Source organism: Streptomyces omiyaensis, from assembly GCF_014650895.1.
Classification (GTDB): Bacteria; Actinomycetota; Actinomycetes; order Streptomycetales; family Streptomycetaceae; genus Streptomyces; species Streptomyces omiyaensis.
Window position 1 is genome coordinate 170,587 of record NZ_BMVV01000004.1, and the last position, 109,680, is coordinate 280,266.

The window sequence follows — 109,680 nt, forward strand, 5'->3', positions numbered from 1 at the left end:
CGGCCGAATGGCGATCGTGTGACGGGGGGCGCCCTTTACGTGACGCTCCGTCGCGTGCTTCATAGAGTCCGGACTAAGGACCGACGCCCACCCACGCGTCTTACGTTTCTTACGACTTGGGGAGCACCCGTGCACCGCAGACTCATCGTTCCGAGCGCCCTGGCGGCCTCTCTGCTGCTGGCGATCCCGGCATCGGCGGCCGACTACGTCCCCGGCGCGCCGGGCATCGGCGACTCCTACTACCCCGCCAGCGGCAACGGCGGCTACGACGTCTCCCACTACGACCTGCGCCTGAAGTACCAGCCGGCGACCGACCTCCTGGAGGGCACGGCGACGATCCTGGCGCGGACCACGCAGAACCTCTCCCGCTTCAACCTGGACCTGGGGCTGAAGGCGGGCGAGGTCAGGGTCGACGGCCGGCTCGCGAAGTTCACCGCCACCGGCGACCACGAGCTGGAGATCGTCCCGGCCGTGCCGCTGCCGAAGAACAAGCAGGTCACGGTGGTGGTCCGGTACGCGGGCAAGCCGTCCGAGTTCAAGGTCGACGGCTGGTCGGCCTGGCACCGCACCCCGGACGGCGGCGTCGCCGCGCAGGAGCCGGACTCGGCCGCCTGGTGGTTCCCCTCCAACGACCACCCGCGGGACAAGGCCACCTTCGACGTGTCGGTCTCGGTCCCGGACGGCACCCAGGCGATCAGCAACGGCGTGCTCCAGTCGCAGTCGTCCCGGCTCGGCTGGACGCGCTTCAACTGGCGCTCCGACAAGCCCCAGGCGACCTATCTGGCCACGCTCGCGGTCGGGAGGTTCGACATCACGACGGACACGACCGCGAACGGCCTGCCCGTCCTCAACGCGTACAGCAAGGACCTCGGGGGCAACGCGGGCGCGGCCCGTGCCTCGATTGAGCGGACCGCCGAGGTCGCGGAGTGGCTGGAGGGAGTCTTCGGCCCCTACCCGTTCAACGCGCTCGGCGGCTACGTCCCGAACGTGACCAGCGGCTACGCGCTGGAGACCCAGACCCGGCCGTTCTACAGCCCGCGCCAGTTCGCGAACGGCGCCAACGTGTCGGTGGTCGTGCACGAGCTGGCCCACCAGTGGTACGGCGACAGCGTCTCGGTGCGCGACTGGAAGGACATCTGGGTCAACGAGGGCTTCGCCCGCTACGGCCAGTGGCTGTGGTCGGAGAAGGAGGGCGAGGGGACCGCCCAGGAGCTGGCGGACTACGTGTACGCCGTCCGCACGGCCGAGGACCCGTTCTGGACGGTGCGGCCGGGCGACCCGGGCCCGGACAACCAGTTCCACGTCGCCGTCTACGACCGGGGCGCGCTGGCCCTCCAGGCGCTGCGGAACGAGATCGGCGACGAGGACTTCTTCGCCGTCCTCAAGGGCTGGCCGCAGCGGTTCGCGCACGGCAACGCGGGGGTCGCGGACTTCGTCCGGTACGCCGAGCAGGTCTCCGGCAAGCCGCTGGCCGCGCTCTTCGACACCTGGCTGTACCAGCCGGCCAAGCCCGCCTCCGGACCGTCGCCGGCCGCCGCGGCCGCCCCGGCGGGGGCGGACGCGGCCCCGGCGAGGACCGTCCGGTCGAAGCCCGTCCCGCCGAAGTCGTGGAAGAAGATCGCCGCGACGGACACGGTCCACGCGCACGAGGACCACTGAGGCACCGCCCGGGAGGCCGTCCGTCAGCGCCCCGCGCGGCGGGCGGCCTCCCGGGCGCGCCGGGCGAGCGGCAGGTAGCGCAGCCGCTCGGGCAGGACCGGGACGACGAGCCGCACGGTCCGGGCGAGGCGGCGCAGCCGGCGCTCCTGCTCCGGCGTCCACTCCAGGCCGATGGCGGCGCGGGCGTCCGGCGGCATCAGGCCGACCGTGAGGAAGGCGCGGATCCGCTGGAAGGGACGGCGGAGCAGCGGCCAGAGGGGGCGCAGCGCGAGCCGCAGGAGGAGCGGGCCCCGGTCGGGGGCGGGCACGGGGGCGTCCGGGTCGATGAGCTCGCGGACGACCGCGGTGGCCTCCAGCTCCTCGGCGAGGACCTTGCGGTAGTACGGCCAGAACTCCTCGGCCGTCCGCGGCATGTCCCGGTCGTGGATGCCGAGGATCCGGCCGACCTGGAGCCACTCGGCGTACAGCCGGCGGTCCTGCGCCTCGGTGAGGGGCCGGTGGAGCAGGGCCAGGCCGTGGCGGTAGACGGGGTAGCCGGTGGCGTGGACCCAGGCGTAGTAGGCGGGCGTGAGGGCGTGGTAGCGGCGCCCGTGGGCGTCGGTGCCCCGGATGTCCCGGTGCAGGGCGCGCAGCCGGCGCCCTTCCACGACGGCGTCCTCTCCCCCGTACACCCAGAGCTGGACGGAGCGCAGGGAGCGCTCGCCGCGGCCCCAGGGGTCGGTGCGGAAGACGGAGTGCTCGTCGACGCCGGCGCCGATCGCGGGGTGGGCGACCTGCATGGTGAGGGCGGCGGGGAGCATGAGCAGCGCGCGCACGTCGCCGGCGACGCTCCACAGGACGCCGCCGACGGGCGGCGGGACGGGGTCGGCGGGGCGCGGGCGGGCACCGGCGCCGGTCTCCGCACCCGCCGCTCCGGTCTCCGCACCCTCTCCTCCGGCCCCGGGTCCGGGTCCGGCCGCTCCGGCCCCGGGTCCTGCGGTCACTCCGTCCATACGGGGGTCCCCCTTCCTTCTCGCCTCGGTGGCCGTCCTTCCAGGATGCGCGCCCCGGGGCCGTACGACGACGCCGGGGCCGTTCCCGGGGCTCTCGCCCCGGGAACGGCCCCGGCGTGGTGAGGTGCGGGTCGGTCGCGGTCAGGCGCGGTCGGCGCCGACCGGCTCGCCGACGATGCGGCCCGCGAGGGCGTGGGCCCAGGCGTCCACGTCGGCGTTGAGCTCGCGCTGGGCGGCCTCGCGCTCGGCGGCGATCTTCGCGGTGCCGGCGGCGAGGATGCCGTCGCGCTCCGCCTGGCCCTCGGCGCGGGCGGCGGCGATGGCGGCGGAGCCCTCCTCGACGGCCTTGGAGCGGATCCGGGCGGCCTCGTGGCGCGCCTCGGCCAGCTCGGCCTCGTACTGGGCGCGGATCTCCGCGGCCTCGGCGCGCAGGTCGTCGGCGCGGCCGGTGGCGCCTTCGGTGGCGTCCTCGCGCTGCTCGATCGTGCGCTTGATCTTCGGGAGGATCACCTTCGCCAGGAAGAAGAAGGTCAGGAAGAACACGGCGAAGCCGAGGATGAGCTCGGCCCAGACCGGGTTGAGCGGGCCGAGGTCCATGTCGAAGATCTTGGCGTTGGAGGCGAGGGTCGTCATGGCGCGCATCCTACCTGGTCCCCGGAGCGGCGGATCGTACACCCCCGCGATCGTTGGCGCGCTCGTACGACGCGGGCAAGATTCCCGGCACCTAAAGGCTACCGGAAGGTAACTACGGCTGGTTGTATGGCCCGCGGCCAGTCCAACCCCCCACCACTCGACGGGAGTTCACGTGTCCCTCAGCACGTTCCGCCGCATCCCCGGTGTCGCCGTGTCCCTCGCGCTCGCCGCCTCCGCCCTGGCGGCGACCGCCCCCGCCGCCCCGGCCGCCGGGACGCCGCGCGTGAAGGTGCTCACGTACAACGCCTTCCTCTTCTCGAAGACCCTCTACCCGAACTGGGGACAGGACCACCGGGCCCGGGCGATCCCCGCGGCCGGCTTCTTCCAGGGGCAGGACGTGGTGGTGGTCCAGGAGGCCTTCGACAACTCCTCCTCCGACGCCCTCAAGGCGAACGCCGCCGCGGCCTACCCCCACCAGACGCCCGTCGTGGGCCGGTCGAAGAGCGGCTGGGACGCCACCGGCGGCTCCTACTCCGCCACCACCCCCGAGGACGGCGGGGTGACGATCCTCAGCAAGTGGCCGATCGTCCGCAAGGAGCAGTACGTCTACAAGGACGCGTGCGGCTCCGACTGGTACTCGAACAAGGGCTTCGCCTACACGGTCCTCGACGTGAACGGCAGCCGCGTCCACGTCGTCGGCACCCACGCCCAGTCCACCGACCCGGGCTGCTCCGCGGGCGAGGCGGCGCAGATGCGCAGCCGCCAGTTCAAGGCGATGGACGCCTTCCTCGACGCCAAGGACATCCCGGCGGGCGAGCAGGTGATCGTGGCGGGCGACATGAACGTCGACTCCCACACGCCCGAGTACGCCTCGATGCTCGCGGACGCGGGGCTGGCCGGCGCGGACGCCCGCACCGGCCACCCGTACTCCTTCGACACCGCGCTGAACTCGATCGCGGCGGACCGCTACCCGGACGACCCGCGCGAGGACCTGGACTACGTCCTCCACCGGGCCGGCCACGCCCGCCCGGCGAACTGGACCAACCACGTGGTCCTGGAGTCGACCACGCCGTGGACGGTCTCCAGCTGGGGCACGAAGTACACGTACACCAACCTGTCGGACCACTACCCGGTGACCGGCTTCTGACCGCACGCCCCGGGACGCGCGGGCCCGGGGCGGCGAGCCTGGGACGTGCGGGGCCGGGGCCGCCGGTCCGGAGCCGGGACCGCCGGCCGGACCCGCCGGCCGGGGCTCTCCGGCCCGGGGGTCCGGCCGGCGGGTCCGCGGCCGGGCGGCCGGTCAGAGGCCGGGGCCGCCGAAGAGGGTGTACGCCCAGGCGGCCACGGCGATGCCGACCAGCACCAGCACCGCCCAGGAGCCGGCACCCGTGTGCCGGCTCCTCCCCTCCCGCGCCTTCCGCCCCTCGCGCCCCTTCCGTCCCTTCGCAGGGCGCCGGGGCGCGGCGGTCCGCCGGCCCGGCCGTCCGGCCCGCGACGGGCCCGCGTCGGGCTCGGCCGCGGCGGCCACCTCGGCGAGCATCCGCCGGCAGACGGTGGCCAGCTCGGAGACCGGCGCCGTCAGGTCCACCACGACCTCGGTCCTGGCCGGTGCCGTCGTCCCCCCGTCGAGCAGCCGCCCGGCCCGCAGCAGCGCCTGGTCCTTGCCCCCGGTGGGGCCGAGGCTGATCCACCGGCCCACGTGCTCGCCCCGGATCACGACGCCCCCGCCCCGCTCCCGGTACACGGTGTGCTCCCGCCACAGGACTCCGGCCAATTCCGAAGCGGTCTCCCTGAGTTGCGCGTACATCCCACTCCCCTGTTCCGCCCGCGGACGCGGACCGGCCGCCGACTCTAAACCCCCTCGGGCGTCCCGACGCCCCCGCCCCCGCCCCCGGGCCCCGCTCCGCCCCCTCAGCCGTCGAAGTCGTACACCGTGACGGCCACGCCCCGCGCCGACAGCCGCTCGCGGACCAGCGGCTCCACCCGGTCCCAGGTGCCGCCCGCGAGGCCGCAGCCGATCCGGGGCATGTGGACGGAGGCCCCCAGCTCGACGGCCTTGTCCGCCAGCAGGCCGAGGGCCGTGTCGATCGCCTCGTACCGCACGGGCGCGGGGCCGACGCGGCCGACGCGGATGCCCCGCTGCCCCACCAGGTTCGCCACCCACAGCCCCGGCTCCACCGGGACGAACTGCGCCGCCCCGAGTCCGAAGTCGCCGGTGGCCCGGTCGCGGTACCAGCGGCGGTAGGCCGCTTCGGGCTCCGGCCAGCGGTGCGAGACGGCGCGCACGAAGCCCCGGCCCCAGGCGCCCGCGTCGTTGCAGACGTGGGCCACGATCCGGGGGCCCTCCCCGCGGGGCGCGGTGGCGTCGCCCCGTATGCAGTCGATCACGGTCATGGGGTCACCGTAGGGCGGGGCACCGACAACGCCCGTTGGAGGTTCCGCCCAGGGGGCGGCGCGGGGGTGGTGGGGTCGGCCGGTTGCGCGGGGGGCGGGCCGGGGTTTGGATCTCGGGAGTCCTGAGCGCGTGGGGTGCGAGGAAGGGGGAGCGGCATGCTGGACGGCGTCACGCCCTGGCCCGAGGAGTTCGTCGACCGGTACTGGGCGGCCGGGTACTGGCGGGGGAACACGCTGGACGACCTGCTGCGGGGGCGGGCGCTGGAGCACGGGGCGCGGACCGCGCTGGCGGGGGGCGGGGAGCGGCTGACGTACGCGCGCCTGAACCGGTGGGTGGACCGGATGGCCGCCGGGTTCCTGCTGCGGGGGGTCGCCCCGCGGCAGCGGGTCGTGGTGCGGCTGCCGGACGTGCCCGAGTTCGTGGTCGGGCTGTTCGCGCTGATGCGGGCCGGGGCGGTGCCCGTGGTCTGCCCCGTCGGGTACCCGACCGAGGGGGTGGAGCGGCTGGTGCGGCTGACCGAGGCCGCGGGGTACGTGGGGCTGTCCTCGTACGAGGGGGAGGACCGGCGCGCGGCGGCCGAGGGGATCGCCGCGCGGAGCCCCTTCCTGCGCCGGGTGTTCACGCTGGACGCGCCGGGCGGGGCGTCGCCGTACGGCGGGCTGGCGGCCGACTCGTCGGGATGCCTGTACTTCCCGCTGGGCGCGGTCGACGCGCCGCCCGGTCCCGTGCCGCCGCGGAGCTCCGCCGACGTGGCCCTGCTGCTGCCGTCCGCGCGGCCCGGGGAGCCGCTGCTCGTGCCGCGCACCCACGACGACTACGCCCACCAGGCGCGGGCGGCCGCCGCGGCGGTGTCGCTGGGCGAGGACGACGTGCTGCTCGCCGTCTCCCCCGCCGGGTCGCCGCTCGCGCTGGGCTGCCCCGGCGTCGTGGGCGCGCTGGCGGTCGGCGGCACGGTCGTGCTCGGCGACGGGAACGGAGGAGCCGGCGCGGAGGGGCCGGTGACGGTGGTGGCGGGCGGCGACGGGGGCGGCGGGCGCGGCGGGAGGGCGCGGCTCGTGCAGGTCGCCCACGCGGGGCCGGGCTGCGACGGCGCGCAGCGGGTCGTCGCGCTCGCCGAGGGGGTGGTCCTCCTCGACGGGCGGCCGCTGACGCCCGACGACGAGTTCCGGGTGGCCGGCCCGGACGGCGCGGACGCGCCCGAGGGCGAGCTGCTGGCCCGGGGGCCGTCCGTCCCGCGCGGCTACTACCGCGCGCCGGACGCGAACGCCCGCGCCTTCGCCCCGGACGGCTTCCTGCGGACCGGGCTGCGGGCCCGGCGGGCGGCGGACGGACGGCTGATCGTCAACCACGGTTGACACCCCCCGAATGTCAACCTACATTGACGGCATGACCGATGCGACCGATCTCGCCGCACGGGCGGGCGACCGCGACCCCCGGGTCGGACTGCGGGCCGTCTCCGCCCTCCGGCGGCTGTTGGAACAACTGGAGGCCGTCCAGGTGCGCAGCGCGCGCAACCAGGGCTGGTCCTGGCAGGAGATCGCGACCGAGCTGGGCGTCAGCCGGCAGGCCGTCCACAAGAAGTACGGGAGGCAGTGATGTTCGAACGGTTCACGAAGGCCGCGCGGGCCGTGGTGACGGGCGCCGCCGAGCACGCGGAGCGCGACGGCGGCGCGACCGTCACCCCCGAGCACCTGCTGCTGGCCCTGCTCGACCGCGAGGACACCCGCGCGGCGGCCGCGCTCGGCCGGCTCTGCCCGCCCGGGCGGCGCCCGTCCCTGCTCGCCGCCCTCTCCGACGCCCGCCGCAGGGCCGGACTCTCCCGGGCCGACACGGAGGCCCTGGCGGACCTCGGCATCGACGTCGGCGCCATCGTCGACCGCGTCGAGGAGACCCACGGGGCCGGAGCCCTCTCCGGCGGGCGCAGGGGCTCCGGCCGCCGCACCTTCTCCCGCGAGGCGAAGGCCGTGCTGGAGAAGTCGCTCCGGGTGGCGCTGGCCCGCAAGGACCGCGAGATCGGCGACGAGCACCTCCTGCTCGCCCTCACCGCCACCGGCGGCGTCGTCGCCGAGGCGCTGGCCGACCACGGCGTCACCTACGCGGCCGTCGACGCGGCGCTCGCCGCACCCGCCCCGCTCTGAGCCCCGCCCGGACGGGCCCCGGGGAACGACTCCGGGGCTCCCGGGCTCCGGGGTCTTTTACAGCACTGGTGAGACAGCAATACTGTTGAACCATGGAGGACGCGAGCGACGAGGGACTGCTGCCCGGCTACACCGTCGACGAGCTGGCCGCGCGGGCCGGTGTCACGGTGCGGACCGTACGGTTCTACGGGACGCGGGGGCTGCTGGCGCCGCCGGTGATCGGCCCCCGCCGGGTCGGCCGGTACGGTCCCGAACACCTGGCGCGGCTCGCCCTCATCGAGGAGCTCCAGCGGCAGGGCATGACGCTGGCCGCCATCGAACGGTACCTGGAGCAGCTCCCGCCGGAGCTGAGCGCCCAGGATCTCGCGGTGCACCGGGCGCTGGTGGCGTCCTGGGCGCCGGAGTCCGCCGAGACCATCACCCGGCGGGAGCTGGAGCGGCGCGCCGGACGGGAGCTGACCGACCGGGACGTCGAACGGCTCGCCGCCATCGGGGTGTTGGAGGAGACCGGCGACACCGAGGTGTTCCGGCTCGACGGCACCCTGCTGCGGCTGGGCGTCGAACTCCTCGACGTGCCCATCGAGCACGAGACCATCCTCGCCTCCCGGACGGTGCTCCTGGACCACGCCCGTTCCGCCGCGCAGGAGTTGGCCCGCCTGTTCCAGGAGGAGGTGTGGAACCCGTACCGGGAGAGCGGGGAGGACCCGGACCACCTGACCGCCATGCGGTCGCTCTCGGCCCACATGCAGCCGATGGTGGTCCAGGCCCTCGTCACCGCCTTTCAGCGCTCCCTGAGCGAGGAGCTGCGGTCGGCCTTCAGGAGTCCGTGAAGGTCTCGCCGCGCTCGGCCTTCTCCACGAGGAGGGCGGGCGGGGCGAAGCGCTCGCCGTACGCCTCCGCCAGTTCGCGGGCGCGGGCCGTGAAGCCGGCCACGCCGCCCTCGTACCCGTTGATGTACTGGAGGACGCCGCCGGTCCAGGCGGGGAAGCCGATGCCCATGATGGAGCCGATGTTGGCGTCGGCGACCGAGGTCAGGACGCCCTCCTCCAGGAGGCGGACGGTGTCCAGGGCCTCGGAGAAGAGCATCCGCTCCTGCATGTCGCGGAAGGGGATCTCGTACCCCGGCCTGGTGAAGTGCTCGCGCAGGCCCGGCCAGAGCCTGCCGCGCCTGCCCGACTCGTCGTAGTCGTAGAAGCCGGCGCCGCCGCTGCGGCCGGGGCGGCCGAACTCGTCGACCATGCGGTCGATGACGATCTCGCCCGGGTGGGTGACCCAGGTGCCGCCCTCCTCCTCGACCGCCTTCTTCGTCTCGTTGCGGATCTTGCGCGGGAGGGTGAGGGTCAGCTCGTCCATGAGCGAGAGGACCTTCGCCGGGTAGCCGGCCTGGGCGGCGGCCTGCTCGACGGAGGCCGGCTCGACGCCCTCGCCGACCATCGCGACGCCCTCGTTGATGAAGTGGCCGATGACGCGGGAGGTGAAGAAGCCGCGCGAGTCGTTGACGACGATCGGCGTCTTGTTGATCTGGCGGACCAGGTCGAAGGCGCGGGCCAGGGCCTCGTCTCCGGTGCGCTCGCCCTTGATGATCTCGACCAGTGGCATCTTGTCCACCGGGGAGAAGAAGTGCAGGCCGATGAAGTCGGCCTGGCGCTCGACGCCTTCGGCGAGGACGGTGATCGGGAGGGTGGAGGTGTTGGAGCAGAGCAGCGCGTCGGGGCCCACGACGTGCTGGATCTCCTGGAACACCTTGTGCTTGAGCGCCGTGTCCTCGAAGACGGCCTCGATGACCGCGTCGCAGCCGGCCAGCGCCTGCGGGTCGGCGGTCGGGGTGATCCGGGCGAGGAGGGCGTCGGCCTTCTCCTGCGTGGTGCGGCCCCGGGCGACGGCCTTGGCGCAGAGCTTCTCCGAGTAGCCCTTGCCCTTGGCGGCGGCCTCGTCGGTGACGTCCTTGAGGACGACCTCGATGCCGGCGCGGGCGCAGGAGTAGGCGATGCCGGCGCCCATCATGCCGGCGCCGAGCACGGCGACCTTGCGGACCTGGCGCTTCTCGACGCCCTTGGGGCGGCTGGCGCCGGAGTTGACGGCCTGGAGGTCGAAGAAGAACGCCTGGATCATGTTCTTCGCCGTCCGGCCGGTGACCAGCTCGGTGAAGTAGCGGGACTCGATGGTCAGGGCGGTCTCGAAGTCGACCTGGGAGCCCTCGACGGCGGCGGCCATGATGTTGCGCGGGGCCGGATAGGGCGCGCCGGCCAGCTGCTTGCGCAGGTTGGCGGGGAAGGCCGGCAGGTTGGCCGCGAACTTCGGGTTCGACGGGGTGCCGCCGGGGATGCGGTGGCCGGGGAGGTCCCAGGGCTGGGCCGACTCGGGGTGGGTGTCGATGAAGGCGATGGCCTTGGCCATCATCTCCTCGGCGGTGACCGCCACTTCGTGGACGAGGCCGTTGTCGAGGGCGCGTCCGGGGGTGTACTGGGTGCCCTGGAGGAGGACCTTCAGCAGCGCGTCGGTGATGCCCATGAGGCGGACGGTGCGGGCGACGCCGCCACCGCCGGGGAGCAGGCCGAGGGTGACCTCGGGCAGGCCGATCTTGGAGCCGGGCGCGTCGAGCGCGATCCGGTGGTGGGAGGCGAGCGCGATCTCGTAACCTCCGCCCAGGGCCGCGCCGTTGATCGCCGCGACGACCGGCTTGCCGAGGGTCTCGATGCGGCGCAGGGCGCGCTTCATGTCCATCGCGGCGTCGAAGATGGGCCGGGCGTGCTCGGGGCCCGCCTGGATCATGTCCTTGAGGTCGCCGCCGGCGAAGAAGGTCTTCTTCGCGGAGGTGTAGATGATGCCCCGGACGGAGTCCTTCTCGGCCTCCAGGCGGTCGGCGACCGCCGTGATCGACGCCCGGAACGCCTGGTTCATGGTGTTGGCGGACTGGTTCGGGTCGTCGAGGACGAGGGTGACGATCCCCGTGTCGTCCTGCTCCCAGCGGATGGTGGTGCTCTCGCTCATGACTGATGCTTCTCCGGTTGAGGGGTGCGGACGGGGAGGTCAGACGCGCTCGACGATGGTGGCGATGCCCATGCCGCCGCCGACGCAGAGGGTGGCGAGGCCGTAGCGCTTGTCCTGGCGCTCCAGCTCGTCGACGAGGGTGCCGAGGATGATCGCGCCGGTGGCGCCGAGCGGGTGGCCGAGCGCGATGGCGCCGCCGTTGACGTTGACCTTGTCCAGGGAGACGCCCATGTCCTTGACGAAGCGCAGGACGACCGCGGCGAAGGCCTCGTTGATCTCGATCAGGTCGATGTCGTCGATGGTGAGCCCGGCCTTGGCCAGCGCCTTGCGGGCGGCCGGGGCGGGGCCGGTGAGCATGATGGTGGGCTCGGAGCCGGAGACGGCGGCCGCGACGATCCGGGCGCGCGGCGTCAGCCCGTACCGCTCGCCGATCTCCCGGGAGCCGACCGCCACCAGGGAGGCGCCGTCGACGATGCCGGAGGAGTTGCCGGCGTGGTGCACGTGGTCGATCTCCTCGACCCAGTGGTACTTCTGGAGCGCGACCGCGTCGAAGCCGCCCAGCTCGCCGATGTCCTTGAAGGACGGCTTGAGGCGGGCGAGGGAGTCGGCGGTGGTGCCGGGGCGCATGAACTCGTCGTGGTCGAGGACGGTCAGCCCGGCCCGGTCGACGACGGGGACGACCGAGCGGGCGAAGCGGCCCTCCTTCCAGGCGGTCGCGGCGCGCTCCTGGGAGAGGGCGGCGTACTCGTCGACGTCGCGGCGGCTGAAGCCCTCCAGCGTGGCGATGAGGTCGGCGCCGATGCCCTGCGGGACGAAGTTCGTCTCCAGGTTGGTCATCGGGTCGGCGAACCAGGCGCCGCCGTCGGAGGCCATCGGCACCCGGGACATCGACTCGACGCCGCCGGCGAGGACGAGGTCCTCCCAGCCGGAGCGGACCTTCATCGCGGCCATGTTCACCGCTTCGAGACCCGAGGCGCAGAAGCGGTTCTCCTGCACGCCGGCGACCGTGTCCGGCAGGCCGGCGGCGATCGCGGCGATCCGGGCGATGTCGGAGCCCTGGTCGCCGACCGGGCCGACCACGCCGAGGACGATGTCGTCGACGGCGGCCGGGTCGAGGCCGGGGTTGCGGGTCTGGATCTCCCGGATCAGGCCGGTGACCAGGTCGATGGGCTTGGTGCCGTGCAGGGAGCCGTTGGCCTTGCCACGACCGCGCGGGGTGCGGATCGCGTCGTACACGTACGCTTCGGTGCTCACGGGAAGCCTTTCGCGGTGAGGGTTTCTGACGATGCCGGGAGGGCTGCGGTCAGCCGAGGAGGGAGCGGCCGATGATCTCCTTCATGATCTCCGTCGTGCCGCCGTAGATGGTCTGGATGCGGCCGTCGGTGAAGGCGCGGGCGACCGGGAATTCGCTCATGTAGCCGTATCCGCCGTGCAGTTGCAGGCACCGGTCGGCGACCCGCTTCTGGAGCTCGGTCGCCCACCACTTGGCCATCGAGGCGTTGACCGGGTCGAGCCCGAGCCCGGTCGGATCGGCGTGCTCGGCGATGCAGCGGTCGACGAAGGTGCGGGTGACCGCGCACTCGGTGGCCATCTCCGCGATCTCGAAGCGCACGTGCTGGAGCTTGGCGAGCGGCCGGCCGAAGGCCTCGCGCTCCTTGACGTAGCGGGTGGTGAGCTCCAGGAGGTGTTCGGCGCCGGCGATCCCGGCGACCGCGATGGCCAGGCGCTCCTGCGCGAGGTTGGTCATCAGGTGGACGAAGGCGCCGTTGAGCTCGCCCAGGAGGTTCTCCTTGGGGACGCGGACGTCGGTGAAGAAGAGCTCGGCGGTGTCCTGGGACTTCTGGCCGATCTTGTCGAGGTTGCGGCCGCGCTCGAAGCCCTCCATGCCGCGCTCGACGACGAGGAGGGAGAGGCCGTGGGCGCCGCCCTCGGGGGTGGTCCTCGCGACGACGATCACCAGGTCGGCGAGGATGCCGTTGGAGATGAAGGTCTTGGAGCCGTTGAGGATCCAGTGGTCGCCGTGGTCCTCGGCGGTGGTGCGGATGCCCTGGAGGTCGGAGCCGGCGCCGGGTTCGGTCATCGCGATCGCGGTGACGATCTCGCCCGAGCAGAAGCCGGGCAGCCAGCGCCGCCGCTGCTCCTCGGTGGCGAGCTTGGTGAGGTAGGGCCCGATGATGTCGTTGTGCAGCCCGATGGCGAGACCCGGCGCGGCCGCCCTGGTGAACTCCTCGGCGAGGACGGAGGCGTACCGGAAGTCGGGGTTGCCCCCGCCGCCGTGCTCCTCCTCGACGGCGAGGCCGAGCAGGCCCTGCCGGCCGGCGGCGAGCCAGGCCTCGCGGGAGACGATGCCGTCCTTCTCCCACTGCGCGTAGTGGGGCAGCACCTCCTTCTCCAGGAAGGTGCGGACGACCGCACGGAAGGCTTCGTGGTCCTCGGTGTAGAGCGTGCGCTTCATGCGGTCTTCGACTCCTGGGTGTGCAGGGCGGGGACGGCCCAGTCGCGGGCCACCTCGGCGGTGTCGGCGCCGGGCGGGACGGGACCGGTACGGAGCGTGCCGGGGGTGGCGGAGAAGCGGGGCGCGGGCGCCGGCTGGACCAGTCCGCCGTGCTCGGCGAAGGTGCCGCGGGCGGCCAGGTGGGGATGGGCGGGGGCCTCGCGGAGCGAGAGGACGGGGGCGACGCAGGCGTCGGTGCCCTCGAAGACCTCGCTCCACTCGGCCCGGGTGCGGCTCCGGAAGCGCGCGGCGACGGCGGCGCGCAGCTCGGGCCAGCGGGCGAGGTCGCGGCGGAGCGCGGTGGCGTCGGCGGCGGACCCCTCGGGGCTTCCGTCCGGGCTTCCGGTGGGGCTTCCGTCCGGGCTTCCGCCGGGGCCTCCGGGGGCCCCGGCGAGGCCGAGGAGGCGGGCGAACTCGTCGTAGAAGCGCTCCTCCAGGGCGCCGACGGCCATGTGGCCGCCGTCGGAGGTCTCGTAGACCCCGTAGAAGGGGCAGCCGCCGTCGAGGAGGTTCACCCCCCGCCGGTCCTGCCAGCCGCCGGCCGCGACCATGGCGTGGATCATGGTGGTGAGGTGGGCGGTGCCGTCCACGATGGCGGCGTCGACGACCTGGCCCTCGCCGTGGGCGCGGGCGTGCTGGAGGGCGGCGAGGACGCCGATGACCAGGTAGAGGGAGCCGCCCGCGTAGTCGCCGACCAGGTTGGCGGGGATGACCGGCGGTCCGTCGGGGTCGGGGCCGATCATGCCGAGGGCGCCGGTGACGGCGATGTACCCGATGTCGTGGCCGGCGGTGCGGGCGAGCGGTCCGTCCTGGCCCCAGCCGGTCATCCGGCCGTAGACGAGCCGGGGGTTGCGGGCGAGGCATTCCCCGGGGCCGACGCCGAGGCGCTCGGCGACGCCGGGGCGGTACCCCTCGATCAGCACGTCGGCGCGGGCGGCCAGGTCGAGGACGGCGGCGGGTCCCCCGGGCGTCTTGAGGTCGAGGAGTACCGAGCGCTTGTTGCGGTTGGTGAGGTCCTTGGCCGGGTCGATGCCGATCCCGGCGCCGCCGGGGCGGTCGACGCGGACGACGTCGGCGCCGAGGTCGCCGAGGAGCATGGCGGCGAAGGGCCCGGGGCCGATGCCGGCGAGTTCCACGACCCGGACCCCGGCGAGCGGGCCGGTCCGCTCGGTCTGCCTCGTACCCATCGAGCCCCCAGACGTGTGTGACACCAATGATGTAACACCGGAGATGCTAGGAACGTGTTCCACTCGGCACAAGCCCCCCGGCCGAGCAAGCGCTTGGAAATTCGACGGGCCGCCCGGGTCCGCTATCCTCCGCCGACGGCGTGACGACACGGCGGGACGCCGACCGGACGACGGGAGTGGGGGCTCGATGGAGACAGGGGCGGACGCGGGGCGGGACACCGGCGGGGACGCCGGAGCGCGCCCGTACGACGTGGTCCTCTACGGGGCGACCGGGTTCGTGGGCGAGCTCACCGCGGAGTACCTGGCCGCGCACGCCCCCGCCGGATTGAGCTGGGCCCTCGCCGGGCGCTCGGCCGCGCGGCTGGCGGCGCTGCGGGACCGGCTCGCCGCGGACCGGCCGCACCTCGCCGGCCTGCCGCTGCTGGTCGCCGACTCCGGCGACACCGCCTCCCTGCGCACGCTCGCCCGGTCGGCCCGGGTGGTGGCCTCCACCGTCGGACCGTACGTCTGGTACGGGGAGGGGCTCGTCGCCGCCTGCGCGGACGCCGGCACCGACTACCTCGACCTGACCGGCGAGGCCGAGTTCGTCGACCTCGTGTACGTCCGCCACGACGCCCGCGCCCGGGAGACCGGCGCGCGGCTCGTGCACGCCTGCGGCTTCGACTCCGTCCCGCACGACCTCGGCGTGCTCTTCACCGTCCAGCAGCTGCCGGAGGGCGTGCCGCTGCGGATCGACGGCTTCGTGCGGGCCGGCGCCGTCTTCTCCGGCGGCACCTTCGCCTCCGCGCTGACCGCCTTCGGGCGCGGGCGGGAGATGCTGCGGGCCGCCCGTGAACGCCGCCTGCACGCGCCCCGGCTGGTGGGCCGCCGGGCCCACGCGCCGCTGGGCGCGCCCCGGTTCAGCACCGAGACGGGCACCTGGGCGCTGCCGCTGCCCACCCTCGACCCCCAGGTGGTCGCCCGCTCGGCCGCCGCGCTGGAGCGGTACGGTCCCGACTTCCGCTACCGCCACTACGCCTCGGTGAAGACGCTCCCCATGGCGCTCGGCGGCACGGCGGCGATCGGCGCCGCCGTCGCCGCGGCCCAGCTCCCGCCCGCGCGACGGTGTCTGATGGACCGTTACCGGGCGGGCTCGGGCCCGTCCGCCGAGCGGCGCGCCCGCAGCTGGTTCACGGTCCGCTTCGTCGGCGAGGGCGGTGGACGCCGGGTCCTCACCGAGGTGTCGGGCGGCGACCCCGGATACGACGAGACGGCGAAGATGCTCGCCGAGTCGGCGCTCTGCCTCGCCCTGGACCCGCTGCCGAGGACGGCGGGCCAGGTCACGACGGCGGTGGCGATGGGCGACGCGCTCATCACCCGGCTGCGGGCGGCGGGCCTGCGCTTCCGGGTGGCGCACACGGGGTAGGGGCGGCCGCGGCTCACCAGCCGACCATGTCGGGGGCGGTGTGGTCGGTCACCACCGCGTCCATCTCGACCTCGACCAGCCACTGGGGGTCGATGAACCGGGACACCTCGACGAAGGTGCAGGCGGGACGGACGGCGGCGAACCGCTCGCCGTGGGCGCGGGCGGCCTCGCGCCAGGTGGTGGCGTCGGTGAGCATGACCCGGGTGCGGACGACGTCCTCCAGACGGGCGCCCGCCTCGCGGAGGGCGGCCTCGGCGATGTCCAGACATCGCACGGTCTGGGCGTGGACGTCGCCGGGTGCGGTGGTGGTGCCGTCGGGCGCGATCGGCGCCGTGCCGGCGACGGAGACGTACGGTCCGGTCCGGACCGCCCGGGAGAAGCCGATCTCCGGTTCGAGCGGAGAGCCGGAGGAGACGAGCCGTCGGGGCGTGGTGTGCAGGTCCATCCGCTCATCCTTCCCACCCCGCGCACCGGTCAAAGCCGGAGCGGGACGGTGGAGCGGCGCGGGGCGGCGCGGCGGTGCGGCCGGGCGGTGGAGCGTGGCGGCCGGGCGGTGGCGCGGGGCGCGGCGGCGCGGGGCGCGGCGGCGCGGCCGGGCGGTGGCGCGGGGCGCGGCGGCGCGGGGCCCGAAGGCGTGGCCTCAGGCGCCCATGAACCGGATCAGGCGCCCATGAGCCGGAAGGGGTGTCCGGCAGGGTCGGCGTACACCCGCCACGACGGTCCGTCCGGGGCGCCGTCGCCCCCGCCCTCGCCGAGGGCGACGGCCCCGAGGGCGAGCACCGTCTCGTGGGCGGCGGCCGGGTCCTCGACCCGGATGTCGAGCAGGAACTGCTGCTCCGGGGCTCCCCAGACGGGCGGCCTGTGGTCGGCCACGTCCTGGAAGGCGAGGACCGGCCCGTCCGCGTCCCGCAGCACGGCGGAGCCGGCGCCGACGGCGAGCCCCGGATCGGGCGCCGTGACCTCCCCGCCGAGCACCTCCCGGTAGAAACCGGCGAGTTCGAGGGAGTCGGGGCAGTCGAGCACGACGCACCGCAGCCGCCCGCTCATCCGGTGGTCCAGTCGGCGAGGACGTACAGGATGGCGCAGGTCCAGGCGAGCGCGGAGAGCGCGGCGACGGCGAGGACGAAGGGCAGCGCGCGGCCACCGGAGTGACGGTGGGGACGCGTGGTCACGGGGGTTGTCATGACGGCCACTGTGCCGTGCGGGTCTGACAACGGACATCCGTACGGGTACTCAGGCGCTACTCAGCCGCCCGCGCCTCGGCGAGCGCCCGGCGGCAGAGCGCGTCGGCGTGCCGGGTGGTCTCGGGGACGCGGAAGCGCGGGGAGAGCGCGAGGGCGTGCGCGCAGGCGTTGTCGAGGGAGATCCGGTGCCCGACGGAGACGAAGACGGGCTTGACCCCGCCCCGGGTGCGCAGGGCCCGCCCGACCTCCTCGCCGTCGGCGAGCAGCGGCGCGAAGTCGCCCCGGTCCGGGCCGGGTTGCTCGTAGGAGAAGGTGAAGGGGTTCTTGGCGACGCCGATCGCGGCCCGTCCGGTGAGCACCCCGAGGTGGGCGGCGAGCCCGAAGCGGCGCGGGTGGGCGAGCCCGTAGCCGTCGCAGACCAGGAGGCCGGGGTCGACGGTGAGCGCGTCCAGGGCGGCCAGCACGGTCGGGATCTCGCGGAAGGCGAGCAGCCCGGGCACGTACGGGAAGGAGACCCGCCCGACGGCCGTGGCGCTCCCGACCGGCTCCAGGGTCCGGGCGTCGAGCACGACGGCCGCGGCGGCGACCAGGTCCCGCTCGTCGTCGTAGGCCACGTCGAGCCCGGTGACGTGCCCCTCCCCCGGCGCCGGGCCCTCCTCGTCCAGCACGAGCCGCCCGCGCAGCCGCCGCTGGACGTCCCGTGCGGCTTCCTCGTCGGCGGGCCAGTCCGCCGGAACCCCGATGATCCCCATGCGGACCACCCTACGGGCGCCGCCTCCGGGGGCCCGCGCCCGGCTCCCGGCGGCTTCCGAGGGCTTCCGAGGGCTTCCGACGGCTTCCGACGGCTTCCGACGGCTTCCGAGGGAAGATCGCCGCCGGTGGGCCCGCCGGTAGCCTGGGACGCATGTTCGTACTGGAATTGACCTACACCGCGCCCGTCGAGCGGGCGGACGCCCTCATGGACGCGCACGTCGCCTGGCTGGACGAGCAGTACGCCGCCGGGGTGTTCCTCGCGTCCGGGCGGAAGAACCCGCGGGACGGCGGGGTGATCCTGGCCGCCGGGGTCGACCGGGCCGCGATCGAGCGGATCGCGGCGGCCGACCCCTTCAGCTCCGAGGGCCTGTGCACGTACCGGATCACCGAGTTCTACGCCTCGAAGACCGTCGAGGGCCTGGCCGGCTACCGCGAGCAGCCGCCGGCCTGACCTGCTCCGGCCGGTTGCGGCCCGACCGGGACGGGCTCGACCGGGCCCGGTCCGGCACCGCCGGGCCGCGCCGCGCCGGTTCCGGGCCGGGTTCCTCAGCCGCGCGCGAGCCGCGCGATCCGGCCCTTCTCGCCCGAGGCCCAGCAGCCGCCGTCGGGAGTGCAGTCGACGGTGTCGTACGAGCCCGTGTCCACGGTCCGCCAGGTGCGGCCGCCGTCGAGGGTGAGGTCGGTGCCGGTGGGCCCGACGGCGAGGGCGGCGGACCGGCCGTGCGGGAGCCAGGCGACGCCGGAGCGGTACGCGGGCGGCGGTGTGCCGGCCGGGGTCCAGTTCCGGCCGCCGTCGGCGGTGACGGCCGCGGCCCGCGGCGAGGGCTGTCCGGTGCGGTAGTCGCCGCCGACGGCGAGGCCGCGGTGGCGGTCGCGGAAGGCGAGCGCGAAGACGCCCCGGGCGGGGTCCGCGGCCGGGACCGGGGTGTCGGTGACGGTCCAGGTGCGGCCCCGGTCGGCCGAGTGGAAGACCCGGGCGGTGGCCGCCCCGCCGGTCGCGAACCAGACGTCCCCGCCGCCGGGGGCCGTGACCAGGCACTGGCCGCTCGCGGCGAAGCCCGCCTCGCCGGGGAGGGCCGCGGGCATCCCCGAGTCCGGCAGCACCGTCCAGCTGCGGCCGCCGTCGCGGGTGGCGAGGATCCGGAACCTGCCGTCCACCGGGTCGCTCAGCGCCAGGCCGTGGCGGCGGTCGAGGAAGGTCACGCAGTCGTAGAAGGCGCGCGGGTCGGTGTTGCGGAAGGTCTCGGTCCAGGTGGCGCCGCCGTCCTCGGTGCGCAGCAGGCGGGACGCCTCGCCCTCGCCGATGGCGAGGACGACGGCCCGGCGGGCGTCGAGGGCCTCGACGTCCCGGAGCTCCAGTCCCTCGGCGCCGGGCGGCGAGACGTCGCTCCAGTGCCGGCCGGCGTCGGCGGTGCGCAGGACGGTCCCCCGGGAGCCGGCGGCCCAGGCGGTGCTCCGGTCCACCGCGGCCAGGCCGCGGAAGCGGACGTCGGTCCCGGTGGGGGTGGGCTGCCAGCCCGCCGCGGCAGCGGCGGGCGGGGCGGCACCGGGGGTCACGGCGGCAGCGGGAGCCGCGGGGAGCGCGGCGGCAAGGGGAGCCGCGGGGAGCGTGGCGGTCGCGGAGGCCGCGGGGGTCGCCCCGGCCCACGCGGGGGCCGCGAGGGCCAGCGCCAGCGCCGCCCCCCTCAGCCCCGCCGCCCTCGTGCGTCGCGTCGTTCGCATCTTTCGCACAGGTGTCATGGCGCCGGAAGCTAGCGGCGGCGGCCCGGCCCGTCCAGAGGGCCTCCGGAGCGCGGGCCGGTCCGGGAGACGGCGGCGGAGGGCCCCGCCGGGCCCGCCGGAGCGCGGGCCGGTCCGGGAGACGGCGGCGGAGGGCCCCGCCGGGCCCGCCGGAGTGCGGGGCGCCCGGGGCGTTCCTAGGCTGGCCGCATGACCGAGGGAACAGCGGACCCGGGGACGGAGTCCCCCATCGCCGGGAAGCCGCGGCTCAAGGAGTACGACGGCGAGGGCATCACCGTGACGTTCGAGCCGCGCCGCTGTCTGCACGCGGCCGAGTGCGTCCACGGCCTGCCCGAGGTCTTCGACCTGTCCCGTCGCCCCTGGGTGCTGCCGGACGCCGCCGCGCCCGGGCGCGTCGCCGAGGTGATCCGGCGCTGCCCCTCGGGGGCGCTGCAGTACCACCCGGCGGCCGGCGGCGCGGCGGAGGCACCGGACGCGCCCACCACGGTGCGCCGCGGACCGTCGGGGCAGCTGGTGGTCCGCGGCGATCTGTCGGTGACGGGCCGGGACGGCGTCCGGCACGAGACCCGGGCGGTGCTCTGCGGCTGCGGGGCCTCGGGGAACCAGCCGTACTGCGACCACTCGGGACCCTGCGCGGAGCCCGACGACGACGTCGCCGAGGAGCGCCAGGGGGTTCCGGGACACCCACGGGAGGTGTCCCGGAACCCCCCGCGCGGGGGGCGGTGACGCACCTCACGTGGTACCGGAGTGCACGTTCCGGTGCTTCCGCTCGTCTTCATGGGTGTCAGGTACCTCGGTGTCGGGGAGACGCCCGGGATCGCCACCACACGAGAGGAGCCGCCGTGTCCGCGGTGATCGAGCAGCCCGTCCAGGCCCGTATGGTCGCTTCCGCTCCCCGGATGGAGACCGTCCCCGCCACCCTGCGCTACGACCGCGAGGACCCCTACGCCGTCAGCATGGCCTTCCCCCCGCCGGCGACCCTGGAGGGCGTCGAGGTCTCCTGGGCCTTCGCCCGCGAGCTCCTCGCCCAGGGCGTCGACCGGCCCGCCGGCGACGGGGACGTGCGGCTGCGGCCGTACGGCTACGACCGCACGGTGGTCGAGTTCCACGCCCCGGAGGGGGTGGCGGTGGTCCACGTGCGCACCTCGGAGCTGCGCCGCTTCCTGGAGCGCTCGCAGCACCTGGTGCCGGCCGGGCGCGAGCACCAGTACCTGGACTGGGACCGGGACCTGGCCTTCCTCCTGGGCGACCTGCCCTGAGCCGTGCGGCCGTCCGGTCCGCCGTAAATCCGATTGCCTCCCGCCCGGGCGGGGCCCTACCGTCGACGACGACAGGTCGCCTCCCGATCGGAGAAGGAACATTGTACATCTGAGGTCCGAGACACCGTGCCGCGCCCGTGCCCCGTGCCGTGCGTGCCGTTCTCGACCTCGGTGGACGAGCCGTTCCCCACGCCGCCCCGCCCCGGTGTCTCACGCGTCGCATCCCCTTCACGCTCACACCGTGCTCGCGGCACCGGAGGCCCTCATGTCATCGCATCGTCCCGTCTTCCTCTCCACCACCTCCCTCTGCTTCTCCTGGCCGGACGGCACCGGGGTCTTCGACGACCTCGGGGTGACGGTCGGCCCCGGCCGGACCGGCCTGGTCGGCGCGAACGGCTCGGGGAAGTCCACCCTGCTGAGGCTCCTCGCAGGGGAGCTGACCCCCACCTCCGGCGCCGTGCGCGCGGGCGGCGAGATCGGCCACCTGCCGCAGAACCTGGTCCTGGAGACCGGCCGGCGGGTCGACGGGATCCTCGGGATCGAGCGGAAGCGGGCCGCCCTGCACGCCATCGAGGCGGGGGACCCGGCCGAGGCGCACTTCGCGGCGCTCGGCGACGACTGGGACGTCGAGGAGCGGGCCCTGGCGACGCTCGACCAGCTCGGTCTCGGCGCGGTCGGGCTGGACCGCACGGTCGGCGAGCTCTCCGGCGGCGAGTCCGTGCTGCTGCGGCTCGCGGCGCTGCTGCTCGCCCGGCCGGACGTCCTGCTGCTCGACGAGCCCACCAACAACCTCGACCTGCACGCCCGTTCCCGCCTGTACGAGGCGGTGGAGGCCTGGTCCGGGGTGCTGGTGGTGGTCAGCCACGACCGGGAGCTCCTGGAGCGGGTCGACCGGATCGCCGACCTCCACGAGGGCGGGGTGCGCTGGTACGGCGGCCCCTACTCGGCCTACGAGGAGGCGCTCGCCGCCGAACAGGAGGCGGCGGAGCGGATGGTGCGGGTCGCCGAGGCGGACGTGCAGCGGCAGCGGCGGGAGCTGGCGGACGCCGGGATGAAGCTGGCGCGCCGGCAGCGGTACGCGCAGAAGAGCTTCGAGAACAAGGTCGTGCCGAAGGTCGTGGCCCACACCCGGCGGGGTTCGGCGCAGGTCTCGGCGGGCAAGCACCGCACCCTGCACGCGGACCGGCTGGCGGAGGCCAGGGAGCGGCTGGACGTGGCGGCGGAGGCGGTGCGGGAGGAGGACGAGATCCGGGTGGAGCTGCCGCGCACCTCGGTGCCGGCGGGCCGCGAGGTGCTGCGGCTGACGGACCTGGAGCTGCGGTACGGGGCGCGGGTCGACGGCGGGTTCGAGCTGCGGGGTCCGGAGCGGGTGGCGCTGGTGGGCCGCAACGGGGCGGGCAAGACGACCCTGTTGCGGACGATCGCCGGGGAGCTGGAGCCGGTCTCGGGGGAGGTGGAGCGGCTGGTGCCGCTGCGTTTCCTGCCGCAGCGGCTCGACGTGCTGGACGACGGGCTGAGCGTGGTGGAGAACGTGGCCCGCTTCGCTCCCGCGGCGTCGGGGAACGCGATCAGGGCCCGGCTCGCGCGGTTCCTGTTCCGGGGGGCCCGTGCGGACCGGCCGGTGGGGACCCTGTCGGGCGGCGAGCGGTTCAGGGCCACGCTGGCGGCGCTGCTGCTCGCGGAGCCGGCTCCGCAGCTGCTGCTGCTGGACGAGCCGACGAACAATCTGGACATCGCTTCGGTGCGGAAGCTGACGGCCGCCCTCCACGCGTACGAGGGGGCGCTGGTCGTGGCCAGTCACGACCTGACATTCCTGGAGTCGCTGGGGATCACGCGCCGGGTGCTCCTCGACGGCCGCCTGCGGCCGACGTCGGCGGAGGAGCTCCGGGTCATGACGGGGTCAGCGGTGGAGTAAGGCCCAGGACTTGGCGCCGCCCTCCGAGGTGAGCGCGGGGGTGAGGCCCCAGTCCCCGCCGTGTTCGTCGACCGCCGCGGCCAGCAGCCACATGCTGCGGCTGCGGCGGTCGCGGCAGCGCTCCGCCTCGTCCGGCCCGCGGTGGGCCGGGTGCTGGTCGTAGACCACGATCCGCAGGGCGTCGTACTGCCAGCGGATCCGCAGGGCCATCTCCCGGTCGGGGGTGAACCGGCAGGCGGCGGAGACGAGTTCGGACGCGGCGAGCACGGCGGTCTCGCGGAGTTCGGCGAGGCCGTGGCGGCCGAGGAGGCCGTGGACGGCCTCGCGGGCGAGGCCCGCGCAGTGGGCGCCGCCGGGGAGCAGCATCGAGTGGCTGAGGTTCTCCGTGGCGGAGGGTGGGGGTTCGGCCGCCGTGGCGGCGGCCGGAAGGCAACGCAGCGCGCCCTTCATCGGATTGCTCGCATTTCTTGTACGTGGGGGTGCTCTGCACACGGCCATGGTCGCCCCGTGTGAGACTTGCGCTACCGACCGTAGCGCAGAAGCGGAGCACAGTGCTACTACTTGCACATAGTGGCGCTGTTTCCGGACAGAAGGCGATCAGCGGCACGGGAGCGGGCCGGCAGGGGGCCGCCCCGCAGGACGAGGGAGAACGACGTGCCACCCAGGAGCAGCCCCACCGCGCGCCAGCAACGGCTCGGCGCCGAACTGCGCAAGCTGCGCGAACAGTCGGGCATGTCGGCCCAGCAGGCCGCCGCCCTCCTGGGCGTCGACCGCACCCGCATCCCCAACATCGAATCGGGCCGCTTCGGCATCAGCCCCGAACGGGTGCGGACGCTGGCCTTCAACTACGGCTGCCCCGACACGGGCCTGGTGGACCTGCTCGCCGCCATGGCCCAGGAGCGCGACCGCGGCTGGTGGGAGGAGCACCGCGGCCTCCTGCCGCCCGCCCTCCTCGACATCGCGGAACTGGAGCACCACGCGGCCGAGCTGGCGACCGCCGTCACCACCCACGTCCCCGGCCTGCTCCAGACGGAGGAGCAGGCGCGGGCGGTCTTCGACACCGCCGTCCCGCCCCTGCCGGGACCCGACCTGGAGGCCCGGCTCGCCCTGCGGCTGCGCCGCCAGGAGACCCTGGACCGGCCGGTGCCGTACGAGGCCGTGATCCACGAGGCGGCGCTGCGCATGCAGTTCGGCGGGCCCAAGGTCGCCCGCGCCCAGCTGGAGCACATCCTGGAGCAGTCGGAGCGGGCCACCGTCACCGTGCGGGCCATCCCGTTCGCCGCCGGGGGTTTCCCCGGCGCGGGCCAGTCGTTCACCTATGTGTCCGCACCCGTGCCGCAGCTCGACACCGTCCAGCTCGACTCCTCGCACGGCTCGATCCTCCTCGACGCCGACATGAAGCTGCGCCGCTACCTGGGCCTGCTGGGACGGCTGCGCGGACTCGCCCTGTCCACCGCCGACTCCCGCGCGTTCATCCGCTCGATAGCCCAGGACCTGTGAAGGACCCCGCCACCATGAACGTCACCCCGCCCGCGCCCCCCGCCGCCTCCACCGGTCCCACCGCCCCGGCCGTCGACATCGCCTGGGGGGACGCCTTCTGCAGCGAGGGGGCCAACTGCTTCCGCTTCGGCCTCGACGACGCCGGCCGCGCCTACATCGGGTCGACCCTGGCCCCCGGCGAGTACGTCAGCGACTCCGTCGAGGCACTGCGCGCGCTGATCTCCGCGGTGAAGTCCGGCGCCGCCGATCATCTGCTCTGAGTAGCCGATCAGTTGTCCAGGGGTGACCGAACCCGAGGTGACCTGCGTCTCTTTTGGGGGACCGAGCTGCACACATAACAGAACGTAACCGGACATCGGCCGAGAGGGGCTTGGTCACCCCCTTACAGGGCCTTAACCTACGGTCTCGTAACCTACGAATCCGTAGGTAGTTCCGTTTGCCCCCTCTCCGTCCCCAGGAGTCCCCGTGACGCTCACCTCTCCCCACCTCGGCAGCTCGGCAGGGTGGACCGACGCGCGCTTGCTGTACGCGCTGGAAGAGGTGGTGGAGAAGGAGCTCAACCGGCACCTCAAGGTCGTCAAGGACTGGATGCCGCACGAGTACGTGCCGTGGTCGGACGCCCGGAACTTCCCCGGCTTCTTCGAGGACGGCGAGCCCTGGGACCCGGCGCAGTCGCCGGTCACCGACATAGGGAAGACCGCCCTCGTGGTCAACCTGCTGACCGAGGACAACCTGCCCAGCTACCACCACGAGATCGCCAGCCTCTTCGGCCGCGACGGCGCCTGGGGCACCTGGGTGCACCGCTGGACCGCGGAGGAGGGCCGGCACGGCATCGTGATGCGCGACTACCTGCTCGCCTCCCGCGCCGTCGACCCGGACAAGCTGGAGCAGTTCCGGATGTCGCACATGAGCGAGGGCTTCGAGTCGGACAACCGCCACTCGATGCTCCACTCCGTGGCGTACGTGGCCTTCCAGGAGCTCGCCACCCGCATCTCGCACCGCAACACCGGCCACCAGTCCGGCGACCCCGTCTGCGACCGGATGCTCGCGCGCATCGCGCTCGACGAGAACCTGCACATGATCTTCTACCGGAACCTGCTGAAGGCCGCGCTGGAGATCGCCCCCGACCTGTCGATGCAGGCCGTCCGGGACGTCGTGGTCGACTTCCGGATGCCCGGCCACGGCATCCCCGGCTTCGAGCGCGCCGCCGCCCAGATGGCCATCGGCGAGATCTACAACATGCGCATCCACCACGACGACGTCCTGGAGCCGGTGCTCCGCCACCTCAAGGTGCTGGAGATCTCCGGCCTCGGCCCCGACGGGCTGCGCGCCCAGGAGGAGCTGGGCCTGTACATGAACGGGCTGGACGCGGAGGCCTCCAAGTTCGACGCGAAGCTCGCCGCCCGCAAGGCCCGGATGGCCGCGCGCGCCGCCGGCTGAGGCCGCCCGCACCCCCGCGGGGGCGGTTCAGGAGCGCTGTCCGCGCCTGAGCCGCCCCCGCTCCTTCTCGGAGAGCCCGCCCCACACCCCGAAGCGCTCGTCGTGCGTGAGCGCGTAGTCCAGGCACGCGAGGCGCCCCTCGCAGGCCCCGCAGAGCTGCTTGGCCTCGCGGGTGGAGGAGCCGGGGGCGGGGAAGAAGAACTCCGGGCCGGCCTGGGCGCACAGCGCGTTCTCGCGCCAGGAGAGGTCGGGGGCGGTGAGCACGTCGGTATCCGTCTGCATGCCCCTACCGTGCCCCGCGGGCCTAAACACGTCCTCAACGTTCGATCAATGCCGCACGCCGAGGGCCGGCAGGACCGTCTCGGCGACCCGGTACGCCTCCTCCAGGAGCGGGTTGCCGGAGAGGATGAAGGTGTCGACGCCCAGCTCCCGGAACTCCTGGAGCCGCTCCACCACCCGGGCCGTGGAACCGACCAGCGCGGTGCCCGGCCCCGGCCGGAAGAGGCCCATGCCCGGCCAGAGGTTGGGATACGTCTCCAGCTCCCGGGCGCGGGCCGGGACCCGGCCGCCGTGCTGCCGGAACTGCCGCTGCCAGCCGACCCCGTCCTCCCCCGCCCGCTCGCCGAGCTGACGGGCGTACGTCGCCTCGCTGGTCACGTCGAGGAGCCGGTCGGCTGCGGCCCAGGCCTCGTCCTCGGTGTCGCGGACGATCAGATGGAGCCGCAGGCCGATCCGGAGGGTCCGCCCGTGCGCGGCCGCCCGGGCCCGCACGTGGTCGAGCTTCTCCTTCAGCAGGTGCGGCGGCTCGCCCCAGGTGAGGTAGACGTCGACGTGCTCGGCGGCCATCTCGATCCCGGGCGCGGACGAGCCGCCGAACCAGAGCGGGACGTGCGGCGCCTGGACCGGGCGCAGGTCCCGGAAGGAGGCGCCGGCGTTCTCCAGCTCGTAGAACCTCCCCTTGTGGTCGAAGACCTCGCCGGCCGTGAGCCGCTTCACGATCGACCAGTACTCGGCGCTCAGCTCGTACCGCTCGTCGTGCCCGACGTGCAGCCCGTACTCCTTGAGGGACGCGGTCGAGCCGTTGACCACGTTGAAGCGGAGCCGCCCGCCGAAGAGGTTGTCGAAGGTGAGCGCCGTCTTGGCGAGCAGGGTGGGCGAGACCAGGCCGGGGTGGACGGCGAGCAGCGGCTTGAAGCGGGTGCTGGTGGCGGCCGCGAGCGCCGAGCCGAGCGGCCAGACGTCGTAGAGGTCGGTGGCCAGCAGCGCGCCGCTGTAGCCGAGGCGCTCGACGGTCCCGGCCAGCTGCTGGAGGTAGCCGAGGTCGACGGGCCTGCGGCCCTCCGGCTCCCACGGGTAGGCGCCTTCGCGCGGGATGACGTACCAGAGGACTTCCGGTGCCGTGGACGTCATGGGATCAGGCCTTCCGGGGCAGTGCGTCGGCGACGGTGACCGCGCGCCCGATGAAGCCGGTGCGGTGGAAGACGTCGGCCGCGCGCTGCTGCTCGGCGATGAACTCCTCGCCGGCCTCCTCGATCGTCCAGGGCAGGGCGCGCAGGGCCGTCTCCCAGTCCTCGGCGCTGCCGCCCTGGTCCGCGGCGGCGATCGCGGCGGCCTCGCCGGGGTGGGCGGCGGCCCACGCGTCGGCCCGCCGGAGCGCCCGGGTCAGGGCCTCCACCAGCTCGGGCCGCCCCTCGGCCAGGTCCCGGCGGGTGAAGAAGACGGACCGGTCGGAGATGACGTCGCCGGTGCGGACGAGGACGCGCAGGCCGCCCGCGCGCCGGGCCGCGGCCAGCTCGGCGCCCTGGGCGACCCAGGCGGCGATCTCGCCGGAGCGGAGCTTCGCCTCGCTCGCGGAGTCGCCGCGCACCGGCGTGATGTCGGTGGCGTAGGAGAGGCCCGCGTCATCGAGCGCCTGGGCGACGAGATGGGTCTGCCAGGAGCCGATCGCCAGGTGGACGGTACCGCCCCTGAGGTCGGCGACCGTACGGACCGGGCTGTCCTCGGGGACCAGGAGGGCGCCGTGGTCGGGACGGGGCGCCGACACCGCCGTGTAGACGATGTCGTGGCCGGCGGCCTGGGCGGTGACCGGCGGGGTGGAGCCGGTGCCGCCGAAGTCGATGGTGCCGTCGGAGAGGAGGGGGCCGGTGCGCACGCCGTCGGTGTACGCGTGCCAGACGACGGTCTCGCCGAGGGCGGCGAGTTCCTCCTCCGCGTAGCCCAGGCGGGAGAGGTGGTAGAGGGACGGGTTGCTGCGGTGGACGCCGATGGTGACGGTCATGCGGAGAACTCCTTCTGGGGGCGGGGGGACGAGGCCGGGGTGGGTGGGGGTGGGGCGGAATCGGTCGGGGTCGGGGGCAGGGTCGGGGGAGGAGGCGGGGGCTCGACGGAGGTCAGGGTCGGAACCGGGGACTCGGCCGGGGGCGGGGGCGGGGTGTGGACGCCGAGGTCGGCGAGGAGGCGGCGGCGCAGCGCGACGACCTCCGGATCGCCGGGCTCGCGGGGGTGCGGGACGGTGACGGGCTCGTCGGTGACGAGCCGGCCGTCGCGCAGGACCGCGACCCGGTCGGCGAGCCGTACGGCCTCGTCGACGTCATGGGTGACGAGCAGGACGGCGGGCCGGTGGATCCGGCGCAGTTCGCCCACGAGGTCCTGCATCCGGAGCCGGGTCAGCGCGTCCAGGGCGGCGAACGGCTCGTCGAGCAGAAGCAGTTCCGGTTCCCGCACCAACGCCCGGGCGAGCGCGACCCGCTGGGCCTCGCCGCCGGAGAGGGTGGCGGGCCAGGCGTCGGCGTGCCGTTCCAGGCCCACCTCCGCGAGGGCCCGCAGGCCCGTCGCGCGGGTGGCGGCGCCGCGCGGCAGCCCGACGGTCACGTTGGGGAGGACCCTCTTCGAAGGGATGAGCCGGGGCTCCTGGAAGACGATCGTGCGGGCCTCGGGGACGAGCACCTCGCCCCCGTCGGCGCCGTCGAGCGCCCCCAGGATGCGCAGCAGGGTGGTCTTCCCGCTGCCGCTGGCCCCGAGGAGGGCGACGAACTCGCCGCGCCCGATGGCGAGGTCGAGGCCGTCGATGACGGCGCGGTCGCCGAAGACCCGGCGCAGTCCCCGTACGCGTACGGCGGTCATCGCGCGCTCCTTCCGGGTCCGGCGGTGCGCCAGGGCATGAGGACCCGCTCCAGGCCGCGGACGAGCACGTCGGCGGTGAGGCCGAGGAGTCCGTAGACGAGGATGCAGACGGCCAGGACGTCGGTCCGGGCGTAGCTCTGGGCCTGGGACATCAGGTAGCCGATGCCCGCGGTGGCGTTGATCTCCTCGGCGGCGATGAGCGCGATGACGCTGAGCGTCATCGACAGGCGCAGTCCGGCGAGGAGCGACGGCAGCGCACCGGGCAGGACGACCTGCCGGACGATCGCGAGGCGGCCGAGGCCGAAGCTGCGCATGGCCTCGACGAGTTTGCGGTCGGTGTTGCGGACGCCGCCGCTGGTGGAGACGTACATGGGGAAGGTGGTGGCGACGGCGATGAGCAGGATCTTCGCCGTCTCGTTGATGCCGAACCAGACCATGAAGAGCGGCACGAGGGAGAGGAAAGGGATCGTGCGCAGGGTCTGGAGGGAGGAGTCGAGGAGTTCGTCGCCGAGCCGGGTGAAGCCGGTGGTGATCCCGAGGGTGAGCCCGGCGGCGAGCCCGATGACGAGGCCGGTCCCGGAGCGGGTGAGGGAGGTCGCGAGGGCGTCGGACAGCTGCCCGTTGCCCCACAGCTCGCCCACCGCGTCCAGGACCTGCGCGGGCGAGGCGAGGACGTCGGGGGTGAGGAGACCGGTGGCGGACGAGACCCACCAGAGCACGAGCAGGGCGACCGGACCGAGGGCGCGGACGGCGAGCGCGCCGGGCCGGGAGCGCGGACGGTCGGCGGGCGGGCGCGGGGCGACGAGGCCGGGGGGCGCGGCGGGAGCGGGGGCGGCGGGAGCGGGGGCGGTGACGGGGGCGGTCACGACAGGGACTCGACGTCGAGGAGGTGGGCGGCGATGTCGACCGTGTCCGGCGTGACCTTCTGGTCGGCGTAGAAGCGGGCGACCTTCTCGAAGCGGGTGACGTCCTCGGGGCCGATGGGGTCGACGGTGCCGCCCGCGCGGGTGAACTCGATCTGGACCTCCCTGGCCTTGCCGGTGACGGCGGTGGGGCCGGCGTCGGTGAAGACGTTGAGGTAGGCGGCCGGGTCCTTCCGCTCCTTGGCGCTCCGGTCGTGGAGGTAGTGGTAGAGCGCCTTCACGATGGCGGGGTGGTCCTTCGCGAAGCCCGAACGGACCGCGTTGAGGCTGTAGTTGTCGGATCCGATGGCCGAACCGGCGGCGAGGAAGCGCGCCTTGCCGCTGCCGATCTCGGCGACGGCGTAGGTGGACCAGACGGCCCAGGCGTCGACCTGGCCGGCGTTGAAGACGGCGGCCGTCTGGTCGGGGCGCAGATAGACGCGCTCCACCCGGTCGGCCGGGATGCCCTCCTCGGCGAGCGCCTTGAGGAGGAGGTACTCGCCGGTGCCGCCCTTGTTGACGGCGACCTTGCGGCCGACGAGGTCCTGGAGGGAGTCGATGCCGGAGCCCTCGCGCACCAGGATGCCCTCGCCGACGGGGTCGGGGTCGGTGGCGGTGAAGAAGGCGAAGCCGGGGTTGTGGGCGAGGGAGGTGATGCCGGAGGTGATGGAGCCGGTGGCGAAGTCGAGCTGGTCGGCGTTCATCGCCTGGGCGGCCGGGGCGAAGGGTCCGGCGCTGCCGGTCCAGGCGACCTTCGCGCCGACGGCGGCGAGGGCCTTGTCGAGGCTGCCGTCCTGCTTGCCCCGGGCGAGGACGCCGGAGTTCCCGGGGTCGGGGATCCGGACGGTGACCGCGCCGCCCTTCGCCCCGTCGCCCCGGCCGGAGCCGGAGTCGGCCGCCGGGTCGGCGCCGCAGGCGGTGAGGGTGGCGAGGGCGGCGAGGGCCGCCAGAGCGGAGAGGCTGGCGAGTGGGCGCATGGCGGTCGTCCTTGGAGGGCGGTGGGGCACGGGAAGGGGGATCGGGGCGGCGGGCGGCCGGCTGTGGACTGCGGGACGGGGCCGGGGGCGTGAGCCGGGAGACACGGGCGGGGAGAGACGGGCCGGGAGAGACGGGCGGGGAGAGACGGGCGGGGAGGCACGGGTCGGGCGGTGCGGACCGGGCGGCGGGTCGTGGGACGGGGGCCCGGGGTCCGGGGCCCGGCTCGGGGGCGGGGGCGCGGGGCGGGTCAGGCGACGGGGCTCGGCGGCGCGGCCCGGTGGGGCCGCCCGGCCGGGTGCGGCGTCGCGTCGGCGGCGAGGAGGCGGTGGGCGCGGTGCAGCGGCCCGGGATCGGCCCAGGCCCGGACGTCCACGGCCCCGGGCAGGAAACCGTGGGCCCGCAGGGCCGCCTCCTGCCGGACCAGCAGGTCGAGCCGGGTGTCGGAGAGGTCCGGGTGGAGCGTGCGGTGGGTGCCGCCGCGGTAGGCGCCCGCGACGCCCTCCGCGCCCGCTCCGGTCTCCGCGCCGAGGATGCGGGCGACCTCGTCGGGCTCGCCCGCGGCCCAGTCGGCCGCCCGGAGCAGGACCGCGAGGAAGCGGTCGACCACCTCGGGGTGGCGGTCGAGGAGTTCCCGGTGGACGGTGAGCGGGCGCGGGGTGCCGTTGTTGACGCGGTGGGCGGGGTCCGGGAGCGCGTCGAGCTCGACGGCCACCTCGGCGCCGGCCCGTCGCGCCGACTCGACGGCGAGGGCGCCCTTCACGTACACGGCGTCGGCCTCGCCCCGGCGCAGCGCGTCGAGTTCGGCGGCCCACTGCCCGGCGTGCCCGGCCGCGGGGACGTCGACGAGCTCTGCCTCGTCGAGTCCGAGGCCGGCCGAGGCGAGGGCGCCCTCGAAGCCGCGCAGGGCCATCGCCCGCCAGAAGTCGATGGGCACGTCGTGCCGGGGCACCGCGAGCCGGAGCCCGCGCAGGTCCGCGGCGCGCCGGACCGGGGAGCCGGGGGCGACGAGCACCACCTGGCGCTCCTCGATCCAGGTGAGTCCGACGAGCCGGGTGTCCTGGCCGCGCGAACGGGCCCACAGGGCCGGGACGTTGCCGCCCTCGCGGAAGAGGCCGGGAAGGTCGTGGGTGTAGTGGGCGGCGCGGTCGGCGCCGGGATCGGCGTCCTGGAGCGAGCGGACGGCGATGCCGTCCGGCGCGAACTCGGCGGCCAGCCAGCCGCGGTCGGCGGCCACGCCGGTGGCGGTGGGGACGGGGCAGCGGGTGAACCAGAGCGTGTCGGGCACGCGGGCGGCGGTCATGGAGGGGTCCAGGGGTGAGGGGGCGGGAGGGAGGGCGGAGACCGCGCCGGGGCCCGGCGGCACGCCCCGGCGGCTCCGGAGGGCGTGACGGGGACGGCGGGTACGGCGGGCGGGACGGGGCCGGCGGGGACGGCGGGCGGGACGGGGCCGGCGGGGACGGCGGGTACGGCGGGCGGGACGGATTCGGCGGGGACGACGGAGCCGACGGGGCCGGCGGGCATGACGGCCGTGAAGGCTCCAGCGAGCACGACGGGACGCGGCGAGCACGGCGAGCGCCGCACGCACGGCACCCGCGGCACCCATGAACAGTCCCGGGGATCCCGGCGGTTCACGGCCGGTCGCGACCGGCCGGGGAGCGCGGCGACGGGCAGCGCGACCGCACGGCGGGGCACGGTCACGGCCGGGGGCGGCACGGCCGGGGGCGGCACGGGAGGGGCCGGAGCGGCCCCGGGTGCGCCGACGGCGGCGGCGTCAGCGCCGACAGCGGCGGCGACAGCCGGTGCCGGTGACCCGCGCCAGGTCGATGTGGCGGCGCCGGGTGAGCCCGGGCGGGGCGGGAGGCGCGGCGGGGGCGGCGGGCGTCGCCGTACGGCACGTGTGCATGGCGGACCTGCTCCCTCCGGTGCGGTGTCTCCGCGGCGTCGTCCGCCGCGGTGCTTCGGCCGGAACCATGACACGGCGGTCCGGCCCGCCACAACTCGCTTCCCATCATGTGGGATTGCACATGAACGGCGTGTTTCCTCCCGCCCTGGAGGCTCGTTCCGGCTTCCATCATGTGGGAGCGTGGGGCGACGATCACCCGGAGGGGGAGCGAGCGCCATGACCACCGAGGCCGAGGCCGTACGGGCCCCGGCGGGCGCGCAGGCGGTCCGCCGCGCGCTCGACGTGCTGCACAGTTTCCACGACAACCGGCCCGACCTGAGCGTCTCCGACCTGGCCCGCAGGCTGGGACTGTCCACGTCGACCGCCCACCGGCTGGTCCGGACGCTGCTCTCGGCCGGCTTCCTGGAACAGGACGCCCGGACGGCCCGCTACCGGCTCGGGCCCGCCGTCACGGAGCTGGGCCGGCTCTCGTACCACCAGCGGGGGCTCCACCTGGCCGCGCCCGAGCTGGCCGACCTGGCCGAGCGGACGGGCGCCACGGCCGATCTGGCACTGCGCAGCGGTCCGTACGCGGTGATCGTGGCGGGCGGTTCGGTGACGCCGAAGGTGGGGCTGCGGCGGCCGCTGCACTCGACGGCGCTGGGCAAGGTGCTGCTCGCCTGGCCCCGGGCGGGCGAGGCCGGTCCGCCGGCGCTGCCGCCGCTGTACGCCTTCACGGACCGGACCATCGTGGAACCCGCCGCGCTGTCGGCCGAGTTGGCGCGGGTACGGGAGGCCGGCCACGCGCTCAACGACGAGGAGTCGGCGCGCGGGGTGCGGACGGTGGCGGTGCCGGTCCTGGAGCGGGCCGGGCACGCCCGGTTCGCGCTCGCCGTCCGGGCGACGCCGGAGGTGATCACGGACGCGCGGCTCGACTGGTTCCTGGCGCAGGCCGGGTCCTGCGCGCGGGCCCTCGAGGTGCTGCTGCTGGCCCCGTCGGAGCGGCGCGAGCCCGGTGCGTGACCGCCGCCACCCGCGCCGGCGTCACCCCTCGCCCCCGCCCTCCCCCTTCCTCGCCCGGCTCGGCTGCACCCGCTTCGGCTCGCCGGGCATCTTCGGGTAGTCCGGCGGATAGGGCAGGTCCCCGAGGCCGTGGTCGGCCTCGTCGCGCCGGGAGAGTTCGAGCAGCGGCTCCAGGTCGAAGCGTTCGTCGTCCATGTCCGCGTGCACGTCGCCGAGGGCGGCGTACCGGGCGGGCATGGTCCGGATGTCGAAGTCCCGCGGGACGGCGTCGTCGATCTCGTCCCAGCGCAGCGGGGCGGAGACGGGGGCGTGCGGCCGGGGGCGGACCGAGTAGGCGGAGGCGATGGTGCGGTCGCGGGCCGCCTGGTTGTAGTCGACGAAGATCCGCGCGCCGCGCTCCTCCTTCCACCACTGCACGGTGACCCGGTCCGGCATCCGCCGCTCCAGCTCCCGCCCGCAGGCGATGGCGGCGCGCCGGACCTGGACGAAGGTCCAGTCGGGGCGGATGGGGACGAAGACGTGCAGGCCGCGCCCGCCGGAGGTCTTGGGCCAGCCCCGGAGCCCGTGCTCGCCCAGGAGGACGCGGAGTTCGTGGGCGGCGCGGACGGCGTCGGCGTAGTCGGTGCCGGGCTGCGGGTCGAGGTCGAGGCGGAGCTCGTCGGGGTGCTCGGGGTCCGCGCGCCGCACCGGCCAGGGGTGGAAGGTGACGGACCCGAGGTTGGCGGCCCAGAGGACGGCGGCCGGCTCGGTGGGGCACAGTTCGTCGGCGGAGCGGCCGCTGGGGAAGGTGACGCGCGCGGTGGGGATCCACTCCGGGAGGTGCTTGGGGGCGTGCTTCTGGAAGAAGGACTCCCCCGCCACCCCGTCGGGGTAGCGCTCCAGGGTGGTGGGGCGGTCCCGGAGGGCCCGGGTGATGCCCCCGCCGACGGCGAGGTAGTAGGTGACCACGTCCAGCTTGGTGTAGCCGGGCTCCGGGAAGTAGACCTTGTCCGGACTGGAGACGCGGACGGTGCGCCCGCCGGCCTCCACCTCCACCGCTGCCGCCCTGCCTGCCATGGGTGCCCCCTAGGGCTCGCCGACACATGTCATATAACGGACAATCTACCCATGGATCTGCCGGTGATGCCGCCCGTGAAGCCGATGCTCGCCAAGGCCGTGAAGAAGATCCCGCCCGGGATGCACTACGAGGCCAAGTGGGACGGCTTCCGGGCGATCGTCCACCGCGACGGACCCGAGCTCGTCATCGGCAGCCGCACCGGCAAGCCCCTCACCCGCTACTTCCCCGAACTCGTCGGGGCGCTGCGGGAGCGGCTGCCGGAGCGGTGCGTGGTCGACGGCGAGATCGTCGTCGACCACGACGGGCGGCTCGACTTCGACCGGCTCTCCGAGCGGATCCACCCGGCCGGCTCCCGGGTCCGGATGCTCGCGGAGACCACCCCGGCCCGCTTCGTCGCCTTCGACCTGCTCGCCCTGGGCGACGAGGCCCTCCTCGACACCCCGCTCGCCGGGCGCCGCGCGGCCCTGGAGCGGATGCTCGACGGCGTCACCGCGCCGGTCCACCTCGCCCCCGCCACCCGGGACGCCGACCTGGCCGCGCGCTGGTTCGAGCGGTACGAGGGGGCGGGGCTCGACGGGGTGGTCGCCAAGCCGCTCGACCTGCCCTACCGCCCGGACGCCCGCCTCATGTACAAGATCAAGCACGAGCGGACCGCGGACGTCGTCGTCGCCGGCTACCGCCTCCACAGGAGCGGCCCCGTCGTCGGCTCCCTCCTCCTCGGCCTCCACGACGACCGGGGGACCCTCCAGCACGTCGGCGTCTGCGCCGCCTTCACCGCGAAGCGCCGCGCCGAGCTGGTCGGGGAGCTGGAGCCGCTGCGCATGGACCCGTCCGACGGGCACCCGTGGGCGGCCTGGGCGCGGGAGGAGGCCCACGCGGAGGCGAGGCTGCCCGGCGCGCCCAGCCGCTGGTCGGGCGGGAAGGACCCGGCGTGGGTGGCGCTGCGCCCGGAGCGGGTCTGCGAGGTCGGCTACGACCACATGGAGGGCGACCGCTTCCGGCACACCGCGCAGTTCAAGCGCTGGCGCCCGGACCGCACCCCGGAGTCCTGCGGCTACGGGCAGCTGGGCGAGCCCGTCTCGTACGACCTGGCGGACGTGCTGGGCTGAGGATCATGCCGGTCGGGGCGGTCCTGCGCCACGTGATTTCCTTCACACCGGGATCACCGTCCGGGGTCTTGCGCGCCGCCCGGCCGGTGCCGGCGGCGGTCGTCCGCGCCGCCGATACGCAGGGACCGTGCGCAAAGGCGGCCCGCCGCCGTGCCCCGTACCTGCGAGAACGCCGCGGACCGCGATCACCGGGGCCGCCGGGTGCCCGTCGCGTGCGCCCGCGCGTCCAGGACGGGGCGGGCGCCCCCGTCGCGCAACGGCGCCGGGGCCGTACCGGAACCGCCCCCGCCGTCCGGTACGTATGAGGGTGAGAGCACTTCCCGACCACCCCCACGAACCGCTAGGACTGTCCCGTGATCGCCTCGCCCTCCCCCCTCGTACCCGTCCCGATCCCCGACCGCGTGGCCGCCCTCATCGGCTCCTGTCTGCCCGCGCACGTCCTCCAGGCGGAGATCGAGGCGGACTGCGCGGCGCGCGAGGTCTACCGCTTCCGCGGACCGCTCTGCGCGGAGGACCGGGCCGACCGCGAGCACGCGCTCGCCGCCCTCGCCCGGGCCAACAAGATCCTCGCCAAGCACCACCCCACCCTGCCGGTACGCCCCTGAGGGCATCGCCCGTTCGGGCGCACCCCACGGGCAGCGGCGGCGGCGCGGTGTGACGCTGCGAGGGTGACCACGACCAGCGACGCAAGCCCCGCCGTCCCGGCCGCGCCCGCCCCGCCCGTGCTCGACGGGCGCCGCCGCAACATCGTGTTCGGCACGATCATGCTCGGCGTGCTCCTGGCCGCGCTCGACCAGACGATCGTGGGCACCGCGCTGCCCACGATCGTCGCGGACCTCGGGGGCGCCGCCCACATGTCGTGGGTCGTCACCTCCTACCTGCTCGCCGAGACCGTGGCGACGGTGCTGGTCGGCAAGTTCGGCGACCTCTTCGGCCGCAAGGTGATCTTCCAGATCTCCGCCGTCATCTTCGTCACCGGCTCGTTCCTCTGCGGCCTCGCCACCAACATGACGCTGCTGATCGTCTGGCGCGGACTCCAGGGCATCGGCGCCGGCGGCCTCATGGTCACCTCGATGGCGCTGATCGCCGACGTGATCCCGCTGCGCGAACGCGGCAAGTACCAGGGCGCGATCGGCGCCGTGTTCGGCGTCTCGACGGTCATCGGGCCGCTGCTCGGCGGCCTGTTCACCGACCACGCGAGCTGGCGCTGGGCGTTCTACGTCAACGTGCCGATCGCAATCCTCGTCGTCATCGCCGCCGCCCGCACCATCCCCTCGGTCCGCTCGGCGAGCCGGCCGGTCATCGACTACCTCGGCATCGCGCTCGTCGCGGTCGGCTCCAGTGCCCTGATCCTGGCGACGAGCTGGGGCGGCAACGAGTACGCGTGGGGCTCCGGCGTCATCGTCGGGCTCTTCGCCGGCGGCTTCCTCTCCCTCGCCCTGTTCTGCTGGGCGGAGTCCCGGGCGGCCGAACCCATGCTGCCGATGCGGCTGTTCCGCAATCCGGTCTTCACCGTCTGCTCGGTGCTGAGCTTCGTCGTCGGCTTCGCGATGCTCGGCGCGATGACCTTCCTGCCGACCTATCTCCAGTACGTGGACGGGGACTCGGCGACGATCTCCGGCATCCGCACGCTGCCGATGGTCGTCGGCCTGCTGATCGCCTCCGTCTTCAGCGGCAACGTGGTCAGCAAGACCGGCCACTACCGGATCTTCCCCATCGTGGGGTGCGCGGTGATGGGCGTCGGGCTCTACCTGCTCTCGCTGATGGACGAGACCACCGGCACCTGGGCGGAGTCGCTGTACATGTTCGTGCTCGGCGTCGGCATCGGCCTGTGCATGCAGGTCCTCACGATCGCCGTGCAGAACACCGTCGACTACGCCGACCTGGGAACCGCCACCTCCGGCGTCACCTTCTTCCGCACCCTGGGCAGCGCGTTCGGCACCGCCGTCTTCGGCACGATCTACGCCAACGCCCTGCGGCCGAACCTCACCGCAGGGGTCGCCGAGGCGTCCGTCCTCGCCCGGCAGGCCGGCCTCGACCCGTCGGCGGTGGCGACGGCCGCGCAGAGCCCGCAGGGAGTGCACGGGCTGCCCGACGGGGTCGCCGCCCCGATCGTCCGGGCCTACGCCGACACCCTCCACACCGTCTTCCTGTGGACCGTGCCCGTCGCCGTCGTCGGCTTCGTCGTCGCCCTCTTCCTCAAGCAGGTCAAGCTGCGCGACACCGTCCGGGAGGCCGCCCCCGACATGGGCGAGGGCTTCGCCTCCCCCACCTCCAGCGGCGACTCCGTGAAACTCCTCGAACTCTCCGTGGGCCGGCTGCTGCGCCGGATGGACACGGACACCGCCCGCCGGATCGTGGCCGGCTCCGACACCCGCCTCGACACGGCCGGCGCCTGGGCGGTCATGCAGGTGGAGCTCTACACGCGGACCGTCGGGCACGCGAGCCTCGGCCTCATCGCGGCGGGCCGGCGCCTCCCGCCGGAGGTCATCCTGCCGACCTTCGACCGGATGGTCGACGAGGGCTTCCTCACCCGCGACGGCAACCTCCTCTCGCACACCCCGGCCGGTGCCCGCGAGGCCGAGACCATCACCCGCGCCTGGGGGGACTGGCTCGCCGACCGACTGGAGCAGGAGCGCGACCGCCCCAGCGGCCCCGAACTCCGCGCCGCCGCCGACGCGATCGCCAAGAAGGCCGTGGCGGAGGACCTCGCCACCGGCCTCCCGGCGGGCCGCCCGGACGACCGGGCGGCGGTCGGCTCGCGGCGGTGACGACCGGGGAAAAACCGCTGTTCCGGCCGGAGGACGTCCACGAGGATCGGCCCATGAGCCTTCTCGTCCACACCTTCGTCCTGGCCCCCGACGGCACCATGGACCTCCTGGAGGACCCGCCCGGCGGCCGGGACCTCGCCGGCTTCGAGCGGAGCCGCACCACGCTGTGGGGTTCCGCCGCGATGCGCGCCCTCGGCGCCCGGTTCTTCCCGCTCCTCGACGGCGACGACCTGCGCGTCCAGCCGGAGGAGCTCGCCGAGTTCCTCGCCGAGTGCGACGCGGTCCGCCCCCACCTGGCCGCCCTCGCCGCCCACAGCGGCTACACCGAGGAGTACGTCACCGCCCGCTTCGACAACATCGCCGCCGCCGCCCGCCGTGCCAGGGAGGTCGGCGGCGGCGTCCTCGTCTGGTAGGCGCGGGGGCCCTGGCCGGTCAGTCCTCCGGGAAGTCGCCGTCGACGTAGACCCAGGCGCCGTCGTGGCGGACGAAGCGGCTGTGCTCGTCGAGGACGCCGGGCTCGCCGTCCTGCACGTAGCCGGCCCGGAAGGTCACGGTGCCCCGCTGGTGGAAGGCGGTGCCGTCGGTGGTGGCGCGGATCTCCAGGCCCGTCCACCGCGTGCCGGGGTCGAGGTCGAGGGTCGCGGGCCGGGCCTCCGGGGCCCAGGTGCGCAGCAGGTAGGCCGCGTCGCCGACGACGAAGGCGCTGTAGCGGGAGCGCATCAGCAGTTCGGCGGTGGGCGCGGTGGCCCCCGTACCGGCGTGGAAGCGGCCGCAGCAGGCGCCGTAGGAGGCGTCGAGACCGCAGGGGCAGGGCGAGCCGGCGGTGACGGCCGGGGCGGGCGCGGGCGTACGGCGGCGGGGGGCGGGCTTGCGTCGGGACATGCGGTCATTCTCCCCCAGGGGGCCGGGGCCCCTGCCCGGGATGCGGACGGCGGCGTGGACGCCGGGCCCGGTCCGGGCCGTCCGGCGGGGGTGTCCGAGTAGCGTACGGACCATGCGACTGACGATTCTCGGAGGCGGCGGATTCCGGGTGCCGCTGGTGTACGGCGCGCTGCTCGGCGACCACGCCGGGGGGCGGATCACCCACGTCACCCTGCACGATCTCGACGCGGAGCGGCTGACCGCCGTCGCCCGGGTGCTCGCCGAGCAGGCCGAGGGGGTGCCGGACGCGCCCGCCGTCACGGCCACCACCGACCTCGACGAGGCGCTGCGCGGCGCCGACTTCGTCTTCTCGGCGATCCGGGTCGGCGGCCTGGAGGGCCGGGCCGCCGACGAGCGGGTGGCGCTGGCCGAGGGGGTGCTGGGGCAGGAGACCGTGGGTGCGGGCGGGATCGCGTACGGCCTGCGGACCGTGCCGGTCGCGGTCGCCGTCGCCCGCCGGATCGCCGTGCTCGCCCCGGACGCCTGGGTCATCAACTTCACCAACCCGGCGGGCCTGGTGACGGAGGCGATGTCACGGATCCTGGGCGACCGGGTCGTCGGCATCTGCGACTCCCCCGTGGGTCTGGGCCGCCGGGTCGCGCGGGTCCTCGGCGCCGACCCGGACCGGGTGTGGATCGACTACGCGGGCCTCAACCACCTGGGATGGCTGCGCGGGCTGCGGGTGGACGGGCGCGACGAGCTGCCCCGGCTCCTCGCCGACGAGGCGCTGCTCGGCTCCTTCGAGGAGGGCAGGCTCTTCGGCTCCGAATGGCTGCGGTCGCTCGGCGCGGTCCCCAACGAGTACCTGCACTACTACTACTTCAACCGGGAGGCCGTCGCCTCCTACCGGGGCGCGGAGAAGACCCGGGGCGCCTACCTCCTGGAGCAGCAGGCCGGCTTCTACGCCGAGGCGGGCAGGCCGGGGACCCGCGCCCTGGACGCCTGGCACCGCGCCCTCGCCGACCGGGAGGCGACCTACATGGCGCACAACCGGGAGGCGGCCGGCGCCGGGGACCGGGCCGAGGAGGACCTGGAGCCGGGCGGCTACGAGAAGGTGGCGCTGGCGCTGATGCGGGCGATCGCGCGCGGCGAGCGGGCCACGCTGATCCTCAACGTGCGCAACGGCACGACGCTGCCGGGCCTCGACGCGGACGCCGTGGTCGAGGTGCCGTGCGCGGTGGACGCGAACGGCGCCCGCCCGGTGGCCGTGGACCCGCTGCCGGGCCACGCCATGGGGCTGGTGTCGGCGGTGAAGGCGGTGGAGCGGGAGGTGCTGGCCGCCGCGGAGAGCGGTGCGCGGGCGGACGCGGTGAAGGCCTTCGCGCTGCACCCGTTGGTGGACTCGGTGGCGGTGGCCCGCCGGCTGCTCGACGGCTACGCGGCCGCGCACCCGGGGCTGGCGTACCTGCGTCCGTGAAGCGCCGAGGGGGAAGGCCCGCGGGCCTTCCCCCTCGGCGACGCGCGCGTGCGGTCAGGGCTTGCGGGCCACGGCGGCCCAGCCCGGGATCGGGTCGTCTCCCTGGACCGGCACCGGATCGCCCAGCTCGGGGTGCCACTCGGCGGTGAGCGACACTCCGGGCTCGACGAGCTCCAGGCCCTCGAAGAAGACGGCGAGCTCGTCGCGGGTACGCGGCCGCAGGGTCAGCCCGCGTGCCTTGTACATGGCGACGGCCTTGGCCGCGCCCTCGGGGTCGAAGTCGCCGGTGACCTGCGAGAGGACCAGGTAGCTGCCCGGGGCGAGCTGGTCGACGAGCTTGGCGACGATGTCGTGGGCGCCGTCCTCGTCCCCCAGGAAGTGGAGCAGGGCCAGCATCGACAGGGCGATGGGCTTGTCGAAGTCAAGGACCTTTCCGGCCCTTTCGAGGATGGTCTCCGGGTCGCGGGCGTCCGCCTGGATGTACTCGGTGGCCCCCTCGGGGGTCGAGCGCAGCAGGGCGGCCGCGTGCGCGAGCACGATCGGGTCGTTGTCGCAGTAGACGATCCGGGACTCCGGCGCGGCCCGCTGCGCGATCTGGTGCAGGTTGGGCTCGGTCGGGATGCCGGTGCCGACGTCCAGGTACTGGCGGACGCCCTGGGCGCTGAGCCAGCGGATGGCGCGGTGCATGAAGGCGCGGTTCACCCGGGCCATGTCGCGGCCGCGGGCGTCCACGGTGAGGAGCTGGCGGGCCATCTCCTCGTCGACGGGGTAGTTGTCCTTGCCGCCCAGGAACCAGTCGTACATCCGCGCGGGGTGCGGCTTGCTGGTGTCGATCCGTATCTCGCTCCGCGAGGAAGCGGGGTCCTGGGGCATCGGCTCTCCTGGTCGGGACGAACGGGTGGCACTACTACAAGAGTTACGTGACGGTAGGGGTGCGGCGGAAGGGGTCAGGTGAGCAGGAAGTCAGCCTGACCGGATTTGGCCCCCGCGATGAACGCGGCAATCTCCCCGTGGGTGTAGATGAGCGCGGGTCCTTCAGGGTCTGCGGACTGTCGCACGGCGACCCTGCCGTCGGCCAGCTTCATGGCCTCCACGCAGTTGCCCCCGTTCCCGCCGCTCCAGGGCTTGTGCCATCCCTCGGCACCGAGCTCCGCGGCGGGCATGCCGTTGTATATGCGATCCATTCACAGCTCCTTGCGGAGATCCCCGAGGATCTCCTTCGTGCGTTGTGCAGTCGCGGCCTGCGCCGCCATACGGTCCATGACCTCCAGGTGGGACGCCACCTCGGGACGCGCGTCGAGGTAGACGGCGCCGGTCAGGTACTCGCTGTAGACCATGTCCGGGAGTTCGGGCATGGCGAAGCGGAAGAGGACGAAGGGACCGTACGTGCCGGGGTGGTGGCCGGACGCGAACTCCGCGATCTGCAGGGTGACGTTCGGCAGCTCGGACGCTTCGAGCAGCCGGTCGAGCTGGTCGCGCATCACCTCGGGCCCGTCGCCGACCGGCCGGCGGAACACCGTCTCGTCCATGATCACCCAGAACTTCGGGGCGTCCTCCCTGGTCAACAGGGACTGGCGCTCCATCCGCAGGGCCACATGCCGATCGATGTCCTCTTCCCGCGCGGCGTCACCGCCGCCGCCGACCGCCCCGCTGCGCAGTATGGCGCGGGCGTATCCCTCGGTCTGGAGCAGACCGGGGACGAACTGGGGTTCGTAGGCCCGGATGAGGCTCGCGGCCCCCTCCAGGCTGACGTACATGGAGAACCAGCCGGGCAGCACGTCGTGGAACCGCTGCCACCAGCCGGGCAGGTTGGCCTCCTCGGCGAGCGCGACGAACGCCTCGGCCTCGGAGTCGGGGATCCCGTAGGCCCTCAGCAGCAGCTGGACGTACGGGATCTTCAGCGCGACCTCGGCGGTCTCCATGCGACGGACGGTGGCCGGTGCCACGTGGAGGACCTTGGCGGCCTCCTCGCGCTTCAGGCCCGCGCGCTCGCGCAGATCCTGCAGACGCCGACCGAGGACGACCTGTCCCACCGTGGGGGCGGACCGCGGCTCGCTCACTCCCAAGACCTCCCCGACGCGCTGTTTGGACGAGTGTGCCACGAAGCCAGGCCAGAGAGAACACGGCACTCTGCAATTTTCAGAGTGCCACTTGCCAAGTGTCCGAGTCAGGAGGACAGTGTTCCGGTGAACCAGTACGGACTGCCGCCGGCGCGCCCCCGGGCCCCGGCGACAGCGACGTACGGCAGCCCTGCCCACTGTTGTGAGGAACCGGTCGTGGCTTCTGGTAACGCGCAGCCCTCAGGTCTCATGAGCTCCCGAGTCATGGCCCAGCGCCCGCAGCCCCGCCACGATCCCGCCCCCCACGACCCCCGGCACCGCGACCCGCACCACCGCGACCCGCTCCACCGCGACGCCCTGCGCCGCTTCGCCTTCGAGCTGCCCGCCCGCACCGAGTCCGTGAGCCGGGCCCGCCGCCTCGCCGAGGAGCGGCTGATCCTCTGGGGCCGCGGCCCCGAGATACGCGACACGGCCGCCCTGGTCGTCTCCGAACTGGTCACCAACGCGGTGCTGCACACCGCCAGCAGCAGGATCGTCTGCGAACTCCGCGACGGCGAGTCCCTCCGCATCGCGGTACGGGACGAGGGCGGGCCCGCCGGCCCCCGGATACGCGACTGCGGCGCGGACGAACGCGGCCGCGGCCTCCTCATCGTCGACGCCCTCTGCGCCTCCTGGGGCGCCGAGCGCACCGGCCACGGCACGGCGCAGATCGTCTGGGCGGAGCTCTCGGACGTCCTGGGGGAGCCATGCTGAAGTCGATGGCCACCCTGCTCGCCCCCCGCGCCCGCCGCTCCCCCGAGAACGGCCCCGGCCGCGCCCCCGCCGTCACCGCCACCCGCCTCGCGGTCCCGACGGGCCTGAACACCGGCCTCGGCTGCGACGCCGTCGGCGTCCCCGCCCGCTTCGGCTTCAAGATCCTCTCCCGGCTCCCCGCCAAGGGCTGCGTGTACGCCGACACCGACTGGTGGTGGTGGCTCGTCCCGGGCGGCTCCGACCTCGACCTGGCCTGGCCGCTGCCCTCCTGCTACGCCCCCGGCGCCGAGATCCCCGACCGCGGACCGCGCCTGATCCACCACCCCGACGGCACCTCGCCCTACACCCCGCCGATCCCCCTCTACCTGCTCGTCTGCCAGCTCACCGGGATCGCCCCGGCCTGGCCGGGCCCGCCGGTGCGCAGCGCGCTCTGACCGCCGCGGGCGCCCACGGCTGCGTAGAGTCGGCCCCATGTCCACCCCGCAGGGCCCGACCCTCCGCGAACTGGCCGTCCAGGCGCTCTCCTCGGTCGAGCACGGCTACGACCTCCTGGCGCCCACGTTCGACGCGACCCCCTTCCGCACCCCCGACCGGATCCTGACGGCGGTGGCCCGCGCCCTGGAGGAGCGCGGGCCCTTCGCGTCCGGCCTGGACGTCTGCTGCGGCACCGGCGCGGGCCTCGGCGTCCTCCGCTCGGTCTGCGCGGGCCGCGTCGTCGGCGTCGACTTCAGTGCGAACATGCTGGCCGAGGCCCGCCGGCTGCACCCCGACGCCACCCTGGTCCGCGCCGACGCCCTGGCCCTCCCCTTCGCCCCGTCCTTCGACCTGGCGGTCAGCTTCGGCGCCTTCGGGCACTTCCTCCCCGACGGCCAGCGCACCCTCTTCGCCCGGATCCACGCCGCCCTCCGCCCCGGCGGCACCCTCGCCTTCCCCCTCCCGGCCCCGCCCCCGGTCGGCTCCCGCACCTACTGGGCCCTCTGGGCCTTCGACGCGGCGATGCGCGTGCGCAACGCCCTCTGGCGCCCGCCGTTCGTCATGTACTACCGCACCTTCCGCCTCCACGAGGTCCGCACCCTCCTGGAGGAGACCGGCTTCGACGTCACCCACCGCCCCCTCCCCGACTTCGGCACCCGCCCGGACGGCAGCCCGCACTGCCGACTGGTGCTGGCGCGCAAGGCCTAGCCCTTCGGGCCGTCCGCCCCGCACCGGGTCCGGGCGGAGTCCACCGGGACGAGGCGGAGCTTCTCCAGCGGGACCTTCAGGCCGGCGCGCTCCTCCGCGTCCCAGAGCACCACCACTCCGCCGGAATCGCCGAGCTTGAGGTAGGCGCGCCCCGGGTCCAGGACGCCGCCGTCGACCGGGACCTCGGCGAGCCTGCCGACGGGGGCGGGGCAGACCCACTCCGGGTCGATGCCGTAGTAGCCGGCCGGGGTGCGCCCCGCGTCGGCGGCGGCGACGGCCCGCTCGCCCGCCGCGCCCGCCGCCAGCAGGCCGAAGCCCATGAACCCCACCAGGACCAGCGCGATGCTCATCACGAGCACCACGAAGTTGCCGAACAGACGGTCCTTGACGTGCCGGTGGAAGTGCTTCATGTAGCCCAGCAGGCTCGGGGCCATGAACCACAGGCTGAGGCACGCGGTCAGTTTGAGCATCGCCATGAACTGGAAGGCCCGCGGTATCTCCACGTCCTCCAGGTCGACGTCGAAGGCGTCCAGGTACATGACGTGCAGCGCGGTGCCGAAGCCCGGCAGGAAACCGAAGGCGAGCGGGATCAGGGCGGGGAGCAGCCAGGGGGCGACCCGCTGCCAGCTCCACTGGCGCACCAGGAGGCGGAGGCCGTTGGCCACGGCCACCGCCGCCAGGACGCCCAGCAGGACGGGGGCCGCGACGCCCCGGTCCGGCACGTCCCTGGCCAGGAGGGCGCCCGCCGCGCAGCTGAACAGGACCAGGCCGGCGGCGACGGCGCCCGTGGCCGCGCGGGAGCCCCGGTGCGGGTGGCGCAGGGCGGTGAGGGCCGCGTACCAGGCGGTCACCGGCAGCAGCGCGAGGCTCGTCCACGACCAGCGGTCCTGGACGAGCCGCACGTCCATGAGGCGCGCGCCCAGCAGCATGGCCAGCATCGCGCACACGAGCAGACGGCCCAGGATCCGCGCCGACTCCCGGCGGCCGGCCGCCTCGACCGGCGGCGTCGACGTCCGCACGGTGCCCGACACGCGGCGCACGGCGACCCCCTCCCGGCGGGCCGGCGTCCCCGGCAGCGGCCGCGCGGCGAGCCACCGGGCGGCCTGCGGCGTCGCCGCCGTGATCAGCCGGCCCGTGTCCCGGGTCCCGAGGCGCTCGGCGCAGCGGCGTGCGAGCCGGTCGCGGGCCCGGGCCGCCGCCCCCGCCTGCGCGGGGAGCTCGGTCCTGGCGTAGGCGTGCCACCGCGGCAGGTCCTTCGCGTCCCGCTCGACGCACTCGACGGCCAGGACCTGGAGGTCGAGCAGGAGCTCGTCGGCGATCACCTCGATCCGCTGCCGGGCGCCCGAGACCGCGTTGAGGCGGCTGCCGGGGAAACGGGCCTCGATCAGATAGCGGACGCGCCGCTCGGTGAGCGGGAGCGGGTCGCGGCCCTGCCGGTCGAGGACCGGCCATCCCCGGGCGGCCAGCGCCTCCTCGAACATCGCGTGCTCGCCGAGCAGCCCGCGCAGTTCGACGAGTGCCGTGGCCCGCTGGTCGAACCTGGACTCTCGCGGCATCCGCCGCCCCCTCCCCCGAAGGTACCGATGCATGACGAGAAGGCCGGTCGATACGAGATCGACCGGCCTTCTCCGCTGTGTCCGAGGGGGGACTTGAACCCCCACGCCCGATAAAGGGCACTAGCACCTCAAGCTAGCGCGTCTGCCATTCCGCCACCCGGACCAGGTGCCTGTCGCGATCGCGGGTTCTCCCCGCGGCGACATGGATAACTCTACCAGGGGTTCGCGGGGGCTTTCACCGGTGTTTCCCGTGGTCAGTCGTGGGGTGGTGGGAGGGGGCGGTCCCGTGCGCCGGTGGACCCCCGGTCGTGACCGGGCGCACGGGGACCGCCCATCCCCGGGGATGCCGCCGCGGCGGCCTGGAGCCGGGCGCCCCCCGACGCCTGCTCCGGGACCCACCTTGTCCCCGGGGGGTTGGTCCAGGCCAGCCGGTGTCCGGAATACGTCAGGTCAGCGGAGGCCGGTGAGGCGGGCGGAGACGACCACGTTGCCGGTGTAGCCGGTGGCGCGGGTGTAGGGGCCGCCGCAGGTGATGAGGCGCAGCTCGGGGGCGCCGGTGGAGGCGTAGACGCGGTCGGCGGGGAAGGCGTCCTTGGGGACCAGCTCGACGCCGTGGACGGTGAAGACGGCGGTCCGGCCGTCGGCGCGGTGGACCTCGATCGCGCGGCCGCGGACGAGCGCACCGAGGGCGTGGAAGACCGCGGGGCCGGCCGGGGTGTCGACGTGGCCGACGACGACGGCGGTGCCGGCTTCGCCGGGGGTGACCGCGCCGGAGAACCAGCCGGCCCGGCCGGGGTGCTCGGGCGGCGGGGCCTCGATCCAGCCGTCCCGGTCCAGGCCGACCCGGGTCAGCGGGGCGTCCACGCCGATCGCGGGGATCGTGACGGAGAGCGGGGCGGCGGCGGGGAGGGCCGGGCGGGCGCGGAGCGGGGAGGGCGCCGGGGCCGGGGCGTCGGCCGCGGGGGGCCGGGGCGGGCCGGCCGCGGCGAGCTGCTCGGTACCGCCGCGGACGAGGTGGACGCCGACGAGGAGGAGGATCGCGACGACGCCCCAGGCGCCGCGCCTGCCGTGCGCGCTGTCCACCGCCGCGGCCTCCTCGTCTCGGGTGGGTGCTCGGTCGCCCCTCCGTCCCGGTCCTCGTCACACCGGGACGGAGGGGCCGTCTCAGGGGCGGCCGCCGGTGCGGGCGCGGCGGCGGGTGAGGACGACGGCGGTGCCCAGGGCGCCGGCGATGAGGACGGCTCCGGTGGCCAGTTCGGCGGTGCCGAGCGCGTCGGAGCCGGTGGAGCCTCCGAAGCCCGCCTTGACGCCCTTCCGCGCGGCGGGCGGGGCCACCGGGCCGGGCGGGGTGACCGGGGCCGGCGGGGTGGTGCCGTGGGCCACGGTCAGGGTGGCGGTGCCGCGCTCGCCCTTGCAGTCGAAGGCGATCTCGTACTCGGCGCCGGTCTTCGCGTCGAGGTCGACGGTCGCGCTGCCGGGACGGCCCTCGGTGAGGGTCACGGTGTCGAAGATCCCCGAGGTGACGGTCACGGACGGCACCTCACAGCCGTCGGCGGTGAGGGTGACGGTGCCGCCGGGGGCGACGGTGCGGGGCGTGACGGAGAAGCCGAAGGAGGTGATGCCCGGGTCGGGGCCGTCGTCGGCGCAGGCCGCGGGGGCGGACAGTGCCACGGCCGCGGTGACGATCAGGGCGGCGGAAGCGGTACGTATCGCGCGCATGCGGTCCTCCGGTCGCGGCGGGGGCGCGGCAGCGGAGCCGCTCCGCGTCCGGGTCCGGCGCCGGCGGCGCCGGCACACCCGCCGCGATCGAAGCTAGGTCCGCCCCGGGGGCGCCGCCACCGGTCCCCCCGGGGGGCTGCGCCGAACGGGGCGGGCGGCCCCGCCGTCCGGGTGGATCCGGGCGCTCAGGGGAGGCGGACGACCTGGCCGGCGTAGGAGAGGTTGCCGCCGAAGCCGAAGAGGAGGACGGGGGCGCCGGACGGGAGCTCGCCGCGCTCGACGAGCTTCGCGAGGGCCAGCGGCACGGAGGCGGCGGAGGTGTTGCCGGAGTCGACGACGTCCCGGGCGACGACCGCGTTGACGGCGCCGATCTTCGCCGCGAGGGGCTCGATGATGCGCAGGTTGGCCTGGTGGAGGACGACGCCGGCGAGGTCCTCGGGGGCGATGCCGGAGCGGGCGCAGGCCTCGCGGGCGAGGGCGGGCAGCTTCTGGGTGGCCCAGCGGTAGACGCTCTGGCCCTCCTGGGCGAAGCGCGGCGGGGTGCCCTCGATGCGGACGGCGTGGCCCATCTCGGGCACCGAGCCCCACAGGACCGGGCCGATGGCGCCGGTGTCGGCCTCGGTGGCCTCGACGATGACGGCTCCGGCGCCGTCGCCGGTCAGCACGCAGGTGGTCCGGTCGGTCCAGTCGGTGATCTCGGTCATCTTGTCGGCGCCGATGACGAGGGCGCGGCGGGCGGCCCCGGCCCGGATCGCGTGGTCGGCGGTGGCGAGCGCGTGGGTGAAGCCGGCGCAGACCACGTTGAGGTCGAGGGTGGCGGGCGCGTCCATGCCGAGGCGGGCGGCGACCCGGGCGGCGGTGTTGGGCGAGCGGTCGATGGCCGTGGAGGTGGCGACGATGACGTAGTCGACGTCGCCGGCGGTGAGCCCCGCGGCGGCCAGCGCCTTGCCGGCGGCGTGCGCGGCGAGCTCGTCGACCGGCTCCTCGGGCCCGGCGACGTGCCGCGTGCGGATGCCGACCCGGCTGAGGATCCACTCGTCGCTCGTGTCGACCAGCTCGGCCAGCTCGTGGTTGGTCAGTACCTTGGCGGGCTGGTAGTGCCCGAGCGCGGCGATGCGAGTGCCCGTCATCCCGGGACCCCCTCGATGGTTCGTTCAGCGGCAGGAACCACCCAGTGTTGCCAGCGACTGATGGGTAACCGGTGACGTAAACCACCAAGATTCGCCCGGGTCGCTTGGCCGACCGTGACAAGGGGTCGGGCGCCGCACCGGATCCGGCGGGGTGTCCGGGGGTGGCGGAGAATGGCACGGTCAGGGGCAGGAACACCGACGGAATCGAAGGCGGCGGGGATGGGACGGGTCACCGAACGACGGCGGGTCACGCGGATCCGGGGCGGTGCGGTGAGCGCGCGGCCGGACACGCTGGTGGCGGAGGAGCCGCTGGAGATCCGGCTGAACGGGCGGCCGATCGCGATCACCATGCGGACGCCGGGCGACGACTTCGCGCTGGCGGCGGGCTTCCTGGTGAGCGAGGGGGTGCTGGCCTCCGCCGCCGACGTGCGGTCGATCGTGTACTGCGCGGGGGCGAAGGAGGACGGCACGAACACCTACAACGTGGTGGACGTGAAGCTCGCGCCCGAGGTCGTCGTCCCCGACATCACACTGGAGCGGAACGTCTACACGACGTCCTCGTGCGGCCTGTGCGGCAAGGCGAGCCTGGACGCGGTGCGGACGACGGCCCGTTTCCCGATCGCCGACGCTCCCCCGGTGCGGGTCTCCCCCGCGCTGCTCTCGGCGCTGCCGGACCGGCTGCGGGCGGCGCAGAAGGTCTTCGACACGACGGGCGGGCTGCACGCGGCGGCGCTCTTCTCCGAGGACGGCGCGCTGCTCGACGTGCGGGAGGACGTGGGCCGGCACAACGCGGTGGACAAGCTGGTCGGGCGGGCGCTGCGGGAGGACCTGCTGCCGCTGGAGCGGGCGGTGCTGCTGGTGTCGGGGCGGGCCTCCTTCGAGCTGGCGCAGAAGGCGGTGATGGCGGGGATCCCGGTGCTCGCCGCGGTGTCGGCGCCGTCCTCGCTGGCCGTCGACCTGGCGGCGGAGACGGGGCTGACGCTGGTCGGCTTCCTGCGCGGCGCGGACATGAACGTGTACGCGGGCGAGCACCGGATCGCGCTCTGAGGGACGGCCCCGGGGCTCAGTTCTTCGGCGGGTCGATCATCTGGAGGGCCAGGGTCGCCGGGGGCGGGGCGAGGCCGGGGCCGCCGGCCTCGGTCCAGGCCAGGATGTCGTCGAGGCAGTCCTCGTCGAGGGTGAAGCCGATCCAGGCGGCCCGGCCGCCGCGGCGGCGGCCCTCGGTGGAGGGCTGGACGACCACGATGTTGGCCTGGGCGCAGGGGCCGAGGCAGTCGCTGGTGCGGACGGCGAGCTTCCCGCCGGAGGCCGCGGCGGCGGCGCGGAGCCGGTCGAGCTGGGCGGCGTGGTCGGTGCCGGGGTTCTTGCGGGGGTCGCCGCAGCAGCAGCCCCGGCAGACGACGAGGGAGCAGGGGCGGGCCCCGTACCGTATCGGGACGCGGCTCATCCGCGGCCGTCCAGGGTGATCGCGGGCACGGTGGCGACGGTGCCGAGGCGGGGGAAGTCGAGGCCGACGGAGGCCCGGTGCTCGTCGGCGGTGAGCGCGGTCATGGCGTCCTCGGCGAAGACGAGCTCGTAGCCGAGGTCGGCGGCGGCGCGGGCGGTGGACTCGACGCCGAGGTTGGTGGCGATCCCGGCGAGGACGAGGGTGCGGACGCCGAGGCCGGTGAGCACCTCGTGCAGGCCGGTGTCCTGGAAGCCGCCGATGGTGCGCTTGACGACGACCGGCTCGCCCGCGCGCAGGAGGTCGGGCACGAGGTCGCTGCCGGGCGGCTGGGCGGGGACGCCGGGCCGCTCGACGCGGAGGTGGACGACGGGCGCGCCGGCGGCGCGGAAGGCGGTGGCGAGCCGGCCGGCGGCGGCGAGGACGTCGGTGCCGGGGCGGGGGGCGAGCGGCAGCGCGACGATCCGCTCCATCAGGTCGACGAGGAGGAGCGCGGTGCGGCCGGGATCGAGTGAGGGCATGGGAGCACGGTAGCGGCCCGGATGATCACCGCGGCGGGGCCGGTGGCGCGATCCGGTCGCGCCCGGCCGGCGGGGCGGGGCCGGCCTCCGGGAGGGCGGCGGCGGTCCCGGCGTCCGCGGCGGCCTCCGGGTCGCGGGCGCGGCGCTTGGCGAGGACCGCGCAGACCATGAGCTGCATCTGGTGGAAGAGCATCAGGGGCAGCACGGCGAGGGAGGCGTGGGCGCCGAAGAGGACGCTCGCCATGGGCAGGCCGGCGGCGAGGCTCTTCTTGGACCCGGCGAACTGGATGGCGATCCGATCGGCCCTGCCGAAGCCGAGCCTCCCCGCCCCGTACCAGGTCAGGGCCAGCATCAGGGCGAGCAGGACCGCCTCCGCCGCGAGCAGCAGGGCGAGCCGGCCGGGAGTCACGAGGTGCCAGATGCCGGCGGCCATGCCCTGGCTGAAGGCGGTGTAGACGACGAGGAGGATCGACCCCCGGTCGACGTGCCCGAGGACCTTCCTGTGGCGCGTGAGGAAGCCCCCGACCCAGCGGCGGAGCGCCTGGCCGAGGAGGAAGGGCACCAGGAGCTGGAGGACGATCCGGAGGAGGCCGTCGGCCGAGAGGCCGCCGGTGCTGCCGCCGAGCAGGGCGGCGGCGAGCAGCGGGGTCAGCACGATGCCGGCGAGCGAGGAGAAGGAGCCGGCGCAGATCGCCGCCGGCACGTTGCCGCGGGCGATCGAGGTGAAGGCGATCGACGACTGGATGGTCGAGGGGACCAGGCAGAGGAAGAGGAAGCCGCCGTACAGCTGGGGGGTGAGGACGGCCGGCACGAGTCCGCGGGCGGCGAGGCCGAGCAGCGGGAAGACGAGGAAGGTGCAGCCGAGGACGGTGAGGTGGAGCCGCCAGTGGCGGAGTCCGTCGAGCGCCTCGCGGGTGGAGAGCCGGGCGCCGTAGAGGAAGAACAGCAGCGCGACCGCGCCCGTGGCGGCGGACTCGGCGGCGGTGGCGGCCGCGCCGGTGGCGGGCAGCAGGGCGGCGAGGCCGACGGTGCCGAGCAGGGCGAGGACGTAGCCGTCGACCGGCAGCCGGGAGGGCAGGAGGGGGCGTCGGTTCATGGCTCCACGCGGGGCTGGGGGATCGGTGCGCCGCCCTGTCGGGCCCGGCGCGCCCTCCCATCCTGGTCCACGGCACGGTCATCGGGAATCCCGTACAGCCCTCTGACTGTCATCACGGAACGCGATAACGTCGGAGGGTGTACGAGCCCACCCAGCTGCGGACCTTCCTCGCCGTCGCCCAGACGCTGAGCTTCACCCGGGCGGCGCGGCGGCTCGGGGTGCGCCAGTCGACCGTCAGCCAGCACGTGCGCCGCCTGGAGGAGGCGGCCGGGCGGCCGCTCTTCACCCGGGACACCCACAGCGTGGAGCTGACCGAGGACGGCGAGGCGATGCTCGGCTTCGCCCGCACGATCCTCCAGGCGCACGAGCGGGCGGCGGCCTTCTTCACCGGGACGCGGCTGCGCGGCCGGCTGCGCTTCGGGGCCTCGGAGGACTTCGTGGCGACCCGGCTGCCGGAGATCCTGGAGTCCTTCCGGCGCGCCCACCCCGAGGTGGACCTGGAGCTGACCGTCGGTCTCTCCGGGACGCTCCAGGCGCGCCTGGCGGCGGGCCGGCTGGATCTGATCCTGGCCAAGCGGGGCGCCGGGGCGGACGGCGACGGCGGGGTCCCGGTGTGGAGCGACGTCCTGGTGTGGATCGGGGCGCCGGGGCTGCGGCTCGATCCGGAGCGGCCGGTGCCGCTGATCGTCTACCCGCCGCCGGGCATCACCCGGGCGCGGGCGCTGGCGGCCCTGGAGGCGGAGGGCCGCGCCTGGCGGATCGCGTGCACGAGCTCCAGTCTGAGCGCCAACGTGGCGGCGGCCCGCGCGGGGCTGGGAGTGATGGCCCACGCGCGCGGCCTGGTCCCGCCGGGCCTGGTGCCGGTGCCGGCCCGGTCGGGGCTGCCGGAGCTGGGCGGGGTGGACTTCGTGCTGCGCAAGGGGCGGCGCGGCGGGGCGAGCCAGGAGGCGGCGGACGCGCTGGCGGAGGCGATCCTGGAGGGCGGCGACGGGCTGCGGCGGCCGGGCTGACGGGCCGCGGCGGATACCGGCCGGTCACGGGCGCGTGCGCGGGCGGTAGGGATTCCGTGGAGACTTCGGGCCCCGCGGGCGTACCGGTCGGTACGCAACGGACCCCTGCCGTCCAGCACTTGCCCGCCCACCTGCCCTGACCTGTGCGAACGGCGAATGTCGCGGCTTGGTGAAGGTCCTGCCGCCGCCGCTCCGGGTGGGGTACGGTCACGGCGCCGCAGCCGTGACAGCGGCCCCTTTCAGCCACCGAGCCGTCGAGGGAGGACCAGGTCCGTGCGCGAGTTCACCGTGCCGCCCGTCGCGGCGGCTCCGCTCAGCGGCGGCCTTGCGGACGCCGTCTTCGCCCGCGCCGCCGACACCCCCGACGCGGTGGCCTTCGGGCGCCGGACGGCCGACGGTTCCTGGCGGGACGTGACCTGCGCCCGCTTCCGGGACGAGGTGCTGGCACTGGCGAAGGGGCTGATCGCGCACGGGGTCCGCTTCGGCGACCGGGTCGCGATCATGTCCCGCACCCGCTACGAGTGGACCCTCTTCGACTTCGCTCTGTGGGCGCTCGGCGCCCAGCCCGTGCCGGTCTACCCGACCTCCTCCGCCGACCAGGTGCACTGGATGCTGCACGACGCCGAGGTCACCGCCTGCGTGGTGGAGCACGAGGACCACGCCATGACCATCGGCTCCGTCGTCGACCGGCTGCCCCGGCTCCAGCGGCTGTGGCAGCTGGATCCCGGCGAGGACACCGGGCTCGGCGCGGTCGCCGAGCTGACCGCGGCCGGGGAGGCCATCGACGAGGAGGTCGTGCACCGGCACCGGCGGGCGGTGACCCCCGAGTCGGTGGCGACGGTCATCTACACCTCCGGGACCACCGGGCGCCCCAAGGGCTGCGTGATCACCCACGGCCACTTCATGTTCGAGACGGACACCCTGCTCGCCGGCTGGGAGCCGGTCTTCCGCTCCCGCACCGGCGACCGGGCCTCCACCCTGCTCTTCCTGCCGCTCGCCCACGTCTTCGGGCGGATGGTCGAGGTGGCGGCGGTGCGGGGCGGGGTGAAGCTGGGGCACCAGCCGTCGATGACCGCCTCCGCGCTCCTGCCCGACCTGGTGTCCTTCCGGCCGACCTTCGTCCTCGCCGTGCCGTACGTCTTCGAGAAGATCCTCCAGGCGGCCCGGCGCAGGGCCGAGGGGGACGGCCGGGGCGGCGTCTTCGACAAGGCCGTGGAGGTGGCCGTGAAGTACGCCGAGGCCCTGGAGCTCAAGTCCTTCGGGCAGGGCCCCGGCCCGTCGGCGGCGCTGCGGGTCCAGCACCAGTTCTTCGACCGGACGGTCTACGCACGGGTGCGCGAGGCGCTCGGCGGGCGGATCAGGTACGCGATGTCGGGCGGATCGGCGATGGACCGCGGGACCGGCCTCTTCTTCGCCGGCGCCGGCGTCACCGTCTTCGAGGGGTACGGCCTGACGGAGTCGACGGCCGCCGCGACCGCGAACCCGCCCGGCCGGGTCAAGTACGGCACGGTGGGCCTGCCCGTGCCCGGCACGACCGTGCACATCGCGGAGGACGGCGAGGTGTGGCTCCACGGCGGCCAGGTCTTCTCCGGCTACCTGGGCGACCCGGCGGCCACCGACGCGGTGCTCAGCGACGGCTGGCTCGCCACCGGCGACCTGGGCTCGCTCGACGCGGACGGCTATCTGACGATCACCGGGCGGAAGAAGGAGATCCTGGTGACCTCGGGCGGCAAGAGCGTGGCGCCGACCGGGCTGGAGGAGCGGGTGCGGGCGCACCCGCTGATCGCCCAGTGCCTGGTCGTCGGCAACGACCGCCCGTACATCGCGGCCCTGGTCACCCTGGACCAGGAGGCGGTCGACCACTGGCTGGCCATCCAGGGCCGGCCGCCGCTCTCCGCCGCCGAGCTGGTCCGCGACCCGGACCTGGAGACGGAGATCCGGCGCGGGGTGGTGGCCGCGAACACCCTGGTGTCGCAGGCCGAGTCGATCCGGACCTTCCGGATCCTCGCCCACCCCTTCAGCGAGGAGCACGGGCTGCTCACCCCGTCGCTGAAGCTGAAGCGGAAGGCGATCGAGCGGGCGTACGCGGCGGAGGTCGCGGCGCTGTACGGCTGAGACCGGGGCACGGTACGGCCGAGGCCGGGGCACGGTCCGATGCCGGAGCGCGGTACGGCCGAGGCCGTGCGGCCGAGGGCGGCCGGGGCGGACGACCGGGGGGGCGCCGGGGCGGACGACCGGGGGGCGCCGGGCCGGCGGGGTCTTCCGGCCGGCGGGAGCCGTGGCGCGGTCGCCGGAATGATGCGGGGCGGGTGATCGTTGGACCCGGGGGACGGGCGCGCGCGCCCGTCCGCGTACGACCACGACGACGTAAGGATCCATCCCACGTGAGCACGGACAGCAAGGTCCCCTCGGTCATCCTGAACAACGGCGTGGCGATGCCGCAGCTCGGCTTCGGCGTCTGGCAGGTGCCGGACGACGAGGCGGTGAAGGCCGTGGCCACCGCCCTGGAGGCCGGTTACCGCTCCATCGACACGGCGGCGGTCTACGCGAACGAGCGGGGCACCGGGCAGGCCCTGGCCGCCTCCGGGATCCCCCGCGAGGAGCTCTTCGTCACCACCAAGCTGTGGAACAGCGACCAGGGCCACGACGCCGCCCTCCACGCCTTCGACACCTCGCTCGACCGCCTCGGCCTCGACTACGTGGACCTGTACCTCATCCACTGGCCGCTGCCGGCGAAGGACACCTACGTCGACACGTACCGCGCCCTGGAGAAGATCCTCTCCGAGGGCCGCGCCAAGGCGATCGGCGTCTCCAACTTCCTCCCCGAGCACCTGGAGCGGCTGGTCGCCGAGACCTCGGTGGTGCCGGCCGTGAACCAGATCGAGCTGCACCCGCAGCTGGCGCAGGCCGAGGCCCGCGCCCTGCACGCGCGGCTCGGCGTCGCGACCGAGGCCTGGTCGCCGCTGGGCCAGGGCCGGGGGCTGCTCGACGTCCCGGCGCTCGTCGCCGTCGCCCGCAAGCACGACCGCACCCCCGCCCAGGTGGTGCTCCGCTGGCACCTCCAGCTGGGCAACGTCGTCATCCCGAAGTCGGTGACCCCCTCCCGCATCCGCGAGAACATCGAGGTCTTCGACTTCGAGCTGGACGCGGAGGACGTCGCCGCGCTCGCCGCGCTCGACGAGGGCCGGCGGCTCGGCCCGGACCCGGCCGAGTTCCACGTGGGCGCCTGAGGCACCCGGTGGGGGGAACGCGGGACGGGGGTCCGGCCCCCGTCCCGGACGGGCTGTACCGGGTCAGGAACGTGGGCAGCGGGCTGCTCCTGGAGGTGTACGCCGGCTCCCGGCGCGGCGGCGCGAAGGTGCAGCAGGGTGCCGCGACGGACGCCCCGGGGCAGCACTGGCGGGTCTCCGCGGTGCCGAACGGCGGTGGGCTGTACCACCTGGTCAACGCGGCCAGCGGCAAGCGGCTGGACGTGGTGAACGCCTCCACCGAGCCGGGCGCGCTCGTCCAGCAGTGGCGGGCGAACAACTTCGGCGCCCAGGAGTGGATCATCGAGCAGGACGTCCAGTCGCCCGGGACGGTCGCCCTGGTCGCCTTCGTCAGCGGGCTGCTGCTCGAAGTGGCGGACGGTTCGGCGGCCGAGGGCGCCGACATCCGCCAGGGGGAGGACACCGACTCGCCGTTCCAGTGGTGGCGGCTGGAGCCGGTGCCCTCCTGACCCGCGCCGGACGGCCCGCGCGGCTCAGCCCTTGCGGGCGGTGTGGACCGTGTGGGCCGTCAGGTGGAAGAGGTCGGTCCTGCGGAGCAGGGAGTGCGCCTCGGCCGGGTCGAGGAGCCGGTCGAGGGTGGCGCGGTCCTCGGCGTCCAGGTGGTCGCCGAGACCCTCGCGCAGCCGCTCGAAGTGGCTGACGGCGAGCTCGCGGACGACCTGCGGGACCGGCGCCGGCACGTCCACCAGGAAGGTGCGGGTGCCGGCCGGGGTGAGGCCGGCGGCGGTGAACAGGGCCCGCCAGTCGTCCGGTTCGGCGGTGGCACCGGGCAGCTCGGCGCGCATCCGGGCGAACCAGCCGGCGTGCTCGGCGTCGATGCGGGCCTCCAGGCCCGGGCGTCCGGTGCCGATGTCCCGGGGCAGGTGCCGCAGGGGCAGTCCGCCCTCGACGAGGGCGACCAGGCCGCCGGGGCGCAGCAGTTCGGCGAAGCCGGCGAGCGCGGCCCCCTGGTCGCCGATGTGGTGCAGCGAGTTGCCCGCCCACAGCAGGTCGGCCTCGCCCAGGGTGCCCAGCTCGCCGGGGAGTTCGGCCCGGAGGGTGGAGACCCTGGCGCCGAGTCCCTGGGCCTCGGCGCGGCCCCGGGCCCGCTCCAGGAGCTCCGGGGTGGCGTCGACGGCGACGGCCTCGGCGTACGGGAACGCCTCCGCGAGCAGCGCGGTGACGACGCCGGGACCGCTGCCGACGTCGAGGAGGCGGCGCACGCCGCTCGCCGGGACGAGGGTGCCGATCCAGGCGGCGGCCTCGCGGTAGGCGGTGCCGGCGACCTCTGCCTGGCGCTCCAGGAGCGGGGCGAGCCTGCCCCAGTCGAGCTCGGCGCCGTCGCCGTGCGCGTGGGAGTGGGACGGGCCGGGGCCGTGCGCGTGGCCGGAGGCGGGGCCGTCCTGGTGTCCGTGCCCGTGGCGGGCGTGGGGTTCACGATGCTGGGTCATGGGACCAGCCTGCGCCGGACCCCGCCGGAAACGCGAGAAAAGTTGCCGGTACGGCAAACGTGTCGTCAGCCGCCGGCCCGGTGCTCCTGCGGACTGACGCCCCGGACCCGCTTGAAGGCGGCGCTCAGGGCGAAGGCGCTGCCGTAGCCGACCCGGCGGGCGACGGAGTCCAGGGTGGCGTCGCCCTCCCGCAGCAGGTCGGCGGCGACCGCGAGCCGCCAGTCGGTCAGGTACGTCATCGGCGGCTCGCCCACCATCTCCGTGAAGCGGCGGGCCAGCGCGGCCCGGGACACCCCGGCCGCGGCGGCGAGGGAGGCGACGGTCCACGGGCGGCCGGGGTCGGCGTGGAGGAGGCGCAGGGCGCGGCCGACGACCGGGTCGCCCATCGCCCGGTACCAGGCGGGCGGCTCGGCCCCCGGGCGGGCGAACCAGGCGCGGACGGCGGCGATCAGGAGCAGGTCGAGGACGCGGTCGAGGACGGCGCTCTGGCCCGGTTCGTCGCGGGCGATCTCCTCGTCGAGGAAGGGCATCAGCGGGCAGCGCCACAGCCCGGCGGGGAGGTGGACCAGCGGCGGCAGGGCGTCGAGCAGGCGGCGGCCGACCTCGCCGTCCATCCGGTAGGTGCCGACGAGCACGGTCGTGCCGCCGTCGCGGGCGTTGCCCCAGGTCCGCACCCCCAGGCTCATGGCCTCGGCGAGCGGTTCCCCGGCGAGGGTGGTGCAGGCGCCGCCCGGTCCCACGCGCGCGGTGTGCGGGCGGTCCGGGAGGTCGGCGACGGTGTACGGCTCCGGGCCGCGCATCACGGCCACGTCGCCGGGGCGCAGCGGCACGGGGTCACCGGCGGCCGGCGCGATCCACGCCTCGCCGCCGGTGACGCACATCAGGCAGAGCGGGGCACCGTCCTCGATCCGCACGGACCACGGGGGCTCCATCACCATCCGCAGCAGGAAGGCGCCCTTGGCGCGGGGCCCGTCGAGCAGTCCGGCGAGTGCGTCCATGGCCCGCAGCGTAGACGCACGCGCATGCGGCCGAGCCGCCGGAGCATGGGCGCGGGGGCCGCGCGGCGGGAGTCTGGGGGCATCGCGAAGGACGCGGCGGGACACGGGAGGAGCAGACCATGACGGTCCGTACGGTGCTGGTGACGGGTGCGACGGGGAAGACCGGGCGCAGGGTGGCGGAGCGGCTCGCGGCGCGCGGAGTGGAGGTGCGGGCGGGCTCGCGGTCGGGCCCGGTCCGCTTCGACTGGGAGGACCCGGCGGGCTGGGGTCCGGCGCTGGCGGGCGCGGACGCGGCCTACGTGAACTACCACCCGGACCTGGCGGCGCCGGGCGCGGTGGAGGCGATGACGGCCTTCGGGGCGGCGGCGGCCGGGGCGGGCGTCCGGCGGCTGACGCTGCTGTCGGGTCGGGGCGAGCCGCTCGCCGAGGCGGCGGAGGAGGCGCTGCGGGCGGCGGCGGGCGTCGAACCGGCCCTGGTGCGGGCGTCGTTCTTCGCGCAGAACTTCACCGAGGGGCTGCTCGCGGAGGGCGTGCGGGCGGGCGAGCTGGTCTTCCCCGCCGGGGACACCCCCGAGCCGTTCGTCGACGTGGCGGACCTCGCGGACGTGGTGGTGGAGACGCTGCGGTCGGACGCCCACGCCGGGCTCGTCCACGAGCTGACCGGTCCGCGCGGGGTGACCTTCGCCGAGGTGGCGGCCGAGCTCTCCCGGGCGTGGGGGCACCCGGTGACGTACACGCCGGTGGAGCCGGGGGCCTACGCGGAACTGCTGGCCGGCTTCGGCCTGCCCCGTCCGGAGGCGCGGTGGCTCGCGGAGCTCTTCGGGACGCTGCTCGACGGGCACAACGCCGAGCCGACGGACGGCGTGAAGCGGGTCCTGGGACGCGAACCCCGCTCCTTCGCCCGCTTCCTGGCCGAGGGGTAGCCCGCCGTCCCGCCGTTCGCCGCCCGCCGCCCGCCGTCCCGGGCTCCGGGCTCCGGGCTCCGGGCTCCGGGCTCCGGGCTCCGGGGCGAAAATCCCGGGGCTGCGTCCGGGTCGGCTGTTAGCCTGGGCCCATGGGTGCGTTCTCCTACTACTTCCTCTGATTCCGGATGCCGGCAGTGCGGCCGCCGTCGCGGTCGCGCGCCGGTTTCGTGTGCCCTCCTTCCACGCATCCGTCAGAGGAATCCACCCATGCGCGACCGCGCCCAGCTCTCCCTCCGTCAGGTCGGCGTCGCCTTCGGGGACCGCCGCGTCCTCGACCAGGTCTCGTTCACCGTCCGCCCCGGCGAGAAGGCCGTCGTCGTCGGCGAGAACGGCTCCGGCAAGTCCACCCTGCTCCGTCTGCTCGACGGCGCCCTGACCCCCGACGAGGGCGAGGTCCTCGTCCGCTTCCCGGGCTCCGTCGCCCGGCTCGCCCAGACGCTTCCCGAGACGTACCCCGTCGGCCCGGACGACACCGTCCAGGACGCCGTCGACCTCGCCCTCGCCGGGCTGCGCGCCCTGGAGGCGGAGCTGCGGGAGGCCGAGGCGGGGCTCGGCGACGCGGGGCCGGACGCCCTCGCCGCGTACGGCGAACTCCTCGACCGCTTCGAGGAGCGCGGCGGTTACAGCGCCGACGCCGGTGTCGCCTCCTCCCTGCACGCCCTCGGCCTCGGGCACGTCACCGGCGACCGGCCGCTCGCCACCCTCTCCGGCGGCGAGCAGGCCCGGCTCGCGCTCGCCTGCGTGCTCTCCTCCGGCGCCGAGCTGCTCCTCCTCGACGAGCCGACCAACCACCTCGACCGGGACGCCGTCGACTGGCTGCGCGGCCGGCTCGCCGCGCACCGGGGCACCGCGCTCGTCGTCACCCACGACCGGGCCTTCCTCACCGGCTTCGCCACCACCGTCCTGGAGGTCGACCGGGACCTGCGGACCGTGCTGCGGTACGGGGACGGCTGGGCCGGCTACCGGGCCGCGAAGGCGGCCGAGCGGCGCCGCCGGACGCAGGAGCACCTGGAGTGGCGGGAGGAGGTGGCCCGGACGGAGGGACTGGTCGCGGCGGCCGGGCAGCGGCTCGCGGTGACCGGGAAGGACCCGCGCCAGGGCTTCGGCAAGCACCGCCGCTCCAGCGAGAACAAGCTCTCCGGGCAGGTCAGGACGGCCCGGCGGCGCCTCGACGAGCTGCTGCGGGAACCGGTGGCCGCGCCGCCCGAACCGCTGCGCTTCGGCGGGCGGTTCGCCGGCCCGTCGGACGCCGGGCCGTCCGACGGGCCGGTCGTGGAGCTGGAGGGGGTCGTCGTCGGCGACCGGCTCGCCGTGGACGGCCTGCGGATCGGAGCGGGCGAGCGACTGCTCGTCTCGGGGCCCAACGGGGCCGGGAAGACGACCCTGTTGAGGGTGCTGGCCGGTGAACTCGCCCCGGACGCCGGGGTGGTGCGCCACGCCGGACGGGTCGGACACCTCGCGCAGGAGCTGCCGCACTCCCCCACCCGCAGGACCGCCCTCGCGGTCTGGGCGGAGGGCCGGCCGGGCCCCGCCGAGGAGCACGCGGAGGAGCTGCTGGCGCTGGGGCTGCTGCGGGAGGAGGACCTGGCCGTGCCGGTGGCGGCGCTCTCCGCCGGACAGCGCCGCCGTCTCGAAATCGCCCTGCTGGTCTCCCGTCCCGCCGAGCTGCTGGTCCTCGACGAACCCACGAACCACCTCGCGCCCGCGCTGGTGGAGGAGCTGGAGGAGGCGGTCGCCGCCTTCCCCGGCGCGGTGGTCGCGGTCTCGCACGACCGGGAGTTCCGCGAGCGCTTCGCCGGCCGCGGGCTCGAACTGTCCGGGGGCCGGCCGGCGGTCTAGGAGGCGCCCCTCCGCTCAGGCGGACGGGGCCGCGGGCGGCTTCGCGTGGGCCCGGAGGCGGTACTCCGGGGCCGGGCGGGGCCGGTCCCGGTCCGGGAGGGCCGCCAGGGCCGCGGCGAGGGCCTCGGTGGCGGCCGGTTCGCCGCGGTACCAGGAGGCGTAGTACCCGGCGCGGAGCCTGCGCGCGGTGGCGGCGGGGGTGGCGCCCTGGCCGTGGCCGGTGAAGGTGGCGGAGCCGGCCGGGACCAGGCCGTGGGCGGCGGCGAGGGCGGCGACGCGGTCCGCGCCGTCGTGGGCGGCGCCGGCCGCCCGGTGCGGGCGGAGCAGGGCGTCGATGTCGCTGCCGACGTCGTGGGCGGCGTCCTTGTCGACGGTGACGACGAGGACGCCGCCGGGGCGCAGCACCCGGGCGGCCTCGGCGACGATCTCGGCGGTGAACGGCACCAGGTGGAGCAGCCAGACGGCGCAGACCGCGTCGAGGCTCGCGTCGGGGAACGGCAGCCGGCGGGCGTCGGCGCGGACGACGCGGCCCGGAAGGCGCCGGCCGGCGGTCAGCAGCATGGCGCGGGCGGCGTCGGCGCCCACGACGCGCAGCCCCGGCCGGGCGATCCGCTCGGTGACCAGGCCGGTGCCGCAGGCGAGGTCGAGGAGGGTGCCGGTGCCGGGCGGCAGCAGCCGCAGCACGGCGCCGGCCGCCGCCTCGGCCCGGGGCACTCCGCCCCGGGTCGCGTCGTAGTGGGCCGCCTCGGCCTCGTAGTCGAGCAGGGTGTCCGCCATGCCGGCGATCGTACGGGGACGGCCTTCCCGCCGGGGCGGACGGTCCGTCAGCGGGCGCCGTGGACCGGCGCGATGCTCTCGACGCGCTCGGCGAGGGCGAAGTCCTTCGCGGTGACGGCGCCGCCGGCGGAGTGGGTGTGGACGGACAGGGCGACCGAGTCGTAGCCGAGCGTCAGATCGGAGTGGTGGTCCAGCTCCTGCTGGATCTGGGCGACGTGGACGACGAGCGCGGTGGCCGCGAAGTGGTCGGCGAGGCGGTAGGAGCGGACCAGGCGGGCGTCCTCGACGGACCAGCCGGGGAGCTCCCGCAGTCGGTCCTCGATCTCCTTCTGCGACAGCGGCTGCGTGGGCACGGGGGTGCTCCCTCCGGTCGGTGGTGCGGGCTGCGGGGCAAGGGGTGCGGATGTGGCCCCGGGGGGAAGGTACCCGGGGCACCCCTCTGGGATACCGTCTGGGCATGACGACGGTCGTGAGCGACACGGGGGTGGGGCCGCTGCTGCGCGGCTGGCGCGAGCGGAGGCGGCTGAGCCAGCTGGAGCTGGCGCTGCGCGCGGACTCCTCGGCACGGCACATCTCCTTCGTCGAGACGGGCCGGTCACGGCCGAGCGAGGAGATGATCCTGCGGCTCGCCGAGCACCTGGACGTGCCGATGCGGGACCGCAACGCCCTGCTGCTGGCGGGGGGTTACGCGCCCCGGTACACGGAGTCGACGCTGGACGCGCCGGAGCTGGGGACGCTGCGGGAGGGCATCGCGCGGCTGCTCCGGGGGTACGAGCCGTACCCGGCGCTGGTGGTGGACGGCTCCTACACGGTGGTGGCGGCCAACCGGGCGATCGGACTGCTCCTGGAGGGGCTGCCGGAGCACCTGCTGACGCCGCCGATGAACGCGATGCGGATCACCCTGCACCCGGAGGGCCTGGCCCCCCGGATCCGCAACCTGCGGGAGTGGCGGGGGCACCTGATGGCCCAGATGGAGCGTCAGATCGCCTACGCCCGCTCGGACGCGCTGCGGGCGGTGTACGAGGAGGTGACGGCGTATCCGCTGCCGGAGCCGTCGGCGCACGACGTGCCGGACCCGGAGCCGTATCCGTACTTCGCGCTGCCGCTGCGGATCGAGCACGACGGGCGGGTGCTGTCCTTCGTGTCGTCGATCTCGACCTTCAACACGCCGATGGACGTGACCGTCGCCGAGCTGGCCATCGAGACGCTGCTCCCGGCCGACCCGGCGACGGTCGAGTACCTGCGCTCCCTCAGCGGGTAGCGGCCCGCAGGGCGGCCCACTGGAGGAGGGCGAAGCCGGCGACGGTGCCGGCCTGCACCGGGGTCCAGACGAGCCCGGCGGTGGTGGGGTCGAGCCAGGCGGCGAGGGCGACCAGGCTGAGGACGGCCCACAGCAGGTTGGTGTCCACGACCAGCTTGACCCCGAGGGCGGGGGGCTGCGGGCGGCTCGCGAGCCAGGCGACGCCCGCCGCGTAGGCGGTGAGGAGGAGGCCGAGTCCGAGGAGCAGCCCGGAGTCCACGCCGAGGAGGTCGCCGAGCGGGGCGGGGGCGAGGGCGTAGGCGAGGCCGTTGGCCCCGGTGACGACGGCGTCGAGGGCGAGGAACCGGCGGAGCGCGGAGTGCGGCCGGGTGGTGCGGGCGAGACCGGCGAGCAGGGCCTGGGACATGACGGATCACCCTCCTGAGGGGTCGTGCGTGCGACGGGGGCCGGCGCCCGGGCGGAGTGCGCCGCCCGGGTTCCGGTGCACACGAGCGTGCCGCCCGGGGCCGGTGCGGGTCGATTACCCGGGAGGTCATGCCGGGGCGCGCGGCTCCCGCGGAGGGGCGGGGCGGCGGCCCGCGGGCCGTCAGTAGGCGGCCGGGCGGTGGCCGATGTGGGCGCGCAGGCGGGTGGTGTCGGCGTCGGTCCAGCCCTCGGGCGGGGCGACGGCGGCCCAGCCGTCGACGGCCCCGGCGCCGTAGCGGTGCCCGTGCGGGGCCTCGACGCCGTACGAGACGGCCATGTCGACGGAGGTCTGCCAGAAGGTGACGAGGGGGAACCAGCGGATCTCGGGCGTGATGTCGGGGCCGAGGGGGCCGGAGAGCCAGGCGGGCCGGTCGAGGAGGAGGGCGGGCGACCACCAGACGACGGGGTCCGAGGCGTTCTGGAGGTAGACCACGCGGGGGTGTTCCCAGGCGGCGGCGGGCCGGGCGAGGTCGGCGGCGGGGAACTGGCCGAAGCGGACGTGGCGGCCGCCCCCGTACAGCGGGCGCCAGACCGGGCTGCCCGGGTCGCGGTCGCGGCGCAGTTCGCGGGAGATCGGGGAGAAGTCGGGCGGTCCCATGATCAGGGCCCCGTCGGTGCCGGCGAGCAGCGCCTCCAGGCTGCCGAAGGAGGCCTCGACGGCGTAGGCGCCGAGGCTCTCGCCGGTGACGACGAGCTTCGGCCGGCGGTCCTCGGGCAGGGTGTCGAGACGGGCCCGGACGGCGTCGAGGAGGGCGCGGGTGGCCTGTCCCGCCTTCTCCTTGTCGACGAGGAAGGAGACCCAGCTCGGCAGGTACGAGTACTGGACGCCGACGATCGCGGTGTCGCCGCGGTACATGTACTCCAGGGCCTCGGCGGCCCTCGGGTCGATCCAGCCGGTGCCGGTGGTGCCGGCGACGGCCAGCACCGCCCGGTCGAAGGCGCCGGTGCGGTCGAGTTCGCGGACGGCGAGCGCGGCCTGGGCGGCGAAGGGCCGGTCGTCGGAGAAGGCGACGGGCGGGGTGGACGGCACGTAGACCCGGACGGGGTCCCGGGAGGGACGGCCGCTCCAGGCGGTGAGCGCGGCGCGGGTGGGGGTGGAGCCGGTGAAGTTGCGGCCCTGGTAGCCGAGGGACTCCCAGGCGAGGAGGGAGCCGGGCCCGCCGGAGACGTGGCGGGACTCCGGGCGCGCGATGCCTTCCCTGGTGCCGCCGTTGGTGGCGGCGGCGATGCGGTCGGCGAGGTCGACGATCCCCCGGTCGTAGACGATGTCGCGGACGCCGACGAGGACCGCGAACGCGGTGAGCAGCGCGCCGGCGGCATAGGCGACGGGCCGGGGCAGGAGCCGGCCGAGGAGCCGGATCAGCGTGACGGCGCCGAGCCGGACGATCCGGGCCAGGACCAGCGCGAGGGCCAGGAGCGCGAGGGCGATGAGGGCGATCACCGGGGTGTGCCAGGTCAGCGAGGGCGGCAGGTCCTGGAGGACCCGCAGCCGGCGCTGCGTCCGCGCCGACTCGGAGATCAGCCAGACGCTCGCGACCGGGGCGAGCAGCCAGTACGCCTGCCAGCAGCGGGTGCGGACCCGGTCGCCCGGGTGCCGGGGGACGAGGGTGCGGAAGAGCCAGGCGAGGGTGGAGCCGAGGGCGTAGCCGAGGGTGGCGGTGATGCCGCCGACGATCCCCTGGAGGTACCAGGGGCGGGGCACCAGGGAGGGGCTGAGGCTCGCCCAGAGGAAGAGGGTGGCCAGGCAGAGGGCGGTGAGGTCCGGCCACCGCCGGACGCGGTAGGCGGGGCTGGGCCGGTCCCAGTAGGGGCGCCGGGCGAGGGCGAGCGTCCGGCCGGCGGCGCGCCGGACGAGCGGCGCGGGGGGACGGGGCGCGGCCTCGTCCCCGGTGCGGGGGCGCGGGCCGGGGACCGGGTCGGAGGGGGGCCCGGGGGACCGATCGGGGCGGGCGTTCCGGTCGGTCGAGGTCATCCGCTCACCCTCGTACGGCCCGGCGGGCGGGCGCAAACGGGATTTCCCGGCGACCGTCGGGATCCGGCCGGTCGGCCGCGCGGGCCGGCCGGATCCCCGCGGGTCAGTGGAGCGGGGGCTCGCGGTGCGGGCGCGGCCGGGCGGGCGCCGGGCCGGGGGCCGGTTCGGTGGCGGGGGCGGGGGCCGGTTCGGGTTCGTGCTCGGCGGCGCGGCGGCCCCGTGCGGCCTCGGCGCGCAGCAGGGCCTGGAGGACGGCGTACGGGTCGGACGGCATGGCGGTGCTCCTCGCGGGTGCGGGGTGGGGGGACGGGCTGCTGGGGGCGGGAGCCTTCAGCAGCGCATCACCACCCGCCGGTGCGCCGGCGTGCGCGGAGCGGGTACGGCTGCGGGGAGGGCGCTCGGGGGCGTGCGGGACCGCCGGGGGCCCGGGGGCGCCGGGACGGGCCGCACGCGGGTCCGGCGGTGCCTGGTGCGGCCGGGGAGCCCGGCCTCCCCCGCGCCGGGTTCGGAGGTCTCGCCCGCGGGATCCGGGACGGCGGGCGCGCTCGCGGGCCGCGGTTCGGCGCCGGAGGGGCCGCCGGTGCCGGTCGCGCCGAGCGCGGCGACGACGGCGAGCAGCGCCCCGCACAGGAGCGCGAGGAAGGGGAGGAGCCGGCGGTACGGGAGGTGCGGGGGGAGCCTCCGGACGCGTGCCGGACGGCCCGCCGGGGTGGCGGGCGCCTGGTGCGGCCCGGTCGGGTGGGCCGCTCGGAGTGCGGGGCTCACGGTGATCCGTCCTGCCCCGCCGGGCCCGCCGACGCTCCGTCCGGGCGGGAGATCCGCCCTCCTGGACTACGCCTCCGGCCCCGGATTCACCGTCCCGGCCGCGCGCCCGCGGGCCGCCGTCCGGGTGGGGGTGGCGGGCCCGCCCGGGTCAGTGGTCGGCGCCCGGCACGGCCCACTCCCCCGGCGGGTCCGACGGGGGGACCGGTTCCGGCGCGCCTCCGGGCTCCGGGGTCGCCGCCGGCCGCTCCAGGGGCACCTGCGGGCCGTCGCTCTCGCGCAGCCAGCGGCGCAGCACCCGGTGCACCTGCTCCGCGCCGACCAGCTCCCCGCCCTCCGGGACCGCCGGCGACAGCTCCGGCGGGGCGAGCAGGAAGGGGCGCGCCTGCTCGCCGCCCAGACCGCCGTGGGAGCCGATCTGCTCCTCGAAGGCGTGCACGGTACCGGTCGCCGGGTCGTACATCGAGTTGACCATCACGTCGGCGACGTGCGGGAAGCCGTCGGTGCGCCGGACCGCGTCCGCCGCGCCGGGGCCGAACACCGCCAGCGGCCCGCCGTCGGTCAGCTCGGCCACCGGGACCTCCACCCCGTCGCGGGCCAGCACCACCGAGCCGTGCTCGGCGCTCGCCACCAGGAGGAAGCCGATCCCCGGATGCTGGGCGAGGGTCCGCAGCAGCGCCGGGTGGCGCCGGTCGATCTCCTCCTTCGTCATCCGGTGCGGCACGTCCGGGAAGGAGACCAGGCCCAGGTTGCCGGAGGCGAGGACGACCGGCTCCGACGGCCGGGCGGGCAGCTCCCGCTCGGTCTCCTCGCCCGTCTCCACCGGCCGGTGCAGGGCGCTGCGCAGCGCGTCCCGGGCGGCGTCGCGGGCCTCCGCGCCGCTGCGGGTCCGGCCGACCCGGCGCGGCACCGGCAGTCCGCAGCCCGCCCGGACCAGGTCCTTCAGCGTCAGCCCGTACGCCCCCGCGAAGGTCTCCCCGGGGCTCTGGCCGTGGTCGGAGAGGAGCACGATCCGGTAGGGCCGGGGCGCGTGCTCGGCGACCCGGGCGATCAGCGCGAGGGACCGGTCGAGCCGCCGCAGCACCTGGTCGGTGTCGTGCCCGCGCGGTCCGGAGTGGTGGGCCACCTCGTCGTAGGCGACGAGGTCCGCGTAGACGGCGGTGCGGCCCGCGAGCATGTCGCCCATCACCGCCGCGACCACCACGTCCCGCTCGATCACCGTCGCGAAGGCGCGCACGAAGGGGTAGGTGCCGCCGCGCCGGATCCGGGGCGTCTCGCGGCGCAGCCGCGCCCGGCTCGACTGGGCCACCTCGCGGGCGACCTCGTTGACGAAGGAGCCGGCGGTGCGGACCGCGTTGGCCGGGTCGGCGAAGTAGGTGAAGTAGCCGGCCCGCGAACGGTTCCTGCGGCCCCGGCGCGCGGCCACCGTCAGCACGAGCGCGACCTGGTCGGCGCCGCCGCTGAAGAGGTTGCCCCGGGAGGCTCCGTCCAGGGTGAGGAGCCCGCCGTCGCCGGTGCGGCGGACGGCCCGGCGCTGGAGCTCCACGGCGCTCGCCGGCCGGTTCGAGACCATGAGGCGGCCGGTGTCCTTCTCGTACCAGCGGAAGGCCGGCACGTCCTCGTTGCTGCCGTGCAGGATGCCGAGCTGGCTGGCGCCGGTCTGGCTCGACCAGTCGGTCCGCCACGGGGTGAGGCGGTGTCCCGCCTCCAGCCGGGCCGCCACCGTCGGCATCAGTCCGTCGGCGACGGCGGTCCGCAGCGCCTCGTGGCCCACGCCGTCGAGCTGGAGGAAGACGGTGCCGGGCGGGGGCGCGGGGACGGACGCCGGGTCGCGGGGGCGGGTGCGGCCGGTCAGCCGGTAGAGCCGGCGGCGGTAGGCGTCGTCGTCCCGGACGGCGAGCGCGGTGGAGGTCGCGGACGCCACGGCGGACATCACGGCGGCGACGACGACGGCGGTCTCCGGGTCGGCGGCGCCCCGCCCGTCCGGGATGATCCAGAGCGCGACGAGCAGCAGCGAGCCGTTCAGGAAGAAGACGAGCAGGCCGAGGACGAGCGCCGGGACGAGCAGCAGCGCGCGGACCACCAGCGGCCAGACGAGCGCGGTCAGCAGGCCGAAGGCGCCCGCGGCCCACGCGGCCGTCAGGGCCGTGCGGGTCAGGCTGTCCCCGTCGGCGGACTGGAGCTCGAAGGCCGGCAGCAGGCCGGCGAGGACGAGCAGCGTGAGCGTCGACACGGCCCACACGGTGAGCACCCGTACCGCCGTCCTGCCCGTGATGTGCCGGCGCTCGCCGCCCCCGGCCCTTCGCCCGTCGCCCACGCCACCCGTCGCCTTTCGCCCAAACGTCCCCCTACCCTGACACACCTACCCACGTGAGGCGCAGGGGCACATCGGCGGGCACGGGGAGGGGCTCCGGGGGGGAGGACGCCCAGGCGTGGAGGGACGCCCGGGGCAGGGAGGGACGCCCGGGCGTCAGGTGCCGTCGTAGCCGGCGGTCGGCATCGAGAGGCGCCGGTGGACCGCGGCCTTGGCCGCGGAGTCGTAGGCGGGCGCCGGGGCGTCGGCCGTCTCCACCCGGACGCCCCGGCGGGCGCACTCCGCGCGGAAGGCGGGGACCGAGGTCAGGGCCCGTGCCAGGACGCCCTCGTTCGCGGCGACGAAGAGGTCGACCTCGCCGGACTCGACGTCGGCCCAGAGCTCGTCGTGGTCGGGGCGCACGCCGTAGAAGAGCAGCTGGCGGGCGAGGACGTAGCCCCGTTCGACGGCCCAGCGGGCGCACACCGCGTGCTGGCCGCGGGTGTCGACGAGGAAGGGGGAGGAATCGAGTTCTTCGAGCGGGGTGAGGCTGGCGATCGCCGCGACCCGGACGTCGTTCATGCGCCGACCCTACTGCCCGGCGGTGCCGCACGGGAGGGCCGCCGGGGCTCTACTCTCGACGGGAGGGAACGCGCGGGGCGAGGGAAGGGCGGCATGCCGGTGGAGGTCACCTGGTGGGGGCACGCGACCTGCACGGTCGAGGACTCGGGGGTGCGCTTCCTCACCGACCCGCTGTTCGCCCGGCGCCTGGCCCACCTGCGCCGGCGGCGGGGCGCCCCGCCGCCCCCGGAGGCGGCCGTCGCGGAGGCGGTCCTCGTCTCGCACCTCCACTCCGACCACCTGCACCTGCCCTCGCTGGCCCGGCTCGCGCCCGGGACGCGGCTGCTGGTGCCGCGCGGCGCGCCCGCCGCCGTCCCCGGGCTGCGCCGGCTCGCCGCGGCGGGGCTGCGGATGACCGAGGTGGCCGCCGGGGACGAGGTGGTGGTGGGGGGCGTGCGGGTCCGGGCGGTGCCGGCGCTCCACGACGGACGGCGGCTGCCGGTCGGCCCGCACCGCTCCCCCGCGCTCGGGTACGTCGTCGAGGGCGAGGCCCGGACGTACTTCGCGGGCGACACCGGCCTGTTCGACGGGATGGCGGAGGCGGTCGGCCCGGTGGACGTGGCGCTGCTGCCGGTCGGCGGCTGGGGCCCCTTCCTGGGGCACGGGCACCTGGACGCGGGGCGCGCCGCGCGGGCGCTGGCGGAGCTCTCCCCGGCGGCGGCGGTGCCGGTGCACTACGGCACGTACTGGCCGATCGGGCTGGACGGGGTCCGGCCCCACGAGTTCCACGCGCCGGGGGACGAGTTCGTGCGGCAGGCGGCCCTCCTCGCGCCGAAGGTGACGGTGCACCGGCTGACGCACGGCGAGCGGGTGCGGCCGGAGGTCGCCCGGTGACGGGTGGACTGCTCGCCGCGGTCCGCGACCTGCCGCCGGAGTCGACGCAGCAGGCGGTCGGCTACCCCTCGCTGTTCCTGCTGGTGGCGCTGGGGGCGCTGGTGCCGGTGGTGCCGACCGGGGCGATCGTGAGCTCGGCGGCGGTGGTGGCCTTCCACCAGTCCTCCCCGTTCTCCCTGCTCATCGTCTTCCTGCTGGCGGCGGCGGCCGCCTTCCTCGGCGACCTGGCGCTGTACTGGCTGGGGCAGCGGGGCGTCCGGTCGCGGAACGGTTCGCGCTGGCTGGAGGCGCTGCGCTCGCGGGTGACGGCGGACCGGCTGGCCCACGCCCAGGAGCGCCTCGACAGCCACCAGGTGTCGGTGCTGGTGCTCTCCCGGCTGGTCCCGGCCGGCCGCATCCCGGTGATGCTGGCCTGTCTGCTGGCCCGGATGCCGCTGCGCCGCTTCGCCCGGGGCGACGCGGCGGCCTGTCTGGCCTGGGCGGCGACGTACCAGCTGATCGGCATCCTGGGCGGCTCCCTCTTCCCGGAGCCGTGGCAGGGCGTGGTGGCGGCGGTGGGTCTGACGCTGCTGGTCAGCGCGGTGCCGTCGGTGTGGCGGCGGCTGCGGGGCGGCCGTCGCGGGACCCTACGGCACGAGGACGCGTGAGCCGCCGACCGGGAGGTCCCAGAGGTCCTCGCGGGGCAGCCCGGCCCGGTCCCAGGCGGTCCGGACGCGGGTGAGGGGCTCCAGGACGGGCTCGGTGGAGAGGACGAAGGTGGCCCAGTGCATGGGCGCCATCCGGCGGGCGCCCAGGTCCTGGTGGGCGCGGACGGCCTCCTCCGGGTCGGTGTGGACGTCGCTGAGCCACCAGCGGGGGTCGTAGGCGCCGATCGGGAGGAGCGCCAGGTCGATGCCGGGGTGGCGGCGGCCGATCTCGGCGAACCAGTGGCCGTATCCGGTGTCCCCGGCGAAGTAGACGCGGTGGCCGGCGGGGTCGGTGAGCACCCAGCCGCCCCACAGCGAGCGGCAGGTGTCGAACAGGGTCCGCTTGGACCAGTGGTGGGCGGGGACGAAGTCGAAGCGGACGCCGTCCACTTCCACCGCCTCCCACCAGTCGAGCTCGGTGACGCGGGTGAAGCCCCGGCGGAGGAACCAGCGGCCGAGACCGGCCGGGACGAGGACCGGGGTGGTGCGCGGGAGGCGCCGGAGGGTGGGGGCGTCGAGGTGGTCGAAGTGGTTGTGGCTGATGACGACCGCGTCGACCGGGGGCAGGTCCTCCCAGCGGACGCCGACCGGGGTGAGCCGGGCCGGGGTGCCGAAGATGCGGCGGGACCAGACGGGGTCGGTGAGGACGGTCAGACCGCCGGCGCGGACGATCCAGCTGGCGTGCCCGGCCCAGGTGACGGCGACCGTGCCGGGTCCGGCAGGCGGCAGCGGGCCCGGCTCGAAGGGGAGCAGCGGCACGTCCCGCAGGCCCTCGGGCCGGGGGCGGACGGCGCCTTCGCGGGCGAGCCGGGCGAGGGCGCGGACCCCGGGCAGGGGGGCGGTGAGCCGGTCGGCGAAGGTGCGGGGCCAGTCCGCGCGGAGCCGGCCGAGCGGCTGGAGCACGGAGGTGGGGAGCGCGGCGGGCGCGGCCCGGTGCGGGGCCTCGGCGGCCGGGGCGGGGCGGGCCGTCCGTTCGGTCATCTGCGGGCTCCGTTCTGCGCGGTGGGCGGCGGGGGTCAGGTGAGTTCTTCCAGGGCGGCGGACAGCTCGGCCAGGGCCCTGACCGCCTGCGGCAGTTGCTCGGGTGCGCGGGAGGCGAGGGTCTCGGCGCGCTCGGCCGGGCCGTCGCCGAGGAGGGGGCCGGTGTCGAGGCGGACGCGGAGGGCGCCGAGTTCGTCGCCGAAGCGGTGGCCGCCGGGGACGGGGCGGCCGAGGCGGGCGGTGAGGTGCTGCTCCAGTTCCGGGGAGTCGGTGACGCCGGCGGCGGCGAGTCCGGGGCGGAGCGGTCCGAGGTCGGCGTAGAGGTGGCGCCCGGCCCTCGGGGGCCGGGCGAGGGCTCCGGCGGCGAGGACGGCGCGGTGCGCGGCGGCGGCGAGCCTGCCGTGGACGGCCGCGGCGCGCAGGGCCGGTACGGAGACGTCCTCGGGTTCGTCGAGGGCGTGGGCGACGGCGGGGGCGAGGGGGGCGGGGAGGACCGCGCCGAGGGCGGTGAGGGCGTCGAGGGCCCGGGCGCGCGGGTCGCCGTACCGGTCGGCGCGGGACGGGCCGGTGGGCGGGAAGCGGGCGATCGCGCAGGGCCAGGAGGCGGGGACGAGTCCGCCGCCCGCGAGGTCGGCGAGGACGGTGACGTCGTCGGGGCACATCTCGGCGGGGCTGACGAGGACGGTGTCCCGGGGCTGGTGGAGGGTGTCGCGCCAGGTCTCGTCGCTGATGACGTGGAGGCCCTCGGCCACGGCGGCCTCGCAGGCCTCGCGGACGAGTTCGGGCGGGGGGACGGTGGCGGTGGGGTCGTCGGCGACGGAGAGCAGCAGCACCCTGGGGGCGCCGCCCTCGGCGCGGACCCTGCGGACGGTCTCCAGGAGGGCGTACGGGTCGGGGACGCCGCCGGCCTCCGCGGTGGTGGGCACGTGGTACGCGGGCCGGCCGAGGAGCCGGATCTGCGGGGTCCACCAGGCGGGGCAGGGTCGGGGCAGCAGCACGTCCCCGCCGTGGGCGGCGAGCAGGGCGAGGAGCAGGGCGGGGGCGCCGGGCGCGGCGAGGACGTCCTCGCCGTGGCCGCGCAGGCCGCGGCGCCACCAGTAGCCGGCGGCGGCCTCCCGGAGGACCGGTCCGCCGCCGGGCGGTTCGGGGTCGGTCCGTCCGGCGGCGGCCGCGAGGAGGGCGGCGAGCCCCGGGGGGACGGACCGGCCGCTCTCGGGCGCGGGAGGTCCGTAGCGCACCGGGCCGCGGCCTTCCGGAGCCGTCTCCCGCATGTCCCGTACCTCCTGAGCGCACGGGGCGCCGGGCACGGCGTCCCCGTGCCCTTTATATGTACAAACGCTCGCCCCCGCCCGTTCAGACGACGGTGACCGGGTGACGGACGACCGCGTCGAAGAGGTAGCCCTGGGTGTTGTGGACGGCCCGGTCGGGCTGGGTGTTCCCGGCGGCGTCGGTGGTGCGGGAGAGGAGCGTGGCGGGTCCGGTGCGGGTGGGCCGCCACGGCGCCGACCAGCGGACCCAGGCGCCGCGCCGGGGCGCGTCGTGGAGGTGGGCGCGGCGCCAGGTGGCGCCGCCGTCGGCGGAGACCTCGACGGTGCGGACCGGGGCGTGGGCGGACCAGGCGCGGCCGGTGAGCCGGTGGACGCGGCCGGCCTCCAGGGCGGCGCCGAAGGGCAGCTGGTGGCCGGACTTGAGGGTCTGCCGGGTGATCGGGGCGCTGCCGCCGGGCGGGTGGGCCTCGCCGAGGAGGCGGTACCAGTCGGTGGACCAGGGGCTGGTCAGCGGGCGGGTGGAGACCTCGATGTCGCCGAGCCACTTGACGGAGGCGATGCCGACCCAGTTCGGGACGATGAGCCGGACGGGGTGGCCGTGGTCGTACGGGAGGGGCTCGCCGTTCATCTCGTACGCGAGGATCACGTCGTCCAGGGCCTTGGCGACGGGCAGCGGGCGGCGGACCCGGCCGTAGTCGGTGCCGCCGGAGACGTACGGGGCGTCGAGGCCGCGCGGCAGCAGGTCGACGGCGTCGTGGGCGAGTCCGGCGCGGCGCAGCACCTCGCCGAGGCGGACGCCGCGCCAGCGGGCGGCGCCGACGGCGCCGAGGGTCCAGGCGGTGCCGGAGACGGTCTGGCCCTGCTGGGTGGCGTAGAGGCTGCGGCCGTTGCCGGCGCATTCGACGAGGGCCGTCCGGGTGACGGAGGGCAGGTCGCGCAGGTGCCCGTAGGTGAAGTGGACGGGGCGGCGTCCGTGGAGGCCGTCGCCCCAGAGCGTGAGCCGCCAGTCCTCGGCGTCGAGGACGGGGGTGGAGGTGTGGTTGCGGACGAAGAAGCGGGCGGCGGGGGTGAGGAAGCCGGTGTCGGCGAAGGCGTCGAAGCGGGCCTCGGCGTTGGTGCCGCGCACGGTGAAGTACGGGTCGGGCAGGGACTTGACGATGCCGGGGGCGGCCTGGGGCGCGGGCGCCGCCGGACCCTCGGCGGTGGCGGCCTCGGCGGCCGGGGCGGCGAGTCCGCCGAGCGCCGCGGCGGCGGGGGTGGCGGCGAAGGCCTTCAGGAGCGTTCGGCGGACGGGCTCGGACGGGTGCGGCACGGGACTCCTCGGCGCGGTCGCGGGGCGGGCCGCCGGACGGCGGCGGGCCGATCGTAGGGGCGCGCGGGGCGGGTGGTGCCGGTCGGGGAGTGCCTGTTCACGAGGCTGTCACAGGAGGGGGCCGCCTTCCGGCGGCGGCCGGGAGGTCGCGGCGGTGTCCGGGAGGTCGCGGCGGCGGCCCGGGTTCCCCCCACGGGCCGGGCCGCGCCGCGACGCGCGCCCCCCGTGGCGCGCGTCCTGCGGGGAAACATATTGGAATTTCCTTCTAGAAGACAACTTCAATCCGTGGGTCCTCCTTCCGGCCCTCCCGGGCGTGCCGCGAACTGCCCTGCCCAGCACCCCCGTAGAACCGGAACGCCATTCACTGTTTGTCCGCATCCCAAGACGCACGTCTCAGGATGCGGAGTATGGCCCTACCGTGGAACCACGCACCCACACCGAGGGAGTCGCTTCCATGACGCACGCCGCCGAGCGGCCGAAGGCCCACGAGACCGCCGTCTACACCCATGGCCACCACGAGTCGGTCCTCCGCTCGCACACCTGGCGCACCGCCGCCAACTCGGCGGCCTACCTGCTGGGATCGCTGCGCCCGGGGCTCGACGTGCTGGACGTCGGCTGCGGCCCCGGCACCATCACCGCCGACCTGGCCGCGCTGGTCGCCCCCGGCCGGGTCACCGCCGTCGACGCCGCCGGGGACGTCCTGGCGAAGGCGCGTGCGACGGCCGCCGAACGGGGCCTGGAGAACGTGGAGTTCGCGGTCGCCGACGTGCACGCCCTGGACTTCCCCGACGACTCCTTCGACGTCGTCCACGCCCACCAGGTGCTCCAGCACGTGGGCGACCCGGTCCAGGCGCTGCGCGAGATGCGCCGCGTCTGCCGGCCGGGCGGGATCGTGGCCGCCCGCGACAGCGACTACGGCGCCTTCGGCTGGTACCCCGAGCGGCCCGCCCTGGACGGCTGGCTGGACCTCTACCACCGGGTCGCGCGCGCCAACGGCGGCGAACCCGACGCCGGGCGGCGCCTGTTCTCCTGGGCCCGGCACGCCGGATTCACCGACGTCACCGCCACCACGACCGCCTGGACCTTCACCACCCCCGACGAGCGGGCCTGGTGGAGCGGCCTGTGGGCGGACCGCACGGTCGACTCCTCCTACGCGGACCTGGCGGTCGGGGGCGGCCACGCCACCCGGGCCGGGCTGACGGAGATCGGCGAGGCCTGGCGCGAGTGGGGCACCCAGGAGGACGCCTGCTTCTTCGTGCCGCACGGCGAGATCCTGTGCCGGGTGCCCTGACCCGGCCGGAGCCTCACGGCCGCATGCGGAAATCGTAGGCGGCGGGGAGGGGTTCGTCGGTCAGGCGGGACCAGAGCTCGCCGATGACCTCGGCCCCCTCGCGGAGGTCCGGGACCTCGAAGCCCGCGTCGAAGACGGCGCGGGCCTCGCCGGGCCGCCGCTCGGCGAGGAGGATCCTCGCCTCCAGGAAGCGGAAGGCGCCCCGCGCCCGGACCTCCTCCGGCAGCCCCCGCCACAGGGCGCGGGCCCGCTCGGGCCGGCCGGCCGCCAGCTGGGCGTCGACCGCCTCCCGGGTCAGCGCGGCGGTCGCGGCGGCCCCGGCCGGCCCGTCCACGGACCCCTCCAGCTCCCCGCACGCCTCGGCGAAGCGGTGGGCGGCCCGCTCCGGATGCCCCTCCTCCCGGTCGGCCACGGCGAGGCAGTACAGCAGCGGCCACCGGACCGCCGCCCCGGCCAGGCCCCGCTCCCAGCTGCGGACCGCCTGGGCCCGGTCGCCCGCGTGCCACTGGGCGATGCCCAGGTGGTACTCGGTCGACGGGGACGCCGGGGCGGTCTCCAGCATGTCCCGCCAGGCCGGCGCGACCTGCGGCGGGAACGGCACGGCGCCCTTCGCGGGCGGCGGCAGCACGCCGGTGCGCAGCAGCTCCCGCCAGGGCGCCTGCCCGGCACCGAGGGTGGTCTCCGGGAAGGGCGTGCCAGGGAGGGCGTGACCGGCCCGCAGCACCTCCAGCGCGCCCCAGCCCGAACCGGCCGCCAGGACCGCGCCCGGCTCCGGGTCGGTGTCGGCGGCCCGCTCGCGCCAGGCGGCGTGGGCGGCGTCGACGGCGGCCCGGGGCAGCGCCCGCTCCAGGCTCCGCTCCGCCTCGGCGCGGGCGGCCGCCCAGTCGGCGCCGAGCGCGGGGCCCGGGTCGGCGGCCAGCGGCCCGTACGCCTCCAGCCAGCTCAGCTCCGACTCCGGGGCGAGTTCGAGGTGTTCGAGCTGGGTCCGGGCGAGGCCGGCCTGGATCTCGGCGTACCCCTCGGTGCCCGGGGCGGTGAGCCACTCCTGCCAGCGCCGGCCGCCGGGCCCGGTGCCCCAGACGAAGAGCTTGCGGCCGCGCAGCGCGTCGGTGGAGGTCTGGACGAGGCCGGTGCCGTCCTCGTCGAGCGCGGCGATCCAGCGGCGCCGGCCGTCCGGCACGTCGTAGAACCAGTCGGCGGCGTGGGTGCTGCGCACGGGCCGCGAGCGGTCCGTGCCGTCCGGCCCGGCCGGCACCGGGACCCGGCGCAGGCCGCGCGCGTAGCCGTGGTGCCAGGCGGCGTCGGCGGGGGCGAGGACCCGGCGGCGCTCGGGGACGGCGGTGCTGGACCACCAGTAGACGGGGGCCGGCCGCTCGTGCGGGTTGCGGACGCGGACGCCGGCGTACAGGAAGTCGGAGTCCTCCGGCAGCCACAGGTCGACCTGGAACGGCAGGTCGCGCAGGCGCTCCCACTCCCAGAGGCGGAGCATCGGGGTGCCGTCCGGCGCCGCCACGGTCGCCGCGTGCACCGGGGCGCAGGAGAGGGTGGTGTGGCCGGTGGCGCCGGTGTTCCACTCGATGCCGCCGGAGAACCACGCGCCGTTGAGGGCGAAGGCGGCGGGCTGGAAGACCGGGTTGCGGTAGACGAGTTCGCGGCCGGTCGGCTTGTGGTGCAGGGAGTGGATCCGGCCGCCGAGGCCGGGCAGGACGGTGACCCGCAGCCGGTCGTTCTCCAGGACGAGGGCGTCGAGGGCGCCCTCCGGGCGGTCCCTGCCGTAGCCGTCGCGGACCGGCGCGGGCAGCAGGCTGCGCAGCGGGGCCCGGCCGATGCCCCGCGCCATCTCGCGCGGCAGCGCGGCGAGCTCCTCGGGGCCGAGGGCGTGCGCCGGGCCGGGGACGCGGAGGGCCGGCAGCGGGTTGTCCGGGCCGAGCGGGGCCGCCGGGAGGGTGAGCACGGCACGTCGTACGGTCGTCATCCGCCCATGGAACACGCCCCCGACCGCCCTGAACAGACCGCGTGACCAGGGCTTTCCTCCGCCGGTAATGGCCGCGCGCCGCGGCGGCCCCCCGGCCTAGGGTGGAGGGTCGTCCGCTGCGGTGGCGGGCGCGCGGAGCACCACGGGAGTACGAGAGATGGGCACACCACACACCTACCGGGTCATCGTGCGGGGCACCTTCGACGGGCTGTCGCCCGAGGGCCGGGAGCGGCTGCTCGCCGAGGTGGAGGAGCACGGCCTGACGGCGATGCGCTTCACCGAGGAGGGCTCGCTCGCCTACGACCGGACGCTCCGGCACTTCTCGTACCGGCTGGTCGTCGAGTCGGACGCCGAGGACGGCGACGAGATGGCCGGCGCGCTCGCCGAGGAGCGGGTGGAGGCGGCGCTGGCCGCGCTCGGCCACGGGCACAGGGGGCTGAGGTCCACGGTGACCGACCTCGACACGATGAAGATCAACCGCAAGGGGCGGTGAGCGCCCAGCGCTCGTGGTCCCGCCAGGCCCCGTCGATGAGGAGCATGGCGGGCGAGAAGCCCTCCAGGCGGAAGCCGGCGCGGACCACCAGGGCGCGGGAGGGGGCGTTGCCCGGCTGGATGTTGGCCTCCAGCCGGTGCAGCCCCATCGGCCCGAAGGCGTGGCCGAGGAGCAGGCCGAGCGCCTCGCCCATCAGGCCCCGTCCGGCGGCGTGCGCGAAGGCGCCGTAGCCGAGGGCCCCGCTGCGGAAGGCGCCGTGGACGATGTTGTTGATCGTGAGGAAGCCGGCGATGCGCCCGCCCTCCTCCCGCTCGCAGGCGAGGAAGCCGGCCCGGGCCGGCTCCTCGATCAGCGCGCCCGCGTAGGCGGCGTACCGCTCCGGGGTGCGCGGCGGGAACAGCCAGGGCGTGTGCAGCGTCACGCTCTCCTCCGCCCGCGCGGTGAACTCCCCGGCGTCGTCGAGCGTGAACGGCCGCAGGCCCACGCGGGGGCCTGCGGCGAGGAAGCGGCCGTGATCGTCGGGCATGGGCCCAGGCTATCCCCGCCGGGGCCGGTCAGCGCCGGGCCGCCGTCACGCGGTGCGGGCAGGGCTCGCCCTTGCGCAGGACGCCGATCACGACGGTCGCGCGGCGGTCCAGACCGGCGCCCGCCGCCGGGTACTGGGTGCAGACCCGCCAGCGCGGCGGCCACAGCACCCTCCGGTCGCGGCCGCTGGCGTCGTGGACGTCGAGCCGGGTGCGGTGGTCGAGGCGGGTGAAGACCCGCCACAGGGCCCGGCCGCGGAAGTCCGGCATCGGCGGCCGGCCGGCCCGGGCCGCCCGGCGGGAGCGCCGGGAGTCCGCGTCCCCGGCCGCGCCGGCCGCCACCGCCGCGACGGCCAGCGCCGCGCCCGCCCCGATCAGGGCACCGCGCTTCATCGCGTCCCCCGCAGGCCCCTCCGGGCCGCGTACCAGCCGCAGGCCGCGCCCAGCAGCGCGGTGCCGAGCAGGGCGAGGTACAGCGGCATCGTCACCTCGGGGATCAGCAGCCGGACCTTGACCTGGCGGGTGTTCTCGAAGATGAAGACGAGCAGGAGGACCGCGACGACCGCCATCCCGATCCGTCCGGGGGTGACCGCGCCGAACCGGTCTCCCCTGCGCGTGCCCGTCGTGTCCTTGGGACTCATGCCCGCCCTCTCCTCCGTCGTCCGTCTCGGGCGTACCCGTGGCACCAGAATGGGGGGACGGGCACGTCGAGGGGACGGTGGACAGCGCCGTCCGGGTGACTTGTCAGACAACGCCGGGCCGCTACCGTGGTGACCCGACGGCGGAACGGGACGCGACGAGGAGGGACCGTGACGGTCAGCGGGCACCGGCGGCGACCGGTGGTGGCGCTCTACGAGCGGATCGCGGACGCCGTCCACGACGGCACCTACCCGCCGGGATCCACCCTCCCCTCCGAGCCGAAGCTCGCCGCCGAACTGGGCGTCAGCCGCCCCGCCCTGCGCGAGGCGCTGCTGCTGCTCCAGGAGGACGGTCTGCTCACGGTGCGCCGGGGAGTGGGCCGGACGGTGAACGCCCGGCCGCCCCGCCGCGGCTTCGAGCACCTCCAGCCGCTGGAGGAACTGATCGGCGGCGGCACGGGTCCCCGCGTCCGGGCCCTGCTGCGCACCCTGGAGGAGCCCACCGACTTCACCACCCAGCACCTGCTGGCCCCGGCCCGGGCCGAGCTGCGGTTCTGGGAGTCGGTGCTCGGCGGCGAGTCCGGGCCCACCGCGCTGTGCCACGAGTGGGCGGCGGCGGACGAGGTCCTGGACCGCGCCCACCCCGCCTTCGCCGCCGCGCTGCGGGCGGGCGAGGACGGCCCCGGGACGGCGGCGCGGCCCGCCGCGTCGATGCTCTCGGTGCTGGTCGGGGCCTCGCGGGAGGTCGCCCTGCACGCCCACAGCGGGATCACGGCCACCCTGCTCGGGCGGCGGCGCGGCGAGCAGCTGGGCCGCCCCGCGGACACCCCGGCCGTCCTGGTCACCCAGGTGGTCCGGGTCGGGGACACCCCCGTCCTGGCCGCCAAGCACATGCTGCCGACGGGCGCGCCCGCGCTGCCGGTCCTCCAGTCCCGCTGAGCCCGCGCCCGGAGCGCCCCGCGCCCCGGGCCGGCGACCGGGGCGCGCCCGGGACCTCCGCCCCCGGAGCCGTACCGGAATCCCTCCCCCGGCGGTCGCGCTCGCGCCGGGCCGGTCATGACGTACACTTCCCGGCCATGCACTTGTCTGACAACTCTGCCACGCCTGCCCGGGCCACCGTCTCCGACTGGATCCGCCGCGCCCCCAAGGCCGTCCTCCACGACCACCTCGACGGCGGGCTCCGCCCGGCCACCATCGTCGAACTGGCCCGGGAGTGCGGCTACACCGCGCTGCCGACCGAGGACCCGGCCGAGCTCGCGGTCTGGTTCCGGGACGCCGCCGACTCCGGCTCGCTGGAGCGCTACCTGGAGACCTTCGCCCACACCTGCGCGGTCATGCAGACCCGCGAGGCGCTGGTCCGGATCGCGGCCGAGTGCGCCGAGGACCTGGCGGCGGACGGGGTCGTCTACGCCGAGGTGCGGTACGCCCCCGAGCAGCACCTGGAGGCCGGACTGGGTCTCGACGAGGTCGTCGAGGCGGTCAACGACGGCTTCCGCGAGGGCGAGCGCCGCGCCGGCGGCCGGATCACCGTCCGCGCGCTGCTCACCGGCATGCGGCACACCGACCGCTCGCTGGAGATCGCGGAGCTGACCGTCGCCCACCGGGACAACGGCGTCGCCGGCTTCGACATCGCCGGCGGCGAGATCGGCAACCCGCCGGCCCGTCACCTGCCCGCCTTCCAGCACCTGAAGCGGGAGAACTGCCACTTCACCATCCACGCGGGCGAGGCCGTCGGCGCGGAGTCGATCCACGAGGCGGTGCAGGTCTGCGGCACCGAGCGGATCGGGCACGGCGTCCGGATCACCGACGACATCGCCGAGGACGGCACGCTGGGCCGGCTCGCCTCCTACGTCCGCGACAACCGGATCGCCCTGGAGGTCTGCCCGACCTCCAACCTCCAGACCGGCGCGGCCAAGGACTACGGCTCCCACCCGATCGACGAGCTGCGCCGCCTCGGCTTCCGCGTCACGCTGAACACCGACAACCGCCTGGTCTCCGGCACCACCATGAGCGAGGAGTTCCAGCACATGGCGGACGCCTTCGGGTACGGCCCCGAGGTCTTCGAGGAGTTCACGGTCGCCGCCCTGGAGGCCGCCTTCCTGCCCCTGCCGGAGCGCGAGCGGCTGATAGCGGAGATCGTGCGCCCGGGATACGCGGCGCTGTGACGGCCCCGGGGAGGGCGGCGGTCGCCGCCCTCCCCGGTGGAAGAATGGCGCCATGACAGCTGCTGAGGAGTTCAGGCCCGAGTCGGAGCGGATCACGCGCACCCTGCGCGACCAGATCATCGACGGGACGCGGGCGCCCGGCAGCCGGCTCGTGGAGCGGGAGATCGCGGCCGAGCTGGACGTGAGCCGGCTGCCGGTCCGCGACGCCCTGCGGGACCTGGTCAACGAGGGACTCGTGACGCCCCGGCCGCGCACCTGGGCGGTGGTCAGGGAGTTCACCGCCTCGGACATCGCCGACCTCATCGAGGTCCGCTCCGCCCTGGAGATCCTGGCCTTCCGGCTCGCCGCCCAGCGGCGCACCCGCGCGGGCCTCGCCAAGCTGCGCGCCGATCTCGACGCCGAGCAGGCGGCGGCGGCCCGGGGCGACGGGGCGGAGGCCCGCCGGGCGGCGGCCGACTTCCACGAGACCGTCACCGAGCTCGCCGACAACACCCTGCTGACCGAGCTGGAGGGCACGCTGCGGAGCCGGATGCGCTGGCTGCTCGGCCAGCACGACGACTTCGCCGTCGTGGCCGAGGAGCACGAGGAGCTGTTCCTCCGGATCGAGGCGCGGGACGTGGACGGCGTCGAGGAGCTGGCCCTGCGCCACCTGGAGACCAGCCAGAGCAAGGCGACCGAGCACCGGCGCCGCCTGGCGGCGGAGTAGCCCCGCCGCACCGGACCGGTCGGATCGGCTCGGATCGGCTCGGATCGGATCGGCTCGGATCGGCTCGGATCGGGGAGGACGGTCGGGTCGGCCGGAGCAGTCTGCCGGGTCAGGCCGGGTCAGGTCGGGTCAGGTCAGGTCAGGTCAGGTCAGGGCGGGTACGTCGAGGGTGAGCGTGCCCGCGTCCGCGTCGAGCACCGCGGGGACGCCGAGCGGGACGGTCGGCGCGGTGGCGCGGTGGCCGAAGCCGGCCTCCTCCACGACCGGCACGCCCAGGCCGCCGAGCCGGTCGGCGAGGACCGCGCGGACCTCCCCGTAGGGACCGCACTCCTCCCACGAGCCGAGGACGATCCCGGCGACGCCGTCGAGCCACCCGGAACGCAGCAGCTGGGTGAGGATCCGGTCCAGGCGGTACGGCTCCTCCCCCACGTCCTCCAGGAGGAGCAGCCCGCCGCGGGCGGAGGGCCGGGCGTGCGGGGTGGCGAGCTCGGCGGCGAGCAGGCTGACGCAGCCGCCGAGGGTGACTCCGGCGGCGCGGCCCGGCACCAGCGCGCTCCCCGTCGCCGGGGTGCGGACCGCCTCGGGCTCGAAGAGCGTGGCCCGCAGCGATTCCCGGGTGCGCGGCTCGGTGAGGAAGGCGGCGGTCGCGACCATCGGCCCGTGCAGGGTGGCGTGGCCCGCGCGGACGGCGAAGGCCTCGTGCAGGACGGTGGCGTCGCTGTAGCCGACGAAGGGTTTGGGGCCGGCCGCGCGGATCGCCGGCCAGTCCACCAGGTCCACCGTGCGCTGGGCCCCGTAGCCGCCCCGCGCGCAGATCACGGCGGCGACGGAGGGGTCGGTGTACGCCTCCGTCAGGTCGCGGGCGCGGTCGCGGTCGGTGCCCGCGAGGTGGCCGATCTCCGGGTGGACGTCGAGGACGTGCGGGGCGACGACCGGTTCGAGGTCCCACGCGCGCAGCAGGTCGAGCCCGGGCAGGAGCCGGTCCTCGGGCACCGGGCCGCAGGGGGCGACGACGGCGATCCGGTCCCCGGGCCGCAGCCGGGGCGGGCGGGCCAGTTCCGGTACGGCGGCCGTCACGTGCGCAGCTCCAGCTCCGGGACGTCGGGCCGGTCGAAGCCGAAGACCCGGGCGTAGAGCGCGAGTTCGGCCTCCAGGGCGCGGATCATGGTGTCGGCGTGACGGAAGCCGTGGCCTTCGCCGGGGAAGAAGAGGGAGGCGTGCGGGACGCCCCGGCCGGCGACGCGGGCGAGGAGGCGCTCGGCCTGGGCGGGCGGGCAGATGACGTCGTCGAGGCCCTGGAGGAGCAGGAAGGGCGCGGTGATGCGGTCGACGTGCTCGACCGGCGAGCGCTCCTCGTACCGCTCGGGCACCTCGTCGATGCGCCCGACGAGCCCGTCGAGGTAGCGGGACTCGAAGTCGTGGGTCTCGTCGGTGGCCCAGCCCTTGAGGTCGAGGACGGGGTAGACGATGGTGCCGCAGGCGTAGACGTCGGTGCGGACGAGGGAGGCCGCGCTGGTCCAGCCGCCGGCGCTGCCGCCGCGGATCGCGAGGCGGGCGGGGTCGGCGGCGCCCTCGGCGGCGAGGGCGGCGGCGACGGCGGCGCAGTCCTCGACGTCGACGACGCCCCACTCGCCGCGCAGCCGCTCGCGGTAGGCGCGGCCGTAGCCGGTGGAACCGCCGTAGTTGACCTCGGCGACCCCGATGCCGCGCGAGGTGAAGTAGGCGATCTCCAGGTCGAGGACGAGGGCGGAGTGCCCGGTGGGGCCGCCGTGGGCGCGGATCACGTAGGGCGGGAGCTCGCCGGCGGGTCCGGTGGCGGCGGGGTTGCGCGGCGGGTGGACGTGGGCGTGGATGTCGCGCCCGCCGGGGCCGGTGAAGGTGCGGACGACGGGGTCGGGGTAGTGGGCGGGGTCGACGGCGTCGGTGTGCGGGGAGCCGACGACCCGGGTGCGGCCGGTGCGGGTGTCGAGCTCGACGATCTCGTGGCGGCGGTCGGGGCCGGCGGCGACGCCGAGGACGCGGCTGCCGTGGACGGCGAGGGTGGAGCTCCACGCGGTCCAGGGACCGGGGGCGTCGGCGAGGGTGCCGGTGTCGGGGTCGAGTATCCCGAGGACGGCGTCGCCCCGCCCGTGGAGGACGGCGACGGGCCCGGTCTCCAGGGCCCGGAACCAGGTGAGTCCGGTCTGCCAGAGCGGTCCGGCGAACTCCTCCTCGCGGGGGCAGAGGGCCCGGAGCGGGCCGAGGGCGCCGTCGGCGGCGACCTCGGCGCGGTAGAGGTTCCACCAGCCGGTGCGGTCGCTGGCGAGGAGGAGCCGGCCGGCCGCGTCCCAGTCGGCCTGCGGCACCGACTCCTCCGGTCCGCCGGCGACCGGCCGGGCGTCCTCGAAGGTGCCGTCGGCGCTGATCGTGGCGAGGATCGCCTCGGTGCCGTCCCAGGGCATCCGGGGGTGGTCCCAGCCGAGCCAGACGGCCCGCCGGCCGTCCGGCGAGACGCGGGGCCCGGTGACGAACCGGTGGCGTCCGTCGGAGAGTTCCCGCACGGCGGTCCGGTCGTCGGCGGCGGAGCCGTCGAGCGGCACGGCGGCGAGGACCCGGCGGACGTCGGTCGGCGCGGGGCCGGTGAACTCCTCCAGGACGCACCAGACCTCGCCCCGGTCGGGCATCGGCACGGGGTCGGCCCAGCGCAGTCCGCCGCCGACCCCGGAGACGGGGGTGAGCGGCCGCGGCGCGGCGCCGGGTGCCGCGTCGGGCTCGTGGACGTACAGCCGCTGGTCGGGGAAGTGGCAGAAGACCAGCAGGGGGCCGGTGCCGGGCCGCTCGACGGCGGCCCAGGGCCGGCCGCCGTACTCGATGACCCGGCTCCGCACGTTCCACGGCGGCGGCAGGAGGGTCTCCTCGGTGCCGTCGGCACGGCGCCGGACGAGGGTGCGGCGGCCGCCCTCGGCGGGGCGGGGCGCGGTCCACCAGACCTCGTCGCCGACGGTGCCCAGGTGGTCGGGCCGCCCGTCGCCGGCGGCCGCGAGCGCGGCCGAGACGGGTGACGGCCAGCTGCCGTAGGCGGCCGTGTTCTGCATCCTCGATCCCCCAGGGTCCGGGTCGGTTCTTCGCGGGCGTGCGGGTCTACGCGGTCCTCAGGTAGTGGTCGAGCACCCGGACGCCGAAGTGCAGGGCGTCGACGGGGACCCTTTCGTCCACGCCGTGGAAGAGCGCGCCGTAGTCCAGGCCGGGGGGCAGCTTCAGCGGCGAGAAGCCGTAGCCGGTGATGCCGAGCCGGGAGAACTGCTTGGCGTCGGTGCCGCCGGACATGGTGAAGGGCAGGGCGTGCCCGTCCGGGTCGAAGCGCTCGACGGCCGCCCGCAGTTTCGCGAAGGTCGGGACGTCGACGGGGGCTTCGAGGGGCACCTCGCGGTGGTGGAACTCCCAGGCCACGTCCGGGCCGGTGAGCCGGTCCATGGTGGCGGCGAACTCCTCCTCGGTGCCGGGGAGCATCCGTCCGTCGACGTAGGCGACGGCCTGGCCGGGGATGACGTTGCACTTGTAGCCGGCCTGGAGCATCGTCGGGTTGGAGCTGTTGCGGACGGTGGCCTCGACGAGGGCGGCGGCCGGTCCGAGCTTGTCGAGGAGGAGCGGCACGTCGAGGTGGGGGTCGTCGGTGTCGACCTCGATGCCGTGCAGGGCGGCCAGCTCGGTGAGGGCGGCGCGGACGGTGGCGGTGAGCCGGACGGGCCAGGTGTGGGCGCCGATGCGGGCGACGGCGGCGGCGAGGCGGGTGACGGCGTTGGCCTCGTTGACCTTGGAGCCGTGGCCGGCCCGGCCGTGGGCGGTGAGCCTGAGCCAGGCGGTGCCCCGCTCGCCGGCGCCGATCGGGTAGAGCGTCATGCCCGGCTGGGGGTGGAAGCTGAAGGCGCCGGACTCGCTGATGCCCTCCGTGCAGCCGTCGAAGAGGGCCGCGTGCCGGTCGGCGAGGAAGCCGGAGCCGTCCGCGGCGCTGTCCTCCTCGTCGGCGGTGTAGGCGAGGACGACGTCGCGGCGCGGGCGGACGCCCTGGCGGGCCCAGGAGCGGGCGACGGCGAGGACCATCGCGTCCATGTTCTTCATGTCGACGGCGCCGCGGCCCCAGACGACGCCGTCGCGGACCTCGCCGGAGAAGGGGTGGACGGTCCACTCGGCCGGGTCGGCGGGGACGACGTCGAGGTGTCCGTGGACGAGGAGCGCGGGGGCGGTGGGGTCGGTGCCGGGGATGCGGGCGACCACGTTGGTCCGGCCCGGGGTGCGCTCCAGGAGGGTGGGGTCGAGCCCGGCTCCGGCGAGCCGCTCGGCGACGTACTCGGCGGCGGGGCGCTCGCGGCAGTCGCCGCCGCCGCGGTTGGTGGTGTCGATGCGGATGAGGTCGGAGGTGAAGGCGACGACCTCGTCGAGCGCCTTCGCGTCCGGTCCTGCGGAGGGCGCGTCCACGGGGGACGCGCCCGCGGGGGGCGTGCTGCTAGCCATACTGCTCCTCCACGGCGGCCGAGACGATCGTCGTGACCGCTTTGAACGTGCGGATCGCCTCGTACATCGTCCCGCTGGTGTAGGCGACGCGCCGCTCGCCGCTCCGCGCCACGCCGGGAACCACCGTGGCGGCGGCGCCCAGGTGCTCGGCGTCGAACTCGACCTGGACGGTGTGCGGCCCGGCGTGGACCGGGTCGTGGCGGACGGCGAGGGCGGCGGCCTCACGGGCGGCGGCCCGGATGTCGGCGGCGGTGCGGGCCGGTGTCCGGCACACGGCCGCGTACCGCGAGACGTGGTCCTTGACGGCGACCTTGAGGGCCTCGGGGGCGTAGTCGACGGCGTCCTCGCAGGTGAGGTCGTCGCCGGTGACGAGGACGACGGGGACGCCGTACTCGGCGACCACGTGCGCGTTGAGCACGCCCTCGCTGGCCCGGAGGCCGTTCAGCCAGACGCCGGTGATCGAGTTGGCCAGGTAGGTGTGGGCGAGGACGCCCTCGGCGCCGGCGCCGGTGTGGTAGCCGACGAAGGCGATCCCGTCGACGTCCCCGTGCTGGACGCCCTCGACCATCGACAGCGCCTTGTGCCGCCCGGTGAGCATCTCGACGCGCTCGTCGAGCCGCTCCAGGAGGAGGTTCCGCATCGTCCAGTGCGCCTCGTTCACCAGCACCTCGTCGGCTCCGCCGTCGAAGAAGCCGAGCGCCGCCGCGTTCACGTCCGAGGTGAACATCGGGCGGCAGCGCTCCCACTGCGCCGTGCCGGGCAGCACGTCGGCGGGCCAGGTGACGCCGGTGGCGCCCTCCATGTCGGCGCTGATGAGGATCTTCATGTCAGGCACCGTACGCGCCGCCGGACGCCCGTACCACCCCTGTGGAAAACCGCCACCGGCCTGGACCACCGGCACGTTCCCGCCCGTTCTCCGAAACGGACCAAACATCGCCAAGAGGTATGTATAGGCTGTCGGCCGCAGTTGTCCCGCCCGACCGAACCGGAGTGCCCTCGGTGACCATCGCCCTCGATCCGTCCGACACCACCCCCACCCCCGCCGACGAGCCGGAGGAGGGCTTCTGGGTCCCCGGGGCGGCGGAGCCGCAGGCCGCCCCCGGCCCCGGTGCGCCCGAGGAGGACGGGGCGCCCGAGGAGGCCGCGGGAGGCGTGGAGGACGCCGGGGCCGGGGAGGACGCGGAGGACGCGTCCGCCGACCCCGCCGACCACGACCCCGTCGTGGTGCGGGACGCCCGGGACTTCGGGGTCTACGCCCGGACCGGCGGCTGGGCGTTCGCGCTCAAGGTGGCGCGCAGCGTGCGGCCCGGCGGGCAGCCCGCCGAGGGCGCGGCGGCCCGGAAGGTGTCGGCGCGCGCGTTCGCGGCGCTGGCCGGGTGCTCGGCGGAGCGCGTGATGCGGTACTACAAGGCGTGGGACATGGCGGCCGACGACGGTCTGGTGCCGCAGTTCGAGGTGCTGGAGCCGGGCGCGGAGATCGACCTGCCGGACGCGGACGTCTGGCTGTCGTACTACGCCTCCCGCAACAGCGCCTCCTCCGTGCGCGGGCAGGCGATCAGCGCGGCGGCCGAGGCGGAGGGCATCCGGCCGACGAAGGCGCTGGAGGTGGCGGAGAACCCGACGGCGCTGCGGGCCGCGATCCTCGCCGACCCGGGGACGGCCGAGGCGGCGCGCGGGGCGCTGCTCGACCGGATGAAGGAGGACCCGGCGCTCCAGACGGAGATGGCCCGGGCCATCGCCCGCACCGACGACCTGAAGAAGGCGGTGGCGAGCGAGGCGAAGGTCGCGGACCGGATCGGCTACGTCCGCCAGATCGTCGAGAACGGTCAGGTCAAGACGCCCGCTGGGCAGACCGTCGAGGCGCCGGCCGAGGTGCGCGCGGAGGCCGAGCGGCACCTGTCGCTGCTCGACGAGCTGGACGACTCGGAGGAGGCCGGCGAGTGGGCCGGCGAGGCCTACGAGTCGGTGCGGGGGCTCGTCGCCAGGGCCGTCGAGGAGGACCCGGCGCTGCGCGTCCAGGAGCGCAGGACCCGCTTCTACAGCAGCCTGCAGAAGGCCACGAAGGTCTTCGAGGAGCTGACGCTCGACGAGGTCATGGAGGAGGAGATCTACGAGGAGGACATGCTCCAGCGGCTCGAAGCCCTCCAGGAGGCGATCGGCAGCTGCATCGCCGCGCTGCGCAAGGCGGCGCCGGCCGCCTCCTGAGGTCCGGGTCCGGTCAGTCCTGGTGGCCGAGCTGGAGGTCGCGCTCGGTGCGGCCGCCGCCGGCCACCTGGAGGACGGTGGCGACGGGCGGGTAGCCGGCGGCGATGACCGTGTACTCGCCGGAGGACAGGTCGACGAAGCGGAAGGTGCCGTCGGGCCCGGTGGTGAGGGTGTCGACGACGTTCCCCGCCGCGTCCAGGAGGGTGACCCGGGCGTCCTCCACCGGGCGCCCGCCGCCGGCCCGGACGGTGCCGCGCAGCACGGCGCCGCCCGCCAGCTCGATGTCCTGCCGGGTCTCGCGGGAGGACTGGACGCTGACCGGGACGGCGGCGGGCCGGAAGGCGGGGGCGCTGGCGGCGAGGGTGTACTCGCCGGCGACCAGCTCGGTGATGACGTACCCGCCCTCGCGTCCGCTGCGGGTGGAGGCGACGACCTCGCCGCGCACGTCGGTGAGGGTGACGGCGGCGTCGCGGACGGGGGTGCCGTCGGCGGTGAGGACGCTGCCCGCGAGGCGGCCGGCGCCGCCGAGGACGACGTCGAGCTCGACGGGCCGGTCGCCGACGGTGACGGAGACCGCCTGCGGCTGGTGCCCGCCGGCGGCGGCGATGAGCACGTACGCGCCGCTGCCGGGCACGCTGAGCGCGTACCGCCCGTCCTCACCGCTGGCGCCGCGCCCGATCTGGCGCCCGCCGACGTCGATGAGGGTGAGGGCGGCACGGGGGACGCGGCTGCCGTCGTGGTGCTGGACGGTGCCGCAGACCGGCAGACCGCCGTGGTGGTGGGCGGGGGCCGGGGCCGGGGCGGGGGCCGCGTGACGGGCGGGCGGCACGGCCTGGGCGGCGGCCCGGTCGTAGGGGGCGTCGGCGGCCTCGGTGGCGGGGCTGTGGTGGGACACCAGCGGTTTCTCCTTGAGGAAGAAGGCGAGGACGAGGCCGAGCACGAGGACCGGCACGAGGTAGAGGAAGATGCGCGGCATGGCGTCCGCGTACGCCTGGACGTAGAGGTCGCGCACGGCCGGCGGCAGGGCGTGCACGGTCTGCGGGGTGATCGCCTCGGCGGGCGGCAGGGCGGTCGCGCCCTGGGCGCCGGAGCCCTGGAGCGCGGGGAGCCGGTCGGCGAGGGCGTCGTCGAGGCGGGCGGCGAAGACGGTGCCGAAGACCGCGGCGCCGACGCTGCCGCCGATCTGGCGGAAGTAGTTGTGGGCGCTGGTGGCGGTGCCGAGGTCGGCGGGGCGGACCGAGTTCTGCACGGCGAGGATCAGCACGGGCATGATCAGGCCGATGCCGGTGCCGAGGACGGCCTGCCAGAGGCTGTGGGTGAGGCGGGGCGTGCCGATGTCCATGCGGGAGAGCAGGCCCATGCCGAGGACGGCGAGGGCGGCGCCGAGGACCGGGTAGGCCTTGTAGCGGCCGGTGCGGCTGATGAGCTGGCCGGAGACGACGGAGGCGACGACGATCCCGCCCATGAGCGGGAGCATCAGGAGTCCGGACTCGGTGGCGGTGGCGCCCTCGACCATCTGGAGGAAGCTCGGCAGGTAGCTGGCGGCGCCGAAGAGGGCGATGCCGACGACGGCGCCGACGAGCGCGGTGACCGTGAAGACGGAGTCGCGGAACAGCCGCAGCGGGATGAGGGGTTCGGGCGCGAGGTGCTCGACGACCAGGAAGAGCAGGACGGTTCCGGCGGCGCCGCAGCCGAGGCCGATGATGACCCGGTCGTCCCAGTCGTACTCCGTCCCGCCCCAACTGGTCAGCAGGACCAGACAGGTGGAGGCGGCGGCGAGGAGCAGGGTGCCGAGGACGTCGAAGCGTGCGCGGGTCTTCGGCTTGGGCAGTTTCAGGACGACGGCGACGACGGCGAGGGTGACGAGCCCGAAGGGCACGTTGAAGTAGAAGCACCAGCGCCAGGAGACGTGGTCGGTGAAGAAGCCGCCGAGGAGCGGTCCGGCGACGGAGGCGAGGCCGAAGGCGGCGCCGATCATGCCCATGTAGCGGCCGCGTTCGCGGGCGGGGACGATGTCGGCGATGATCGCCTGGACGCCGATCATGAGGCCGCCGGCGCCGGCGCCCTGGAGGGCGCGGAAGGCGATGAGCTCGTCCATGCTGCGGGACCAGCCGGCGAGTCCGGAGCCGATGACGAAGACGACGATGGCGAAGAGGAAGACGCCCTTGCGGCCGAGGAGGTCGCCGAGCTTGCCGTAGACGGGCAGGCCGATGGTGGAGGTCAGCAAGTAGGCGGTGATCGCCCAGGACATCCGGTCCAGGCCCTGGAGTTCGCCGACGATCTTCGGCAGGGCGGTGGCGACGATCATCTGCTCCAGCGCGGCGAGGAGCAGCGCGAGCATCAGGCCGAAGAAGACGAGGCGGACCCGGCGGGGGTCGAGCGGGGTGTCGGCCGGGGGCGGCGGCGGGGGTCCGCCGGCCGGCCCGTCGCCGGGGAGCGCGGCGGCCCCTCCGGCGTCCTTCACCAGCGTGATCGCACCCACGTACGGCTCCCCTCGTCACGGCTCCGGCCGGGCTCGGAAGCGGCCTCGGCGCCGGGCCATTCTTCGCATCGGGCGCGAAGCGGGAGCAAGTCGGGCGGTACGGGCGCGCGGTGGCCCGACGGGGGTGCGGTGCGGGCGAACGGCGCGGAGCGGAGGGGCACTTGCGGCGCTCATCAGCGCGTTTGCGGAACTCCCCGCGCCCCCTCGGCATGCCGGGCGCCGGTACGGGGGCGGCGGGGAATCCACTCGAATCGGTGAACGCCCCGGGCGTTACTTCTCGGTCTCGGCCGCCAGGTTGGCGAGCACGGCGTCGTGGATCCGGGCGAGGCCCTTGGGGGCGAAGGTCCGCTCGAAGAAGCCGCCGATGCCGCCGGCGCCGTTCCAGACGGAGGTGACGACGGCGCGGGACCTGCCCTCGCCGGCCGGGGTCACGGTCCAGGTGGTGACCATGGAGGAGTTGCGGTCCTTCTCGACGAGCTGCCCGTCGGTGGGCTCGGTGACCTCCAGGAGGCAGTCGCGGACGCGCTTGCTGGTGGCCTGGAGCTTCCAGTGGACGAGGGTGCCCTCGCCGTCGCCGCCCTCGCGCACCTCGTACTCGCTGTAGTGCTCGGGCAGCAGCTTCGCGCGCGTGCCGCTGTAGTCGGCCAGCGTGTCGAACACGGTCTCCGCGTCCGCCGCGATGATCCGTTCCGTCGTGGCCTCGACCTGCGCCATCGCATTTCCTCCAGCTGTCATGGTTCGTCGGGGGGTGTGGGCCCAAGCGAACCACGTGCCCCGCGGGGCGCGAAATCGGGGTTGCGACGATCAAGGGAACGGATGTTCTATTCTGGGCGCCGCGTCAATCGAACGTCTGCACGAGCGAGAGCGAGGAGGCGCCCATGCGCCGGGATCACCTGGGCGAGAACCCTCCCGCGCCCGCCGACGCCTCCCCGTGGGGCGCGGACGCGGCCACCGTCCGCACCCTCGAAGGGCCCGAGTTCCGCGGCGTCACCTTCCACGAGATCCGGGCCCGCACCATCCTCGACCGGGTCCCGGGCGCCTCCCGGATGCCCTTCGAATGGACCGTGAACCCCTACCGGGGCTGCGCGCACGCGTGCGTCTACTGCTTCGCGCGCGGGGCCCACGGCCGCCTCGGCCTCGGCACCGGCCCCGGCTTCGACTCCCGGATCGTCGTCAAGGTCAACGCCCCCGAGCTCCTCGCCCGCCAGCTCGCCTCCCGCCACTGGCAGGGCGCCCACATCGCGATGGGCACCGACGTCGACTGCTACCAGCGGGCCGAGGCCGGGTACCGGCTCATGCCCGGCATCCTCACCGCGCTCCGCGACCGGGCCAACCCCTTCTCCCTCCTCACCAAGGGCACCCTGATCCTGCGCGACCTGGAGCTGCTCGCCCAGGCCGCCGAGGTCACCGAGGTCGGCGTCTCCGTCTCGGTCGGCTTCACCGACGAGGAGCTGTGGCGCACCCTCGAACCGGGCACGCCCTCCCCGCACCACCGCCTCGACGTGGTCCGGGCCCTGGGCGAGCGCGGCATCGACTGCGGGGTCCTGATGGCGCCCGTCGTGCCGTTCCTCGGCGACTCCCCCGAGCAGCTGCGCGCCACCGTCCGCGCCGCCGCCGAGGCCGGCGCCGTCTCCGTCACCCCCCTCGTCCTCCACCTGCGGCCCGGTGCCCGCGAGTGGTTCACGGCCTGGCTCGCCCGCCGCCACCCCGGGCTGGTCGGACGGTACGAGCGGATGTACGCCGGCGGCGCCTACGCCCCGACCCGGTACCAGCGCAGCGTCACCCGCCAGGTCCACGAGCTCGCCGCCGAGTTCGGGATCGGTCCCGCCGACCGGGCCGCCCCGCGCCCCGCCCCCGGCCCGCCGCCGCCGACGCGCGACCCGGAGCACCTCGCCGCGCTCCGGGCCCGCCGACACGCCGAGAGGTCACCTGACACGCCGTCATCGACCCCTCCGTTCGGGTCGATTACCGCCGGAACAGGTCGTGTCCCCCCGCCCCGCGGGGCACTCCACGCTCCATGACCACCCGCGCAGGAATGCTGATCGCCGCTGGGGCACTGGTCGCCGGGACGGTCACCGTCCTGCCCGCGTCCGCAGCGGGCACCGGTGAACCGGCCCCCCGCCCCCTCCCCTCCCTCGCCTGGACCGGCTGCGCCACCAAGGCGTATCCCCGGCTCCAGTGCGCCACCCTCGAGGTGCCGCTCGTCCACGACGACCCGGCCGGCCGGAGCATCACGCTCGCGCTGACCCGGATCCCGCACACCGCCGAGACCTCCCTGGGGCCGCTCCTGGTCAACCCGGGCGGCCCGGGCGGCAGCGGGCGCGGCATGGCCGGCTACGTCGCCGCCTCGCTGCCCGCCGACGTCGCGGCCCGGTACGACGTCATCGGCTTCGACCCGCGCGGCGTCGGCAGCAGCGAGCCCGCGCTCGACTGCCGGCCCGGCCACTTCGACCCGGTGCGCCCCGACTCGGTGCCGCGCGGCACCGACGCCGAGCGCGCCGCCCTGGAGCGCGCCCAGGCCTTCGCCGCCGCGTGCGGCAAGAAGCACCAGGACGTCCTCCCGTACATCGACACCGTCTCCACCGCCCGCGACATCGACCTCATCCGGCGGGCGCTGGGCACCGAGCGGATCAACTACCTCGGCTACTCGTACGGCACCTACCTGGGTGCGGTCTACGCCCGCCTGTACCCGGAGCGGGTGGGCCGGATGGCGCTGGACTCCGTGGTCAACCCGAACGGCGTCTGGTACGAGGACAACATCGCGCAGGACTACGCCTTCGACACCCGCCACAAGGACTTCATGGCCTGGGTGGCCGAGCACGACGCCGCCTACGGGCTGGGCACCGACCCGGCCGCCGTCGAGGCCGCCTGGTACCGGATGCGCGAGGAGCTGCGCGACTCCCCGGCCGGCGGCAAGGTCGGCCCCGGGGAGCTGGAGGACACCTTCCTGCCCGGCGGCTACTACGACGGCTACTGGCCGAAGCTCGCGAGCGCCTTCTCGGCGTACGTGAACGAGGAGGACCCGGCGCCGCTCACCGCCGCCTGGGAGCGGTACGGCGAGGCCGACTCCGCCGCCGACAACGGCTACTCCGTCTACACCGCCGTCCAGTGCCGGGACGCCGCCTGGCCCAAGGACTGGAACGTCTGGCGCAAGGACAACTGGGACGTCCACGCCAAGGCGCCCTTCTCCACCTGGAACAACGCCTGGTACAACGCGCCCTGCGCGTTCTGGCCGGTGGCACCGCTCAGCCCGCCGGACGTCACCAACGACCAGCTGCCGCCGGTCCTCATCCTCCAGGCCACCGAGGACGCCGCCACCCCGTACGAGGGCGCGCTCGCCCTGCACCGGATGGTGCGCGGCTCCAGCCTGGTCGTCGAGCAGGGCGGCGGGAACCACGGCGTGACCCTGGCGGGGAACGACTGCCTCGACGCGCACCTGAGCACCTACCTCGCCACCGGCACCGTGCCGCGCGCCGAGGGCGACTCCGAGGTGGACGCGGTCTGCGCCGCCCTGCCCGGGCCCGAGCCCGACCCGGCCGCCGCGCCGAAGGACGCCGGCCGGAAGGCCTCGGCCCCGATGCAGGCCGCCGGGACGGCCCTCCACGGCCTCCTCGGCCACGTGCGCTGACCCCGGTCCACCGCCCGTGGCGATGCCCGCGCCCCCCGGGGTGCGGGCATCGCCACGGGCGCGCTGGTCCGGCCCGCACCGCTGCTGCTACGTTGGCGCGCGTGTTCCTCTTCCGTGCGTAGGAGTCGGCGTCCCGACCTCCGTGCCCAGGGTCCGTCCCCGGCGCGGCGTCCCGCCGTCCCCGCACACCCGGCGCGCTCCCCCCTGGGCTGAAGCGCGCCCTCTCCGAGGAACACCACCGTGTCCGTGTCACCCCCCGCCCCCACGCCTTCCGCCGTGCCCTCGTACGCGGCGGTGCTGCGGGCCCCCTACGCGCGCCGCACCTTCGGCGCCGCCCTGCTCGGCCGGCTCTCCAACGGGACGGCCCCCCTCTCCCTGCTGCTCTCCGTGAAGGCGACGACCGGCTCGTACACGACCGCCGGCACCGCGCTCGCGGCCTTCGGGCTCGCCTCCGTGGTCCTGTCGCCGGTCCGGGCCGCGCTCGTCGACCGGCACGGCCCCGGCCGCGCCCTGCCCCCGCTCGTCCTCCTGTACGCGGTGCTGCTCGCCGCCCTCGCCGCGGTCTGCGCCCGGCCCCACACCCCGGACGCCGTCCTGACGGCGCTGGCCGGGGCGGCCGGCACCGCGACACCGCCGCTGGGGCCGGTGATGCGCGCGCTGTGGAGCCGGCAGCTGACCGACCGGGACCTGCTGCGCCGGGCGTACAGCCTGGACACGGTCGCGGAGGAACTGCTCTTCGTCTCGGGCCCGTTGCTGGTGGGCCTGGTGCTGCTCGCGGCCACCCCGCCGGCGGGCCTCGCGCTGAGCGCGGTCCTGGTCCTGACGGGCGGCCTGCTCTTCGTCTCCTCGCCGCTGACCCGGTCCGCCCCGGGCGCGGCGACGGCCCCCGCCCCGGAACCCGCCCCCGGTCCCTCCGGCGGGGGCCCCTCACCGCGCGGTCTGCGGCGGGCGACGGCCGGGGCGGCCGCCCTGGGCCTGTGCCTGGGGGCGGTGGAGCTGCTGGTGGTGGCCTTCGCGGACGCGGCCGGACGGCCGGGGCTGATGCCCTGGGCGCTGGCGGCGCTCTCCGCGGGCAGCGCCGTCGGCGGCCTCGTCCTCGGCGCCGTGCCGTGGCGGGGCTCCCTCGCCTCCCGGCTCACGGTCCTCGGGCTCGCTCTCGGCGCGGTGCTGGGGGCGACGGGACTCGCCCCCCATCCGTACGTCCTGGTCGCCGGGATGGCGCTGGGCGGCCTCTTCGTGGCCCCGGTGCTGACCACCGCCTATCTGCTGGCCGACGAGTCCGTCGGGGCGGAGCGCCGCACCCGGGCCGGCGCCCGGGTCAACACGGCCTTCAACGCGGGCACCACGGCCGCGACCGCGGGGGCGGGCCTGCTGGTCGACCGGCTCCCGCTCGCCGTCTGTTTCGCGCTGGCGGCGCTCCCACCCGTCCTCGCCGGGCTCGCCGGGGTGCCCGGCGGTCTCCGGCGGGTCGTCGGCGCGGGCGGCCGGTCAGACCGCGGGGCCGCCGAGGAGGGTCAGCGAGCGCTCGGCGGCGCGGCCGAGCCGGGGGTGCGGGAGGGCCGCCTCGAGGACGTCCCGGGCCAGCGGGTCGCCGAGCGCGCCGAGGCCCTCGACGCAGGCGAGTCCGACCCGCCAGTGGGGGTCGCCGGCCACCAGCCGGCGCTCCAGCACGGCGACCAGGGCGGGGACGGACTCGGGCGCGCGTAGGTCGGCGAGGAGCCGCACCGGCAACAGCGCGTAGGCGGCGCGGAGTTCGTTGGTGGCGAGGGCGGCGGCGGCCCGGGCGGTGCGCGGGTCGCCGAGCCGGACGAGGGCGTGGGCGGCGGTGACGCACCGCTCGGGGTCCCGGTGGTTGAGGAGGAGCACCAGGGCCTCGAAGGCGCGGGGGTCGCCGGCCGTGCCGAGCCGGTAGGCGGCGATCTCGCGGGTCCAGAGCGGCTGCCCGGGGGCGGTGAGCAGGCCGTGGAGTTCCTCGGGATCGGTGGTGCGGGCGAGTTCTCCGAATGCGGCGGGAACACTTCCCTCCGTGTTCTCGATCTCGTCCCGCAATCGATCGATCATCGAGCAGAATTCGGGATCGTCGGAGATTCCCTCGGGCTTTTCCATGAATCCGAGGCTATCCGCGATCCACATCACATTTTCCCGACTTCCCAGGACTGGCGCGCTCGTTACCCGCCGGTTAATCTCAAGTGAGCGGGGAACCCCCGCACTTCTCGCCGCGGCCTGGTGACGCAGCCGCGGCGGGCGCTGGTCGGTTCGGCAGTTCTCGGCGTGGCTCAGGGACAGAGCCTTCGCCCCCTCTTTTCTCCAGGCCCCCGCCGCCGTGCGCCGGGGCCGCATCTCCGTACACCGCGGCGCCGCATCCCTGCGGCGGACCGCGCCCCCGGCATTTCCCGCGCCCCTCTTCTTTCCGCGCGCGCACCGCCCTCAGTCGTCACTCTTCCTCCCAGGAGTCCCCTGATGGACACCCCTCTCTCCACCATCGCCGTCGTCGGTCTCGGCACCATGGGCACCGGCATCGCCGACGTCCTCGTCCGGGCCGGCCGCGAGGTCGTCGGCATCGACGTCAGCGAATCCGCGGCCGGCCGGGCCGTCGCCGCCCTGGAGGCGTCCACCGCCCGCGCGGTGGCCCGTGAGCGCATCACCGAGGAGGAGCGGCAGGACGCGCTGGCGCGCTTCCGCGTCTACTCGGACCTCCAGGCCGCCGCCGCGGCCGACCTCGTCATCGAGGTGGTCCCCGAGTCGTACGAGACCAAGCAGGAGGTGTTCCGGGCGCTGGACGGGATCGTCCGGCCGGACGCCATCCTCGCGACCGGCACCAACGCCCTCTCCGTGACCCGGCTCGCCGCCGACTCGGCGCACCCGGAGCGCGTCCTCGGCCTCCACTTCTTCGCGCCGGTCCAGGCGATGAAGCTGGTCGAGGTGGTCTCCTCGGTGCTGACCGACCCGCGGGCGGTGGACGCGGTCACCCGGCTGGCCCAGGACCTCGGCAAGGAGCCGGTGGCGGTCGGCGACCGGGCCGGCTTCATCGCGGACGGGCTGCTCTTCGGCTACCTGAACCAGGCCGCGGCCATGTACGAGGCCCGCTACGCCTCCCGCGAGGACATCGACGCGGCGATGAAGCTGGGCTGCGGCCTGCCGATGGGCCCGCTGGAGCTGCTCGACCTGGTGGGCATCGACACCGCCCGTACCGTCCTGGACGCGATGTACCAGGCCTCCCACGACCGTCTGCACGCCCCGGCGCCGATCCTCAGGCAGCTCTCCGAGGCCGGTCTGACCGGCCGCAAGGCGGGCCGCGGCTTCTACTCCTACGCTGCGCCGGGCTCGGCCGAGAAGGTCGCCGACGCGCTGACCCCCGACGCGTCGGGCCCGGGCGGGGCGGGCCGCGAGGTCCGCTCGGTCGGCGTGGCCGGCTCGGGCACGATGGCCTCCGGCATCGCCGAGGTCTTCGCCAAGGCCGGGTACGACGTCGTCCTCGCCGCCCGCTCGCAGGAGAAGGCGGACGCGGCCAAGGCCTACATCGCGAAGTCGCTGGCCCGCTCGGTCGACAAGGGCCGGATCACCGGGGAGGCCCGCGACCAGACGCTGGCCCGGATCACGCCGGCCGGTTCGCTGGACGCCTTCGCCGAGGTCGACCTGGCCGTCGAGGCGGTCGCCGAGGACCTGGGGATCAAGCAGGAGCTCTTCGCCCGCCTGGACAAGATCTGCAGGCCGGGCGCGGTGCTGGCCACCACGACCTCCTCGCTGCCGGTCGTGGCCTGCGCCCGGGCCACCTCCCGCCCGCAGGACGTCATCGGGATGCACTTCTTCAACCCGGCGCCGGCGATGAAGCTGGTCGAGATCGTCCGTACGGTCCTGACCGCCGACGACGTGCACACCACCGTCCGCGAGGTCACCGCGAAGATCGGGAAGCACGGGGTGGACTGCGGCGACCGGGCCGGCTTCATCGTCAACGCGCTGCTGTTCCCGTACCTGAACAACGCGGTCAAGATGGTCCAGGAGCACTACGCGACCCTGGACGACGTCGACACCGCGATGAAGCTGGGCGGCGGCTACCCGATGGGGCCGTTCGAGCTGCTGGACGTGGTCGGCCTGGACGTCTCGCTGGCGATCGAGAAGGTGCTGCACCGCGAGTTCCGCGACCCGGGCCTGGCCCCGGCGCCCCTCCTGGAGCACCTGGTGGCCGCCGGCTGCCTCGGCCGCAAGACGGGGCGCGGCTTCCGCGAATATGCCCGGCGCTGAGCCCACCGAGCCTCGGCGGGGGTGGGGCGGGCTCCTGGAGCCCGTCGGCGGCCCGCCCCCGCAGGCGCGTCTTCCTGCACCGATGCAGTACGTTCGGGTCATGCCCAAGGCCGTGAAGACACCCCGTGCCACCTCTCCGTCCGACGCTCAGGAGAGCGCGGCGGGGACCCGTGCCGCCGCCCAGCGGCTCAAGATGCGGCGGGAGCTGGCGGCCGCCGCGATGGAGCTCTTCGCGACGAAGGGGTACGAGGCCACCACGGTCGACGAGATCGCGGCGGCGGCCGGGGTGGCCCGGCGGACCTTCTTCCGCCACTTCCGGTCCAAGGAGGAGGCGATCTTCCCGGACCACGACGACACGCTGGTGCGCGCGGAGGCGGTGCTGAACGCGGCCCCGCCGCACGAGCACCCGCTCGACACCGTGTGCCGGGGCATCAAGGAGGTCATGAAGATGTACGCGGGCTCCCCCGCGATCTCCGTGGCCCGCTACCGGCTGACCCGCGAGGTGCCGACGCTGCGGGAGCGCGAGATCGCCTCGGTGGCCCGCTACGAGCGGCTCTTCACCCGCTACCTCCTGGGCCACTTCGACGAGCGCGACCACCACGACGGCAACGACGACCCGCTGCTGGCCGAGGTGGCGGCCTCGGCGGTGGTGACCGCCCACAACCACGTGCTGCGCCGGTGGCTGCGGGCCGGCGGCCAGGGCGACGTGGAGACCCAGCTCGACCACGCCTTCGCGATCGTCCGCGAGACCTTCGGCACGGGCATAGGCGCGGGCCGTCCGGCCCCCTCCTCCGCCCCTCAGGCGCAGTCCGGGCCGGCCGCCCCGGAGCCCGCCGCGGCACCTCCGGCGCGGGTCTCGACCACGGGTGACGTGGTGGTCGCCGTGGCCCGCACCGACGCTCCGCTGGACGAGGTCATGCGGACGATCCAGAAGGCGCTCACGAAGGGCTGAGGCCCCCTTCTCCCCCAGCTTCGAAGGTCCGCGACGAGGGCCGCCCCCGGTTTTCCGGGGGCGGCCCTCGTCGCGTTCTCCCAGCTCAGAGGGGCATTCGATCGATCATCGCTCATCCGTGAGCACCATTTTGCATCTGAGAGAAATTGTTGGCACGCAGTGCCTTGTCACGTGACACGCGGTGCCATACGTTGATGTTGTCCGGGCGGCCGGAGCGCAGCGAAACCCCGCGTTCCGGCTGTCCCCACAGCCCTACGGCCGTGCGCCCGGACGCCTGCGTCACAGGCAACCCTCGCGCCCCACACCGGCGCCGCCACAGCACCACCCGAGCCGAACCGACGGCACACCTCCACAGCAGCAGCACTCCCCGACGTATCCCTCAGGCGTCCGCTCCCGGACGCTCTTTGCCGGAGGCACACCGTGAAGGAAATCCTGGACGCGATCCAGTCGCCGGACTCCACTTCCGCCGACTTCGCGAACATCAAGCTCCCCGAGTCGTACCGGGCCGTCACCGTCCACAAGGACGAGGCGGAGATGTTCGCCGGGGTCGAGAGCCGCGACAAGGACCCCCGCAAGTCGCTCCACCTCGACCACGTGGCCCTGCCCGAGCTCGGCCCGGGCGAGGCGCTCGTCGCCGTCATGGCCTCCTCGGTCAACTACAACTCGGTCTGGACCTCGATCTTCGAGCCCGTCTCGACCTTCGGCTTCCTGGAGCGCTACGGGCGCCTCTCCGAGCTCACCAAGCGCCACGACCTGCCGTACCACGTCATCGGTTCCGACCTGGCGGGCGTCGTGCTGCGCACCGGCCCGGGCGTCAACGCCTGGCAGCCGGGCGACGAGGTCGTCGCGCACTGCCTCTCGGTCGAGCTGGAGTCGTCCGACGGCCACAACGACACCATGCTCGACCCCGAGCAGCGCATCTGGGGCTTCGAGACGAACTTCGGCGGCCTCGCCGAGATCGCGCTCGTCAAGTCCAACCAGCTGATGCCGAAGCCCGGCCACCTCAGCTGGGAGGAGGCGGCGGCCCCCGGCCTCGTCAACTCCACCGCCTACCGCCAGCTGGTCTCCAACAACGGCGCCGGCATGAAGCAGGGCGACAACGTCCTCATCTGGGGCGCCAGCGGCGGCCTCGGCTCCTACGCCACCCAGTTCGCCCTGGCCGGCGGCGCCACCCCGATCTGCGTCGTCTCCTCCCCGGAGAAGGCCGACATCTGCCGCACCATGGGCGCCGAGGCGGTCATCGACCGCAACGCCGAGGGCTACAGGTTCTGGAAGGACGAGAACACCCAGGACCCGCGCGAGTGGAAGCGCTTCGGCTCCAAGATCCGCGAGCTGACCGGCGGCGAGGACATCGACATCGTCTTCGAGCACCCGGGCCGCGAGACCTTCGGCGCCTCCGTGTACGTCACCCGCAAGGGCGGCACCATCACCACCTGCGCCTCCACCTCGGGCTACATGCACCAGTACGACAACCGCTACCTGTGGATGTCGCTGAAGCGGATCATCGGCTCGCACTTCGCCAACTACCGCGAGGCGTGGGAGGCCAACCGCCTGATCGCCAAGGGCAAGATCCACCCGACCCTCTCCAAGACGTACACCCTGGAGCAGACCGGCCAGGCCGCCTACGACGTCCACCGCAACCTGCACCAGGGCAAGGTCGGCGTCCTCGCGCTCGCCCCCGAGGAGGGCCTCGGCGTCAGCAACCCCGAGCTCCGCGCCCAGCACATCGACGCCATCAACCGCTTCCGGAACATCTGAGGTCCCGAAGATGACTGAGCGCCAGAAGGACCGGCCGTGGCTCATGCGGACGTACGCCGGTCACTCGACCGCCGAGGCGTCCAACGAGCTGTACCGGCGCAACCTCGCCAAGGGGCAGACCGGCCTGTCGGTCGCCTTCGACCTGCCGACCCAGACGGGCTACGACCCCGACCACGTCCTCGCCCGCGGCGAGGTCGGCCGGGTCGGCGTCCCGGTCTCGCACCTCGGTGACATGCGCCGGCTGTTCCAGGACATCCCCCTGGAGCAGATGAACACCTCGATGACGATCAACGCCACGGCGATGTGGCTCCTGGCGCTCTACCAGGTGGCGGCCGAGGAGCAGGGTGCGGACATCACCAGGCTCCAGGGCACCACGCAGAACGACATCGTGAAGGAGTACCTGTCGCGCGGGACGCACGTCTTCCCGCCCGGCCCCTCGCTCCGCCTCACGACGGACATGATCGCGTACACGGTCAACAACATCCCGAAGTGGAACCCGATCAACATCTGCAGCTACCACCTGCAGGAGGCGGGGGCCACTCCGGTCCAGGAGATCTCGTACGCGATGTCCACCGCCATCGCGGTCCTCGACTCCGTCCGCGACTCGGGGCAGGTCCCCGAGGAGCGGTTCGGCGAGGTCGTCGCCCGCATCTCCTTCTTCGTGAACGCGGGCGTCCGCTTCATCGAGGAGATGTGCAAGATGCGCGCCTTCGGCCGCATCTGGGACACGATCACCCGCGAGCGGTACGGGATCGAGGACGCCAGGCAGCGGCGCTTCCGCTACGGCGTCCAGGTCAACTCGCTCGGCCTCACCGAGGCCCAGCCGGAGAACAACGTCCAGCGGATCGTCCTGGAGATGCTGGCCGTCACCCTCTCCAAGGACGCCCGCGCCCGCGCCGTCCAGCTCCCCGCCTGGAACGAGGCCCTCGGCCTCCCCCGGCCCTGGGACCAGCAGTGGTCGCTGCGCATCCAGCAGGTCCTCGCCCACGAGTCCGACCTGCTGGAGTACGAGGACATCTTCGCCGGCTCCCACGTCGTCGAGGCCAAGGTCGACTCCCTCGTCACCGAGTGCCTCGCCGAGATCGACCGGATCCAGGAGATGGGCGGCGCGATGGCCGCCGTCGAGTCCGGCTACCTCAAGGCCCAGCTGGTCTCCTCGCACGCCGAACGGCGCGCCCGGATCGAGTCCGGCGAGGACAAGATCATCGGCGTCAACGTCTTCGAGACGACCGAGCCGAACCCGCTCACCGCCGACCTCGACACCGCGATCCAGACCGTCGACCCGGCCGTCGAGGCCCGCGTCGTCGGCGCCGTCTCGCGCTGGCGCGCCGAGCGGCAGGAGTCCACGGACCGCCAGGGCAACGGCGACCCGTTCGTCTTCCCCACCACCCAGCAGGCCCTGGAGGGGCTCAAGGACGCCGCGCGCGGCACCGAGAACCTCATGGAGGCCACCCTGGAGTGCGCCCGCGCCGGCGTCACCACCGGCGAGTGGGCCGGGGCGCTGCGCGAGGTCTTCGGCGAGTACCGCGCCCCCACCGGCGTCTCCTCGGCCCCGGTCGCCGTGCCGGCCGAGTCCGGCTCCCCGCTGGCCGAGGTCCGCCGCAAGGTCGACCGCACCGCCGAGGACCTGGGCATCGGCAAGCTCCGCTTCCTGGTCGGCAAGCCGGGCCTCGACGGGCACTCCAACGGCGCCGAGCAGATCGCCGTCCGGGCCCGAGACGCCGGGTTCGAGGTGGTCTACCAGGGGATCCGGCTCACCCCGGAGCAGATCGTGGACGCCGCCCTGGAGGAGGATGTGCACGCCGTCGGTCTGTCGATCCTCTCCGGCTCGCACGCCCAGCTCGTCCCGGACGTCCTGGACCGGCTCAAGCGGGCCGGCGCCACCGACATCCCGGTCGTGGTGGGCGGGATCATCCCGAACGCCGACGGCGAGGAACTGCGCCGCGCGGGCGTCGCCGCGGTCTTCACACCGAAGGACTTCGGCATCACGGAGATCATCGGCCGTATCGTCGACGAGATCCGCAAGGCCAACAAGCTCCACCCCCTAGAAGCAACTGCCCGTACGGAGGTCCCCGCATGACCAGCGCTTCCCCTGTGAACCGGCTGCGCCCCCGCCGCTCCTGCCTCGCGGTGCCCGGCTCCAACCCGCGCTTCCTGGAGAAGGCCCAGGGCCTCGCCGCCGACCAGGTCTTCCTCGACCTGGAGGACGCCTGCGCCCCGCTGGCCAAGCCCGACGCCCGCCACACCATCGTGAAGTTCCTGAACGAGGGCGACTGGACCGGCAAGACCCGCGTGGTCCGCGTCAACGACTGGACGACCCACTGGACGTACCGCGACGTCGTCACCGTCGTCGAGGGCGCCGGCCAGAACCTCGACTGCATCATGCTGCCGAAGGTCCAGGACGCCCAGCAGGTCGTCGCCCTCGACCTGCTGCTCACGCAGATCGAGAAGACCATGGGCTTCGAGGTCGGCAAGATCGGCATCGAGGCGCAGATCGAGAACGCCCAGGGCCTGACCAACGTCTACGCCATCGCGCAGGCCTCCCAGCGCGTCGAGACGATCATCTTCGGCCCGGCCGACTTCATGGCCTCCATCAACATGAAGTCCCTGGTGGTCGGCGAGCAGCCGCCCGGCTACCCGGCGGACGCCTACCACCACATCCTGATGAGCATCCTGATGGCCGCCCGCGCCAACAACCTCCAGGCGATCGACGGCCCCTACCTCCAGATCCGCAATCAGGAGGGCTACCGCGCGGTCGCCCAGCGCGCCGCCGCCCTGGGCTTCGACGGCAAGTGGGTGCTCCACCCGGACCAGGTCGCCGCCGCGAACGAGATCTTCTCGCCCTCGCAGGAGGACTACGACCACGCCGAGCTGATCCTCGACGCGTACGACTACTACACCTCCGAGGCCGGCGGGAAGAAGGGCTCCGCGATGCTCGGCGACGAGATGATCGACGAGGCCTCCCGCAAGATGGCCCTGGTCATCTCCGGCAAGGGCCGCGCCGCCGGCATGCAGCGCACCAGCACGTTCGAGATCCCGGAGGCGTAGCGCCATGCAGTTCGGACGTACCTATGAGGAGTTCGAGGTCGGTGCCGTCTACAAGCACTGGCCCGGGAAGACGGTCACCGAGTACGACGACCACCTCTTCTGTCTGCTCACCATGAACCACCACCCGCTGCACATGGACGTGAACTACGCGGAGAACACGACCGACTTCAAGCGGAACGTGGTGGTCGGCAACTACATCTACTCGCTGCTGCTCGGCATGTCCGTGCCGGACGTCTCCGGCAAGGCCATCGCCAACCTGGAGATCGAGTCGCTGCGGCACGTGGCGCCGACCTTCCACGGCGACACGATCTACGGCGAGACGACCGTCCTCGACAAGACCCCGTCGAGGTCGAAGACCGACCGCGGGATCGTGTACGTCGAGACCAAGGGCTACAAGCAGGACGGCACCCTCGTCTGCGTCTTCCGCCGCAAGGTGATGGTCCCGACCGCCGAGTACATCGACGCCCGCGGCGGCGAGCAGCCCGGCCGCCCCGAGCTCATCGAGCCTTCCAAGAAGTCGGAGAAGTAGCCATGGCGCGACTCGCCCAGACCCACGGTCTGACCGATGTCCAGCAGGAGATCCTCGCCACCGTGCGGGACTTCGTCGACAAGGAGATCATCCCTGTCGCGACCGAGCTGGAGCACCGCGACGAGTACCCCCAGCGGATCGTGGACGGGCTCAAGGAGCTCGGCGTCTTCGGTCTGATGATCCCCGAGGAGTACGGGGGCCTGGGCGAGTCGCTGCTCACCTACGCGCTCTGCGTGGAGGAGATCGCCCGCGGCTGGATGTCCGTCTCCGGCATCATCAACACGCACTTCATCGTGGCGTACATGCTGAAGCAGCACGGCACCCGGGAGCAGAAGGAGTACTTCCTTCCGCGGATGGCGGCCGGCGAGACGCGCGGCGCCTTCTCGATGTCGGAGCCGGGTCTCGGCTCGGACGTGTCGGCCATCACGTCGAAGGCGGTGAAGGACGGCGACGCGTACGTCCTGAACGGCCAGAAGATGTGGCTGACCAACGGCGGCACGTCAACGCTGGTCGCCGTCCTCGTCCGAAGTGACGAAGGCCACCCCGAGGGGACCGCGCCCCACAAGTCGATGACGACCTTCCTCGTCGAGAAGGAGGCCGGCTTCGGCGAGGTGCGCCCCGGCCTCACCATCCCGGGCAAGATCGACAAGATGGGCTACAAGGGCGTCGACACGACCGAGCTCATCATGGACGGCCTGCGGATTCCGGCCGATCGGGTCCTCGGCGGGGTCACCGGGCGAGGGTTTTACCAAATGATGGACGGCGTCGAGGTCGGCCGCGTGAACGTCGCGGCCCGCGGTTGCGGCGTCGCCCAGCGTGCCTTCGAGCTGGGCGTCCAGTATGCCCAGCAGCGTCACACTTTCGGAAAGCCCATCGCCCAGCACCAGGCGATCCAGTTCAAGCTGGCCGAAATGGCTACCAAGGTCGAGGCCGCCCATGCGATGATGGTGAACGCAGCACGCAAAAAGGACTCCGGGGAGCGAAACGACCTCGAAGCAGGGATGGCGAAGTACCTCGCCTCCGAGTACTGCAAGGAGGTCGTGGAGGATGCCTTCCGTATCCACGGCGGCTACGGGTTCTCGAAGGAGTACGAGATCGAGCGGCTCTACCGCGAGGCGCCGATGCTGCTCATCGGCGAAGGTACCGCCGAGATCCAGAAAATGATCATTGGTCGCCGGCTCCTGGAGGAGTACCGCTTCCAGGGCTGATTGTCGGCTTTGAGTCGGTTGGGCCGCGAAGAAGATCACACCCCGTGTTCGTCTTCCGGCCGTCGACTCGGTTCCTGGCTTGCCCAGTTGCGCCCCGCAACCGATAGCATCGCCGGAAAGCCGCCGTCCCCCGTTGCCAGCGCGGCATCATCCGCTACGAAGGTCATCCATGCCCCACAGCCCAAACTCTGCACACCGCGACACCCTCAAGGGCGCACGCATCGCACGCGGAGCATCGCCGTGGCTTCTGCCGACCGTCGCCACGGCGGCGCTCAGCCTCGCGCGCTCCGGCCGCTCGAAGCGCGCCCGGGCAATCGCCGTGCCGACCACCGCGCTCGCGGCCGGCATGCTGTGGTTCTTCCGCGACCCCGAGCGCGAGATCGCTCAGGGCCGGGTCATCTCCCCCGCCGACGGCGTGGTGCAGAGCATCATGCCGTGGAAGGACGGGCGCACCCGGGTCGCCATCTTCATGAGCCCGCTGAACGTGCACGTCAACCGTGCGCCGCTGGCCGGCACGGTGACCTCGGTGGAGCACGTCCCCGGCGGCTTCGTCCCGGCCTTCAACAAGGAGTCCGAGAACAACGAGCGCGTCGTCTGGCACTTCGACACCGAGCTCGGTGACATCGAGATGATCCAGATCGCGGGTGCCGTGGCGCGACGCATCGTGCCGTACATCCCGCAGGGGACGAAGGTCGAGCAGGGTGACCGGATCGGCCTGATCCGCTTCGGCTCGCGGGTCGACATCTACCTTCCGGAGGGTGTCGAGGTCGCCGTCGAGGTGGGACAGGTCACGACCGCGGGGGTGACTCGCATTGACCGTGATTGATCCCGACACACGAGCCGCCGACTGGGTCGCCGAGGCCGAGGCGGCCGAGGAGGCGGAGGAGATGCCGCTGTCGCTGAGGCTGTCCATAGCGGACGCCCTCACGCTCGGTAACGCCACGTGTGGCTTCATGGCGGTGTACTTCACCACCACGGGCATCCTCATCCCGCACCTCACCGGCAGCTCGGAGACCGGGATGGCGCGCAACAGCGCCGCCACCGCGGTGATACTGATGCTGTGTGCGGCGATCTTCGACCTCTTCGACGGCATCGTGGCGCGCAAGCTCCGCAGCTCGCCGATGGGCGCGGAGCTCGACAACCTGTCGGACCTGATCAGCTTCGGTCTGGCCCCGGCCTACTTCGTGCTCGTCTACGGCATGGTCGCGGACGACGCGCAGCAGAAGGTCTCGGCGGTCGCCGCGATCGTGGTGCTGCTCGCGGTGGTGCTGCGGCTCGCGCGGTTCTCCTGCGTGACGATGAAGGACGGCATGTTCCAGGGCATGCCGAGCCCCTTCGGCGCGCTGACGGTGGTCTCGATCATCCTGCTGGAGCTGCCGTTCATCCCGACGCTGCTCGCGATCATCGGCACGGCGTGGCTGATGGTGAGCCGGGTCGAGTACCCGAAGCCGCGGGGCGTCCTCGCCGCGGCGATGCTCAGCTGGATCGTCGGAGCCATGGCCATGCTGGCCGCCTGGGCCTTCGACGCCCCGGGCGGGCAGTTCCTGCTCCAGACCGGCTGCGCCCTCCAGGTCGTGCTGGGCGCCGTGATCCCCCTCTTCGCGACGGCCCGCCGCGTCAACACCTTCCGCGGCAACCGGCGGGAGAGCCGGGAGGCACGGCAGGCGGAGGCGGCGCAGCTGCGCTGACCCCGCCGCCACGGACGGACCGAAGGGCCCGGAAGCATCCGCTTCCGGGCCCTTCGGCATGCCGGGGGCCGGACGTCACCCCAGGAGCTTGTAGTAGAGGGTGGTGGCCCGCAGGACGCCCTCCGGGTCGGCGGCGTACGCGGGGATCGTGCCGGCCGGGGTCCAGCCGGCGCCCCGGTAGAGGCGCTCGGCGGGGCTGTCGGTCTGGGTGTCCAGGACCAGGAGGGTGAGGCCGGAGGCGGCCGCGTGGGCCTCGGCCGCGGCCAGGAGGCGGCGGCCCAGGCCCCGGCCGCGGGCCGAGCGGTGGACGAGCAGCCGGGCGACCTCGCCCCGGTGGCGGCCGTTGGCGGTGTCGGTGCGCAGGAGGGTGACGGCCCCGGTGACGGTGCCGTCCGGGCCGAAGGCCGCCCAGACGTCCCGGGTGCCGGCGGCCCCGGCCCACCAGGCGGCCGCCTCGGCCCGCTCCAGGGGGGCCCGGAAGCCGACGGAGGCTCCGCCGTCGACGGCGTCCACCAGGAGCTCCGCGAGCCCGCCCGGGGCGTGCGCGCGGACCTCCCCGGGGGTGAGGAGTCCGATCCGGTCGCC

At 75.0% G+C, this 109,680-nt stretch carries 107 protein-coding genes, 1 tRNA gene and 2 pseudogenes (1 of these 110 only partly in view); 51 read left to right on the top strand and 59 right to left on the bottom strand.

What is annotated here, in order from left to right; genetic code table 11:
* Positions 1-129 precede the first annotated feature (129 nt).
* On the top strand, positions 130-1,659 hold the full coding sequence (locus tag IE287_RS08835) for a M1 family metallopeptidase (RefSeq protein ID WP_189848365.1): 1,530 nt from the start codon (positions 130-132) through the stop codon (positions 1,657-1,659).
* A 23-nt stretch (positions 1,660-1,682) separates the two neighbouring features.
* Here the strand turns inward: IE287_RS08835 and IE287_RS08840 are convergent, their stop codons facing one another.
* Both IE287_RS08840 and IE287_RS08845 read right to left on the bottom strand, forming a co-directional pair.
* Positions 1,683-2,651: an oxygenase MpaB family protein gene (locus IE287_RS08840; RefSeq protein ID WP_189848366.1), complete on the bottom strand. Its 969-nt coding sequence runs from the start codon at positions 2,649-2,651 to the stop codon at positions 1,683-1,685.
* 141 nt (positions 2,652-2,792) lie between these two features.
* Positions 2,793-3,284, bottom strand: a complete 492-nt coding sequence (locus IE287_RS08845) for a F0F1 ATP synthase subunit B family protein (protein WP_189848367.1) — start codon at positions 3,282-3,284, stop codon at positions 2,793-2,795.
* Positions 3,285-3,456: 172 nt separating this feature from the next.
* Between IE287_RS08845 and sph the strand changes: the two genes are divergently transcribed.
* On the top strand, positions 3,457-4,431 hold the full coding sequence (gene sph, locus IE287_RS08850) for a sphingomyelin phosphodiesterase (RefSeq protein ID WP_189848368.1): 975 nt from the start codon (positions 3,457-3,459) through the stop codon (positions 4,429-4,431).
* Between the two features lie 153 nt (positions 4,432-4,584).
* Here the strand turns inward: sph and IE287_RS08855 are convergent, their stop codons facing one another.
* On the bottom strand, positions 4,585-5,091 hold the full coding sequence (locus IE287_RS08855; protein WP_189848369.1) for a hypothetical protein: 507 nt from the start codon (positions 5,089-5,091) through the stop codon (positions 4,585-4,587).
* A gap of 104 nt (positions 5,092-5,195) precedes the next feature.
* Complete coding sequence (locus IE287_RS08860) at positions 5,196-5,678, bottom strand: macro domain-containing protein (protein WP_189848370.1); 483 nt, start codon at positions 5,676-5,678, stop codon at positions 5,196-5,198.
* 156 nt (positions 5,679-5,834) lie between these two features.
* Between IE287_RS08860 and IE287_RS39080 the strand changes: the two genes are divergently transcribed.
* The 4 genes from IE287_RS39080 (at position 5,835) to IE287_RS08880 (ending at position 8,647) form a co-directional block, all read left to right on the top strand.
* Positions 5,835-7,034 carry an AMP-binding protein gene (locus IE287_RS39080; protein WP_189848371.1) on the top strand — a complete coding sequence of 400 codons (1,200 nt, stop codon included), beginning with the start codon at positions 5,835-5,837 and terminating at the stop codon, positions 7,032-7,034.
* 31 nt (positions 7,035-7,065) lie between these two features.
* Positions 7,066-7,275: a helix-turn-helix domain-containing protein gene (locus IE287_RS08870; RefSeq protein ID WP_030315760.1), complete on the top strand. Its 210-nt coding sequence runs from the start codon at positions 7,066-7,068 to the stop codon at positions 7,273-7,275.
* Positions 7,275-7,817, top strand: coding sequence for a Clp protease N-terminal domain-containing protein (locus tag IE287_RS08875; protein WP_189848372.1), 543 nt, complete (start codon positions 7,275-7,277; stop codon positions 7,815-7,817). Before IE287_RS08870 ends, IE287_RS08875 begins: the two co-directional genes overlap by 1 nt.
* Positions 7,818-7,909: 92 nt before the next feature.
* A complete protein-coding gene (locus IE287_RS08880) occupies positions 7,910-8,647 on the top strand; it encodes a MerR family transcriptional regulator (protein WP_189848373.1) in 738 nt (245 codons plus the stop codon).
* Here the strand turns inward: IE287_RS08880 and IE287_RS08885 are convergent.
* Genes IE287_RS08885 through IE287_RS08900 form a run of 4 tightly spaced genes read right to left on the bottom strand, consistent with a single transcriptional unit; the run spans position 8,634 to position 14,489 of the window.
* A complete protein-coding gene (locus IE287_RS08885; protein WP_189848374.1) occupies positions 8,634-10,808 on the bottom strand; it encodes a 3-hydroxyacyl-CoA dehydrogenase NAD-binding domain-containing protein in 2,175 nt (724 codons plus the stop codon). The genes IE287_RS08880 and IE287_RS08885 overlap by 14 nt on opposite strands.
* Positions 10,809-10,847: 39 nt before the next feature.
* The gene (locus IE287_RS08890; protein ID WP_189848375.1) at positions 10,848-12,062 is read right to left on the bottom strand and encodes an acetyl-CoA C-acetyltransferase; all 1,215 of its coding nucleotides are present in this window, start codon (positions 12,060-12,062) and stop codon (positions 10,848-10,850) included.
* Positions 12,063-12,111: 49 nt separating this feature from the next.
* A complete protein-coding gene (locus tag IE287_RS08895; protein ID WP_189848376.1) occupies positions 12,112-13,263 on the bottom strand; it encodes an acyl-CoA dehydrogenase family protein in 1,152 nt (383 codons plus the stop codon).
* Positions 13,260-14,489, bottom strand: coding sequence for a CaiB/BaiF CoA transferase family protein (locus tag IE287_RS08900; RefSeq protein ID WP_189848377.1), 1,230 nt, complete (start codon positions 14,487-14,489; stop codon positions 13,260-13,262). The genes IE287_RS08895 and IE287_RS08900 overlap by 4 nt, the downstream gene beginning before the upstream one ends.
* A gap of 187 nt (positions 14,490-14,676) precedes the next feature.
* Here IE287_RS08900 and IE287_RS08905 point away from each other — a divergent pair, with 187 nt between their 5' ends.
* A complete protein-coding gene (locus tag IE287_RS08905; protein ID WP_189848378.1) occupies positions 14,677-15,894 on the top strand; it encodes a saccharopine dehydrogenase family protein in 1,218 nt (405 codons plus the stop codon).
* A gap of 13 nt (positions 15,895-15,907) precedes the next feature.
* On the opposite strand, the gene IE287_RS08910 is transcribed toward IE287_RS08905, so the two are convergent.
* The 4 genes from IE287_RS08910 to IE287_RS08925 all read right to left on the bottom strand — a co-directional run bounded on the left by IE287_RS08910 (position 15,908) and on the right by IE287_RS08925 (position 17,830).
* The gene (locus IE287_RS08910) at positions 15,908-16,339 is read right to left on the bottom strand and encodes a RidA family protein (RefSeq protein WP_189848379.1); all 432 of its coding nucleotides are present in this window, start codon (positions 16,337-16,339) and stop codon (positions 15,908-15,910) included.
* Between the two features lie 215 nt (positions 16,340-16,554).
* The gene (locus IE287_RS08915) at positions 16,555-16,941 is read right to left on the bottom strand and encodes a VOC family protein (protein WP_189848380.1); all 387 of its coding nucleotides are present in this window, start codon (positions 16,939-16,941) and stop codon (positions 16,555-16,557) included.
* Positions 16,938-17,078, bottom strand: a complete 141-nt coding sequence (gene mmpA, locus IE287_RS08920; RefSeq protein WP_189848381.1) for a morphogenic membrane protein MmpA — start codon at positions 17,076-17,078, stop codon at positions 16,938-16,940. Before mmpA ends, IE287_RS08915 begins: the two co-directional genes overlap by 4 nt.
* 56 nt (positions 17,079-17,134) lie before the next feature.
* Positions 17,135-17,830 (bottom strand): endonuclease V, encoded by a 696-nt coding sequence (locus IE287_RS08925; RefSeq protein WP_189848382.1) that lies wholly within the window; start codon positions 17,828-17,830, stop codon positions 17,135-17,137.
* Between the two features lie 152 nt (positions 17,831-17,982).
* Here IE287_RS08925 and IE287_RS08930 point away from each other — a divergent pair, with 152 nt between their 5' ends.
* Positions 17,983-18,282, top strand: a complete 300-nt coding sequence (locus IE287_RS08930) for a YciI family protein (RefSeq protein ID WP_189848383.1) — start codon at positions 17,983-17,985, stop codon at positions 18,280-18,282.
* A gap of 95 nt (positions 18,283-18,377) precedes the next feature.
* Here the strand turns inward: IE287_RS08930 and IE287_RS08935 are convergent, their stop codons facing one another.
* On the bottom strand, positions 18,378-19,553 hold the full coding sequence (locus IE287_RS08935) for a WD40/YVTN/BNR-like repeat-containing protein (RefSeq protein ID WP_189848384.1): 1,176 nt from the start codon (positions 19,551-19,553) through the stop codon (positions 18,378-18,380).
* A gap of 207 nt (positions 19,554-19,760) precedes the next feature.
* Here IE287_RS08935 and IE287_RS08940 point away from each other — a divergent pair.
* From IE287_RS08940 to IE287_RS08950, 3 genes and pseudogenes are all read left to right on the top strand, one after another.
* Positions 19,761-20,210, top strand: a pseudogene (locus IE287_RS08940) ((4Fe-4S)-binding protein); the annotation flags it as partial.
* Between the two features lie 203 nt (positions 20,211-20,413).
* Positions 20,414-20,830, top strand: coding sequence for a spore wall synthesis regulator SsgD (gene ssgD, locus IE287_RS08945; protein ID WP_189848386.1), 417 nt, complete (start codon positions 20,414-20,416; stop codon positions 20,828-20,830).
* 265 nt (positions 20,831-21,095) lie between these two features.
* On the top strand, positions 21,096-22,745 hold the full coding sequence (locus IE287_RS08950; protein WP_189848387.1) for an ABC-F family ATP-binding cassette domain-containing protein: 1,650 nt from the start codon (positions 21,096-21,098) through the stop codon (positions 22,743-22,745).
* Here IE287_RS08950 and IE287_RS08955 read toward each other — a convergent pair.
* Positions 22,731-23,195, bottom strand: a complete 465-nt coding sequence (locus tag IE287_RS08955; RefSeq protein WP_189848388.1) for an ATP-binding protein — start codon at positions 23,193-23,195, stop codon at positions 22,731-22,733. The genes IE287_RS08950 and IE287_RS08955 overlap by 15 nt on opposite strands.
* Before the next feature lie 204 nt (positions 23,196-23,399).
* Between IE287_RS08955 and IE287_RS08960 the strand changes: the two genes are divergently transcribed.
* The 3 genes from IE287_RS08960 to IE287_RS08970 all read left to right on the top strand — a co-directional run bounded on the left by IE287_RS08960 (position 23,400) and on the right by IE287_RS08970 (position 25,685).
* On the top strand, positions 23,400-24,245 hold the full coding sequence (locus tag IE287_RS08960; protein WP_189848389.1) for a helix-turn-helix domain-containing protein: 846 nt from the start codon (positions 23,400-23,402) through the stop codon (positions 24,243-24,245).
* A gap of 14 nt (positions 24,246-24,259) precedes the next feature.
* Positions 24,260-24,505 carry a hypothetical protein gene (locus IE287_RS08965; RefSeq protein ID WP_189848390.1) on the top strand — a complete coding sequence of 82 codons (246 nt, stop codon included), beginning with the start codon at positions 24,260-24,262 and terminating at the stop codon, positions 24,503-24,505.
* 205 nt (positions 24,506-24,710) lie between these two features.
* Positions 24,711-25,685, top strand: a complete 975-nt coding sequence (locus IE287_RS08970) for an acyl-ACP desaturase (RefSeq protein ID WP_189848391.1) — start codon at positions 24,711-24,713, stop codon at positions 25,683-25,685.
* 27 nt (positions 25,686-25,712) lie between these two features.
* On the opposite strand, the gene IE287_RS08975 is transcribed toward IE287_RS08970, so the two are convergent.
* The 7 genes from IE287_RS08975 to IE287_RS09005 form a co-directional block, all read right to left on the bottom strand.
* Positions 25,713-25,967 (bottom strand): WhiB family transcriptional regulator, encoded by a 255-nt coding sequence (locus tag IE287_RS08975; RefSeq protein ID WP_189848392.1) that lies wholly within the window; start codon positions 25,965-25,967, stop codon positions 25,713-25,715.
* Between the two features lie 45 nt (positions 25,968-26,012).
* A complete protein-coding gene (locus IE287_RS08980; RefSeq protein WP_189848393.1) occupies positions 26,013-27,095 on the bottom strand; it encodes an LLM class flavin-dependent oxidoreductase in 1,083 nt (360 codons plus the stop codon).
* A 4-nt stretch (positions 27,096-27,099) separates the two neighbouring features.
* Complete coding sequence (locus IE287_RS08985) at positions 27,100-27,963, bottom strand: ABC transporter substrate-binding protein (RefSeq protein WP_189848394.1); 864 nt, start codon at positions 27,961-27,963, stop codon at positions 27,100-27,102.
* Positions 27,960-28,808: an ABC transporter ATP-binding protein gene (locus IE287_RS08990; protein WP_189848395.1), complete on the bottom strand. Its 849-nt coding sequence runs from the start codon at positions 28,806-28,808 to the stop codon at positions 27,960-27,962. Before IE287_RS08990 ends, IE287_RS08985 begins: the two co-directional genes overlap by 4 nt.
* Positions 28,805-29,674 carry an ABC transporter permease gene (locus IE287_RS08995; RefSeq protein WP_189848396.1) on the bottom strand — a complete coding sequence of 290 codons (870 nt, stop codon included), beginning with the start codon at positions 29,672-29,674 and terminating at the stop codon, positions 28,805-28,807. The genes IE287_RS08990 and IE287_RS08995 overlap by 4 nt, the downstream gene beginning before the upstream one ends.
* Positions 29,671-30,687: an ABC transporter substrate-binding protein gene (locus IE287_RS09000; protein ID WP_189848397.1), complete on the bottom strand. Its 1,017-nt coding sequence runs from the start codon at positions 30,685-30,687 to the stop codon at positions 29,671-29,673. Before IE287_RS09000 ends, IE287_RS08995 begins: the two co-directional genes overlap by 4 nt.
* Positions 30,688-30,935: 248 nt before the next feature.
* Positions 30,936-31,988, bottom strand: a complete 1,053-nt coding sequence (locus tag IE287_RS09005; protein ID WP_189848398.1) for an ABC transporter substrate-binding protein — start codon at positions 31,986-31,988, stop codon at positions 30,936-30,938.
* 819 nt (positions 31,989-32,807) lie between these two features.
* Between IE287_RS09005 and IE287_RS09010 the strand changes: the two genes are divergently transcribed.
* On the top strand, positions 32,808-33,593 hold the full coding sequence (locus IE287_RS09010; protein ID WP_189848399.1) for an IclR family transcriptional regulator: 786 nt from the start codon (positions 32,808-32,810) through the stop codon (positions 33,591-33,593).
* A gap of 21 nt (positions 33,594-33,614) precedes the next feature.
* Here IE287_RS09010 and ligD read toward each other — a convergent pair whose 3' ends face one another.
* A complete protein-coding gene (gene ligD / locus IE287_RS09015) occupies positions 33,615-34,649 on the bottom strand; it encodes a non-homologous end-joining DNA ligase (RefSeq protein ID WP_189848400.1) in 1,035 nt (344 codons plus the stop codon).
* Positions 34,650-34,700: 51 nt separating this feature from the next.
* Here ligD and IE287_RS09020 point away from each other — a divergent pair, with 51 nt between their 5' ends.
* From IE287_RS09020 to IE287_RS09035, 4 genes are all read left to right on the top strand, one after another.
* Complete coding sequence (locus IE287_RS09020) at positions 34,701-35,759, top strand: ATP-dependent DNA ligase (RefSeq protein WP_189848401.1); 1,059 nt, start codon at positions 34,701-34,703, stop codon at positions 35,757-35,759.
* Positions 35,760-36,115: 356 nt separating this feature from the next.
* Positions 36,116-36,364 carry a hypothetical protein gene (locus IE287_RS09025; RefSeq protein ID WP_373307825.1) on the top strand — a complete coding sequence of 83 codons (249 nt, stop codon included), beginning with the start codon at positions 36,116-36,118 and terminating at the stop codon, positions 36,362-36,364.
* Between the two features lie 63 nt (positions 36,365-36,427).
* Complete coding sequence (locus IE287_RS09030; protein WP_189848402.1) at positions 36,428-38,530, top strand: MDR family MFS transporter; 2,103 nt, start codon at positions 36,428-36,430, stop codon at positions 38,528-38,530.
* A gap of 53 nt (positions 38,531-38,583) precedes the next feature.
* The gene (locus IE287_RS09035; RefSeq protein ID WP_189848403.1) at positions 38,584-38,943 is read left to right on the top strand and encodes a hypothetical protein; all 360 of its coding nucleotides are present in this window, start codon (positions 38,584-38,586) and stop codon (positions 38,941-38,943) included.
* Positions 38,944-38,962: 19 nt separating this feature from the next.
* On the opposite strand, the gene IE287_RS09040 is transcribed toward IE287_RS09035, so the two are convergent.
* Complete coding sequence (locus IE287_RS09040; protein ID WP_189848404.1) at positions 38,963-39,412, bottom strand: YchJ family protein; 450 nt, start codon at positions 39,410-39,412, stop codon at positions 38,963-38,965.
* A 112-nt stretch (positions 39,413-39,524) separates the two neighbouring features.
* Between IE287_RS09040 and IE287_RS09045 the strand changes: the two genes are divergently transcribed.
* Positions 39,525-40,868, top strand: a complete 1,344-nt coding sequence (locus tag IE287_RS09045; RefSeq protein WP_189848405.1) for a 6-phospho-beta-glucosidase — start codon at positions 39,525-39,527, stop codon at positions 40,866-40,868.
* A 54-nt stretch (positions 40,869-40,922) separates the two neighbouring features.
* On the opposite strand, the gene IE287_RS09050 is transcribed toward IE287_RS09045, so the two are convergent.
* The 3 genes from IE287_RS09050 to IE287_RS09060 form a co-directional block, all read right to left on the bottom strand.
* Positions 40,923-41,741, bottom strand: a complete 819-nt coding sequence (locus IE287_RS09050) for an SAM-dependent methyltransferase (protein ID WP_189848406.1) — start codon at positions 41,739-41,741, stop codon at positions 40,923-40,925.
* Positions 41,742-41,815: 74 nt separating this feature from the next.
* Positions 41,816-42,052 carry a DUF397 domain-containing protein gene (locus IE287_RS09055; protein WP_030495614.1) on the bottom strand — a complete coding sequence of 79 codons (237 nt, stop codon included), beginning with the start codon at positions 42,050-42,052 and terminating at the stop codon, positions 41,816-41,818.
* The gene (locus IE287_RS09060) at positions 42,053-42,928 is read right to left on the bottom strand and encodes a Sco1979 family transcriptional regulator (RefSeq protein ID WP_189848407.1); all 876 of its coding nucleotides are present in this window, start codon (positions 42,926-42,928) and stop codon (positions 42,053-42,055) included. It lies immediately after the preceding gene.
* A gap of 249 nt (positions 42,929-43,177) precedes the next feature.
* Between IE287_RS09060 and IE287_RS09065 the strand changes: the two genes are divergently transcribed.
* Genes IE287_RS09065 through IE287_RS09075 form a run of 3 tightly spaced genes read left to right on the top strand, consistent with a single transcriptional unit; the run spans position 43,178 to position 44,863 of the window.
* On the top strand, positions 43,178-43,681 hold the full coding sequence (locus IE287_RS09065) for an ATP-binding protein (protein ID WP_229883355.1): 504 nt from the start codon (positions 43,178-43,180) through the stop codon (positions 43,679-43,681).
* Complete coding sequence (locus tag IE287_RS09070; protein WP_189848408.1) at positions 43,675-44,115, top strand: hypothetical protein; 441 nt, start codon at positions 43,675-43,677, stop codon at positions 44,113-44,115. Before IE287_RS09065 ends, IE287_RS09070 begins: the two co-directional genes overlap by 7 nt.
* 37 nt (positions 44,116-44,152) lie before the next feature.
* The gene (locus IE287_RS09075; RefSeq protein WP_189848409.1) at positions 44,153-44,863 is read left to right on the top strand and encodes a class I SAM-dependent methyltransferase; all 711 of its coding nucleotides are present in this window, start codon (positions 44,153-44,155) and stop codon (positions 44,861-44,863) included.
* Here the strand turns inward: IE287_RS09075 and IE287_RS09080 are convergent.
* The 5 genes from IE287_RS09080 to IE287_RS09100 form a co-directional block, all read right to left on the bottom strand.
* Entirely contained in the window at positions 44,860-46,419 is a 1,560-nt protein-coding gene (locus tag IE287_RS09080; protein ID WP_189848410.1) for a ubiquitin family protein, read from the bottom strand. The genes IE287_RS09075 and IE287_RS09080 overlap by 4 nt on opposite strands.
* 78 nt (positions 46,420-46,497) lie before the next feature.
* Positions 46,498-46,582: transfer RNA gene (locus IE287_RS09085), tRNA-Leu, on the bottom strand.
* Between the two features lie 287 nt (positions 46,583-46,869).
* Positions 46,870-47,502 carry a class F sortase gene (locus IE287_RS09090; protein WP_189848411.1) on the bottom strand — a complete coding sequence of 211 codons (633 nt, stop codon included), beginning with the start codon at positions 47,500-47,502 and terminating at the stop codon, positions 46,870-46,872.
* Between the two features lie 81 nt (positions 47,503-47,583).
* Complete coding sequence (locus IE287_RS09095; RefSeq protein WP_189848412.1) at positions 47,584-48,138, bottom strand: hypothetical protein; 555 nt, start codon at positions 48,136-48,138, stop codon at positions 47,584-47,586.
* A gap of 185 nt (positions 48,139-48,323) precedes the next feature.
* Positions 48,324-49,268: a beta-ketoacyl-ACP synthase III gene (locus tag IE287_RS09100; protein ID WP_189848413.1), complete on the bottom strand. Its 945-nt coding sequence runs from the start codon at positions 49,266-49,268 to the stop codon at positions 48,324-48,326.
* 219 nt (positions 49,269-49,487) lie between these two features.
* On the opposite strand from IE287_RS09100, the gene fdhD reads away from it, so the two are divergent.
* Positions 49,488-50,315 carry a formate dehydrogenase accessory sulfurtransferase FdhD gene (fdhD, locus tag IE287_RS09105; RefSeq protein ID WP_189848414.1) on the top strand — a complete coding sequence of 276 codons (828 nt, stop codon included), beginning with the start codon at positions 49,488-49,490 and terminating at the stop codon, positions 50,313-50,315.
* Between the two features lie 16 nt (positions 50,316-50,331).
* On the opposite strand, the gene IE287_RS09110 is transcribed toward fdhD, so the two are convergent.
* From IE287_RS09110 to IE287_RS09120, 3 genes are read right to left on the bottom strand one after another with little or no spacing between them, the layout of a single operon-like run.
* Positions 50,332-50,715, bottom strand: coding sequence for a (2Fe-2S) ferredoxin domain-containing protein (locus IE287_RS09110; RefSeq protein ID WP_189848415.1), 384 nt, complete (start codon positions 50,713-50,715; stop codon positions 50,332-50,334).
* Entirely contained in the window at positions 50,712-51,233 is a 522-nt protein-coding gene (locus IE287_RS09115; RefSeq protein ID WP_189848416.1) for an isochorismatase family protein, read from the bottom strand. The genes IE287_RS09110 and IE287_RS09115 overlap by 4 nt, the downstream gene beginning before the upstream one ends.
* 25 nt (positions 51,234-51,258) lie before the next feature.
* Positions 51,259-52,329 carry a bile acid:sodium symporter family protein gene (locus IE287_RS09120; protein ID WP_189848417.1) on the bottom strand — a complete coding sequence of 357 codons (1,071 nt, stop codon included), beginning with the start codon at positions 52,327-52,329 and terminating at the stop codon, positions 51,259-51,261.
* A gap of 137 nt (positions 52,330-52,466) precedes the next feature.
* On the opposite strand from IE287_RS09120, the gene IE287_RS09125 reads away from it, so the two are divergent.
* The 4 genes from IE287_RS09125 to IE287_RS09140 all read left to right on the top strand — a co-directional run bounded on the left by IE287_RS09125 (position 52,467) and on the right by IE287_RS09140 (position 57,057).
* A complete protein-coding gene (locus IE287_RS09125; protein WP_189848418.1) occupies positions 52,467-53,339 on the top strand; it encodes a LysR family transcriptional regulator in 873 nt (290 codons plus the stop codon).
* A 273-nt stretch (positions 53,340-53,612) separates the two neighbouring features.
* On the top strand, positions 53,613-55,454 hold the full coding sequence (locus IE287_RS09130) for an AMP-dependent synthetase/ligase (RefSeq protein ID WP_229883356.1): 1,842 nt from the start codon (positions 53,613-53,615) through the stop codon (positions 55,452-55,454).
* A 320-nt stretch (positions 55,455-55,774) separates the two neighbouring features.
* On the top strand, positions 55,775-56,569 hold the full coding sequence (locus IE287_RS09135; RefSeq protein ID WP_189848639.1) for an aldo/keto reductase: 795 nt from the start codon (positions 55,775-55,777) through the stop codon (positions 56,567-56,569).
* 8 nt (positions 56,570-56,577) lie between these two features.
* Entirely contained in the window at positions 56,578-57,057 is a 480-nt protein-coding gene (locus IE287_RS09140; RefSeq protein WP_189848420.1) for an RICIN domain-containing protein, read from the top strand.
* Positions 57,058-57,081: 24 nt separating this feature from the next.
* Here IE287_RS09140 and IE287_RS09145 read toward each other — a convergent pair whose 3' ends face one another.
* Together IE287_RS09145 and IE287_RS09150 are read right to left on the bottom strand one after the other, a co-directional pair.
* On the bottom strand, positions 57,082-58,038 hold the full coding sequence (locus IE287_RS09145; RefSeq protein WP_189848421.1) for a class I SAM-dependent methyltransferase: 957 nt from the start codon (positions 58,036-58,038) through the stop codon (positions 57,082-57,084).
* Between the two features lie 65 nt (positions 58,039-58,103).
* Entirely contained in the window at positions 58,104-59,036 is a 933-nt protein-coding gene (locus IE287_RS09150; protein WP_189848422.1) for an AraC family transcriptional regulator, read from the bottom strand.
* A gap of 119 nt (positions 59,037-59,155) precedes the next feature.
* Between IE287_RS09150 and IE287_RS09155 the strand changes: the two genes are divergently transcribed.
* Both IE287_RS09155 and IE287_RS09160 read left to right on the top strand, forming a co-directional pair.
* Positions 59,156-59,959: a Rossmann-fold NAD(P)-binding domain-containing protein gene (locus tag IE287_RS09155; RefSeq protein WP_189848423.1), complete on the top strand. Its 804-nt coding sequence runs from the start codon at positions 59,156-59,158 to the stop codon at positions 59,957-59,959.
* A 249-nt stretch (positions 59,960-60,208) separates the two neighbouring features.
* Positions 60,209-61,840, top strand: a complete 1,632-nt coding sequence (locus IE287_RS09160; protein WP_189848424.1) for an ABC-F family ATP-binding cassette domain-containing protein — start codon at positions 60,209-60,211, stop codon at positions 61,838-61,840.
* Positions 61,841-61,855: 15 nt separating this feature from the next.
* Here the strand turns inward: IE287_RS09160 and IE287_RS09165 are convergent, their stop codons facing one another.
* Positions 61,856-62,605 (bottom strand): class I SAM-dependent methyltransferase, encoded by a 750-nt coding sequence (locus tag IE287_RS09165; RefSeq protein ID WP_189848640.1) that lies wholly within the window; start codon positions 62,603-62,605, stop codon positions 61,856-61,858.
* A 59-nt stretch (positions 62,606-62,664) separates the two neighbouring features.
* Positions 62,665-62,970 carry a 4a-hydroxytetrahydrobiopterin dehydratase gene (locus IE287_RS09170; RefSeq protein WP_189848425.1) on the bottom strand — a complete coding sequence of 102 codons (306 nt, stop codon included), beginning with the start codon at positions 62,968-62,970 and terminating at the stop codon, positions 62,665-62,667.
* 104 nt (positions 62,971-63,074) lie between these two features.
* On the opposite strand from IE287_RS09170, the gene IE287_RS09175 reads away from it, so the two are divergent.
* Positions 63,075-63,878, top strand: coding sequence for a helix-turn-helix domain-containing protein (locus tag IE287_RS09175; protein WP_189848426.1), 804 nt, complete (start codon positions 63,075-63,077; stop codon positions 63,876-63,878).
* Here IE287_RS09175 and IE287_RS09180 read toward each other — a convergent pair.
* The 6 genes from IE287_RS09180 to IE287_RS09205 all read right to left on the bottom strand — a co-directional run bounded on the left by IE287_RS09180 (position 63,868) and on the right by IE287_RS09205 (position 69,952).
* Entirely contained in the window at positions 63,868-64,284 is a 417-nt protein-coding gene (locus IE287_RS09180; RefSeq protein ID WP_189848427.1) for a hypothetical protein, read from the bottom strand. The genes IE287_RS09175 and IE287_RS09180 overlap by 11 nt on opposite strands.
* A gap of 180 nt (positions 64,285-64,464) precedes the next feature.
* Complete coding sequence (locus IE287_RS09185) at positions 64,465-66,315, bottom strand: alpha/beta hydrolase (protein WP_189848428.1); 1,851 nt, start codon at positions 66,313-66,315, stop codon at positions 64,465-64,467.
* Between the two features lie 103 nt (positions 66,316-66,418).
* Positions 66,419-66,589 (bottom strand): hypothetical protein, encoded by a 171-nt coding sequence (locus tag IE287_RS09190; protein ID WP_189848429.1) that lies wholly within the window; start codon positions 66,587-66,589, stop codon positions 66,419-66,421.
* A gap of 56 nt (positions 66,590-66,645) precedes the next feature.
* Positions 66,646-67,080: a hypothetical protein gene (locus IE287_RS09195; RefSeq protein WP_189848430.1), complete on the bottom strand. Its 435-nt coding sequence runs from the start codon at positions 67,078-67,080 to the stop codon at positions 66,646-66,648.
* Between the two features lie 148 nt (positions 67,081-67,228).
* The gene (locus tag IE287_RS09200; RefSeq protein ID WP_189848431.1) at positions 67,229-69,394 is read right to left on the bottom strand and encodes a phage holin family protein; all 2,166 of its coding nucleotides are present in this window, start codon (positions 69,392-69,394) and stop codon (positions 67,229-67,231) included.
* Positions 69,395-69,547: 153 nt separating this feature from the next.
* A complete protein-coding gene (locus IE287_RS09205) occupies positions 69,548-69,952 on the bottom strand; it encodes a recombinase family protein (protein WP_189848432.1) in 405 nt (134 codons plus the stop codon).
* A 93-nt stretch (positions 69,953-70,045) separates the two neighbouring features.
* Between IE287_RS09205 and IE287_RS09210 the strand changes: the two genes are divergently transcribed.
* Complete coding sequence (locus IE287_RS09210) at positions 70,046-70,825, top strand: MBL fold metallo-hydrolase (RefSeq protein ID WP_189848433.1); 780 nt, start codon at positions 70,046-70,048, stop codon at positions 70,823-70,825.
* Positions 70,822-71,472: a DedA family protein gene (locus IE287_RS09215; protein ID WP_229883358.1), complete on the top strand. Its 651-nt coding sequence runs from the start codon at positions 70,822-70,824 to the stop codon at positions 71,470-71,472. The genes IE287_RS09210 and IE287_RS09215 overlap by 4 nt, the downstream gene beginning before the upstream one ends.
* Here the strand turns inward: IE287_RS09215 and IE287_RS09220 are convergent.
* From IE287_RS09220 to IE287_RS09230, 3 genes are all read right to left on the bottom strand, one after another.
* Complete coding sequence (locus tag IE287_RS09220; RefSeq protein ID WP_189848434.1) at positions 71,452-72,492, bottom strand: MBL fold metallo-hydrolase; 1,041 nt, start codon at positions 72,490-72,492, stop codon at positions 71,452-71,454. The two genes, IE287_RS09215 and IE287_RS09220, sit on opposite strands and share 21 nt — an antisense overlap.
* A gap of 35 nt (positions 72,493-72,527) precedes the next feature.
* Positions 72,528-73,763, bottom strand: a complete 1,236-nt coding sequence (locus IE287_RS09225; protein ID WP_189848435.1) for an aminotransferase class I/II-fold pyridoxal phosphate-dependent enzyme — start codon at positions 73,761-73,763, stop codon at positions 72,528-72,530.
* Between the two features lie 82 nt (positions 73,764-73,845).
* Positions 73,846-75,072, bottom strand: coding sequence for a sulfite oxidase (locus IE287_RS09230; RefSeq protein WP_189848436.1), 1,227 nt, complete (start codon positions 75,070-75,072; stop codon positions 73,846-73,848).
* Between the two features lie 454 nt (positions 75,073-75,526).
* Here IE287_RS09230 and IE287_RS09235 point away from each other — a divergent pair, with 454 nt between their 5' ends.
* A complete protein-coding gene (locus IE287_RS09235) occupies positions 75,527-76,363 on the top strand; it encodes a class I SAM-dependent methyltransferase (protein ID WP_189848437.1) in 837 nt (278 codons plus the stop codon).
* Positions 76,364-76,376: 13 nt separating this feature from the next.
* On the opposite strand, the gene IE287_RS09240 is transcribed toward IE287_RS09235, so the two are convergent.
* Positions 76,377-78,338 (bottom strand): DUF5107 domain-containing protein, encoded by a 1,962-nt coding sequence (locus IE287_RS09240; protein ID WP_189848438.1) that lies wholly within the window; start codon positions 78,336-78,338, stop codon positions 76,377-76,379.
* 157 nt (positions 78,339-78,495) lie between these two features.
* Here IE287_RS09240 and IE287_RS09245 point away from each other — a divergent pair, with 157 nt between their 5' ends.
* On the top strand, positions 78,496-78,831 hold the full coding sequence (locus tag IE287_RS09245; RefSeq protein WP_189848439.1) for a DUF6204 family protein: 336 nt from the start codon (positions 78,496-78,498) through the stop codon (positions 78,829-78,831).
* Here IE287_RS09245 and IE287_RS09250 read toward each other — a convergent pair.
* The 3 genes from IE287_RS09250 to IE287_RS09260 are packed head-to-tail and all read right to left on the bottom strand — an operon-like array spanning position 78,812 to position 79,996.
* Positions 78,812-79,357, bottom strand: a complete 546-nt coding sequence (locus IE287_RS09250; protein WP_189848440.1) for a GNAT family N-acetyltransferase — start codon at positions 79,355-79,357, stop codon at positions 78,812-78,814. The genes IE287_RS09245 and IE287_RS09250 overlap by 20 nt on opposite strands.
* 28 nt (positions 79,358-79,385) lie before the next feature.
* A complete protein-coding gene (locus IE287_RS09255; RefSeq protein WP_189848441.1) occupies positions 79,386-79,748 on the bottom strand; it encodes a hypothetical protein in 363 nt (120 codons plus the stop codon).
* Positions 79,745-79,996 carry a lipopolysaccharide assembly protein LapA domain-containing protein gene (locus IE287_RS09260; protein ID WP_189848442.1) on the bottom strand — a complete coding sequence of 84 codons (252 nt, stop codon included), beginning with the start codon at positions 79,994-79,996 and terminating at the stop codon, positions 79,745-79,747. The genes IE287_RS09255 and IE287_RS09260 overlap by 4 nt, the downstream gene beginning before the upstream one ends.
* A 168-nt stretch (positions 79,997-80,164) precedes the next feature.
* Here IE287_RS09260 and IE287_RS09265 point away from each other — a divergent pair, with 168 nt between their 5' ends.
* From IE287_RS09265 to IE287_RS09275, 3 genes are all read left to right on the top strand, one after another.
* Positions 80,165-80,932, top strand: a complete 768-nt coding sequence (locus tag IE287_RS09265) for a GntR family transcriptional regulator (RefSeq protein ID WP_189848443.1) — start codon at positions 80,165-80,167, stop codon at positions 80,930-80,932.
* A 137-nt stretch (positions 80,933-81,069) separates the two neighbouring features.
* Positions 81,070-82,158 (top strand): adenosine deaminase, encoded by a 1,089-nt coding sequence (locus IE287_RS09270; protein WP_189848444.1) that lies wholly within the window; start codon positions 81,070-81,072, stop codon positions 82,156-82,158.
* Positions 82,159-82,210: 52 nt separating this feature from the next.
* Complete coding sequence (locus IE287_RS09275) at positions 82,211-82,864, top strand: GntR family transcriptional regulator (RefSeq protein WP_189848445.1); 654 nt, start codon at positions 82,211-82,213, stop codon at positions 82,862-82,864.
* 144 nt (positions 82,865-83,008) lie between these two features.
* Here IE287_RS09275 and IE287_RS09280 read toward each other — a convergent pair whose 3' ends face one another.
* From IE287_RS09280 to IE287_RS09295, 4 genes are read right to left on the bottom strand one after another with little or no spacing between them, the layout of a single operon-like run.
* Positions 83,009-83,941, bottom strand: a complete 933-nt coding sequence (locus IE287_RS09280) for a S66 peptidase family protein (RefSeq protein ID WP_229883359.1) — start codon at positions 83,939-83,941, stop codon at positions 83,009-83,011.
* Entirely contained in the window at positions 83,938-85,938 is a 2,001-nt protein-coding gene (locus IE287_RS09285) for a S9 family peptidase (protein ID WP_189848446.1), read from the bottom strand. Before IE287_RS09285 ends, IE287_RS09280 begins: the two co-directional genes overlap by 4 nt.
* 46 nt (positions 85,939-85,984) lie before the next feature.
* Positions 85,985-87,355, bottom strand: coding sequence for a M20/M25/M40 family metallo-hydrolase (locus IE287_RS09290; RefSeq protein WP_189848447.1), 1,371 nt, complete (start codon positions 87,353-87,355; stop codon positions 85,985-85,987).
* Positions 87,348-88,181, bottom strand: a complete 834-nt coding sequence (locus tag IE287_RS09295) for a M55 family metallopeptidase (RefSeq protein WP_189848448.1) — start codon at positions 88,179-88,181, stop codon at positions 87,348-87,350. The genes IE287_RS09290 and IE287_RS09295 overlap by 8 nt, the downstream gene beginning before the upstream one ends.
* 173 nt (positions 88,182-88,354) lie before the next feature.
* Between IE287_RS09295 and IE287_RS09300 the strand changes: the two genes are divergently transcribed.
* Positions 88,355-89,560, top strand: a complete 1,206-nt coding sequence (locus IE287_RS09300) for a hypothetical protein (protein WP_189848449.1) — start codon at positions 88,355-88,357, stop codon at positions 89,558-89,560.
* Positions 89,561-89,573: 13 nt separating this feature from the next.
* Here IE287_RS09300 and IE287_RS09305 read toward each other — a convergent pair whose 3' ends face one another.
* Both IE287_RS09305 and IE287_RS09310 read right to left on the bottom strand, forming a co-directional pair.
* Positions 89,574-92,042: an MFS transporter gene (locus tag IE287_RS09305; RefSeq protein WP_229883360.1), complete on the bottom strand. Its 2,469-nt coding sequence runs from the start codon at positions 92,040-92,042 to the stop codon at positions 89,574-89,576.
* A gap of 270 nt (positions 92,043-92,312) precedes the next feature.
* On the bottom strand, positions 92,313-92,756 hold the full coding sequence (locus IE287_RS09310) for an SRPBCC family protein (protein ID WP_189848450.1): 444 nt from the start codon (positions 92,754-92,756) through the stop codon (positions 92,313-92,315).
* 164 nt (positions 92,757-92,920) lie between these two features.
* Here IE287_RS09310 and IE287_RS09315 point away from each other — a divergent pair, with 164 nt between their 5' ends.
* The 3 genes and pseudogenes from IE287_RS09315 to IE287_RS39395 all read left to right on the top strand — a co-directional run.
* A complete protein-coding gene (locus tag IE287_RS09315) occupies positions 92,921-94,063 on the top strand; it encodes an Rv2578c family radical SAM protein (RefSeq protein WP_189848451.1) in 1,143 nt (380 codons plus the stop codon).
* Complete coding sequence (locus IE287_RS09320; protein ID WP_189848452.1) at positions 94,060-95,670, top strand: alpha/beta hydrolase; 1,611 nt, start codon at positions 94,060-94,062, stop codon at positions 95,668-95,670. The genes IE287_RS09315 and IE287_RS09320 overlap by 4 nt, the downstream gene beginning before the upstream one ends.
* A gap of 387 nt (positions 95,671-96,057) precedes the next feature.
* Positions 96,058-96,714 (top strand): annotated as a pseudogene (locus IE287_RS39395) (MFS transporter); the annotation flags it as partial.
* 444 nt (positions 96,715-97,158) lie between these two features.
* On the opposite strand, the gene IE287_RS09325 reads toward IE287_RS39395, so the two are convergent.
* Entirely contained in the window at positions 97,159-97,776 is a 618-nt protein-coding gene (locus IE287_RS09325) for a HEAT repeat domain-containing protein (protein WP_189848453.1), read from the bottom strand.
* Between the two features lie 354 nt (positions 97,777-98,130).
* Between IE287_RS09325 and IE287_RS09330 the strand changes: the two genes are divergently transcribed.
* The 9 genes from IE287_RS09330 to pssA all read left to right on the top strand — a co-directional run bounded on the left by IE287_RS09330 (position 98,131) and on the right by pssA (position 109,095).
* Positions 98,131-99,912: a 3-hydroxyacyl-CoA dehydrogenase family protein gene (locus IE287_RS09330; RefSeq protein WP_189848454.1), complete on the top strand. Its 1,782-nt coding sequence runs from the start codon at positions 98,131-98,133 to the stop codon at positions 99,910-99,912.
* Between the two features lie 100 nt (positions 99,913-100,012).
* Positions 100,013-100,864, top strand: coding sequence for a TetR family transcriptional regulator (locus IE287_RS09335; RefSeq protein WP_189848455.1), 852 nt, complete (start codon positions 100,013-100,015; stop codon positions 100,862-100,864).
* A gap of 420 nt (positions 100,865-101,284) precedes the next feature.
* Positions 101,285-102,622 (top strand): crotonyl-CoA carboxylase/reductase, encoded by a 1,338-nt coding sequence (gene ccrA, locus IE287_RS09340; protein WP_189848456.1) that lies wholly within the window; start codon positions 101,285-101,287, stop codon positions 102,620-102,622.
* Between the two features lie 10 nt (positions 102,623-102,632).
* On the top strand, positions 102,633-104,702 hold the full coding sequence (locus tag IE287_RS09345; protein WP_189848457.1) for an ethylmalonyl-CoA mutase: 2,070 nt from the start codon (positions 102,633-102,635) through the stop codon (positions 104,700-104,702).
* A complete protein-coding gene (locus IE287_RS09350; RefSeq protein WP_189848458.1) occupies positions 104,699-105,670 on the top strand; it encodes an HpcH/HpaI aldolase/citrate lyase family protein in 972 nt (323 codons plus the stop codon). The genes IE287_RS09345 and IE287_RS09350 overlap by 4 nt, the downstream gene beginning before the upstream one ends.
* Positions 105,671-105,674: 4 nt before the next feature.
* Positions 105,675-106,199: a MaoC family dehydratase gene (locus tag IE287_RS09355; RefSeq protein WP_189848459.1), complete on the top strand. Its 525-nt coding sequence runs from the start codon at positions 105,675-105,677 to the stop codon at positions 106,197-106,199.
* Between the two features lie 2 nt (positions 106,200-106,201).
* Positions 106,202-107,407, top strand: a complete 1,206-nt coding sequence (locus IE287_RS09360) for an acyl-CoA dehydrogenase family protein (RefSeq protein ID WP_189848460.1) — start codon at positions 106,202-106,204, stop codon at positions 107,405-107,407.
* A gap of 169 nt (positions 107,408-107,576) precedes the next feature.
* Positions 107,577-108,233 carry a phosphatidylserine decarboxylase gene (locus IE287_RS09365; RefSeq protein ID WP_189848461.1) on the top strand — a complete coding sequence of 219 codons (657 nt, stop codon included), beginning with the start codon at positions 107,577-107,579 and terminating at the stop codon, positions 108,231-108,233.
* Entirely contained in the window at positions 108,226-109,095 is an 870-nt protein-coding gene (gene pssA, locus IE287_RS09370) for a CDP-diacylglycerol--serine O-phosphatidyltransferase (protein WP_189848644.1), read from the top strand. Before IE287_RS09365 ends, pssA begins: the two co-directional genes overlap by 8 nt.
* A 75-nt stretch (positions 109,096-109,170) precedes the next feature.
* Here the strand turns inward: pssA and IE287_RS39285 are convergent, their stop codons facing one another.
* Positions 109,171-109,680 carry the 3' portion of a GNAT family N-acetyltransferase gene (locus IE287_RS39285; RefSeq protein WP_189848462.1) on the bottom strand. 477 nt of this gene lie beyond the right edge of the window, so 510 of the gene's 987 nt are visible here — the last part of the coding sequence; its start codon lies beyond the right edge, outside the window; it ends in the stop codon at positions 109,171-109,173.

Excerpts from the sequence above, each read along its gene's own strand:
- IE287_RS08965 (WP_189848390.1), top strand. The coding sequence starts at position 24,260 with ATGAACGTCACCCCGCCCGCGCCCCCCGCCGCCTCCACCGGTCCCACC.
- IE287_RS09110 (WP_189848415.1), bottom strand. The coding sequence starts at position 50,715 with ATGAGCCGCGTCCCGATACGGTACGGGGCCCGCCCCTGCTCCCTCGTC.
- IE287_RS09080 (WP_189848410.1), bottom strand. The coding sequence starts at position 46,419 with ATGCCGCGAGAGTCCAGGTTCGACCAGCGGGCCACGGCACTCGTCGAA.
- IE287_RS09350 (WP_189848458.1), top strand. The coding sequence starts at position 104,699 with ATGACCAGCGCTTCCCCTGTGAACCGGCTGCGCCCCCGCCGCTCCTGC.
- IE287_RS09225 (WP_189848435.1), bottom strand. The coding sequence starts at position 73,763 with ATGCGGGAGACGGCTCCGGAAGGCCGCGGCCCGGTGCGCTACGGACCT.
- IE287_RS09115 (WP_189848416.1), bottom strand. The coding sequence starts at position 51,233 with ATGCCCTCACTCGATCCCGGCCGCACCGCGCTCCTCCTCGTCGACCTG.
- IE287_RS09360 (WP_189848460.1), top strand. The coding sequence starts at position 106,202 with ATGGCGCGACTCGCCCAGACCCACGGTCTGACCGATGTCCAGCAGGAG.
- IE287_RS09205 (WP_189848432.1), bottom strand. The coding sequence starts at position 69,952 with ATGAACGACGTCCGGGTCGCGGCGATCGCCAGCCTCACCCCGCTCGAA.
- IE287_RS08955 (WP_189848388.1), bottom strand. The coding sequence starts at position 23,195 with ATGAAGGGCGCGCTGCGTTGCCTTCCGGCCGCCGCCACGGCGGCCGAA.
- IE287_RS08930 (WP_189848383.1), top strand. The coding sequence starts at position 17,983 with ATGTTCGTACTGGAATTGACCTACACCGCGCCCGTCGAGCGGGCGGAC.
- mmpA (WP_189848381.1), bottom strand. The coding sequence starts at position 17,078 with ATGACAACCCCCGTGACCACGCGTCCCCACCGTCACTCCGGTGGCCGC.
- IE287_RS09040 (WP_189848404.1), bottom strand. The coding sequence starts at position 39,412 with ATGTCCCGACGCAAGCCCGCCCCCCGCCGCCGTACGCCCGCGCCCGCC.
- IE287_RS09185 (WP_189848428.1), bottom strand. The coding sequence starts at position 66,315 with ATGACCTCGACCGACCGGAACGCCCGCCCCGATCGGTCCCCCGGGCCC.
- IE287_RS09365 (WP_189848461.1), top strand. The coding sequence starts at position 107,577 with ATGCCCCACAGCCCAAACTCTGCACACCGCGACACCCTCAAGGGCGCA.
- IE287_RS09210 (WP_189848433.1), top strand. The coding sequence starts at position 70,046 with ATGCCGGTGGAGGTCACCTGGTGGGGGCACGCGACCTGCACGGTCGAG.
- IE287_RS08875 (WP_189848372.1), top strand. The coding sequence starts at position 7,275 with ATGTTCGAACGGTTCACGAAGGCCGCGCGGGCCGTGGTGACGGGCGCC.
- IE287_RS08855 (WP_189848369.1), bottom strand. The coding sequence starts at position 5,091 with ATGTACGCGCAACTCAGGGAGACCGCTTCGGAATTGGCCGGAGTCCTG.
- IE287_RS08915 (WP_189848380.1), bottom strand. The coding sequence starts at position 16,941 with ATGAGCGGGCGGCTGCGGTGCGTCGTGCTCGACTGCCCCGACTCCCTC.
- IE287_RS09055 (WP_030495614.1), bottom strand. The coding sequence starts at position 42,052 with ATGGATCGCATATACAACGGCATGCCCGCCGCGGAGCTCGGTGCCGAG.
- IE287_RS09190 (WP_189848429.1), bottom strand. The coding sequence starts at position 66,589 with ATGCCGTCCGACCCGTACGCCGTCCTCCAGGCCCTGCTGCGCGCCGAG.
- IE287_RS09145 (WP_189848421.1), bottom strand. The coding sequence starts at position 58,038 with ATGACCCAGCATCGTGAACCCCACGCCCGCCACGGGCACGGACACCAG.
- IE287_RS09045 (WP_189848405.1), top strand. The coding sequence starts at position 39,525 with ATGCGACTGACGATTCTCGGAGGCGGCGGATTCCGGGTGCCGCTGGTG.
- IE287_RS09320 (WP_189848452.1), top strand. The coding sequence starts at position 94,060 with ATGACCACCCGCGCAGGAATGCTGATCGCCGCTGGGGCACTGGTCGCC.
- IE287_RS09290 (WP_189848447.1), bottom strand. The coding sequence starts at position 87,355 with ATGGCTAGCAGCACGCCCCCCGCGGGCGCGTCCCCCGTGGACGCGCCC.
- IE287_RS08975 (WP_189848392.1), bottom strand. The coding sequence starts at position 25,967 with ATGCAGACGGATACCGACGTGCTCACCGCCCCCGACCTCTCCTGGCGC.
- IE287_RS09325 (WP_189848453.1), bottom strand. The coding sequence starts at position 97,776 with ATGGAAAAGCCCGAGGGAATCTCCGACGATCCCGAATTCTGCTCGATG.
- IE287_RS09335 (WP_189848455.1), top strand. The coding sequence starts at position 100,013 with ATGCCCAAGGCCGTGAAGACACCCCGTGCCACCTCTCCGTCCGACGCT.
- IE287_RS09260 (WP_189848442.1), bottom strand. The coding sequence starts at position 79,996 with ATGAGTCCCAAGGACACGACGGGCACGCGCAGGGGAGACCGGTTCGGC.
- IE287_RS09020 (WP_189848401.1), top strand. The coding sequence starts at position 34,701 with ATGGATCTGCCGGTGATGCCGCCCGTGAAGCCGATGCTCGCCAAGGCC.
- IE287_RS09220 (WP_189848434.1), bottom strand. The coding sequence starts at position 72,492 with ATGACCGAACGGACGGCCCGCCCCGCCCCGGCCGCCGAGGCCCCGCAC.
- IE287_RS09180 (WP_189848427.1), bottom strand. The coding sequence starts at position 64,284 with ATGTCCCAGGCCCTGCTCGCCGGTCTCGCCCGCACCACCCGGCCGCAC.
- IE287_RS08950 (WP_189848387.1), top strand. The coding sequence starts at position 21,096 with ATGTCATCGCATCGTCCCGTCTTCCTCTCCACCACCTCCCTCTGCTTC.
- IE287_RS09355 (WP_189848459.1), top strand. The coding sequence starts at position 105,675 with ATGCAGTTCGGACGTACCTATGAGGAGTTCGAGGTCGGTGCCGTCTAC.
- IE287_RS08905 (WP_189848378.1), top strand. The coding sequence starts at position 14,677 with ATGGAGACAGGGGCGGACGCGGGGCGGGACACCGGCGGGGACGCCGGA.
- IE287_RS09050 (WP_189848406.1), bottom strand. The coding sequence starts at position 41,741 with ATGCCCCAGGACCCCGCTTCCTCGCGGAGCGAGATACGGATCGACACC.
- IE287_RS09135 (WP_189848639.1), top strand. The coding sequence starts at position 55,775 with ATGCCGCAGCTCGGCTTCGGCGTCTGGCAGGTGCCGGACGACGAGGCG.
- IE287_RS09150 (WP_189848422.1), bottom strand. The coding sequence starts at position 59,036 with ATGGACGCACTCGCCGGACTGCTCGACGGGCCCCGCGCCAAGGGCGCC.
- IE287_RS09075 (WP_189848409.1), top strand. The coding sequence starts at position 44,153 with ATGTCCACCCCGCAGGGCCCGACCCTCCGCGAACTGGCCGTCCAGGCG.
- IE287_RS09270 (WP_189848444.1), top strand. The coding sequence starts at position 81,070 with ATGCACTTGTCTGACAACTCTGCCACGCCTGCCCGGGCCACCGTCTCC.
- IE287_RS08910 (WP_189848379.1), bottom strand. The coding sequence starts at position 16,339 with ATGGACCTGCACACCACGCCCCGACGGCTCGTCTCCTCCGGCTCTCCG.
- IE287_RS09250 (WP_189848440.1), bottom strand. The coding sequence starts at position 79,357 with ATGCCCGACGATCACGGCCGCTTCCTCGCCGCAGGCCCCCGCGTGGGC.
- IE287_RS09315 (WP_189848451.1), top strand. The coding sequence starts at position 92,921 with ATGCGCCGGGATCACCTGGGCGAGAACCCTCCCGCGCCCGCCGACGCC.
- IE287_RS09285 (WP_189848446.1), bottom strand. The coding sequence starts at position 85,938 with ATGCAGAACACGGCCGCCTACGGCAGCTGGCCGTCACCCGTCTCGGCC.
- IE287_RS09010 (WP_189848399.1), top strand. The coding sequence starts at position 32,808 with ATGACCACCGAGGCCGAGGCCGTACGGGCCCCGGCGGGCGCGCAGGCG.
- IE287_RS08990 (WP_189848395.1), bottom strand. The coding sequence starts at position 28,808 with ATGACCGCCGTACGCGTACGGGGACTGCGCCGGGTCTTCGGCGACCGC.
- IE287_RS09070 (WP_189848408.1), top strand. The coding sequence starts at position 43,675 with ATGCTGAAGTCGATGGCCACCCTGCTCGCCCCCCGCGCCCGCCGCTCC.
- IE287_RS09235 (WP_189848437.1), top strand. The coding sequence starts at position 75,527 with ATGACGCACGCCGCCGAGCGGCCGAAGGCCCACGAGACCGCCGTCTAC.
- IE287_RS08880 (WP_189848373.1), top strand. The coding sequence starts at position 7,910 with ATGGAGGACGCGAGCGACGAGGGACTGCTGCCCGGCTACACCGTCGAC.
- IE287_RS09120 (WP_189848417.1), bottom strand. The coding sequence starts at position 52,329 with ATGAACCGACGCCCCCTCCTGCCCTCCCGGCTGCCGGTCGACGGCTAC.
- IE287_RS09000 (WP_189848397.1), bottom strand. The coding sequence starts at position 30,687 with ATGCGCCCACTCGCCAGCCTCTCCGCTCTGGCGGCCCTCGCCGCCCTC.
- IE287_RS08980 (WP_189848393.1), bottom strand. The coding sequence starts at position 27,095 with ATGACGTCCACGGCACCGGAAGTCCTCTGGTACGTCATCCCGCGCGAA.
- IE287_RS08900 (WP_189848377.1), bottom strand. The coding sequence starts at position 14,489 with ATGGGTACGAGGCAGACCGAGCGGACCGGCCCGCTCGCCGGGGTCCGG.
- IE287_RS09345 (WP_189848457.1), top strand. The coding sequence starts at position 102,633 with ATGACTGAGCGCCAGAAGGACCGGCCGTGGCTCATGCGGACGTACGCC.
- IE287_RS09295 (WP_189848448.1), bottom strand. The coding sequence starts at position 88,181 with ATGAAGATCCTCATCAGCGCCGACATGGAGGGCGCCACCGGCGTCACC.
- IE287_RS09310 (WP_189848450.1), bottom strand. The coding sequence starts at position 92,756 with ATGGCGCAGGTCGAGGCCACGACGGAACGGATCATCGCGGCGGACGCG.
- IE287_RS08925 (WP_189848382.1), bottom strand. The coding sequence starts at position 17,830 with ATGGGGATCATCGGGGTTCCGGCGGACTGGCCCGCCGACGAGGAAGCC.
- IE287_RS09155 (WP_189848423.1), top strand. The coding sequence starts at position 59,156 with ATGACGGTCCGTACGGTGCTGGTGACGGGTGCGACGGGGAAGACCGGG.
- IE287_RS08840 (WP_189848366.1), bottom strand. The coding sequence starts at position 2,651 with ATGGACGGAGTGACCGCAGGACCCGGGGCCGGAGCGGCCGGACCCGGA.
- IE287_RS09175 (WP_189848426.1), top strand. The coding sequence starts at position 63,075 with ATGACGACGGTCGTGAGCGACACGGGGGTGGGGCCGCTGCTGCGCGGC.
- IE287_RS09240 (WP_189848438.1), bottom strand. The coding sequence starts at position 78,338 with ATGACGACCGTACGACGTGCCGTGCTCACCCTCCCGGCGGCCCCGCTC.
- IE287_RS08935 (WP_189848384.1), bottom strand. The coding sequence starts at position 19,553 with ATGCGAACGACGCGACGCACGAGGGCGGCGGGGCTGAGGGGGGCGGCG.
- IE287_RS09065 (WP_229883355.1), top strand. The coding sequence starts at position 43,178 with ATGAGCTCCCGAGTCATGGCCCAGCGCCCGCAGCCCCGCCACGATCCC.
- IE287_RS08885 (WP_189848374.1), bottom strand. The coding sequence starts at position 10,808 with ATGAGCGAGAGCACCACCATCCGCTGGGAGCAGGACGACACGGGGATC.
- fdhD (WP_189848414.1), top strand. The coding sequence starts at position 49,488 with ATGGGACGGGTCACCGAACGACGGCGGGTCACGCGGATCCGGGGCGGT.
- IE287_RS08985 (WP_189848394.1), bottom strand. The coding sequence starts at position 27,963 with ATGACCGTCACCATCGGCGTCCACCGCAGCAACCCGTCCCTCTACCAC.
- IE287_RS09330 (WP_189848454.1), top strand. The coding sequence starts at position 98,131 with ATGGACACCCCTCTCTCCACCATCGCCGTCGTCGGTCTCGGCACCATG.
- IE287_RS08845 (WP_189848367.1), bottom strand. The coding sequence starts at position 3,284 with ATGACGACCCTCGCCTCCAACGCCAAGATCTTCGACATGGACCTCGGC.
- IE287_RS08895 (WP_189848376.1), bottom strand. The coding sequence starts at position 13,263 with ATGAAGCGCACGCTCTACACCGAGGACCACGAAGCCTTCCGTGCGGTC.
- IE287_RS39080 (WP_189848371.1), top strand. The coding sequence starts at position 5,835 with ATGCTGGACGGCGTCACGCCCTGGCCCGAGGAGTTCGTCGACCGGTAC.
- IE287_RS09095 (WP_189848412.1), bottom strand. The coding sequence starts at position 48,138 with ATGCGCGCGATACGTACCGCTTCCGCCGCCCTGATCGTCACCGCGGCC.
- ligD (WP_189848400.1), bottom strand. The coding sequence starts at position 34,649 with ATGGCAGGCAGGGCGGCAGCGGTGGAGGTGGAGGCCGGCGGGCGCACC.
- IE287_RS08860 (WP_189848370.1), bottom strand. The coding sequence starts at position 5,678 with ATGACCGTGATCGACTGCATACGGGGCGACGCCACCGCGCCCCGCGGG.
- IE287_RS09005 (WP_189848398.1), bottom strand. The coding sequence starts at position 31,988 with ATGACCGCCGCCCGCGTGCCCGACACGCTCTGGTTCACCCGCTGCCCC.
- IE287_RS08870 (WP_030315760.1), top strand. The coding sequence starts at position 7,066 with ATGACCGATGCGACCGATCTCGCCGCACGGGCGGGCGACCGCGACCCC.
- IE287_RS09245 (WP_189848439.1), top strand. The coding sequence starts at position 78,496 with ATGGGCACACCACACACCTACCGGGTCATCGTGCGGGGCACCTTCGAC.
- IE287_RS09100 (WP_189848413.1), bottom strand. The coding sequence starts at position 49,268 with ATGACGGGCACTCGCATCGCCGCGCTCGGGCACTACCAGCCCGCCAAG.
- IE287_RS09255 (WP_189848441.1), bottom strand. The coding sequence starts at position 79,748 with ATGAAGCGCGGTGCCCTGATCGGGGCGGGCGCGGCGCTGGCCGTCGCG.
- IE287_RS09275 (WP_189848445.1), top strand. The coding sequence starts at position 82,211 with ATGACAGCTGCTGAGGAGTTCAGGCCCGAGTCGGAGCGGATCACGCGC.
- IE287_RS09035 (WP_189848403.1), top strand. The coding sequence starts at position 38,584 with ATGAGCCTTCTCGTCCACACCTTCGTCCTGGCCCCCGACGGCACCATG.
- IE287_RS09160 (WP_189848424.1), top strand. The coding sequence starts at position 60,209 with ATGCGCGACCGCGCCCAGCTCTCCCTCCGTCAGGTCGGCGTCGCCTTC.